The 113,501-nt window shown below is 57.2% G+C and carries 116 protein-coding genes, 1 tRNA gene and 1 riboswitch (2 of these 118 cut by a window edge); of the genes, 47 read left to right on the top strand and 70 right to left on the bottom strand.

What is annotated here, in order from left to right:
• The 4 genes in view from LL947_RS13395 to LL947_RS13410 are tightly spaced (each overlapping or abutting the next) and all read right to left on the bottom strand, a layout consistent with a single transcriptional unit that may run on beyond the window.
• On the bottom strand, positions 1–19 hold the 5' end (the start) of the coding sequence (locus tag LL947_RS13395; protein WP_290822403.1) for a histidine phosphatase family protein. It extends 665 nt beyond the left edge of the window; only the first 19 of its 684 coding nucleotides appear in the window; the start codon lies at positions 17–19; its stop codon lies beyond the left edge, outside the window.
• Positions 16–1,125, bottom strand: coding sequence for an HprK-related kinase B (locus LL947_RS13400; RefSeq protein ID WP_499833469.1), 1,110 nt, complete (start codon positions 1,123–1,125; stop codon positions 16–18). The genes LL947_RS13395 and LL947_RS13400 overlap by 4 nt, the downstream gene beginning before the upstream one ends.
• The gene (locus LL947_RS13405) at positions 1,125–2,033 is read right to left on the bottom strand and encodes a GAK system ATP-grasp enzyme (protein ID WP_499833470.1); all 909 of its coding nucleotides are present in this window, start codon (positions 2,031–2,033) and stop codon (positions 1,125–1,127) included. The genes LL947_RS13400 and LL947_RS13405 overlap by 1 nt, the downstream gene beginning before the upstream one ends.
• On the bottom strand, positions 2,026–3,573 hold the full coding sequence (locus LL947_RS13410; protein WP_290822409.1) for an aminoglycoside phosphotransferase family protein: 1,548 nt from the start codon (positions 3,571–3,573) through the stop codon (positions 2,026–2,028). Before LL947_RS13410 ends, LL947_RS13405 begins: the two co-directional genes overlap by 8 nt.
• A gap of 209 nt (positions 3,574–3,782) precedes the next feature.
• Between LL947_RS13410 and LL947_RS13415 the strand changes: the two genes are divergently transcribed.
• Both LL947_RS13415 and LL947_RS13420 read left to right on the top strand, forming a co-directional pair.
• Complete coding sequence (locus tag LL947_RS13415) at positions 3,783–5,003, top strand: GAK system CofD-like protein (protein ID WP_499833471.1); 1,221 nt, start codon at positions 3,783–3,785, stop codon at positions 5,001–5,003.
• A gap of 70 nt (positions 5,004–5,073) precedes the next feature.
• Positions 5,074–5,574, top strand: coding sequence for a CIA30 family protein (locus tag LL947_RS13420; RefSeq protein ID WP_499833472.1), 501 nt, complete (start codon positions 5,074–5,076; stop codon positions 5,572–5,574).
• Here LL947_RS13420 and LL947_RS13425 read toward each other — a convergent pair.
• The gene (locus LL947_RS13425; RefSeq protein WP_404414585.1) at positions 5,571–6,968 is read right to left on the bottom strand and encodes an MFS transporter; all 1,398 of its coding nucleotides are present in this window, start codon (positions 6,966–6,968) and stop codon (positions 5,571–5,573) included. The genes LL947_RS13420 and LL947_RS13425 overlap by 4 nt on opposite strands.
• A 273-nt stretch (positions 6,969–7,241) precedes the next feature.
• Here LL947_RS13425 and mgtE point away from each other — a divergent pair, with 273 nt between their 5' ends.
• On the top strand, positions 7,242–8,600 hold the full coding sequence (mgtE, locus tag LL947_RS13430) for a magnesium transporter (RefSeq protein ID WP_290822423.1): 1,359 nt from the start codon (positions 7,242–7,244) through the stop codon (positions 8,598–8,600).
• A 30-nt stretch (positions 8,601–8,630) separates the two neighbouring features.
• Complete coding sequence (locus LL947_RS13435; protein ID WP_499833473.1) at positions 8,631–8,972, top strand: hypothetical protein; 342 nt, start codon at positions 8,631–8,633, stop codon at positions 8,970–8,972.
• 53 nt (positions 8,973–9,025) lie between these two features.
• On the opposite strand, the gene LL947_RS13440 is transcribed toward LL947_RS13435, so the two are convergent.
• Positions 9,026–9,217: a hypothetical protein gene (locus LL947_RS13440; protein WP_290822426.1), complete on the bottom strand. Its 192-nt coding sequence runs from the start codon at positions 9,215–9,217 to the stop codon at positions 9,026–9,028.
• 295 nt (positions 9,218–9,512) lie between these two features.
• Between LL947_RS13440 and LL947_RS13445 the strand changes: the two genes are divergently transcribed.
• The 7 genes from LL947_RS13445 to LL947_RS13475 all read left to right on the top strand — a co-directional run bounded on the left by LL947_RS13445 (position 9,513) and on the right by LL947_RS13475 (position 16,652).
• Positions 9,513–10,562, top strand: coding sequence for a homocysteine S-methyltransferase family protein (locus LL947_RS13445; protein ID WP_404414591.1), 1,050 nt, complete (start codon positions 9,513–9,515; stop codon positions 10,560–10,562).
• Between the two features lie 243 nt (positions 10,563–10,805).
• Entirely contained in the window at positions 10,806–11,897 is a 1,092-nt protein-coding gene (locus LL947_RS13450) for an OmpA family protein (protein WP_499833474.1), read from the top strand.
• A 66-nt stretch (positions 11,898–11,963) separates the two neighbouring features.
• Complete coding sequence (locus LL947_RS13455) at positions 11,964–12,233, top strand: hypothetical protein (RefSeq protein WP_499833475.1); 270 nt, start codon at positions 11,964–11,966, stop codon at positions 12,231–12,233.
• 67 nt (positions 12,234–12,300) lie between these two features.
• A complete protein-coding gene (locus tag LL947_RS13460; RefSeq protein WP_499833476.1) occupies positions 12,301–12,885 on the top strand; it encodes a helix-hairpin-helix domain-containing protein in 585 nt (194 codons plus the stop codon).
• Between the two features lie 293 nt (positions 12,886–13,178).
• Entirely contained in the window at positions 13,179–13,670 is a 492-nt protein-coding gene (locus tag LL947_RS13465) for a DUF3015 family protein (protein ID WP_499833477.1), read from the top strand.
• Between the two features lie 76 nt (positions 13,671–13,746).
• Positions 13,747–15,603: an Lnb N-terminal periplasmic domain-containing protein gene (locus tag LL947_RS13470; RefSeq protein WP_499833478.1), complete on the top strand. Its 1,857-nt coding sequence runs from the start codon at positions 13,747–13,749 to the stop codon at positions 15,601–15,603.
• A gap of 120 nt (positions 15,604–15,723) precedes the next feature.
• Positions 15,724–15,824, top strand: a riboswitch (TPP riboswitch).
• Between the two features lie 48 nt (positions 15,825–15,872).
• The gene (locus LL947_RS13475) at positions 15,873–16,652 is read left to right on the top strand and encodes a 3-oxoacyl-ACP reductase (protein WP_290824016.1); all 780 of its coding nucleotides are present in this window, start codon (positions 15,873–15,875) and stop codon (positions 16,650–16,652) included.
• 39 nt (positions 16,653–16,691) lie between these two features.
• Here the strand turns inward: LL947_RS13475 and LL947_RS13480 are convergent, their stop codons facing one another.
• Complete coding sequence (locus LL947_RS13480; protein WP_499833479.1) at positions 16,692–17,924, bottom strand: NAD(P)-binding protein; 1,233 nt, start codon at positions 17,922–17,924, stop codon at positions 16,692–16,694.
• Positions 17,925–18,218: 294 nt separating this feature from the next.
• On the opposite strand from LL947_RS13480, the gene LL947_RS13485 reads away from it, so the two are divergent.
• Positions 18,219–19,328: an acyltransferase family protein gene (locus tag LL947_RS13485; protein WP_499833480.1), complete on the top strand. Its 1,110-nt coding sequence runs from the start codon at positions 18,219–18,221 to the stop codon at positions 19,326–19,328.
• 102 nt (positions 19,329–19,430) lie between these two features.
• Positions 19,431–20,534 carry a serine hydrolase gene (locus LL947_RS13490; RefSeq protein WP_499833481.1) on the top strand — a complete coding sequence of 368 codons (1,104 nt, stop codon included), beginning with the start codon at positions 19,431–19,433 and terminating at the stop codon, positions 20,532–20,534.
• Positions 20,535–20,708: 174 nt separating this feature from the next.
• Here LL947_RS13490 and LL947_RS13495 read toward each other — a convergent pair whose 3' ends face one another.
• Positions 20,709–20,939 (bottom strand): HP1242/YdcH family protein, encoded by a 231-nt coding sequence (locus LL947_RS13495; protein WP_499833482.1) that lies wholly within the window; start codon positions 20,937–20,939, stop codon positions 20,709–20,711.
• A gap of 418 nt (positions 20,940–21,357) precedes the next feature.
• On the opposite strand from LL947_RS13495, the gene LL947_RS13500 reads away from it, so the two are divergent.
• Entirely contained in the window at positions 21,358–22,227 is an 870-nt protein-coding gene (locus LL947_RS13500) for a helix-turn-helix transcriptional regulator (RefSeq protein ID WP_499833483.1), read from the top strand.
• A gap of 114 nt (positions 22,228–22,341) precedes the next feature.
• Here LL947_RS13500 and LL947_RS13505 read toward each other — a convergent pair whose 3' ends face one another.
• The 14 genes from LL947_RS13505 to LL947_RS13570 form a co-directional block, all read right to left on the bottom strand.
• Positions 22,342–23,634, bottom strand: coding sequence for a pilus assembly protein TadG-related protein (locus LL947_RS13505; protein WP_499833484.1), 1,293 nt, complete (start codon positions 23,632–23,634; stop codon positions 22,342–22,344).
• 2 nt (positions 23,635–23,636) lie between these two features.
• The gene (locus tag LL947_RS13510; protein WP_499833485.1) at positions 23,637–24,125 is read right to left on the bottom strand and encodes a TadE family protein; all 489 of its coding nucleotides are present in this window, start codon (positions 24,123–24,125) and stop codon (positions 23,637–23,639) included.
• Positions 24,126–24,178: 53 nt separating this feature from the next.
• Entirely contained in the window at positions 24,179–25,096 is a 918-nt protein-coding gene (locus LL947_RS13515; RefSeq protein WP_499833486.1) for a tetratricopeptide repeat protein, read from the bottom strand.
• Between the two features lie 48 nt (positions 25,097–25,144).
• Entirely contained in the window at positions 25,145–26,119 is a 975-nt protein-coding gene (locus LL947_RS13520; protein ID WP_499833487.1) for a type II secretion system F family protein, read from the bottom strand.
• 11 nt (positions 26,120–26,130) lie between these two features.
• Positions 26,131–27,129: a type II secretion system F family protein gene (locus LL947_RS13525; protein WP_499833488.1), complete on the bottom strand. Its 999-nt coding sequence runs from the start codon at positions 27,127–27,129 to the stop codon at positions 26,131–26,133.
• Positions 27,120–28,487: a TadA family conjugal transfer-associated ATPase gene (locus LL947_RS13530; protein ID WP_499833489.1), complete on the bottom strand. Its 1,368-nt coding sequence runs from the start codon at positions 28,485–28,487 to the stop codon at positions 27,120–27,122. Before LL947_RS13530 ends, LL947_RS13525 begins: the two co-directional genes overlap by 10 nt.
• Positions 28,488–28,542: 55 nt before the next feature.
• Positions 28,543–29,742 carry a CpaE/TadZ family protein gene (locus LL947_RS13535; RefSeq protein ID WP_499833490.1) on the bottom strand — a complete coding sequence of 400 codons (1,200 nt, stop codon included), beginning with the start codon at positions 29,740–29,742 and terminating at the stop codon, positions 28,543–28,545.
• Positions 29,743–29,777: 35 nt separating this feature from the next.
• Positions 29,778–30,083 (bottom strand): hypothetical protein, encoded by a 306-nt coding sequence (locus tag LL947_RS13540; protein ID WP_499833491.1) that lies wholly within the window; start codon positions 30,081–30,083, stop codon positions 29,778–29,780.
• A 55-nt stretch (positions 30,084–30,138) separates the two neighbouring features.
• Entirely contained in the window at positions 30,139–31,776 is a 1,638-nt protein-coding gene (locus LL947_RS13545; protein ID WP_499833492.1) for a type II and III secretion system protein family protein, read from the bottom strand.
• A gap of 65 nt (positions 31,777–31,841) precedes the next feature.
• Entirely contained in the window at positions 31,842–32,669 is an 828-nt protein-coding gene (gene cpaB / locus LL947_RS13550; protein ID WP_499833493.1) for a Flp pilus assembly protein CpaB, read from the bottom strand.
• Positions 32,666–34,030 (bottom strand): DUF8689 domain-containing protein, encoded by a 1,365-nt coding sequence (locus LL947_RS13555; RefSeq protein ID WP_499833494.1) that lies wholly within the window; start codon positions 34,028–34,030, stop codon positions 32,666–32,668. Before LL947_RS13555 ends, cpaB begins: the two co-directional genes overlap by 4 nt.
• 82 nt (positions 34,031–34,112) lie before the next feature.
• Positions 34,113–34,655: an A24 family peptidase gene (locus LL947_RS13560; protein WP_499833495.1), complete on the bottom strand. Its 543-nt coding sequence runs from the start codon at positions 34,653–34,655 to the stop codon at positions 34,113–34,115.
• A 67-nt stretch (positions 34,656–34,722) separates the two neighbouring features.
• Complete coding sequence (locus LL947_RS13565) at positions 34,723–34,911, bottom strand: Flp family type IVb pilin (RefSeq protein WP_499833496.1); 189 nt, start codon at positions 34,909–34,911, stop codon at positions 34,723–34,725.
• Between the two features lie 706 nt (positions 34,912–35,617).
• Positions 35,618–35,694, bottom strand: a tRNA-Arg gene (locus LL947_RS13570).
• A 147-nt stretch (positions 35,695–35,841) separates the two neighbouring features.
• On the opposite strand from LL947_RS13570, the gene LL947_RS13575 reads away from it, so the two are divergent.
• Genes LL947_RS13575 through LL947_RS13585 form a run of 3 tightly spaced genes read left to right on the top strand, consistent with a single transcriptional unit; the run spans position 35,842 to position 38,620 of the window.
• Positions 35,842–36,840: a TRAP transporter substrate-binding protein gene (locus tag LL947_RS13575; RefSeq protein ID WP_499833497.1), complete on the top strand. Its 999-nt coding sequence runs from the start codon at positions 35,842–35,844 to the stop codon at positions 36,838–36,840.
• Positions 36,840–37,361 (top strand): TRAP transporter small permease, encoded by a 522-nt coding sequence (locus LL947_RS13580; RefSeq protein WP_499834434.1) that lies wholly within the window; start codon positions 36,840–36,842, stop codon positions 37,359–37,361. Before LL947_RS13575 ends, LL947_RS13580 begins: the two co-directional genes overlap by 1 nt.
• A complete protein-coding gene (locus tag LL947_RS13585) occupies positions 37,358–38,620 on the top strand; it encodes a TRAP transporter large permease (protein ID WP_499833498.1) in 1,263 nt (420 codons plus the stop codon). Before LL947_RS13580 ends, LL947_RS13585 begins: the two co-directional genes overlap by 4 nt.
• Before the next feature lie 10 nt (positions 38,621–38,630).
• On the opposite strand, the gene LL947_RS13590 is transcribed toward LL947_RS13585, so the two are convergent.
• Positions 38,631–39,593 carry a ribonuclease Z gene (locus LL947_RS13590; RefSeq protein WP_499833499.1) on the bottom strand — a complete coding sequence of 321 codons (963 nt, stop codon included), beginning with the start codon at positions 39,591–39,593 and terminating at the stop codon, positions 38,631–38,633.
• A 259-nt stretch (positions 39,594–39,852) separates the two neighbouring features.
• Here LL947_RS13590 and LL947_RS13595 point away from each other — a divergent pair, with 259 nt between their 5' ends.
• Positions 39,853–41,409, top strand: coding sequence for a BCCT family transporter (locus tag LL947_RS13595; RefSeq protein WP_290823721.1), 1,557 nt, complete (start codon positions 39,853–39,855; stop codon positions 41,407–41,409).
• 54 nt (positions 41,410–41,463) lie between these two features.
• Here LL947_RS13595 and folK read toward each other — a convergent pair whose 3' ends face one another.
• Positions 41,464–41,895 carry a 2-amino-4-hydroxy-6-hydroxymethyldihydropteridine diphosphokinase gene (folK, locus tag LL947_RS13600; protein WP_499833500.1) on the bottom strand — a complete coding sequence of 144 codons (432 nt, stop codon included), beginning with the start codon at positions 41,893–41,895 and terminating at the stop codon, positions 41,464–41,466.
• A 149-nt stretch (positions 41,896–42,044) separates the two neighbouring features.
• On the opposite strand from folK, the gene LL947_RS13605 reads away from it, so the two are divergent.
• Complete coding sequence (locus LL947_RS13605; RefSeq protein WP_404418034.1) at positions 42,045–42,803, top strand: SDR family oxidoreductase; 759 nt, start codon at positions 42,045–42,047, stop codon at positions 42,801–42,803.
• 76 nt (positions 42,804–42,879) lie between these two features.
• Here the strand turns inward: LL947_RS13605 and ybiO are convergent, their stop codons facing one another.
• From ybiO to serA, 6 genes are all read right to left on the bottom strand, one after another.
• Entirely contained in the window at positions 42,880–45,189 is a 2,310-nt protein-coding gene (gene ybiO, locus LL947_RS13610; protein WP_499833501.1) for a mechanosensitive channel protein, read from the bottom strand.
• A gap of 97 nt (positions 45,190–45,286) precedes the next feature.
• On the bottom strand, positions 45,287–45,715 hold the full coding sequence (locus tag LL947_RS13615) for a YqaA family protein (protein ID WP_499833502.1): 429 nt from the start codon (positions 45,713–45,715) through the stop codon (positions 45,287–45,289).
• A 39-nt stretch (positions 45,716–45,754) separates the two neighbouring features.
• Positions 45,755–46,582 (bottom strand): IclR family transcriptional regulator domain-containing protein, encoded by an 828-nt coding sequence (locus tag LL947_RS13620; protein ID WP_404414647.1) that lies wholly within the window; start codon positions 46,580–46,582, stop codon positions 45,755–45,757.
• A 151-nt stretch (positions 46,583–46,733) separates the two neighbouring features.
• On the bottom strand, positions 46,734–47,561 hold the full coding sequence (locus LL947_RS13625) for an enoyl-CoA hydratase (RefSeq protein ID WP_499833503.1): 828 nt from the start codon (positions 47,559–47,561) through the stop codon (positions 46,734–46,736).
• A gap of 121 nt (positions 47,562–47,682) precedes the next feature.
• Positions 47,683–48,657: an oxygen-dependent tRNA uridine(34) hydroxylase TrhO gene (gene trhO / locus LL947_RS13630; RefSeq protein WP_290823883.1), complete on the bottom strand. Its 975-nt coding sequence runs from the start codon at positions 48,655–48,657 to the stop codon at positions 47,683–47,685.
• Between the two features lie 172 nt (positions 48,658–48,829).
• A complete protein-coding gene (serA, locus tag LL947_RS13635; RefSeq protein ID WP_290823885.1) occupies positions 48,830–50,074 on the bottom strand; it encodes a phosphoglycerate dehydrogenase in 1,245 nt (414 codons plus the stop codon).
• A gap of 249 nt (positions 50,075–50,323) precedes the next feature.
• Between serA and LL947_RS13640 the strand changes: the two genes are divergently transcribed.
• The 4 genes from LL947_RS13640 to djlA all read left to right on the top strand — a co-directional run bounded on the left by LL947_RS13640 (position 50,324) and on the right by djlA (position 54,319).
• On the top strand, positions 50,324–50,635 hold the full coding sequence (locus tag LL947_RS13640; protein ID WP_290823887.1) for an exodeoxyribonuclease VII small subunit: 312 nt from the start codon (positions 50,324–50,326) through the stop codon (positions 50,633–50,635).
• Positions 50,629–51,519 carry a farnesyl diphosphate synthase gene (locus tag LL947_RS13645; protein ID WP_499833504.1) on the top strand — a complete coding sequence of 297 codons (891 nt, stop codon included), beginning with the start codon at positions 50,629–50,631 and terminating at the stop codon, positions 51,517–51,519. Before LL947_RS13640 ends, LL947_RS13645 begins: the two co-directional genes overlap by 7 nt.
• An 84-nt stretch (positions 51,520–51,603) precedes the next feature.
• Positions 51,604–53,520, top strand: coding sequence for a 1-deoxy-D-xylulose-5-phosphate synthase (dxs, locus tag LL947_RS13650; protein ID WP_499833505.1), 1,917 nt, complete (start codon positions 51,604–51,606; stop codon positions 53,518–53,520).
• 37 nt (positions 53,521–53,557) lie between these two features.
• The gene (gene djlA, locus LL947_RS13655) at positions 53,558–54,319 is read left to right on the top strand and encodes a co-chaperone DjlA (protein WP_290823893.1); all 762 of its coding nucleotides are present in this window, start codon (positions 53,558–53,560) and stop codon (positions 54,317–54,319) included.
• A gap of 44 nt (positions 54,320–54,363) precedes the next feature.
• Here the strand turns inward: djlA and trhA are convergent, their stop codons facing one another.
• Positions 54,364–55,035 carry a PAQR family membrane homeostasis protein TrhA gene (gene trhA, locus LL947_RS13660; protein WP_499833506.1) on the bottom strand — a complete coding sequence of 224 codons (672 nt, stop codon included), beginning with the start codon at positions 55,033–55,035 and terminating at the stop codon, positions 54,364–54,366.
• Positions 55,036–55,134: 99 nt separating this feature from the next.
• Positions 55,135–55,770, bottom strand: a complete 636-nt coding sequence (ribA, locus tag LL947_RS13665) for a GTP cyclohydrolase II (RefSeq protein ID WP_404414662.1) — start codon at positions 55,768–55,770, stop codon at positions 55,135–55,137.
• Between the two features lie 172 nt (positions 55,771–55,942).
• Here ribA and hemE point away from each other — a divergent pair, with 172 nt between their 5' ends.
• From hemE to LL947_RS13695, 6 genes are all read left to right on the top strand, one after another.
• Positions 55,943–57,025 carry a uroporphyrinogen decarboxylase gene (hemE, locus tag LL947_RS13670; RefSeq protein WP_290823896.1) on the top strand — a complete coding sequence of 361 codons (1,083 nt, stop codon included), beginning with the start codon at positions 55,943–55,945 and terminating at the stop codon, positions 57,023–57,025.
• Positions 57,022–57,897: a polyamine aminopropyltransferase gene (speE, locus tag LL947_RS13675; protein WP_499833507.1), complete on the top strand. Its 876-nt coding sequence runs from the start codon at positions 57,022–57,024 to the stop codon at positions 57,895–57,897. Before hemE ends, speE begins: the two co-directional genes overlap by 4 nt.
• 232 nt (positions 57,898–58,129) lie before the next feature.
• Complete coding sequence (locus LL947_RS13680) at positions 58,130–59,155, top strand: amino acid ABC transporter substrate-binding protein (protein WP_290823900.1); 1,026 nt, start codon at positions 58,130–58,132, stop codon at positions 59,153–59,155.
• A gap of 73 nt (positions 59,156–59,228) precedes the next feature.
• Positions 59,229–60,419, top strand: coding sequence for an amino acid ABC transporter permease (locus LL947_RS13685; RefSeq protein ID WP_290823902.1), 1,191 nt, complete (start codon positions 59,229–59,231; stop codon positions 60,417–60,419).
• A gap of 19 nt (positions 60,420–60,438) precedes the next feature.
• Positions 60,439–61,539, top strand: a complete 1,101-nt coding sequence (locus tag LL947_RS13690; protein WP_290823904.1) for an amino acid ABC transporter permease — start codon at positions 60,439–60,441, stop codon at positions 61,537–61,539.
• Between the two features lie 150 nt (positions 61,540–61,689).
• Positions 61,690–62,418 carry an amino acid ABC transporter ATP-binding protein gene (locus LL947_RS13695; RefSeq protein ID WP_404418037.1) on the top strand — a complete coding sequence of 243 codons (729 nt, stop codon included), beginning with the start codon at positions 61,690–61,692 and terminating at the stop codon, positions 62,416–62,418.
• Here the strand turns inward: LL947_RS13695 and LL947_RS13700 are convergent.
• Positions 62,396–63,940, bottom strand: a complete 1,545-nt coding sequence (locus tag LL947_RS13700; protein WP_499833508.1) for a sensor domain-containing diguanylate cyclase — start codon at positions 63,938–63,940, stop codon at positions 62,396–62,398. The genes LL947_RS13695 and LL947_RS13700 overlap by 23 nt on opposite strands.
• 77 nt (positions 63,941–64,017) lie before the next feature.
• On the bottom strand, positions 64,018–64,626 hold the full coding sequence (locus tag LL947_RS13705) for a histidine phosphatase family protein (protein ID WP_499833509.1): 609 nt from the start codon (positions 64,624–64,626) through the stop codon (positions 64,018–64,020).
• Positions 64,627–64,758: 132 nt separating this feature from the next.
• On the opposite strand from LL947_RS13705, the gene LL947_RS13710 reads away from it, so the two are divergent.
• On the top strand, positions 64,759–65,190 hold the full coding sequence (locus LL947_RS13710; RefSeq protein ID WP_290824131.1) for a host attachment protein: 432 nt from the start codon (positions 64,759–64,761) through the stop codon (positions 65,188–65,190).
• A gap of 20 nt (positions 65,191–65,210) precedes the next feature.
• Here the strand turns inward: LL947_RS13710 and LL947_RS13715 are convergent, their stop codons facing one another.
• Positions 65,211–66,137, bottom strand: coding sequence for a LysR family transcriptional regulator (locus LL947_RS13715; protein ID WP_290824133.1), 927 nt, complete (start codon positions 66,135–66,137; stop codon positions 65,211–65,213).
• A 156-nt stretch (positions 66,138–66,293) separates the two neighbouring features.
• Between LL947_RS13715 and LL947_RS13720 the strand changes: the two genes are divergently transcribed.
• Positions 66,294–67,070 (top strand): ferredoxin--NADP reductase, encoded by a 777-nt coding sequence (locus LL947_RS13720; protein ID WP_290824134.1) that lies wholly within the window; start codon positions 66,294–66,296, stop codon positions 67,068–67,070.
• 249 nt (positions 67,071–67,319) lie between these two features.
• Here LL947_RS13720 and LL947_RS13725 read toward each other — a convergent pair.
• From LL947_RS13725 to LL947_RS13740, 4 genes are all read right to left on the bottom strand, one after another.
• Positions 67,320–68,497 (bottom strand): IS3 family transposase gene (locus LL947_RS13725; RefSeq protein WP_499833324.1). Its coding sequence is split into 2 segments (ribosomal slippage): positions 67,320–68,206 and positions 68,206–68,497, totalling 1,179 coding nucleotides; the frame shifts between segments, so codons are not numbered across the junction.
• A gap of 97 nt (positions 68,498–68,594) precedes the next feature.
• Positions 68,595–68,933: a P-II family nitrogen regulator gene (gene glnK / locus LL947_RS13730; RefSeq protein WP_009098335.1), complete on the bottom strand. Its 339-nt coding sequence runs from the start codon at positions 68,931–68,933 to the stop codon at positions 68,595–68,597.
• 225 nt (positions 68,934–69,158) lie between these two features.
• Complete coding sequence (locus LL947_RS13735; protein ID WP_290823563.1) at positions 69,159–70,409, bottom strand: ammonium transporter; 1,251 nt, start codon at positions 70,407–70,409, stop codon at positions 69,159–69,161.
• 43 nt (positions 70,410–70,452) lie between these two features.
• The gene (locus LL947_RS13740) at positions 70,453–70,791 is read right to left on the bottom strand and encodes a P-II family nitrogen regulator (protein ID WP_171703060.1); all 339 of its coding nucleotides are present in this window, start codon (positions 70,789–70,791) and stop codon (positions 70,453–70,455) included.
• A 343-nt stretch (positions 70,792–71,134) separates the two neighbouring features.
• On the opposite strand from LL947_RS13740, the gene LL947_RS13745 reads away from it, so the two are divergent.
• Both LL947_RS13745 and fhuF read left to right on the top strand, forming a co-directional pair.
• On the top strand, positions 71,135–71,497 hold the full coding sequence (locus LL947_RS13745) for an accessory factor UbiK family protein (protein ID WP_404414680.1): 363 nt from the start codon (positions 71,135–71,137) through the stop codon (positions 71,495–71,497).
• Positions 71,498–71,748: 251 nt separating this feature from the next.
• Positions 71,749–72,390 (top strand): siderophore-iron reductase FhuF, encoded by a 642-nt coding sequence (fhuF, locus tag LL947_RS13750; RefSeq protein ID WP_499833510.1) that lies wholly within the window; start codon positions 71,749–71,751, stop codon positions 72,388–72,390.
• A 25-nt stretch (positions 72,391–72,415) separates the two neighbouring features.
• Here the strand turns inward: fhuF and LL947_RS13755 are convergent, their stop codons facing one another.
• Positions 72,416–74,623 (bottom strand): TonB-dependent siderophore receptor, encoded by a 2,208-nt coding sequence (locus tag LL947_RS13755; protein ID WP_499833511.1) that lies wholly within the window; start codon positions 74,621–74,623, stop codon positions 72,416–72,418.
• Between the two features lie 178 nt (positions 74,624–74,801).
• On the opposite strand from LL947_RS13755, the gene LL947_RS13760 reads away from it, so the two are divergent.
• The 4 genes from LL947_RS13760 (at position 74,802) to LL947_RS13775 (ending at position 79,989) form a co-directional block, all read left to right on the top strand.
• Positions 74,802–75,569 carry an ABC transporter ATP-binding protein gene (locus tag LL947_RS13760; RefSeq protein ID WP_499833512.1) on the top strand — a complete coding sequence of 256 codons (768 nt, stop codon included), beginning with the start codon at positions 74,802–74,804 and terminating at the stop codon, positions 75,567–75,569.
• A complete protein-coding gene (locus tag LL947_RS13765; protein WP_499833513.1) occupies positions 75,566–76,456 on the top strand; it encodes an ABC transporter substrate-binding protein in 891 nt (296 codons plus the stop codon). Before LL947_RS13760 ends, LL947_RS13765 begins: the two co-directional genes overlap by 4 nt.
• Positions 76,446–78,413 carry a Fe(3+)-hydroxamate ABC transporter permease FhuB gene (gene fhuB, locus LL947_RS13770; protein ID WP_499833514.1) on the top strand — a complete coding sequence of 656 codons (1,968 nt, stop codon included), beginning with the start codon at positions 76,446–76,448 and terminating at the stop codon, positions 78,411–78,413. The genes LL947_RS13765 and fhuB overlap by 11 nt, the downstream gene beginning before the upstream one ends.
• Before the next feature lie 64 nt (positions 78,414–78,477).
• A complete protein-coding gene (locus LL947_RS13775; RefSeq protein WP_499833515.1) occupies positions 78,478–79,989 on the top strand; it encodes a YifB family Mg chelatase-like AAA ATPase in 1,512 nt (503 codons plus the stop codon).
• Positions 79,990–79,993: 4 nt separating this feature from the next.
• Here the strand turns inward: LL947_RS13775 and LL947_RS13780 are convergent, their stop codons facing one another.
• Positions 79,994–80,560, bottom strand: coding sequence for an NADPH-dependent FMN reductase (locus tag LL947_RS13780; protein WP_290823551.1), 567 nt, complete (start codon positions 80,558–80,560; stop codon positions 79,994–79,996).
• A 98-nt stretch (positions 80,561–80,658) separates the two neighbouring features.
• Positions 80,659–81,633: an alpha/beta hydrolase gene (locus LL947_RS13785; protein ID WP_404414697.1), complete on the bottom strand. Its 975-nt coding sequence runs from the start codon at positions 81,631–81,633 to the stop codon at positions 80,659–80,661.
• Between the two features lie 215 nt (positions 81,634–81,848).
• Between LL947_RS13785 and LL947_RS13790 the strand changes: the two genes are divergently transcribed.
• The 3 genes from LL947_RS13790 (at position 81,849) to LL947_RS13800 (ending at position 84,844) form a co-directional block, all read left to right on the top strand.
• Positions 81,849–84,023 (top strand): malate synthase G, encoded by a 2,175-nt coding sequence (locus LL947_RS13790; RefSeq protein ID WP_404414699.1) that lies wholly within the window; start codon positions 81,849–81,851, stop codon positions 84,021–84,023.
• 166 nt (positions 84,024–84,189) lie between these two features.
• Positions 84,190–84,624 carry a PaaI family thioesterase gene (locus LL947_RS13795; protein ID WP_404414702.1) on the top strand — a complete coding sequence of 145 codons (435 nt, stop codon included), beginning with the start codon at positions 84,190–84,192 and terminating at the stop codon, positions 84,622–84,624.
• Between the two features lie 31 nt (positions 84,625–84,655).
• The gene (locus tag LL947_RS13800) at positions 84,656–84,844 is read left to right on the top strand and encodes a hypothetical protein (RefSeq protein ID WP_499833516.1); all 189 of its coding nucleotides are present in this window, start codon (positions 84,656–84,658) and stop codon (positions 84,842–84,844) included.
• Here the strand turns inward: LL947_RS13800 and LL947_RS13805 are convergent.
• From LL947_RS13805 to LL947_RS13815, 3 genes are read right to left on the bottom strand one after another with little or no spacing between them, the layout of a single operon-like run.
• On the bottom strand, positions 84,841–85,074 hold the full coding sequence (locus LL947_RS13805; RefSeq protein WP_404414705.1) for a helix-turn-helix domain-containing protein: 234 nt from the start codon (positions 85,072–85,074) through the stop codon (positions 84,841–84,843). The two genes, LL947_RS13800 and LL947_RS13805, sit on opposite strands and share 4 nt — an antisense overlap.
• Entirely contained in the window at positions 85,075–85,287 is a 213-nt protein-coding gene (locus LL947_RS13810) for a type II toxin-antitoxin system HigB family toxin (protein WP_499833517.1), read from the bottom strand.
• Positions 85,288–85,301: 14 nt separating this feature from the next.
• Complete coding sequence (locus tag LL947_RS13815) at positions 85,302–85,682, bottom strand: DUF423 domain-containing protein (RefSeq protein ID WP_499833518.1); 381 nt, start codon at positions 85,680–85,682, stop codon at positions 85,302–85,304.
• Between the two features lie 140 nt (positions 85,683–85,822).
• On the opposite strand from LL947_RS13815, the gene thiS reads away from it, so the two are divergent.
• The 3 genes from thiS to trmB are packed head-to-tail and all read left to right on the top strand — an operon-like array spanning position 85,823 to position 87,641.
• Positions 85,823–86,032 carry a sulfur carrier protein ThiS gene (gene thiS, locus LL947_RS13820; RefSeq protein WP_404414712.1) on the top strand — a complete coding sequence of 70 codons (210 nt, stop codon included), beginning with the start codon at positions 85,823–85,825 and terminating at the stop codon, positions 86,030–86,032.
• Positions 86,033–86,071: 39 nt separating this feature from the next.
• Entirely contained in the window at positions 86,072–86,866 is a 795-nt protein-coding gene (locus tag LL947_RS13825) for a thiazole synthase (RefSeq protein ID WP_404414715.1), read from the top strand.
• A gap of 22 nt (positions 86,867–86,888) precedes the next feature.
• Positions 86,889–87,641 (top strand): tRNA (guanosine(46)-N7)-methyltransferase TrmB, encoded by a 753-nt coding sequence (gene trmB, locus LL947_RS13830; RefSeq protein WP_499833519.1) that lies wholly within the window; start codon positions 86,889–86,891, stop codon positions 87,639–87,641.
• 19 nt (positions 87,642–87,660) lie between these two features.
• Here trmB and LL947_RS13835 read toward each other — a convergent pair whose 3' ends face one another.
• Both LL947_RS13835 and LL947_RS13840 read right to left on the bottom strand, forming a co-directional pair.
• Complete coding sequence (locus LL947_RS13835) at positions 87,661–88,659, bottom strand: 2-hydroxyacid dehydrogenase (protein WP_290823533.1); 999 nt, start codon at positions 88,657–88,659, stop codon at positions 87,661–87,663.
• A 309-nt stretch (positions 88,660–88,968) separates the two neighbouring features.
• Positions 88,969–89,895 carry an AEC family transporter gene (locus LL947_RS13840; RefSeq protein WP_499833520.1) on the bottom strand — a complete coding sequence of 309 codons (927 nt, stop codon included), beginning with the start codon at positions 89,893–89,895 and terminating at the stop codon, positions 88,969–88,971.
• A 200-nt stretch (positions 89,896–90,095) separates the two neighbouring features.
• On the opposite strand from LL947_RS13840, the gene LL947_RS13845 reads away from it, so the two are divergent.
• Positions 90,096–90,557, top strand: coding sequence for a hypothetical protein (locus LL947_RS13845; RefSeq protein ID WP_499833521.1), 462 nt, complete (start codon positions 90,096–90,098; stop codon positions 90,555–90,557).
• 4 nt (positions 90,558–90,561) lie between these two features.
• Entirely contained in the window at positions 90,562–91,182 is a 621-nt protein-coding gene (locus LL947_RS13850) for an SCO family protein (RefSeq protein WP_290822161.1), read from the top strand.
• Between the two features lies 1 nt (position 91,183).
• Here the strand turns inward: LL947_RS13850 and LL947_RS13855 are convergent, their stop codons facing one another.
• The 7 genes from LL947_RS13855 to LL947_RS13885 form a co-directional block, all read right to left on the bottom strand.
• Positions 91,184–92,275 (bottom strand): PHB depolymerase family esterase, encoded by a 1,092-nt coding sequence (locus LL947_RS13855; protein WP_499833522.1) that lies wholly within the window; start codon positions 92,273–92,275, stop codon positions 91,184–91,186.
• A 6-nt stretch (positions 92,276–92,281) separates the two neighbouring features.
• Positions 92,282–92,959: a BamJ family beta-barrel-assembly machinery protein gene (bamJ, locus tag LL947_RS13860; protein WP_290822165.1), complete on the bottom strand. Its 678-nt coding sequence runs from the start codon at positions 92,957–92,959 to the stop codon at positions 92,282–92,284.
• 196 nt (positions 92,960–93,155) lie between these two features.
• Positions 93,156–93,599, bottom strand: coding sequence for a universal stress protein (locus tag LL947_RS13865; RefSeq protein ID WP_290822166.1), 444 nt, complete (start codon positions 93,597–93,599; stop codon positions 93,156–93,158).
• 30 nt (positions 93,600–93,629) lie between these two features.
• Complete coding sequence (locus LL947_RS13870) at positions 93,630–94,913, bottom strand: TRAP transporter large permease (protein ID WP_290822169.1); 1,284 nt, start codon at positions 94,911–94,913, stop codon at positions 93,630–93,632.
• A 50-nt stretch (positions 94,914–94,963) separates the two neighbouring features.
• Positions 94,964–95,545, bottom strand: coding sequence for a TRAP transporter small permease (locus LL947_RS13875; protein ID WP_290822172.1), 582 nt, complete (start codon positions 95,543–95,545; stop codon positions 94,964–94,966).
• 117 nt (positions 95,546–95,662) lie between these two features.
• A complete protein-coding gene (locus tag LL947_RS13880; protein ID WP_499833523.1) occupies positions 95,663–96,694 on the bottom strand; it encodes a TRAP transporter substrate-binding protein in 1,032 nt (343 codons plus the stop codon).
• Between the two features lie 202 nt (positions 96,695–96,896).
• A complete protein-coding gene (locus LL947_RS13885; protein ID WP_499833524.1) occupies positions 96,897–97,478 on the bottom strand; it encodes a TIGR02444 family protein in 582 nt (193 codons plus the stop codon).
• Positions 97,479–97,507: 29 nt separating this feature from the next.
• Between LL947_RS13885 and LL947_RS13890 the strand changes: the two genes are divergently transcribed.
• Positions 97,508–99,466, top strand: coding sequence for an ABC-F family ATP-binding cassette domain-containing protein (locus tag LL947_RS13890; protein ID WP_499833525.1), 1,959 nt, complete (start codon positions 97,508–97,510; stop codon positions 99,464–99,466).
• An 8-nt stretch (positions 99,467–99,474) separates the two neighbouring features.
• Here LL947_RS13890 and dtd read toward each other — a convergent pair whose 3' ends face one another.
• The 9 genes from dtd to LL947_RS13935 form a co-directional block, all read right to left on the bottom strand.
• On the bottom strand, positions 99,475–99,912 hold the full coding sequence (gene dtd, locus LL947_RS13895) for a D-aminoacyl-tRNA deacylase (RefSeq protein WP_290822180.1): 438 nt from the start codon (positions 99,910–99,912) through the stop codon (positions 99,475–99,477).
• 32 nt (positions 99,913–99,944) lie between these two features.
• Positions 99,945–100,517, bottom strand: a complete 573-nt coding sequence (locus tag LL947_RS13900) for a chalcone isomerase family protein (protein WP_290822182.1) — start codon at positions 100,515–100,517, stop codon at positions 99,945–99,947.
• Between the two features lie 216 nt (positions 100,518–100,733).
• The gene (gene thiD / locus LL947_RS13905; RefSeq protein WP_404414741.1) at positions 100,734–101,573 is read right to left on the bottom strand and encodes a bifunctional hydroxymethylpyrimidine kinase/phosphomethylpyrimidine kinase; all 840 of its coding nucleotides are present in this window, start codon (positions 101,571–101,573) and stop codon (positions 100,734–100,736) included.
• Positions 101,574–101,720: 147 nt separating this feature from the next.
• Positions 101,721–102,830 (bottom strand): TRAP transporter substrate-binding protein, encoded by a 1,110-nt coding sequence (locus tag LL947_RS13910; protein WP_499833526.1) that lies wholly within the window; start codon positions 102,828–102,830, stop codon positions 101,721–101,723.
• 241 nt (positions 102,831–103,071) lie between these two features.
• Positions 103,072–104,478, bottom strand: a complete 1,407-nt coding sequence (locus LL947_RS13915) for a TRAP transporter large permease (protein ID WP_404414747.1) — start codon at positions 104,476–104,478, stop codon at positions 103,072–103,074.
• Entirely contained in the window at positions 104,478–105,038 is a 561-nt protein-coding gene (locus LL947_RS13920) for a TRAP transporter small permease subunit (RefSeq protein ID WP_290822189.1), read from the bottom strand. Before LL947_RS13920 ends, LL947_RS13915 begins: the two co-directional genes overlap by 1 nt.
• Positions 105,039–105,159: 121 nt before the next feature.
• A complete protein-coding gene (locus tag LL947_RS13925; protein ID WP_404414750.1) occupies positions 105,160–105,978 on the bottom strand; it encodes an endonuclease/exonuclease/phosphatase family protein in 819 nt (272 codons plus the stop codon).
• 53 nt (positions 105,979–106,031) lie between these two features.
• Positions 106,032–106,664 carry a thiol:disulfide interchange protein DsbA/DsbL gene (locus LL947_RS13930; RefSeq protein WP_404418040.1) on the bottom strand — a complete coding sequence of 211 codons (633 nt, stop codon included), beginning with the start codon at positions 106,662–106,664 and terminating at the stop codon, positions 106,032–106,034.
• A 142-nt stretch (positions 106,665–106,806) separates the two neighbouring features.
• Positions 106,807–107,436, bottom strand: coding sequence for a c-type cytochrome (locus LL947_RS13935; protein ID WP_499833527.1), 630 nt, complete (start codon positions 107,434–107,436; stop codon positions 106,807–106,809).
• A 298-nt stretch (positions 107,437–107,734) separates the two neighbouring features.
• On the opposite strand from LL947_RS13935, the gene yihA reads away from it, so the two are divergent.
• Entirely contained in the window at positions 107,735–108,382 is a 648-nt protein-coding gene (yihA, locus tag LL947_RS13940) for a ribosome biogenesis GTP-binding protein YihA/YsxC (protein WP_499833528.1), read from the top strand.
• A 7-nt stretch (positions 108,383–108,389) separates the two neighbouring features.
• Here yihA and LL947_RS13945 read toward each other — a convergent pair whose 3' ends face one another.
• The 7 genes in view from LL947_RS13945 to argH are tightly spaced (at most 50 nt apart) and all read right to left on the bottom strand, a layout consistent with a single transcriptional unit that may run on beyond the window.
• On the bottom strand, positions 108,390–109,130 hold the full coding sequence (locus LL947_RS13945; protein WP_290822229.1) for an HAD family hydrolase: 741 nt from the start codon (positions 109,128–109,130) through the stop codon (positions 108,390–108,392).
• Positions 109,127–110,035: a tyrosine recombinase XerC gene (locus LL947_RS13950; protein WP_404418044.1), complete on the bottom strand. Its 909-nt coding sequence runs from the start codon at positions 110,033–110,035 to the stop codon at positions 109,127–109,129. The genes LL947_RS13945 and LL947_RS13950 overlap by 4 nt, the downstream gene beginning before the upstream one ends.
• A 29-nt stretch (positions 110,036–110,064) precedes the next feature.
• A complete protein-coding gene (locus LL947_RS13955) occupies positions 110,065–110,778 on the bottom strand; it encodes a DUF484 family protein (protein ID WP_404414755.1) in 714 nt (237 codons plus the stop codon).
• Positions 110,779–110,828: 50 nt separating this feature from the next.
• The gene (gene dapF, locus LL947_RS13960; RefSeq protein WP_499833529.1) at positions 110,829–111,662 is read right to left on the bottom strand and encodes a diaminopimelate epimerase; all 834 of its coding nucleotides are present in this window, start codon (positions 111,660–111,662) and stop codon (positions 110,829–110,831) included.
• Positions 111,662–112,939 carry a diaminopimelate decarboxylase gene (gene lysA / locus LL947_RS13965; RefSeq protein ID WP_290822200.1) on the bottom strand — a complete coding sequence of 426 codons (1,278 nt, stop codon included), beginning with the start codon at positions 112,937–112,939 and terminating at the stop codon, positions 111,662–111,664. The genes dapF and lysA overlap by 1 nt, the downstream gene beginning before the upstream one ends.
• On the bottom strand, positions 112,939–113,091 hold the full coding sequence (gene lptM / locus LL947_RS13970; protein WP_499833530.1) for an LPS translocon maturation chaperone LptM: 153 nt from the start codon (positions 113,089–113,091) through the stop codon (positions 112,939–112,941). Before lptM ends, lysA begins: the two co-directional genes overlap by 1 nt.
• A protein-coding gene (gene argH / locus LL947_RS13975) for an argininosuccinate lyase (protein WP_290822202.1) crosses the window boundary here: on the bottom strand, positions 113,088–113,501 show its 3' portion. The gene runs 990 nt beyond the window's last position; the window shows 414 of its 1,404 coding nt (coding positions 991–1,404); its start codon lies beyond the right edge, outside the window; its stop codon occupies positions 113,088–113,090. Before argH ends, lptM begins: the two co-directional genes overlap by 4 nt.

Genomic DNA, 113,501 nt, shown 5'->3' on the forward strand with positions numbered 1-113,501 from the left:
CCAGCCGCTGCACGCTCATGCCAGCAGGCCTTCTGCCTCAAGCAGCTCGATGGCGCGGTCGAAGTCCACTCCACCGGTCAGACGTAATACCTTTACACCGGCCAGCTGACGGGCGTAAACGTCACAGGAAGGTGCCTGTTCAGGGGGAAAGTGGCCATCGTCAGATTGAAAAAACGGCCCCGAACTTTTACGCAGACCTTCCAGCGCCTCAGGCGTTTGCTCAATCTCCACGCGGCTTAGCCCGGTGGGCATGACGGAAGACAGCGACCAGTCAAGCAATACCAGCGTGCCCAGCTTGCTTGACAGTGCCGCTTTACCCTCCCCATAAAGCGCTGGAATCAGGACATCATGTTTGTGCTCAACGTCCCAGAGTTGCGCGGCAGGCATCTGTCGATAGCGTTCACTCTCAGCCGGGCTCAACAGACTGGCGAGCCGCGGAGAGCTGACCAGGGTGCCCGGGTTCACCCGGGGGTGTTTGGCTACGCCCAGCACCTCGGTGACGGTTGCTTCGGGCTGCGATCTGAACAGGATACGGTCATTGGACAGAAAGCGAACGCCGGTTTTTTCCAGGGCTTTCAGCATCAGGGTCGACTTGCCGCCCCCTGAACTGGCCGCAATGGCCGTTGCCTGACCATCAACTGTAAAAGCGGCGGCGTGCCCCAGCAGATAACCGCGGCGCTGCTGAACATTGAGAAACTGGTTGTTGATAAAATTGACGACCTGAGAGAAATGCCGATTCAGATCACCCATGGCAAGCGGAGCGTCGAGGGTCTGGAGAAATACCATGCCGGTGCGGACTTTATGAATCCAGCGGCCCTCAGGCGCATCCCGGTAAGCCTCTTTCAGACCATTAGGGCCGGGTTTATGGCGCGTGACCGGTGTCCACTCCATGCCTTGGGTGTTAACCGCCTGATCGATCAGAAACACGCTTAGCAACGGCTGGTCGTGACGCACAGTACTGGCGGTCAAGCCTGAATAATACTGGTCAAGTAACGTAAGCGTTTGAGGATTGTCTGCCCATATCTGGATGTTCAGCCCCTGAAACGGCAGTAACCGATGCGCCGTGCAGTTGGCCTTAAGGCTGGCCATGGACAGGTAATCAGGGGCGACAGGATTGAGGGTCATCAGGCGGGCTCCCGGTTATCAGCCTGCAGTTCGGCAAGCACGTAATCACACAGGGTTCCGGCGGCATCCAGGCCGCAGCCCTTGAGCGCGCCGCTGAAACCGCCAAAAGCGGAAACTTCGAACACCACAGGCCCTTCATCGGTCAGGGCGATATCCACAGTGGTGAAGCTCAGCTCAAAACAGGCCTGTGCCTGACGGCCAAGCGCAATCAGTTCCGGGCCGGCATGATAGGCCTGGTACCTGCCCCCACTATGAATGGTGGTGTTCCAGGTATTGGCGCCGCTCACGCGTGCATAGGTACACAGGTACTCGCCGCCGATAAACACCATGCCCAGATCCTGACCGCCCAGATTGACGAATTTCTGCAGGTAAAAAAGCCCGTGACTGTCTTTGAAAGCCTCCAGTTTGCGCCGATTGGTCGATTCATCATTGGCGCCATCCAATACCACCATGCCACGGGCCTTAGTGGAATACAGCGGCTTGAGAATCGCCTTGCCGAATTCCCTGACCGCTTCCAGCGCTTCATCGGTGTTTTCAGTTACCCGAGTGGGCGGCAGGCTGACATTGCCCGACGCCAGCGCGGCGGTGCCCTCAAGGCGGTTGATCAGTCGGCTTATCTGTTCCGGGCGGCTGAAGCAGCGCACGCCATCGGCTTCCAGACTCCCCAGCATGCGGATCCGGTCATCGGCAGCCGGTGAATAGGTCTCACTGACCTTTTTGATGATGACGCCATCCAGTTCATTGAGCAGCATATCGCCATAGCGTAACTTGCCCGTCTCAAGTTCCAGGACGACCTCGGCCATATCCACTACGCAGCGATAGCCGGTACGCGCCTCCAGATGGTCGGCCAGGATATCGGTCGACCATTTCCCCGGCGTTCCGATGACGGCAATCCGCTTATCAATCATGGAAAATATCCTCAAGGGGAAGCTGGTAGGTATCAAGGGCGTGGGGGTTCACCAGGGTGATTGCTTCCAGCAGATAGCTGGCTCTGAGCGCCAACGCACTGGCAAACTGCCTGTCGTAGATAAAGCGAGTGGAGGTGGCAAACGAGCGCCCCAGGGCAATCGCCAGACGCGCATCAAACCCTGTGTCCTTGTTGCTCTTGGCAAATCGCCGGGCAAACTGATACAGCTGGTGGATCAGGCCCATCAGCTCAGCCCTGGGGGCGGCATCCAGAATCGGCAGTCGATAGATCGATACCATCAGAACGGAGAGGTCCTGGACATAATCCGAATACGACGCGCGGTGCAGGTCGATAAAGTAGATGCGGTCCTTGATATCGTCATAAATGATGTTATCAACGTTGAAATCACCGTGAATCAATACGGAAAACGGCGCTTTCAGCTGCTTTTCCAGGCTGCCAACGTGGTCAATCAGCTGGTCAAAGCTTGGGCGCGACAGCCCGCAGATGCGCTGACCTTCATTGAACAGACCAGGATGGGTATGCTGACTTTCCGGCAGGCGTTTACGCAGCTGCTGCATATAACCGGGTTGTGCCGTTTCAGCGGTGCGTGAACTTTTCCAGATCTTTCTCAGGGTTTTCTGCAGCTTATCGGTCAGCTGACGGGCGGCGTCCCATTGATGGTTCAACAGCAGCGATTCAAGCGTATGCCCGGGCAGGTGCTCAATCACCATGGAGCTTAACTTATCGCCTTTTTCAACATGGTGGGAAAGCACCGTTGGCGCCACCTTGGGGTAGACCTCGTTCCACTGGTCCACGCCGGAGAGCTCTTCAATCACCTTCTTGCTCTGGCCCTCCTTGTAGACCGCCATGACCTCACCCGAGTCAGCATGCTCCGCCTTGAGGGTGGCAATGGTACTGCCACTGCGGGTCAGTGCCAGACGCTCGACGCTGAAACCGGCGTCCTGATCGGCCATGGCGTGTGCCGCCTGCCTGAGCTGCTTGTAGTTCTGCAGCCGCACCGCAGGGCCAAAATTGGCCGCCAGCAAGGCATCTGCCAGCGCCGATAGCAGATACACCATGCGCCGAATCTGGAAATCCAGCACCGCACAGGCACCGGTGCTGGACGTTTCCGGCAGGCGGGCGAGCAGCTTGGGAATCCGGCGACCTATCTTGAGTCCTTGACGGGTATTGGCGTTATCCAGCTTGATGGTCACCAGCTTGAGCGATTTACCAATTGATCGGATCACCTTGGCGTAAGCCTTCAGATTGCCCTTCAGGTCATCCTTGAGATCGCCCTTCAGATCCTTATTCGACAGTTTTTCCAACGACCTGATATCGGTCACTTCCAGGCAGGCATGGCCCAACTGGTCAAGCAGACTGGCCAGACGTTCCAGAGATTTGGATTGTTGGAACCCGGTACCAGCCACCTTACGCCTATGCACATCCATCGCTACCGCAAGTTCGACCTTTTCCAGCAGGGTGCTCCGGTAACCTTTTCGATCAATCAGGCGCTGTGCCACGGCCCCTTTGGGCTGAGTCACATAAACTTCAACTAAATCAAAGTGATTTTCAACTTCGAATCGGAGAAAATAAAAATGCTCCAGTATGGTCGTGTTGATAGCCAGCCTCACCGTACAAGTGCCATAGGGACAACGATGATACTATAAGTAATTTTCTCATTCTTGTGTGTTACAACTTTCTTAAATTTCAATGATTTGGATAAGCCTTCAACGACCTGAAAGGACACCGGATGAAAAACAGCCAACAACAGCCCCTGTGCCTTCAGATACCCCGCGACCCTGCTCGGGGCCAGGCGCTGCGTCTGGCCAGATACCGCAAGGCACCCGAGCTTGGGCCAAAACTGCTTTTCTTCAGTGGCGGTACTGCCTTACGGCGCTTCTCCGAAATATTGACGGACTATACCCACAATTCCATTCACCTTGTCACTCCTTTTGACTCCGGAGGCAGCTCTGCCGAGCTGCGCCGGGCCTTTGCCATGCCGGCAGTGGGCGACCTGCGTGCGCGCTTGCTGTCGCTGGCAGATGATTCGGTGACCGGCCACCCGGACGTGGCCGCCCTGTTTTCCCATCGCCTGAACGGGTCGGCGCTTGAGCAGGACCTGCTGGATCTGGTCAATGCTAAACATCCGCTGATCAAGGCGATTGCCGAACCCATGCGATCTCTGATTCAAAGCTACCTTGCCGCCTTCAGCCAGCAGATGCCGACAGATTTTGATCTCGCCGGCGCCAGCGTAGGCAACCTGATCCTGACGGGTGGCTACCTGATCCACAACCGCTCGCTGGATCCGATTGCTTTCCTGTTCGGCCAGCTGATCAAGACACGCGGCACGGTCCGCACCACCACCGACGTTGACCTGCAACTGGAAGTCGAGCTTGAGAATGGCCGCACGATTACCGGTCAGCATAATTTTACCGGTAAGGAAACCGCCTGTATCGATTCCCCGATCCGCGCCATCAAGCTCACCGGGGAAGCCGATGATATTGATACCCTGGATGCTTCCAGGGTCTGCAAGGAAACCCTGACACTGATTGATTCTGCCGAGCTGCTGGTGTTTCCACCGGGCAGTTTTTACAGCAGCATTATCGCCAACCTGCTGCCCAAGGGCGTCACCAAGGCCTTGCATAAAAACCCGTCACCCCGAGTTTATGTACCCAGCCTGGGCACCGACCTGGAGACACTTGGCATGACGCTGGCGGACCAGGTTGAGGTACTGAACCAGCACCTGACAGGCAAACCGGCGGCCAAGACACCCGTCAGGCATCACGCGCGAGGCGCCATCGACTTTGTGCTATTTGATTCCCGCTTGCTCAAGGTCTCACGCGATCAGCGCAACCGCATCAGTGACGAGATGGGTGCCCAACTGCTGGATACGGACCTGGCTAACGAAACCGGTGACGCCCACCTCTATGACGATACCAAGCTCGCTCAGGCGCTGCTCGGGCTGACCTGACCCCTTGTGCAAACAGACTTCAACGACCACTGTAGACGCGCTCCTATTAGTCAATCTCACAGGAATCTGTATGGCACTTATATTTAAAACAGCCGACGAGCAGCATCGCTGGTTCGCGGTCGATGACGGGGTCATGGGCGGTGTTTCGCAGAGCACCTTCAGCGTGAACGAGGGCTGCGGCTGGTTTCACGGAGAGGTATCACTGGAAAACGGCGGGGGGTTTGCTTCTGTGCGCCGCCAACCTGATGAATTTGAAGTTAGCCTTACCCGGGCAGCCGGTATTCGCCTGACCGTCAAGGGCGACGGCCGTGCCTACCAGCTGCGCCTGAAAAGCAGACAGTTAAGTGACGCCTGTGCTTACCGGGTGATCATGACGCCGCCAGCCGATGAATGGCAAACCCTGACTTTTCCCTGGCAGGCGTTTGACGCTATCAGGCGGGGCAGCCTGCTCACCGACGCCCCACCCCTGGAGGCAGACAGCATTACCCAGCTCGGTTTTCTGATTGCTGACCGAACCGCTGGCCCCTTCTGCCTGGGGGTCCAGCGGTTGGAACTGTCAGATCATCTTTAGCGACTGTCCGACTTATCGGACTGAGACTCGGATTCCGATTCAGTTTCCAGCTCAGTTTCTTCTGAGTCTTCCTCCTGAACAGGGTCAGGGTCAGGGTCCAGCGGCTCTCCTTCCTCATCCACCAACTGATGATCATAGGCGGCCTGGAGACCCGTATCCTCCGGCTGCGGCTCTTCCGGTTCTTCCGTATCGGCTACCGCTTCCTCACTCTCGGTGATGCTCTCTGTCCAATCCGCAAAGTAGTCGATATGCCCGGGATATATCGGCGACAGCACCGCCACCAGAATGCCGGCGGTAGCGAAAATCGAAAAGGCTTCGGCATAACCGACACTTTCCACCAGCATACCGATAACCGGAGATCCGGCTGCCTGCCCTAACGCACAGGCCATGAAGGGCAAGACAGGGCCGATTGATAACCGTCCCGGCAGCAGGCGGATACCGGTCATTAGATAAAGGCCGGTCAGGCTCATATAGGCCAGGCCAAACACCAGCGCCGAGAATATTGCCAGCCCCAGATTGCCGGGGCTGGCTGCCAGCAGTACCAGGCTGGATGCCAGCATCATCAACATCAGGGCCTGAGTGATGGGTGGGTTGTTACGGTCAGCCAGGTCACTGACGACAGCGCCCCCCAGGCCGGCAAGGCCAGCGGCAAACCACAGCCAACCGGTATGATTAGAGGCCAGAGCCCCCAGGTTGACCGCCAGATCCGGCGCAAACAGCCAGTAGGGTGCCGAAACAAACCCCATGGCAAAGGCAAACAGGGTCAGCCGGATCAGGCGCGACCACTGAGATCGTGTCAGACTGGGGGGCGGCGCAGCGTTCGCGGGTATGACCCTTGAAACCGAAGGAATGAAGTACCAGGCCGCCACGACCCCAAGAAGGGCCAAAAACGCAAAGCCTTCATAGGTGATCCGCCAGGCATCAGACAGGAAAACAACCGTCGGCACTGCCACCATGATGCCGATGCTGGTCCCGGCATTCATGATCGAGCTGACCCGCCCATGCATGCTCCGGCTGACCACGGACTGCATGGCGGCGGTCAGGGCAGGCATCATCAAACCGGTGCAGATACCGCAGACAAACACGCCAACGCCCAGCATGATGGCATTCACCGATTCACTGATCAGGCCAAGGCCAACCACCCCCAGGAAACCGGACAGCACCGCCAGATAACGTGCCCCCATGAGATTGGCTGCAAACGGCGCGACGGCGGTCGCCAGCACAAAGCTGATAAAAGGCAATGCACCGATGATACCCACCAGGTAGGCTGATAGATCAAGTTCTGCACTGATCGAGGGCACAAAAAGCCCGAAGGCAAAACGTGCCAGACCATAACTGATGGCCACCAATGCCGCACCGAATAAGGCAAATCCCATGCTCGACAACGCTCTCATTGCGGGTACTCCTTACGGTGATCGTAATACCAGACGGTCGTCCTGAGACCAGGTCGCATTCTCTCAGCGACATTCGCAATGAGCAATGCAAGAATCAAGCCCCCAGCCGGAATCAATACGCCAACCAAAGGTCAGTCGTACACGTTAGTTACCGGCAATTTTCAGGCCACCCCAAACATTTTGTCATCTTAACCGTTTACAATCGGTCTCTACTGAACCCGGTTTACTGAAACCGGGTTTTTAGAACACCATCCCTGCTACAAGGATGCTGCCATGCGCGACGATACGCCTTACAACCAGACAGAAGAGCAACTCCTGCAGCTTCAGCGGTTACTTGAGACGTCTGATGGATCAGGTATCGACGATCTTCTGGCGGGCATGGATGTTCAGGACATTGTTCGTACCCTTGAATCCTTTCCGGGCAAGACACGCGACCTGCTCTGGGAGTTTGTGCCAGAGGCCGTGGTCGGCGAAGTGCTGGCCGAAGTGGATGAAGACATCCGCGCTGATTTCATCGAGCCTTTATCCGCTGACGACATCGGCCAGATTGTCAAAGGCCTGGATGCTCAGGACGTTGCTGAAGTCCTTGACGTAGCTGACGACGACATCAGAACCAGCGTCTATGCCAGCCTGGATGAAGGCATTCGCGCCCAGGTTGAGTATCTGCATACCTATGAAGAAGATGTGGTGGGGCGCTACATGGACCCTGAAACAGTTAACGTCAAACAGGGCGTCTCGCTTGAAGCCGTGCAGCGCTATATCCGCATTCATCACCTGCTTGATGATGAATCCCAGCAGATCATGGTGACTGACAAGGACAAGCGCCTACTCGGCACCCTGACGCTGATTGACCTGATCAAACAGCCTCAGGAAGCCGTGATTGATCACTATATGGACGAGCCCTTTACCTTGAGCGACCAGATGAAGGTAAACGAAGCGGCCTCGATATTACGCTCGAAGGAACTGGCGTTTGTGCCTGTCTGCAACAGGGAAGGCATCCTCGTCGGGCAATTGAACGTCGCCGACGTGCTGGAAATTACCCAGGACGATGCGGATATGACCCTTAAACACATGTCCGGCGTCAGTGATGAAGAGGAAGTGTTTACCCCCATCATGCGCAGTGCCAGAAGCCGCGGTATCTGGCTGGGGATCAATCTGCTGACAGCCTTCCTGGCAGCCACAGTGATTGGCCAGTTTACCGAGGTGCTTGATCAGATCGTCGCATTGGCCATTCTGATGCCGGTGGTAGCCAGCATGGGCGGCATTGCCGGCAGCCAGACGTTGACGGTGGTTATCCGCGGCCTGGCGCTAGGCCAGCTGGCCGGCAACAACAAGCGCTGGCTGTACAACAAGGAAATGTGGGTAGGCATGATCAATGGCTTGATCTGGGCACTCGTCGTCGGAGCGATTTCCCAGCTCTGGTTTGATAACCCCATGATTACCCTGGTTATCACCCTGGCCATTTTTATCAATATGAGCCTGTCCAACCTGGCCGGCGTATTGATACCTCTGATCTTGCGGCGCCTGAAAATCGACCCCGCCCTATCCGGCGCGGTCATCCTGACCACGGTGACCGATATTGTCGGCTTCCTGTCCTTTCTGGGCCTGGCGACGCTGATTATCCTTAAATAACTGGTGGTACTAGAACACAAGGAGGGCAAAATGCCGGCGGATAGCGACCTGAACCTTCGCCTACGTCATTATCTCAACGGGCTACCACCTCAGGCGCTGCCTATTACCTACCAGCAGGCCGCCGAGGCACTTGGCCTGTCACCGCCGCGTACGATTCGACGCGTGGCAGTAGCACTTGAGACACTGATGCAGGAAGACGTGGCCGCCGGTAGGCCAATCCTGGCCACCCTGGTGGTCAGTCGCCGTGGCGACCTGCCCGGCGCCGGTTTTTTCGAACTTGCCGTGGCCCTGGGGCGCTTTCCCGCCAACCCGGCAGAGCACAGGGCAGCCTATCAACGTGAATTTGCAGCGGCCATGGCCCAGAGAGAATGACGTGCCTTCTGCTGTCTGAGGGCCTTGACGATCAGGTGCGTCAACCCCCTCCTTCAGCCCGGTTTTCGGGCGCTGAAATCAGGATACACATTCACCACTTCAAACTCGTCCCCATGCTCACACGACAGGGCATCGGCAATGCCCCCCGCATTCGCCCAGGCGCTTTCCGAGTTAAAAGCCTCAATCACCTTCACCACTGCCTGCTTGGTGCTGGACTGCTCGATTATGACGCGATATCGGTTCATTACTTAACCTCACTCACAGGGGAGACATCACGCGATCGTGCCACTGATCGCCGTGAGATCTGTGTTCACAGTTCACACTCTATCTCACCTACCTTGGCCTTCGGTAGTAAAGCGCTCGCCGGTGACGAAAAGCCTCCCTGATTTGACCGCGCCATTATTGATAGTTTTCCATGGCCAAGCCAATAAAATGAATTCTATTCATTATTAAAGGGTGAAACCTTCATTGGTCACGGCGGATATCGGGCTGTCAGAATAATTCCTCGATAACCCCGGAACACCCTAGAGGCATTTCTTCATGGCGAACGACCTTATTACTCAACGACTCGATCAAGGGCCGCTGATCTGCGCGGAAGGCTTTCTGTTTGAGCTGGAACGGCGCGGCTATCTTTCTGCTGGCGAGTTCGTGCCTGAGGTGGCCCTGCTACGCCCGGACGCCCTGGAAGCCCTGCACCGTGATTTCCAGCATGCCGGCTCCGATATCGTCCAGGCCTTCACCTATAACGGCCACCGCGAAAAACTGCGCGTGATCGGCAAGGAAGACAAGCTGGAGCCTCTTAACCGGGCAGCGCTAAAGATTGCCCGCAAGGTGGCCGATGACCAGGAAGGCAACCTGATGGCCGGCAACATTTCCAACAGCAACATCTGGGACCCTGAAGACGCCGTTTCCCAGCAGAACGTTCGCGCCATGTTTGATGAAATGGTGCAGTGGGCCGCCGAGGAAGGCGCTGACTTTATTATCGGTGAAACCTTCTATTACGCCGATGAAGCCCAGGCGGCCCTGGAAGCCATTCGGGCCAAGGGCTTACCGGCGGTGATCACCCTGGCCCCCATGGCCGAAAACCGCATGATGGACGGGCCGGGTATTGTCGAAACCTGCCAGGCACTCGAGCAGAACGGCGCCAGCGTGGTGGGCCTGAACTGTTTCAGAGGCCCCGATACCATGCTGCCCTGGATTCAGCAGATTCGCGACGCCGTCTCCTGCCACGTGGCCGCCCTGCCGGTGACCTTCCGCACCACCGAACAGGAACCGACCTTCTTCAACCTGTCTGATCATCAGGGGTGCAGCTGCCCGTCTCCCCATGGCCGCCCCTTCCCGACGGCACTGGACCCGCTGTTCTGCAACCGCTATGAACTCGGCGCCTTTGCCCGTGATGCCTATGCCAGCGGCGTCAATTATCTTGGGGTCTGCTGCGGTGCGGCGCCCATGCACATTCGTGAAGTGGCCATGGCGGTAGGTCGGGAACCCGAGGCCGCCCTGTTTGCCGAACGCATGCACAACCACTTCATGTACGGCAGCCACGAACGCCTGCCCTCTCATATTGCCGCTCTCGGCGACAAAGCCTGAGCAAAAAGTGAATCAGTGCCGGTCGTCTTTCCAGGCGACCGGCCAGTGGCAACCAAAAAACCACCTTATTGGTTCAAGATACTCGCCAGAGCCGCCGCCATCCATAAGCGTTGAAACGTATAATAATGTTACTTTTCGCTTGATGGGTGATCTCCTGCGTTTTGCTTTGTTACTGCGCGTGCGATGATGCCTTTTATGCGCAAACGGTTATACACCTGCGCGTAGGCACAGGAGAATCTCGGAATGCGCGCACTAGCAGGTATCCTGGTTTTGATGGGGGGCATCGCAGGATTGGCCGTTTGGGGAGCCACCCATCAGGCGAGAGGAATTGAAGAGAGAATAGACACCGAGGCGCAGCGCCTTGTCAGTAAAGCCCCTCACCAGATGGATGTCGCCGTGTCAGGACGAGACATTACAGTGACCGGCGTGGCCATTCAGGAGGAAGAGCGTGCCACGCTGCTAAGCGCACTCGACAAGATCCAGGGGGTACGCAGAATACACGATGCCATTGACCGGATCGACACTGCCAGACCCTATCTTTTCCTTGCCACGCGTAAAGGGGGTGTTACCACCGTTAATGGTCACCTACCCGATGAGCGCCTGCGTGGCCACATCAAGAATACAGGGGTTGATGGAAGCGAAACGCTGGCGATTGCCCGGGGCGCCCCCGAGAACTGGGTAATTGCCGCGACCTCCGGCATCAAGGCACTGAACAGACTGGAAAACGGTCTGCTGCGGATTCAGGACACGCGCATTCACTTGACCGGCACCGCCTCGGCACCCGATCAGCGTCGTAACGCGCTTGATCACCTGGCGACACTGCCAGGCACATTTGCCACCCTCACGCGTGTTGATATGCCTGATGACGCTACCCTGCGCCACAACCCGGCTACCGGTAACGCTGATCAATTCCTCAATGGGTACGGGCTGGCCCAACCTGATGTCACACCGGGCCTGGCGAGCTGCACACGCCAGTCAGATGCCCTGCTGAAAGCCAACAGAATTACTTTTGTATCCGGTTCTGCACAGCTCGAACCGCGTGCAGTCGATACCGTCAATCAGCTTGCTGCTATCGTCAGCCGCTGCGTTGACGGCACCGGGTTCACGGCTGAAATTGGCGGACATACCGACAATACCGGCAGCCAGGCCATCAATCAGGCGATCAGCCTGGATCGGGCGCAATCGGTCAAGCAGGCACTCGAGTCACGCGGAATACCCGGCGAGGCGCTCGATGCCGTGGGTTATGGCCAGCGCCAACCTGTTGCCGACAATGATAGCGAGGCAGGCCGCGCTGCCAACCGGCGTACGTCCATTACCTGGTCTGACCGCAAGTGAACGGACACGCCATGCATCAGGGTCCTCGGCCCTGGGCCGCAGAGTGACAAGAAAAGGGGAAACACAATGCTCCAGGATCAAGTTTTTCTGATCATCGAGATGGTCATATTGATTGTTCTTGCCGCGCTGCTGGGACTGTTGGTTGCCTGGCTGATATGGGGCCGCCATAAGGAACCCCACCGGGAGTCCAGCGCTGGCAATGAAAAACAGGCCATACAACTTGAAAAGGCCCTACAGGATTGCCAGAGGAAGCAGGCCGAAAGAGACACCCGACGGGCAGCGCTGCAAGAGGATCTTGAGGCTCTGGACAAGGTAATGCGCGACACTGCCCGATAGCGTATCGGGTCATCAGGCTCTGTTGGCCGCCTGCAGGCAGCCACCTGGATAATAAAGGGTAAAGGCAATGTTCAAGGATTGGGGATTTCTGGTCACAGAGATGATCGAGCTGTTGATCATCGCAACCCTGCTAGGGCTGATAGCAGGCTGGTTGATATGGGGGCGCCAACATCGGCCAACCAACAGCAACGATGCCCTCAGGCAAGGCGTTACAAGACAGCAGGAAACCTTGAGGGCATGTCAGGCTCATCTGGCGGAGACGGACACTGCCCTTGCGGCCCTACAGGGAGACCTTGATGCCCTGAACACTGCACTGCAGGATGCTCTGTCTTCGTTACAGGCCGTCAATCTCATCGGCGCCGATGACGATGTCATCGAAGAGGTCGATGACCGCTTCAAGCCTGCCGTGCTGGCGAAACCAAGAAACGGCCAACCCGATGACCTCAAGCAGATTCTCGGCATTGGGCCAAGGCTTGAACAGCGGTGTCATGCCCTCGGCGTATTCCATTACGACCAGATCGCCCGCTGGACAGAAGCAGAAGTGGCCTGGATGGATGCCAACCTTAATGGCTTCAAGGGGCGCGTCAGCCGCGATCATTGGGTACAGCAGGCAAAGCAGCTGACCCGGGAACATCCCTCAAAAACCGCCTGACCCTCATCAGATTCCAGAAAACGTGCCCCCTGCTCGTTTACTTGCGCTTGTTGTGTGCGATATAGCTTACACAAGGTGTCGGCTTTTACTGACATAACCAAATAATAATTTGGAGTAGTATAAATTCGTTAAAAGTTATTAACTTTTAACAACATATTAAAACCAAGCAAAGCTTTACGTTCTTGTCTTTACGGCTTGCGCAGCAAGTAGTGACGTAGAGTTTCGGGATTCACTGGCCCATTCCATCAGATAAATAATAAGGTCAGTACACTCAACACCAAGGAACTTAAAACATGAAGTTTGTAACAATTTCTGCGGCTGCTCTAGTTGGCAGCTTTATGATTCTGGGCACGAGCAATGTTTCTGCCAATGAAGATATCAACCCTTGGCAACATTGCGGTATTGGTGCAGCCATCTTTGATGACAACGAGACTGCCGCGGCTCTTTCTAACGTTATATGGGACCTTGGTACCACTGCGGTGACCTCTGCCACCATCTCACCCGACACCTGTAATGGTCAAAACGTCAATGTTGCAAAATTCATCGATGCAACTTATGAACAGTTGGCCATGGAAACTGCCATGGGTGACGGTGAGCATCTCTCTGCAGCCCTTGACCTGATGAACTGTGGCAGTGATTCAAGCGCAAGCGTGATTACCCATCTGCGTAGCGATCTTGAAGATGCCAGTGCAGCAACAGGTTATGCCGACCAGGCACACGCTGACAAAGCCTTTCAGTATTACAACAGCCTGAACCAGGCTGCCGCTGACTGCGCCACCAGCTAAGCCATTTAAGGGGCCGGGAAAACCTCTGGGCCCCTACTCTCCCTCCCTCCAGAATCTCTACAAGGATAAACCGATTATGCGACGCCTTCTGGTGGCGCCACTGATGTTGTTATGTCTGGACATCAGTGTCGGACAGGCTTCCGATGCACCATTATCGGAGCATCCTCAATGGCTATCGCTGCTCCATTTCGATAATAACAGTCTGTTCAGCGAACCACGCAGTGCCGTTCTGGATGGCAACTTTTTCCTGGCAGACAGCGGCCACCAAGATCCTGCCGCTGAACTCGATGCAACATTAGCGGCACTCCGCAGTGCCCCAGAAGAGGGTAAACCCCATGCCCGCTGCCGTTTTCCTGCACGTGCCCTTTGGCTGAGCAGCCAGACCGGCGAGCGGTGGCCAGATGCTGATTGCCCAGAATGGGAAACCTGGCAGCAACAACACGCCGGTGCCGAGGTAGGTTTGATGTTTGCCTCTGGTTACCTGGGCAACCCTGCCTCTTTCTTTGGCCATCTGATGATACATCTGGAACAGCAAGGCGCGCAGCAGGATGCTCCATTGTCGCGGCTTCTGGATACCAGCCTCAACTTCGGTGCCAACGTGCCCGAGAATGAAAACATTGCAGCTTATATGGCCAGGGGACTATTCGGTGGTTACGAGGCAAGATATTCCCGTGCGCCTTTCTACCGTAACACTGCACTTTATTCCGAACGCGAAATGCGCGATCTCTGGCACTATCAGCTATCACTGTCAGACACCAGGCGACAACTTTTGGTGGCTCACTTGTTCGAAGTGATCGGCCAGAACTACGACTACCTTTTTCTGAGCGAGAATTGCGCTTCGCGCATCGCCCGCACGCTGGAACTCGTTATCGAGGAAGACCTGACGCCAGACAATGCTCCATGGGTGGCTCCTGAAACGCTGGTTCGTGCCATCAGCCAGGCAACCATCGAGGGCCAACCATTATTAAAGAAAACACAGCATGTGCCCTCACGAAGGCTGCAAACTGAATGGCGCTTTCAGGCATTGACTGCGCAGGAGCAGGAAGCGGCTCAGGCGTTATGGCCTGCAATTGACACACTCAACCTCTCAGCGCCTGCTTTTCAAGAACTGAATACTGCCAGTCAGACAGCCGTATTGGATACGTTATTAGGGCACGCTGCGTTCCTGCGACAGACTGGCGATGAACCTGAGATAGCCGAGCTTGAGAGGCAGCTGCTACAGGCTCGCCTGAAACGTCCAACTTCAGGCAGGCAAGCAAAACCAGGTGACCGGGTGCCGCTACATGACGTCAATTCACCCGCTCTTATACGCCTTGAAGGTATATATAATGAAGAGCTTGGCGCAGCAGGCCGGTTAACCTTTCGGCCTCTGCAATATGACCTGCTCGACAGCAATGATACCCGCATGCCCAGCGCTGCTTTAGAAATAGGACGTATTGAAATTGATGTCGACCAGGATGAGCCAAGGCTAAGTCGCCTGGTACTGTTTGATGTTACCAACTTGCACGCGCGCAGCGTTCCCTTGCCGGCACTACCCAATGTGGCATGGCACGCCTCGGGTGAGATCCTACCCAGTCATCTGGGCTGCCAGCATTGCCTGGAAGGTCAGGTGACTCTCCTGGCCGGAAAATCCCATCGGCTAGGTCGCCATCTGCCATTCGTCATGGTCGGGGGTCGATTGCGCAGCGAACGCTACCAGGCGGGCCCTTTACCCGTCGTCAGCCAACTGGGTGTACTGTCAGACTGGGGAGCGGGTCACAGAACATTGCTCGAGATCAATCACGCCAATGCATTTAAAGGCGCGGATAGCCGCCGTACCTACCTGAAACTCCAGCACCGTCTGGCACTGGGAGATCAGATGGACATGCGTGCCGGTATTGAAGCAGATGAAGACGCTCACGAGGTGAGCCTGGGTTTTTCATGGTATTTCTAGGATCTGTTGACAACTCATTGTGATCTGGGCCGTGCTGAGCCAGGCAGGACACAGCACACCAGCAACCAATAGACGCCTCCTAGGCTAGTTGCGGTCTGGGCCGGGCGTAGGATACATTTGCTCAACGACACGGGGTGCCCTGATAAGACACCAGGGCTGAGATAACACCCGCTGAACCTGATCCAGTTCATACCGGCGAAGGGATGTCATACACGCGGCCATTCATGTCCTCGGTAGGCATCCTTGCCATTTACAGGGAACCTGCCCAGATGCCTACATCTCTTGCGTTACCGCTTCACCAACACGTTGTGCTGATTACCGGCGCCAGCCGCGGCCTGGGCGCATGCCTGGCGCGTACCTTTATGGCCGAAGGCGCATACGTTGCCGTGAACTACCTGAACAGCCGCGAAGCGGCACAGGCCGTGGTGGCACAGGCGCCGGAGCGCGCTCTGGCCATTCAGGCGGATGTGCGCGACCCGGACGCAGTAAGCGCCATGTTCAGCGCTGTGCAGGCCCATTTCGGAAGGCCGGTAACCACCCTGATCAATAATGCACTTCCGGACTTTTCGTTTAACGGCGATGCACGCCCCACCGCCGACACCCTGAACTGGGAAAACCTTGATCAACAGCTGCAGGGTACGGCACGTAGTGCACTCAACACCATACAGGCAGCGCTGCCAGGCATGCGTCAGCAGGGCACCGGGCGGATTATCAATATTGGCACCAACCTTTTCCAGAACCCGGTGGTCCCCTACCACGACTATACGGCGGCCAAGGCCGCGCTGCTCTCGCTTACGCGTACGTTGTCCAACGATCTGGGGCCTGACGGCATCACGGTCAACATGCTGTCGGGTGGGCTGCTGCGCACCACGGATGCCTCTGCCGCGACGCCTGAGGCTGTTTTTGACCTCATCGCTGCGAATACGCCCTTGCGCCGGGTCACCACCCCGGAAGAGTTTGCCGATGCGGCCCTGTTTTTTGCATCGCCCTGGAGCCGAGCGGTCACTGGCCAGAACCTGGTGGTGGATGGCGGACTGGTCAAGAACTGATATCGCCAGGGTGATGGCCGCGTGAATGATGGCTCAGCGCTACACATCACCCATGGCCTGGGCACGAATAGCATCTGCCGCATGGGTTCCGGATAGCAGCGCGCACTCACAGCTGCCCATTCGCGCACTGGTACTGGTGTAGTCCCCACAGAAAGCCACTCGGGAGGTGGGACAAAGCGATAGTGCCCCTGGCAAAGGCTGCCCCTCGGGAAAGGCATTACCCCAACGGTGCAGCAATGGGCCCAACCCATAGCGCGATTTTTCAATGACTGGCATCCCAGGGATGTCGCCTAGCGCGGTTAACATTTCATCGACAATGGCCTCTTCTCGAGCGCTATCCGATGAGGCATCACCCACCCTTGCCGCACTGGATGAAGCCCCATATACCCCGGCATTGCCCCGGGCGTAATCGATCGTGGAGTGCAAAACCACCGAGCAACTCTCCGGGCCACACGGCTGGATTGAAATCTTGGCCAGAACACTGTGGTGCTCGACCCGGCCATCATTGAAACCCAGACGCTGCCATTGCTCAGCCTCATTACCGGTGCAGTGCATCAAGACTGTGAGCACCGGCGCTGCCGTTTGCCCGGCGATGACCGCAAGGGCTTCGTTTAACTGCGCGTCTGCAAGCTGCGAAGCCACTGCGACAAGCGGCGGCTCACCCCCAAAGGTGTCCGACCAGCGTGGATGGGCGACACCACTACCGGCCACCACCAGCCAGTCGGCACGCCCGACCTCTTCGGCGTTTTTATCCCGAAGTATCCAGGGAGCCTCCTCGCCATCTGATCGCGATAGCCCCCTGATCATGGTTGAATACGCTGAATTGATGCGCGGCAGGCGTGCGTTGTGATCATCAAGCATCAGAGCCCCGGCGATGGCGGCCATCTCGCCGTTGATACCGGTAATCAGCGCTTCACCGGCCAGCCGCTCACGGCGCTGGCAAGCGCCGGTGTTGCCATCGAGCACACAGCGAACCCCCGTATAGGGCGTGATGCCATCACCCAATGATGACAACAGCTCCAGCCCCTCAGAGGTCGTGATATCCGCATAGGGCGCTCCGTGGTTGATGCCCAACGCCGGGATCGCCCGTGTCTTTCGGGTTGAAGCCCGGCCACCGGGGCCACGGCCGATCTCGTAGAGCGTGATGCGGTCAAGTTGCTCAGGCATCGTCAGTGACAGCTGTCTTGCCGCGGCAGCGCCGGCGATGCCATTGCCGATGATGGCAACGCTGAGACCAGGCTTCGAAAAAGAATCAGAAGAGGAAGAGACCATTGATATAGACACCTTGTATATCAGATATTTAAAGAATGCCTTTCGCGCTTAACCGGGCACAAGGATGACACACATTTGACACTACCAAAAAAAGGTCTGCGCATTAACATAAGCCTCTGAAAGGGACACTATACGTATGGGCGCCGCTCAACGCGAAGCCCCCTGGCCATTAACGTTTCCGGGAATGCCGCGCAATGACGCGACAAACGCTTTGATTTGAGGTCATAGGCGATAACCATCAGGGTAATGTTCTGGCAGCGCATGCGGGATACCCCCGGATATAAGGAGATGCGAATGGCGATAACCTGGAATGAAAGGCCCCAGCTTCCCAAGGCCGACGGTCGTATTGCAGCGATTGATCTGGCCCGCGGCATCGCCATCGGCTTGATGATCGTCAGTCACTCCGTCAGTGGCCTGGTCGGCATTCGTAACGTGCCGGAGTGGGGCATGGTGCCGATTCACCTGCTGACCAAATTTTCCTCATCGCTGTTTATTCTCGTGTTCGGGGTGGCCCTGGCGGTGGCCTTTCTTGCCCATGTACAGCGAGACGACTGGCCAAGGCGGCGGCTGAAACTCTGGCTGCGCGCGTTGGAAGTCTGGTTCTGGTACCAGGCACTGCTGATCGTGGAAATGCTGCCCTTCAACACGCCCAGTGAAATCGCCGACACCCTCTTCTATGGCGGCTTCGGTATCTGGGTGGAGATTCTCGGCTTTTACGCCATCGCCCTGCTCTGGGTGCCCTTGATCCTGCCGCTCTGGGCGCGGGCCCCCCTATGGAGCCGGCTCGCTGTCATCGCCCTGCTCACCGCCCTGGCCACCTGGCTGCAGGGGCTATCATTTGGCGGCAACGACACCCTCAAGGCGTTGCTGGTCGACCATCAGGACTACTACGCCTGGGGCCAACTGAGCCGCGCGCCGCTTATCCTGATGGGCCTGTTGCTCGGCGAGGCGGTGCTGCGCTGTTCAGGGGTACCAGCGCTGCAAAAACGCCTTTTCCTGATTCTGCTAGGCCTTGGCGCGCTGATGATCGGCGGCTTTTATGGCCTGGCGCTGAGCGGCGGCGATGTTCACGCTGCCATGTTGGCGGTGGCCAATAATGAGGGCAAACACCCGCCCGGGCTGGCCTTCATGCTGTTCAGCCTGGGGGGAGCGCTGGTGCTGTTCGCGCTTGCCCTGGTCGGCGGCAAACAGGCAGCCAAGGCACTGATGCCCATCACTCTGGTAGGTTCAGATGCCCTGAAGGCCTTTATCTTTCATATCGTGGTGATTTTTCTGATGCTGCGCTTTGTGTGGCAAGGCGAAGGCGCCTACCGCTACCCGGAGGCCCTGGGAATAGGTGGTTTACTGATTTTGGGGGCCGCCGCGTGGATCTGGCTGACCCGTACCATGGCGGCGTACCGTTGATCAGCGCAGCGGATCGCCGGCGTCTAAAACAACCGGTAATGAAAGGAGACAGACATCTTACAACCAGCCAGTCAAGACAGGAGAAAACGCCCGTTACGCTTTTTGAGGTTAGCCGGGCGAGCAGGCCTGGCCGCGTGGGTCGCTTTCTCCACATTCTTTGCCCCGGGCGCCGCGTCCGGCTATGAGGCGCATTGGTATCATGAAATTGATAAACGCAGCGCCTGGCAGCCTGATCTGGATGCCCGCCTCAAGGAGGTAGAGGCGCGCTTTGCCGGTGATATCGGCGTTTATGTGCAAGATCTGGCCAGCGGCGAGGCCTATGCCTGGCGGGCCGACCGGCCCTGGTATCTTGCTTCGCTGATCAAGGTACCCGTGGCCGCCGAGGTACTGGGCGCAGGCGTGCCGCCCCAGGAGCGCCTGACCCTGGCGGAAAGCGACTATGTAGATGGCGCCGGGCCAACCAACTGGCACGACCCCGGCACCCCTCTCTCGGTGAGCTATCTGCTTGAACACATGATCAGCGTCAGCGATAACACTGCCACCGATATACTGATTGATCGCGTCGGGCTTAATAACGTCAATCAACGCGCCCGGGCCATGGTAGCTGCCAGTGGCGGCGACCCCGAGGCGCTAGGGCCCATTACCCGGCTGGTGGAGGTGCGCCAGGGGGTTTATGGCCAGCTGCATCCCGATGCCCGCTCTTTAGGCGGTATGGACTTTATCGCCCTGCGCCAATCACCGGTGAGCCAACGCCACCAGGCGCTGGCAAAGCGGCTGGATGTGTCACCCCAGCGCCTCCACCAGCCCGATTATCATCATGCATTTGACGCCTACCATGCCACTGGCGAAAACACCGGCACATTGAAAGCTTTTGGCGATGTACTGGCAACCCTTTACCACGGCGCAATGCCCGACATTCAGGGCACTCCCCGTGCCAAGCTGCTTGCTCTGATGGCCAGCACCACCTCCGGAGAGAAACGCCTCAAACAGGGGCTGGGTCAGCAGGTACACTTTGCCCACAAGACCGGCACCCAGGACAGGCGCAGCTGTGATGCAGGGCTGGCAGCGCATGACGCCAAGCCTGGTAGCGCCTGGGCCGTGGTGGCCTGCACTCAGGGGCCGGATGCTGTCAGTCAACATGAGCAGGCGCTGGCGGAAGTGGGACAGGCCCTGCGACGCAGCGGCGCTCTGGGTACCCCCTGGTAAGCCAGCGTTTTTCGGGGGAGTTAGCGAAAGCTTTGGTATGTCAGCAAAATATGTGTACTGTGGCAGAGTCTCAGGCGTCGATATGGCTGAGGCAACGTCTCGCTAATGGTGGCCCTCTAACCAATGGGGCCCTGCCACAGCCATCAGGAAATATCGGCAATTACCCTGCGGTCATCACAGGTAGGTAGCAATCTTGTCTTTAAGTGCCAGACGCTGTTTACGGGTGTCTTCTTCGGTATGCGTAGCGACAGGTTCAAGCTCTGTTTCCATGCGATGAATCTGGCGGTTCACTTCATGGTAGTCCTCTACCAGCTTCGCAAAGTGCGCGTCAGACTGTTTCAGGTCATGGATGCGCTCAGCATGTTCAGGAAATTCTTCTGCAAGCTCATGTGGCGTGTGGCTCATTTTAAAACCTCATCTGGGTGTTATTAAAAGCGTCAACCTCCACCGTAACAGTGGCGTTGTTTGCCCGCCAAGCCTTTTCTTATCCAGCAGCTACTCCAGAGACTTTCAGTAATCTTCTTGATAAAGCTTGTTTACAGATAACCTAAAACTAACCGCATCATTTTCAAAATGATATAATACTTAATGCCCGCGCTCGCAGAATAAAACTTACAAGACATCTCAAATTTAGTTGACCACTACACAAGGTTAGGCCGAGGTTTAACCAAGGATCACCACGTTTAAAAAATAACGCTCAATTACTTTTTGTAACATAAATAAATAATCTAGGTTCGGCGTATTTAAAGACGCAATCTGCCCGTTTACTAGGGGGTAAAAAAATGTTAATACTTCATGTTTCGCACCTACGCGAGAGGTTCTTATGGCTGTTCATAATTACATACTTGTCGTATTGCGAACTCTGCATGAGCCTATTGAAAGTGATTATCATGACGTTTTAAGGAAGCATGGTTATCATCTTGAGCTCGTGGCGCCTGAACAGGATCCGCTCCCATTGATCCAGAGCCGCCCCCCCATAGCTGCCTGCTTTCAGTACGACTATCCAGATCTCAAAGGCCTTTCGGGCCTGCGTGATACCAAACAAGCCTTTCCTTCTACGCCTCTGCTAATGGTCACTCAGGCTCACTCCGAGCAGCTTGCTGTATGGGCCTTCCGCGCCAGGGTATGGGATTACTTCGTTCACCCATTAGATATGACGCGATTCTTGGCCGTTTTGGATACGCTGCGAGGCATGCGTCTGCCGGAAAAAGCAGTGTCCGTCGATCGCACTGTTGCCGAGGTCCAGAGCAACATTCCGCCTGAGGCACGGCATCACTGCTCGGGATCCGTTAATGATAATGCGCGCGTGCAGCTTATCATCTCGCACATCGACCTGAACCTTCACAACAAGATTACCCAAGCCGACGTAGCCGAACTTTGCGGGCTGAGCGGCTTTCAATTCAGCCGCTTCTTCAAACGGATGACCGGAATCACCTTTCAGGAATACCTTCTAAAGCGGCGTATCATCGAGTCCATGCGGCTGTTGGACAACCCCAAGGTCTCTATTACCGACGTCTGCTTCACGGTAGGCTTCCGCGATCTTTCCTACTTCACCCGCACCTTTCAACGCTATGTTGGTAAGCCGCCGTCTCGTTATCAACTGGAGGCGGCAGAATCGGCTAATGCAGTATCGAAGGTTAAACCCTCTCCTCCAACGTCGGCCCTGACAGATTTCACGCAGCTACTCAAATAGCACCCCCCGTAGACGCAAATACGTCGCTCATGAAATAAATTAAATAAAAACAGTAACTTTAAAGCGAATGTAACGCCAGCCTTTGTCTCGGCCATGATGAAACGTCAACTGGCCCTAGTTCACCAGTACCGGTATCTGTGCCAGGATGCCGAAGTTTTCGCCTCCGGTTTGCCCCTTGGGTTCCTGGTAGCTGCAGCTAGGCAGAAAGTAGATAGATTTCTGTCGCCACCCGCTTTCCTTGGATTGGGAGTCCCAAGTGGCCAGACTCCCGTCCGCATCTCTTAGATTCATCGTTTCCACAAAATCGTCCCAACGCGCAGCGCCACTTGAATTGTCATTACTCCAGGTGCCCGGGGAGCTGTCATCGACATCTCGTGGAGGCAACTCCATCTGCGTTGGCGCATCGTCGTCAATCTTATTGCTTTGATCGACGATCCAGGCAATATTCAGGTCCACTGCGCCCACCAGTGGATTACTGGGAGCGACGCCATTCTCGCAATCCACAACGGGCAAGGTCATGCTCCATAAACGTTCTTTATCGGTTTCCTTCTCCCAGCAATCGTACAATGCTTTGAAAGCGGCCTGCACCTGACCGTTGTTGGTAGCAATGTCCTCGCCGAAGTTCATCTCTTCAGGATTACCGTCGCCACAAATCAGGTTCTTGAGTTCATTAGAATTTGTAGCACCGCTATCACCATGCTCGAAATTCGTCCAGCCGCCGGTCTGGTCTCCTTCGGGAATGAAGCGTCCCACATCACAGGAATACGCATCACCTTCAAGCAGGGCCTGACGACACATGGCAATCGGTTGATCGACATCTTCGGGCCTAAGAGAACCGGCGAAGCCGATATAAGCAACCGAACTAGCGGTTACCTCGACCTCGCCAATGCCCAGCACCTTGGCAAAAAACGTCTCCACGGGCGTTGCCTGACGCCCTGTCTCCACTTTTACTGCATTAATAAAATCTATATTGAGATCAAGCTGTTCTGTGGTCTGCTCATCAAGGTCGACAGGATCCGGTGAAGGGTTGGGGGTAAATGCCTGGTTGGCAAAACTCCAGTGCCCTCTCTGTGCGCTTAATACCTCCACCTTGTTGTTCTGGCTTTGATTGTCCTCAGCCGCCAGGGTTGCGAGCAGGTCAGCGCTATCGATGACTTCGTCACACATGCCATCATTGACACGGCTGCCATCCTCGCAATAAAGAAACCGAGCGCCCGCCAATGCCCCGGCATCCGCTGAATTTTGCAATTCATTTCTGGCGACGAAGAGATTACCCACATCGATTGCCAGCGCTGCAAAACCTAACAGCCCGAGAAGTGAGACAAGCACCAACACCGTTGACACACCCTGCTGGCGTTTCCCCACCCCTGAGACTTGGCTTCCTGAACTTCCGCTTTGTGTTTTCATTTTTATTCCGCCCGCATGCTGGATACGGCTTGTATTTCAATGAGGTCACCCAAAGTACCCACAAAACCTGGCAATAGAAGAAAATCGTAAGGGTAATCAATGGTAACGACCACCTCACTACCCGGTGACATACCGGAGTCAGATCGGGAAATATCAATTTGCATATCTGCCGGGCCACCCAGAGAAATTAAGTTCTGTTCAGCATAGCGACAAACAGCTTCTCTAATAGATTCATCTTCACCTTGTTGAGCCTCGCCGCATTGAAACGTACTATCTAACGGTTCATTACGAGGTTGAGGACGAAAAAGTATGCCGTTTCGCGCACCCTCTCGGCTGGCGTTGGTTAAAATAGCCTTGTCGTACAACGCCACACTGAACTCAATGATGCCGAACAGAATGATGAACAGCAGTGTGGACGAAATGGCAAACTCAACGGTCTCACTACCTTGCTGTTTGCGTTGAGAGCTACCTTGCAATCGATACCTGTTCATGACGCCTGCCTCCGCACCTATCCAATCCCAGTGATGATTGATCCAACCGACTGCTACCGCCGCATGAGCTTGTCCAGCGTCTGGGCATTCTGACTGGCGGTGACGTAATAGGCTGGCGAGAGTCGCATGGCTTCCTCAAAGAACCCCATGGCGTCGTCGTAGCGGCCTTCAAGCATCGAGATATAGCCGATGTCATTGAACGCCTCGGCGCGCCCACCATTGCGTGCCACCGCCTCAACGGCGGTTTCAAAGTCGCCTTCTCGCGCATAGACCAGGCCAAGGTTTCGCCAGGCCAGTTCATAGCCGGGGTTAACACCTACAGCTCGGCGTAACGAACGCCGCGCCTCTTCCCAATCGCCTGCCAGGTAGCGGGAATAGCCCAGATTGTTTAACACCAGCGGGGTATCAGGGCTCATCTCCAGCGCCTTCTCGTAGTGGCTCTGTGCCAATGCGTAGTCACCACGCATATCGGCAATCACGCCAACCGCGTTATACGCCTGCCAAGGCGCGTTACCCTGGGATACCAAGGGTTGCAACTGTTGCTCGGCAGCATCGAAAGATTGCTGTTCAAGCAAGGTAACCCCCAGGGCGGTACGCGCGCCTAGATGACTGTCATCCACTTCCAGTGCCCATCGATAGGCTTGCTCGGCCAGATCATGATTACCCCGGCTGTGATGAATGATCCCAACCCGGTAAAGCGGGTCGGCCTTGGGGGTCTCTTCCATACGTAAGCCGCGTAAATACTCGAAAAGCGCCCGATCAGGATCCTGAGCACGCAATGCATCTGCCCCGTTCGAGTAGGCTTCCTCTGGCGAGGCAACCGGAAACGCCGTGCTGTACTCCACTGAAGAGCCTTCGCTGTCCAGAGCGGCATATGGATCCGAGCCTGCCGGCTGATTGCTGGTCGCACAGCCACCGAGCCCCAAGGACACCAGCAATACACAACTCGCTTGTTTGACTTTATTCATCATTGACGGACTCCTTAAGTACTCAAACAGTGCGGCAAGGCCGCCTGACCATCACAATCCATTCCGTGAAAATGCAGCGATAACCCCCAGTATCGGTGGCCCAAGCGTAACGAGCATGAAACTTGGTAAAATACAAAATATCAGAGGAAACAACATCTTGGTGCTCACCTTGGCGGCACGTTCTTCGGCCAGCTGGGTGCGTTTATCACGCAGTTCCACAGCAAAGAGGCGCAGGGTTTTGGCGATGCTGGTGCCAAATCGCATGCTTTGCAGAAGGGTGGTAACCAGGCCGCGAATGTCATCGACACCGGTGCGTTCTTCCAGATCGCGCAGTGCCGTTCTATTATCCATCCCGGCTCCCATCTGAAGGGTATATAGGTGTAATTCATCAGCAAGATCTGGGTGGCTAATCTCCAGGTCACGGGCAACACGCTGTATGGATGCTCCCAGACCCAACCCCGCTTCGCTGCAAACCACTAGCAGGTCGAGGGCATCGGGCAAGCCACGGCTAAGCCGCTTCGAGCGCTGTTTAATCGCCCGATCCAGCCAAAAACGCGGCAGCAGATAGCCGGCTATTGCCAGAATTGCAATCAGCAAGCCACCAATATGCAGCGGGATACGCAGGAAGGGCAGCACGAGCAGCATGATCAAGGGAGGCACCACCGTAAGCAGCAAACGTACACCGAAGAAGAGATTCATAGCGCCAGGCGAGCGCTTGCCTGCCCGTCGCAAGTCCAGCGCGATGCGGCTGCGGATTTCTTCCTTGGTGGGTACCAGGCGCTCGCCCATGGGGCCAAGCCACTCAGTCATGCCTGACGGCGCAGAGGTTGATTGCTCGCCGGTATTTGCTTCCAGGCTCCGCAGCCGACGCCGCAAAGGATCGGACACCCCCATCACCACCATGGTCAGTGCAATAAGCAGGCTAAAGATGGCCAGCCCAAACAAAGCAGCAAATCCCACCTGGGCTGCTGCAGGATGATCAAGCCACGTATTCAGTGGCTGCAGCCATGTCAGGAGCGTTTCCATTGCATTTCTCCTCAGACCTCGACGCGGACAATTTTACGCAGCCATAAAATGCCGATGACCACCATGACAAACGCAACAACGACCAGCTGTCGGCCCAGGGGGTCCTCGGTAAGCATGGGTATGAATTCAGGGTTGATCAGCGTGAGCAGCCCCACCATGACGAACGGCAGCAGCGACAGGATCCAACCGGCCATTCGCCCCTCCGCGGAAAGCGTGCGCACTTTGCGCTGGAAACGGAAGCGATCTCGCACCACAGCTGCCAGGTTGTCGAGCAGTTCGGCCAGATTGCCGCCGGTTTCCTTCTGGATCAGCACCGAGGTAATAAAGATCATCACCGTTACGCTCTGCACACGCCGCAGCAGCCCCAACAGGGCACCGCGTACGTCGCCACCGTAATTGATCTCCATGAAAGCGGTGCGGAACTCTCCGGCAATAGGGTCGGCCAGCTCTTCGGCCACCAGATTCATGGCATCACTGAACGGATTACCTGCCCGCAAGGCTCGGGCCATAATCACCAGGGCATCGGGTAGTTGTTCTTCGAAGCGCGCCAGGCGGCGCTTGCGGGCTCGCAGTAGACGCATGAAAGGCAGGGCTGCCACCGCCAGACCAAGCAGCACGCCCATCTGCGGTTGAGGCAACACCAAGTAACCGATCACACCACTAATGCCACCCAGGCAGACAGAGTAGAGCACCACACGATAAGCAGGGGTTTGCTGACCGGCCTGTTCGATGAGCTGATGTAAGCGCTCCATGCCAGGAAGGTGCTCCAGCATCCGCTCCAGAGGGGAAAGCTTCCTGAAATACTTGCTCTGAACGATCGTGCTGCTGCCTTGCTTGGCGTCGGTGGAAATCGCCCGCAGCCGTTTCTTCAAGCGTTTCTGCGCCTGCCGGTTCTCGCCAAAGGCGGGTACCAGAAAACTCTGCATCAATAAAAATACGGCGATAAACACCATGCCAATGACAATCACTTCATCGGAGAGGCTGATATCCAGCAGGCTGCTCAGATCCATGGCCGCTGCCCCCCCGCTGTTGGTTGAAAGATCTCGAGACCCGGATCCAAGCCACGGCGCTTGAGATAGTCATGAAAGCTGGGCACCATACCGGTGGCGATGTAGCGACCTTTCACCTTACCGTCGGCATCAATGCCTTCACGCTCGAAGCGAAATATCTCTGACATGGTAATGATTTCGCCTTCCTGGCCATTGACCTCCTGCACACTGACCAGACGCCGCACGCCATCCTCCTGGCGCTCGATTTGCACCACCACGTCGATGGCCGAAGCAATCTGCGAACGCAGCGCATGCGCCGGCAGCTGGTAACCGCTCATGGCCACCATGTTTTCAATCCGTGTCAATGCATCACGGGGAGTGTTGGCGTGGATAGTGGTAAGGGACCCATCGTGGCCAGTGTTCATGGCCTGCAGCATGTCGAAGGCTTCGCCGCCGCGCACCTCGCCTACCACGATACGGTCGGGCCGCATGCGCAAGCTGTTGCGCACCAGGTCACGCTGGCCGATCTCGCCTTTGCCCTCAATGTTGGGAGGTCGCGTCTCCAGCCGACCCACGTGAGGCTGTTGAAGCTGTAGCTCGGCGGAGTCTTCAATGGTCACGATGCGCTCGTCGGGGGGAATAAACCCGGACAGCACGTTAAGCAGCGTGGTTTTACCCGCGCCGGTTCCTCCGGACACCAGCACGTTCAGGCGCGCCTTAACCACTTTTTCCATCAACCTGGCGATTTCTGCCGAAACGCTGCCGTACTCAATCAGGCTGTCAATATTCAGGCGCTCTACCGCGAAGCGACGAATCGACAGCATGGGGCCATCAATGGCCAGGGGCGCAATCACAGCGTTAACCCGCGAACCGTCCTTGAGGCGCGCATCCACCATCGGCGAGGATTCATCAATGCGCCGCCCCACGCTTGAGACAATACGATCAATAATGCTCATTAGGTGCGCGTCGCTGTCGAAGCGTAAGGCGGTCTGTTCCAGCTTACCGCGCCGCTCCACATAGATGGGCGTGGTGCCGTTAACCAGAATATCCGAGACGGTCGTATCGGCCAGCAGCGTCTCCAACGGGCCCAGGCCCAGAACCTCGTCCTGCAGTTCGGTGACAATGCGCTGGCGCACTCCGGCATTGAAAGGCAGGGTTTCCTGTTGCATGAGCGACTCGCACACCTGCTGCACCTGCAAGCGCGCTTCGCGCTCAGCCAGGCTACTCAGCAGGGTGAGGTCCATCACTTTGACCAGCTTACGAAAGAGCTTCTGCTTGTACGCCTGCTCTTCCTGCGAAAGTCGCCCGGCGCCGCGGCTGGCCCAGCTGGACCGAAGCTCGCCATCAGTTTGCGGTATCGTGCGCTCGTGCAGGTTCATAGCTGTTCTCCTGATGGATAATCCGTGCTCTTGTTATGGCCGCCGCCTGAGTTCATCATCTTCCTGGTAACGCCCAGCGCAGAAAAGAACGTTTCCCTGCGGATTTAGCCCCCGGTGATGAAGCCTCCAAGGGCGCCTCCAGAGCCTGGGCCAGCAACTTGAGCTGGCGTGTCAGCGGTGCTTTCGGCGCCAGATCACGCAAAGGGCTGCCCACATTGATACTTTGGCTGGCACGCTTGAAGTCATTGGGCAGTGTCCGTAGCGTCAGGCCCGGCAGTGCATCACTGATGGCTCCTAGCCCAATGTCGCTTTTCTTGTCAAAACGATTCACCACGATGCTGATCCGCGAGGCGGGAATCATCAGCTCATGAACCATAATGTCGCGCAAGCGCTTGGCATCATGGAGGTGTGCAACGCTTTGCTGCATGACCATCAATACATTGTCAGCACGCTCCAGCACGCATGCCGTCGCACCGTTAAGCCAGCGGGGCAGGTCAACCACAACCTCATCATTGGCGCTGCTCAGCACCTTTAACAGCTGCTCAACCCTGGTTTCGGGCACTTCCCCCAGGCCCAGATGGTCACCCGGTGATGAAGCCAGCAGCGCTAGCCCGCTCTCATGGCGCTGTAAGTAGGCTTCCAACGCGAGTGCATCAAGGCTGTCGACGGACTCCAGGGCGCGCACCAGGCCATGGTCAGGCACCAGATTGAAATACAGCGGCAGGGAACCAAACTGGACATCCATATCCACCAGCACCGTGCCGAGTCCATCGCGGGCATGGCTGTGAGCCAGATTGGCGGCTACCAGGCTGGCGCCCGAGCCGCCTTTGGCATTGATCACGGCGGTGGTGCGAATGGCCCGCGCCGCCTCTACAGGACGATCACGCGTCAGTTCGCGCAGAAACTGGATAATCTCGCCGTCGTCGATTGGCGGCGAAAAGAAATCGCGGGCACCGGCGCGCATCGCCAGACGAATCAAGTCCACGTTGCCCTTGGGCCCTACTACCATCAACGGCGGGCGATCACTGGCCGGTCGTTCGCATAGCGCAGTCAGCTCGGCTTCCCAGTGATGCTCTCCCACTATCAGTATCGATGCATCTGGCGCGGGTGATACCCCTTCCAGGGGATCGATACTATCCTGCCTCATTAATCGGGAAGTCACCTGAATGTCCCCTTGGCTACACAGCAGCGCCTCAAGGGCGCTTAATTCGCCCTGCTCCCTTCCTGCCAATAGTATCTGGAGCCGTTTGCGCATCTTGTTACCTGCCTGTTACTGAAAGAGTGAATCGCCTATGGGGTGGAACTGGGGGCCTCACCGCCCCCTGAGGCCGGAAGGCGATAGACGCGCATGGCATCAACTGCCTTTGCCCCCTGCAAAGGCGGCACCTCGTCGCCGGGCTCGTAAGTCTGGAGCGCTTTGGTGTGGCGCACGCTGTCACCAAAAGGCGGTAGATCTTCCCCTGGACGCGGCGCCATACACCCTGCCAGTGCCAGAATGAGAAAGCCCCACCCTACTGCGCTCACTCCGGGTCGGATAAACCGCTCGGCAGTCCTGCGCAAGGGGTGTCGCGTAAAGGCTCTATCAAGGCTTGTCATGGTGTTCTCCCTGGCTGGGTCGCCGGTACGGTTGAAATAATGATGCTGGTGGCGATTAGAGATCATGGCCAAAACGCCCCTCAGTGCCGCCCTCATCGCGGTTGGACATCAACTCCAGGTCGAGACTTGACGGGCGAGGCCGCGGGTTATCATCCGTATCGACAGGCTGAAAGCTCCCCAGCAGGTAAAATTCCAGATCGCTGGGCGGCACAAAAGAGCCGGTAGGCAGGCGCACCTCTTCAGGCCGGAAGGAGCGGGCCAGGCGCGGGGTGACAAAAATCACAAGCTCGGTCTGCTCCTTGACGAACTCCTGACTGCGAAACAGCGCACCCAGCACTGGCACGTCGCCCAACCCCGGCATCTTGGAAACGTTCTCGCGAAGGCTCTCATTGAGCATGCCGGCAATGGCAATGGTCTGGCCGGTGGCCAGTTCCACCGTCGAGCTGGCACTGCGCTTGGTCAGTGCCGGCACAAAGAATTGGTTATCTACCCCGCTACCAACGCCCACCTGTAGGCTGTTGGCGGGCACCAGGTCGGAAACCGAGACATCCACCTTGAGGTTGATGGTGCCGGAATCCAGCACCACGGGCAGAAAGCCCAGCCCCACACCGAAATCGTTGTACTCGATCGCCACCTGGCCATCACCCTGGGGTACCGGTATCGGATACTCACCACCGGCCAGAAAGTCCGCTGGCTGGCCGGTCAGTGTGGTGAGATTGGGCTCGGCGAGAATCTTGGCGACCCCATCGCGGCTCGCCGCATCCAGCACAAGGTTGAGCAGATAATCAGCGCGCTGATAGCTGGCAAAAATACCGGTATCGGCGATAGTTGCAGTGGCCGGCGCAAACTCGTCGATGGCAGGGCCAATGGGTGTGGCACCGCTGCTGTTGAAAACATTGCCTACGCCGGCATCCGGGAAGCTTGCCCCGCCGCTAACCCCACCGATTCGCAGCGCCGAGGACCCGACATTAAACACATTGAAGTTCGCCTCAAGGCGTTTGACCAGCGAGCGTGAAACCTCCGCAACTTTTACATCCAGCATGACCTGCTGGGCACCGCCGACCTGCATCAGGTTAAGCACCGCGCCTTCTTCACCGCCTGCAAAGCGGTTCGCCAGGCGCATGGCGGTTTCCAGACGCTCAGCGCTGGACACTTCGCCACTGAGGACGATGCCATCCTGAGCGGAGCGAACTTGAATATTTTCGCCCGGCAGCAGTTCATGCAGCTGGCTTTTAAGGGTCTCAAGGTTATGGGTGATAGTGACGTTGATCGCCCCCTCGACGTTTTCGGAACGATCCCACAGCACCACGTTGGTGGTACCGGTAGACTTGCCGAGGACATAAAGCTGGCGTGAACCCATCACCACGATATCGGCAATGTCAGGATTACCCACCGAGACAACCCGCACAGGCCGAGGGAACTTCAACACCTGCCCCTTGTTGATCGCCACGGCCACCGATACCTCACGCCCCTCCATCGGCATGGCAAGGTGCCGAGCATTCGCGTCATCGGCCCGCGGCTGAGCCATGAGCTGCATACTCCCCCCCACCGACAGCATCAACGCAAGCCCCAGGGCCAGCCATTTGAATGCCCCGACCATGGCGCTCCTTGGCACACCCTGTGTCGTCATCGCCTGGAGACTCGACCCGCGCAGCATCGCGTGGCGGTAGTTGAGCATGTTGCTGATCATCATAGTGATATGTCCCCTAATGGATGCTGCGTGTGCTGCAGAGATAAACAGCACCGGCACCTATGTTTTTAATTCCTGACGTTGACTGAACTCGACTGAGTGCCGCGTAGCACGGTGACACGCTGTTGCACCGGGGTAGTAGACCGCTTGGGTGGCGGCGCCGGATCTTCACGCGCCACATCTTCTGTTTCTGGGACGTTCAATATCGAGCGTTCTGCCGCCATCATGTCGTTATCGGCGTCTTCTTTTTCCAGGGGGTTGCGAAGCGTGAGCTGCACCTTGCCTTCCTGGGTGGCCTGAACCAGCTGTTCAGCCTGTTCAGTGGTTACCGCCAGGGTCACCGCGCGGACGATCACCGGGCCGTCACGTTCCTGGCCGGCAATCTGGTCCACAGCCAGCACCTTGAGGTTTCTCAGCACGGTTTTTGTTTCGACGCTGTTGCGGCTGCCATTGCGTTGGGTGGAGAGCACATCAACGAAGTTGCCAGGCAGTAGAAAGCCCGCCACCCCCACGACATCATCAACACGCACGCTCATTGCCCGCATGCCAGGATCAAGCATCGAGGCCAGGGCACTACCGCCCATGTGCTCGGACACCCGTTCCTCAATCACCACCTCGCCACTGTAGATCACCTGATTGCTGACACGCCCCACCACACTGTCGATATCGGTGAAGCTGTTGGACGGCACGACATCTTTCGGCATGTCGACGACTTTAAGGTCAGAGGCTTCTACCGTGGCGCCAAAAGGCACCTGAATTGAGGCGACAACGACCTGAGCGACATCCGCCAGTTCCTCCTCGCCGTCTTCTTCCATGATGTTCAGGGCCACTATAGCCGCCGCCAGCGCCATGATCAGCGAAAGCGCGAACATGACAAAAATACCTTTGCGTTTCATGGTGCATCCCTCATGTTGGCGGTGCTTGCATCCTCGGCAGGTGAGAATTCACCGAAATAGGTTTGCCAGGCCCAGCGCAGAATCTCGCGGTCCGGGGCGGAAAGCCCCTGGTACTCAAGCTGATCCTGGGCGAGGCTTAAAATGTCACGCGGGTGGCAGGCAAGCAGCGGCACATCCTGCCGGGCGTGAAGCTCGTCGATGACGAACTCGGCCAGCGATGGTTCAAACGGCAGCCCCTGCGCCTTGCACTGCTGCTCCCAGAGGGTCAGGTAGGCCACCCGCTCCAGGGGGGCAAAGCGCACCTTGTAACCAATGCGGCGCAGGAAGGCGGCATCGGCCAGCGCGAAAGGATCAAGGTTGGTAGAGAAGACCAGCGCCACATCAAACGGCACGCTGAAGTGATAGCCGTTGGCCAGCGACAGGAAATCTCTTCGCTCTTCCAGCGGCACAATCCAGCGATTGAAGAGTTCGGTAGGCGACATGCGCTGGCGGCCCAGGTCGTCAATCACCAACATGCCATTGTTGGCCAGCAGCTGCACCGGGGCCTGATGAATGTGCGTGGTGGCATCATGCTGGACGTCCAGACGTTCCATGGTGAGCTCTCCACCGGTAACCACACAGGGGCGATAGCAGCGCACATAGCGTGGGTCGTGGCCGCTTTCCAGGTAAAGCTGTGCGGCAGTCGATGGCTCCGCCGGGTCTTCCAGGCTCTGGTGTACCGCGGGGTCGAAGCAGCGCATGGCCTTGCCGCCCACCAGAATGGCGTGGGGCACCAGTACGTCGCCTTCCAGCAGCCGCACCAGGCGGCGGGCAATATAGCTTTTGCCGGTGCCGGGCGGGCCGTGGATAAACATGGCACGACCGGAGTGCAGGCCGGGGCCTAACTGGTCAAGCAGGGCGGTATCAATCACGGTATCGGCAAAGGCTGCCATCACGGTGGCGCGGTTAATCCCGACATTGGTCAGCGATTGCTCCCGCACCCGGGCGTTGTAGGCCTCCAGAGTGACCGGTGCCTTGCCGCTGTAACCGTCGCGGTTGAACGCCTCGAGTGCCGAGGCGCGGCCGCGTTCGGTAAGCGCAAAGCGCAGCGCCCCACCGCCTCCCTGGCCGCGGACTTCAGCACGGCCTTCCTCGCGCAGAAAACGACACACTTCTTCCACAACGCTGCCGGCCAAGGCCGTCTCGCGGCTTAGCTGACGCAGGTCGAGAACGCCCTGCTCAAAAAGCTGCTTGGCCAGCAGATCCCCCAGGAAGAGCAGCGACAGGCCGGTTTCCGCTACCGTGCCGGGGCGCGGCGCGCGGTTGGCCGCTGCCTGGCTATCGGAAATGCCCTCTTGCTGTTGCACCCGTTCCTGAAGCATGGCCAACCTCACACAATGTTACTTTTGATAAAAGAATGGCCTGACGATAGCCGCTGCACGTTGAGACGTCTCTAACCAACCACTAATTCAGCGGCCATTGCCAGATCATCCACCCCGTCGTGCCTATTGCAATTGCGACCGCGAAAGGAAACTTCTGGCCCATTACTTCACCCTTTTCCGGCGCAATATAAAGGGGCCTTCCCGTGGCAATAAACGTCTTTGCCATCAGCCCGTAGCGCGCCATGGGCGACGCCGTTTGGCGAAACAGAACCGCGAACAGGATATAGCCAACAGCAATAGCCGATCCCGCCAGAATACTGGCCAATGCTGCCTGAAAGGTGGCTAAAGGGCCCAGAAAAGTACCCACAGCCGCCATTAACTTGGCATCACCAGCGCCTGTAAAGCCCATCAGATAGCCAGGCATAAAAACTACAAGCCCCACACACAAGCCATAGGTTGCAGTCAATAAGCCATTCAAACCTGTTAGCGACACCTGCAATAACAGTCCAACAGCAGCTCCGCATAGAACAATAGCGTTTGATATCCTGCGCTGAAGAATATCTTGAGTGGCAGCAGTCCAAACCAGAATGATTAAAAAGAAAGCTAAAAAAAGCGAAATGTACACATTAATACTCAAAAACTATAAAGGGGTGAAGAGGCACACCCCTGTGCAAAGAAATTAATAATCTAGCCTAGCTTGTACCTACTTCATCAAACCCTGCAGTAATATTTGTGAATGCTTCAGTAATCCGGTCGCCTAAAGCCGCATATCCAGCTACAAATGCCGCTACGATCAAGGCACAAACCAGCACCCACTCAACCACTTCCGCGCCTTCTTCGTCTTTCCAGAAACGCTCGACCCCTTGCATTAACGTGTTCATGTCTTTTCTCCCAGGTGTTCGACAATCAACTTAAGTTACTTGAGTTACGACGCAACGGCCTTTCCGACCGCTTACATGGCATAGCATCACCGCTACTCTAAAGTTACGCTTGGATAATTTTGCACAACGCTATAAGTATCTTGCAGGCAGGCGGAGGCGTGGCTTTTGGCATCGCCACAGACGGGAACGCGACGATCATTTTTGTATAAGGTAAAAAACTGATAATTACAGTATTTAGGCCCAGCTTCAGCAAGACAACGCACCTTGTACAAACAATGTATAAAAATAAAATAATGTAAAATACTTTCGTATATATTGCCCGGGTAGCAGGCACTCAGAGCAGGGAAGTCATAACGGTGGCCTCATGACCCTTAGCCCGCATCCGTTTCCTGATAACGCTGGCCGCAACGCCACACAAGACGCTACTGCAGCTGTGGTAAGGGGATTCAAGAGAGGGGCAGCCCGCATCTGCGGGCTGTTGAGACAGTGCTTGCTATTAGGTATGTATCTGTGGGTTTACACAGCCAGGCGGCATCCGGCCAATCTCCGGTTGCAACACCATTAAAAACTATCTGAACCAACTAACACCGATGCAAAACGATTTGGAATAGGCGCTTGTGGGTACCAGTGTGGGCAATACATCAAAACCACAAAAAAAAGCCCACGCAGTAGCGTAGGCCCTTGGCAACGGGGGGTTTAAATAGGTTGGCGCGCCCGGCAGGATTCGAACCTGCGACCCTCGGCTTCGGAGGCCGATACTCTATCCAACTGAGCTACGGGCGCACAGTGGTTGCGTATGCTACCTGTGCGGGCGGTTGGTGTCCAGCGGTGTGCTGACGATGTATTGCCAGATTAGTGCGTGCTGGTGCATGCTTCTGACGTGTTGAATGATTCTGGTCTATCCCTTATCAAAAACATGAGATTCCTATAATGAAAAAATTAGCACTGAATACGCTGGCACTGTCTGTTTCCCTGGCCATTGTTGGCAGCGCCAACGCGGCTGACTTTGATGATATGGAGCCGGTCACCCTGCGCCTGGCGCATGTGGTGAACGAGCAGGATGGTTTTCATATTGCCGCACTGAAGTTTGAAGAACTGGTGGAAGAACGCACGGAAGGCAAGGTGGATGTCGAGATCTACCCCAACGCCTCGCTGGGCGATGAGCGCACCCTGCTGGAAGGCATGCAGATCGGCACCGTGGATATGGGCGTGATCACCAATGGCCCGGTAGCCAATTTTGTGGAAGAGATGGCGGTGTTTGAGCTGCCCTTCCTGTTCCCTTCCAATGAAGCCGCGTATGCGGTGCTGGATGGCCCGATTGGCCAGGAGCTGCTCGACAAGCTTTCCGAGGTGAACCTGAAGGGGCTGGCCTATGCCGAGCGCGGCTTCCGCAACCTGACCAACAGCGAGCGCGCCGTTAACTCGCCGGCTGATCTGGATGGCCTGCGTATCCGCGTGATGGAAAACCCGGTATACACCGATACCTTCCGGGAGCTGGGCGCCAACGCCATCCCCATGGCCTGGACAGAAGCGCTGACCGCCATGCAGCAGGGCACCATTGATGGCCAGGAAAACCCGGTCAACGTGATTCATTCCTTTGAGCTGAACGAGACACAGGCGCATATGACGCTGTCTCGCCATACCTATGCGCCGGCGATTTTCGTGATGGGTATGCCGGTATGGAGCCAGCTGCCGGAAGCCGCGCAATCGGTTATTGAAGACGCCGCTCTGGAAGCCGCCGAGCACGAACGCCAGATGAATGCCGAGATGGAAGCGGACCAGCTGGCCGCCCTGCGTGAAGCGGGCATGCAGATCAATGATTCGCCGGATCTGGGCGCCTTCCAGGATGCCGTCGCACCGGTATATGAAAAATACGGCGAACAGTTTGGTGATTACCTGCCCCGCATTCAGGAGGCGCTGGCACAGTGATGGCCAAAGCACAGCCGCTACTGGCGCTGTTGCAACGCATTGAACGCGGGCTGGATGCCATCATCCAGCCCGCTGTTTTTGCCTGCATGGCGGCCTTGATTGGCGTGATTACCCTGCAGATTATCTCCCGGGTGCTGTTTACCGCCGTGGGCTGGACAGAGGAAGTCGCCCGCTTTCTGCTGATATGGATGACCTTTCTGGCGGCCACCCTGGCCTTTCAGCGCGGCCGCCATATCGCCGTGACCTTTGCCGTCGATGCCTTGCCTCTGGCGGCGCGGCGGGTTGCCCGGCTGGTGGCGCTGGCCGTGGTGCTGGCCTTGCTGGTCAGCCTGATCGTCATCGGTTATCGCTATATGCAGGTGCAGAGTTTTCAGAAATCCGCCTCGCTGCGCATTTCGATGACTTATATCTATGCCGTCATGCCGGTGTGTGCCGCCCTGATGGCCTGGTACACCCTGGTGGATATGCTTGAAACCCTGATCCACGGTGAGCCCCGGGTGGTCAAGGAGGGCACCCCATGACGCTGGTGCTGTTCGGGCTGTTTTTCCTTTTTATGCTGCTCGGCGTGCCGATTGCCTTTGCGATTGGCGCCAGCACCCTGTATGCACTGTCTCAATCCGGCGTGCCGCTGATGGTGGTGACCCAGCAGATGTTTCAGGGCATCAACTCCTTTGCGCTGGTGGCCGTGCCGATGTTTATCCTCGCCGGTGACCTGATGGCCCAGGGCAAGGTCAGCGAGAAGCTGGTCAACTTTGCCGATGCCCTGGTGGGCTTTATGCGCGGCGGGCTGTCGATTGTTTCGGTGATGGCGGGGATGTTCTTCGCCGCGATTTCCGGCTCCGGCGCGGCCACTACCGCGGCGGTAGGCTCCAGCCTGGTGCCAGAGCTCAAGCGCAAGGGCTATGACCCGGCCTCCGCGGCCAGCCTGATTGCCGCCAGCGGCACCATTGGCGTGGTGATCCCGCCTTCGGTGCCCATGATCATCTATGCCGTGATTGCCCAGCAGTCGGTGTCCAAGCTGTTCCTGAACGGCTTTATTCCCGGCGTGGCCATGGGGCTTGGGCTGATGGTGATTGCCATCACTCAGGCTTACAAACGCCAGTACCCCCACGGCACGGCGCTGTCGCTGGCAACAATCTGGTGCACCTTCAAGGATGCCAGCTGGGGGCTGATGACGCCGGTAATTATCCTCGGGGGGATTTTCTCGGGGATTTTTACACCCTCAGAGGCGGCGGTAGTGGCAGTCAACTACGCCCTGGTGGTCTCGCTGTTTGTCTACCGCGACCTGACACCCAGGGCGGTCTACCAGGTGCTGATCCGTTCGGCGATCACTACGTCAGTGATCATGCTGGTGATTGCCATGTCGGCAGTGCTGAGCTGGACGCTTTCCAGCTGGCAGGTGCCCGGTGCGATTGCCCAATCGGTGCTGTCGCTGTCAGAAAACCCTTACGTCATCATGCTGTTGATCGTTGCGGTCATTCTGCTGACCGGGGTGTTTATCGAGACCGCCAGCGCCCTGATCATTCTCACCCCGGTACTGCTGCCATTGATCCTGCAGTTGGGCATTGACCCGATTCATTTCGGGCTGATCATCGTTATGGGGCTGGCTATTGGCATGATTACCCCGCCGGTGGCGATCAACCTGTACGTAGCCTCCTCCGTCACCCGGCTACCGCTGGAGCAGATCACCCGGGCAATCATTCCGTACCTTCTCGGGCTGATCGGCGTGCTGCTGCTGGTGGTGTACGTACCCATGCTGATGGGCTGGTCAGGCCATTGACGCTGAACGCCTATTCAGCCGTCATTTCGGCCAGGTGGCCTGTCTTGTCCAGGCGGTATTCCGCCAGATCCCGGGCCAGGTGCAGCCCCCCTGAATAGGCGCCTGCCGCTTCCCGGCGGAGATCCTCGATGGAAGGCGACCCCTGGCTGCCAGGCTGATAGCGTGGGCTGAAATGGGTCAGCACCAGGTGTGGCAGCTGCACGGATTCAGCAAAAGCCGCCACGCGCCGGGCATCGCTATGCCCCACCTCACTGGCTTTATGGGCCAGGGCCTGGCTGTAGGTGGCTTCGTGTACCAGCACCTGGGCCCCCTGGCAGGCGTCACGCAGCAATGCCGGTTGATCATTGTCGCCGGCAATCACAATTTTTCTGGGCGGATGAGTGGGTGTCAGAAACGCATCGCTTGTCAGGCGTTCACCTGCCACCTCGATATCCATCCCCTGCTTCAGCTGGCCCCATAAAGGGCCTCTTGGCACCCCCTTCTGGCGCAGCTTTTCGACATTCAGCACCGCCTCGGGGTGCTTCTCTGTAAAACTGTAGGCGTAGCTGGGCACCCGGTGTGACAACCGGGCGGTGGCTACGGTGATTTGCCCGAATTCGACGTCGGGCAGCGGGTCGCAGCTGATGAATTCCAGGGCAAAAGGCAGCCCCAGCTGGGTCTGTTCGAAGGTGGCTTCCAGCCACGCTCTGATAGCCGCAGGGGCCACGATGGTCAGCGGCGCCTGCCGGCTGTGCATGGCCGCACTGGCCAGCAGGCCGGGCAGCCCATAGCAGTGGTCGCCGTGGATGTGGCTGATAAAAATGGCTTTCAATGAGGTGAGCGACAGTTTGGTGCGCAGAACCTGATGCTGGGTGCCCTCACCGCAATCCACCAGATACCACCCTTTACCCTGGCTTTCCCGCAGGGCGAGCCCGGACACGTTCCTTGCCTTGGTAGGAACCCCCGCCGAGGTACCCAGAAATACCAGATTCATTGCCTGCTCCCCTGACATTGCCCTGACGTTGCGGTTGTAAGGCTCGACTTACGTCTAACCACTTGTTATTATCATGCCCGAAATCCGCGCCATTCAATGAATGGCGCTTTTTTTTACACGTCTTATTGTTGACGTTTTTAACGGCTGAAGCACGCCAGCCTGGCCGTTATCCGCTCTTTGGTCTTTTTCAAGACCCTCCTGAAGCCTTGTCGCTTACTACTCCCCTGCTTTAAACAAACCAACATAAACGGTGGCCTTGATGCCTCACTCCCCGAACGAACCTCCTCAACCTGGTGGCCTCCGCGCCCTGGGTGATCCTGTTGTCCTGATACTCAGCGTTGGCTTTATTATCGCCTTTCTGCTGATGTCGCTGTTTGATATCGACCTGGTGGCTGACAGCATCAGTTCGGGCTTTGCCTGGACAGCGCTGACCCTGGGCACCTACTTCCAGCTATTGCTGATCGCGACCTTCTTTATCGCCATCGGCCTGGCCCTCACGCCCGCTGCCAAAGCCAAGATCGGCAACCTTGATACGCCGGAAATGAGCACCTTCAAATGGCTCTCCATCATTCTGTGTACCCTGCTGGCCGGCGGCGGCGTCTTCTTCGCCGCGGGCGAGCCGGTCTATCACTTTGTGGTTACCCCGCCGGCCTTTGATACTGAAGCCGGTACGGCGGAAGCGGTCAGCGGTGCCCTGGCCCAGTCCTTCATGCACTGGGGCTTTCTGGCCTGGGCGGTGCTGGGCTCGCTGACCGCCGTGGTGCTGGCCCATGCCCACTATGTCAAGGGCCAGCCGCTGCAGCCGCGCACCCTGCTTTTTCCGGTGTTCGGCAAGCAGTTGATGCAGGGCCCACTGGGCGGCATTGTCGATGCCTGCTGTGTGATTGCCCTGGTCGCCGGCACCGTAGGGCCGATTGGCTTTCTGGCCACCCAGGTCAGTTTCGGCCTGCATGAGCTGTTTGGGCTGCCGGAGGGTTATATCGGCCAGCTGATCATCCTGGCGCTGCTGGCCAGCGTCTATGTGGCATCGTCACTGAGTGGGGTTCACAGGGGCATTCAGATGCTCAGCCGCTTTAACGTGTTTCTGGCCCTGGCGATTGGCGCCGTGATTGTCATCTTTGGCCCGACGCTCTTCCTGGTGAACACCTATGCCGCCAGCATGGGCGCCTACGTGAGCGAGTTCTTCAACATGGCCACCATGACGGCAGATACGGCGCCGGCCTGGTGGATGAAGTGGTGGACGGTCTTCTTCTTTGCCTGGTTTATCGGCTATGCGCCCCTGATGGCCATTTTTGTGGCACGCATTTCCCGTGGCCGCTCAGTGCGCGAGATGATTCTGGCCGTCGCGGTTCTGGCCCCGATTGCCACCACCGTGTGGTTTACCCTGCTGGGCGGCTCGGGCATCTATTACCAGCTGACGGGGGTGATTGACCTGACGGAAGCGCTCAACAACTTCCAGTTTGATGTCGCCACGCTGACCGTCGCCCAGGCGCTGCCCGGCGGTACCCTGATGGCCCTGGCCATCCTGCTGTTGACCACCATATTCGTGGCCACCACCGGCGATTCCATGAGCTACGCGATTGCCATGGTCAGTGCAGGCCATGACCGGCCCAACGGAATATTGCGTGCCTTCTGGGGAATTGCCATGGCGCTGATGGCGGCCATCCTGCTGTACATGGGCGCAGGGCAGATTGGCGTCCTCCAGCAGTTCATCGTGATTACCGCCATTCCGGTATCACTGATCATTCTGCCCTCGCTGTGGAAGGGTCCTCAGGCGGCCTACGCCATGGCGCGTGAACAGGGCATTATCGACTGATCAACGCACCTGCCCGCTCACCCCCCAGCCGCTGTGGGGTGAGCCTTCCCGCCTTCATCTATCAAGCAGTTTACGCCCGGCCTGTGCCAGCAGATCATCAACGGGCTCGCGCACATAGTCATGCTGAGGGTAGCCCTCATCCACGACCTTGCCGTCCCAGGCCACGATATCCAGATCCATGGTCCGCGGGCCGGATTTGATCGGCCCACGCACTCTCCCCAATCGATCTTCCACCTCTTTCAGGTACGCCTTGAAGTCGGATCGTTCAAGCGAGGTCGCGACCAGCACGGCACTGTTGAGGAAATCCGGCTGAGCCTGGAAACCCACGGGTGTGGTACGGATCGGCTGGGTACGTGCCAGCAGATCGCATTCTTTCTCCAGTATCTTGATGACCTGGGCAAAGTGATAGTCGGGGTCAATATTGGACCCGATCGAGATGACGCATTCGTGCCGGTCGGGGTTGGCCTGTGCGGGCGCTTGCGACATGATCAACATCCTCGAAGATTGAAAAGAATATTAGCCTAACGGTTCCTGCTTTTTGTGCAAGTGCTGTACAACTTATTGACAAACGCTTGCCTCACGCTGACAGTATGAGCCACTTTCAAATGCATTTTTTTACCAACGAGGACACCACGATGAGCGCTCAGGCAGCACTGATTACCGGCGGCGCCACCCGCCTTGGCCGCCACTTTGCTGAAGCCTTGGCATCGGCTGGCTACGATATTGCCTTGCACGTCAATAGCTCCCGCCAGGAAGCAGAAGAGGCGGCAAAGGTTATCCGCGAATCCGGCCGTGCCTGCGAGATTTTCAGCTGTAACTTTCTAAGCAATGCCGCTGAGGATGATCTGGGCGAGCTTGTGCGCCGCGTCAAGGCCCGCTTCCCTCATCTGGGCGTGCTGGTCAACAGCGCGTCCGCCTATGAGCCTGCCCCCATTGCCCAGACAGACATGGCCATGCTGGAAACCCAGTTTCGCGTCAATATGTTTACCCCGCTGCTGCTGACCCGCCATTTTGCTGATGCGGTCGACGAGGGCCGGGTGGTCAATATCATCGATAACAAGGTGACCTATCACCAGTATCCGTATGCGGCCTATCTGCTGTCAAAGAAGAGCCTGGCCGACATGACCCGCATGGCAGCGCTGGAGTTTTCCCCACGCCTGCGGGTCAACGGGATTGCCCCCGGGGTGGTGCTGCCGGCTTCCCAGCGCACCAGCGATTACATCCAATGGCGTATCGAGGGGATTCCGGCGGATCGTCAGGGGCATCCGGACCATCTGGTGCAGGCCTTGCACTATCTGCTGGATAACGCCTTTGTCGTCGGACAGATCCTGTTTGTCGATGGCGGCGAATGCATCAACCTCGAGGGCCGCCACTCGGAAAACTATCCTGGCTGACCCCGTCTCGGCGTTAACCAACAAGGCCGTCTTGTGGACGGCCTTGTTAATCACCACATCTTTCGCTGGACGCTCATTAACCTTCATCTCCTGAAGGGTTGGCATTCGACGCGTCAACGGATGTCTGGATGCTATGTTTTGGATCATCCTGACGCACGTCAATCTTCTTGTCGGGCATGGCGTCCAGCACGCGGATGTTCGCCGCGGGAGATTTGCCAGCCTTGTCTGCACCGAAATACATGGTGGTGTGCGGGAAGGGAATCTCGATGCCGGCCTGATCAAACCGCAGCTTGACCAGACGATTGTAGGCGCGCCCTACCGCCCATTGATCGCCCGGCGTTGTCTTGATGACCACCCGTATATTGACCGAGCTGTCGGCCAGTGCCACCACGCCAGGTACCTCCAGGGGTGCCAGCAGTTTGAAGCCGTGTTCTTCGCTGGCTTTCAGATCCTCAAAGGCCAGGTGCAGCTGCTCCACCGCTTCATCGATGCTTTCACGATAGGCAATGCTGTACTCACCAAGATGGTTACCGTAATCACGCATGTAGTTGGAGACGGTATCCACACTGGAAAATGGCACGATGTGATAGGTACCGGAAAGGTCACGAATGCCCACTGAACGGATACTGAGTTTTTCTGCCGTGCCGGTAATGCCGCCCACGGTCACCACGTCGCCAGCGTTCATGGCGTTTTCCACCTGAATGAAGATGCCAGTGATCACATCCTGCACCAGCTTCTGGGCACCGAAACCGATGGCGAGACCCAACACACCGGCACCGGCGATCAAGGGGCCGATGTTAATACCGATTTCCGACAGCACGATCATGCCGGTCAAGGTGACCACGGCAATTGCCAGGGCGTTACGGAACAGGCTAAGCAACGTCCTGGCTCGTGCCGTCGGCTCTCCGCTGCCGGTATCCGGGTTCAGCTTATGCTCGATCAGGCTGGCAAGGCCCAGCCAGATGCCAATGGACAGGATAAGTATAAAGGTGACATTAATCAGTTTGCTGATCAGCCGGGTACCACTTTCCGAGGCATACCAGGCAGGCAGGTCAAAGGCCCCCCAGGCGTCCAGCACCACCATGATCACCAGGATGGCGATAATGCTGCGCAGTACCCGGAGTCCGTTAGGCACGTAGCTGTTCAGACGTTTTTCCAGCAGCGGCAGTTTCTGACGCAACTCGCTGGAAAGCGTGATACGCCGCCCGATGGTCTGGGTCAGGAACGACGATATCAGGATACCTGCGACCACGGCTGACAGGGTCTGCAGCGTGGCAAAAAGCACAAAGGGCAAGGCATCAACGGGACGCGTCAGGGTCAACACAAAGACCATCAGGAAGTAGAGCAACGCAAACAGATGCCAGGTTCGGGCAAACAGCTGCAACGTGACACGACTGGCGGTAAAGCTGGAGCTGCGGGCAAGGTCATTGATGTTGTCGCGCAGGCGCACGCGGTTTTTGAGTATCACCGTCACCGCATAGATGAAGGCAAACACCATGATGAGCGTACCCAGTGCCTGACCCAGTGTGGGTGCCAGGTAGTAATTGACCAGGGGTACCGCCACCATCAGCCCATAGCCCACCATACCGACCAGGCGTGCCAGCCAACGGTTCCAGTAGGAGGCTTCATTGGCTGGCACGGGGAGCAGACGCAACCCCTCATAGCGTGAGGAGAACAACATCCGCACAGCGGCCTTGATCAGTTCGATCACTAGGAAGGCATTCAGAAAAAGGGAGGCCCGGGTGGACAGATCGCCCGTTTGACCGATGGCGAAGGTAGCAATCAGATTACCTCCGACATAGGCAAAGGCCACGATCAATACATCAATCAAGGCTGCCACGGCCACGCAGAGAATCAGACGCAGCACGGGTGTCAACCCGTAGCCATCCCGAGACCAGAGACTGAGCTTTGAGAAAAGGGGACGGCATACCTGGCGAAAAACAACGAACAGGATAAATGTCGCCAACACCACCATCCCCAGATTGATACTGGCGTCAATAAAGGCGGACGAGTCGAAGGTTCCTCCGCCTTCTCCGGTAAAGAGACCGGTAACGATATAGAGTGCCTGTTCCAGCTGTTCGCCGACGTCACTGACGATCTTACTGGTCATTTCAGCAATCTGACGAGGAATGGAGGCCTCCTCGTCATCACTGCCTTGCGCAGCCGATGACGACTCATCCCCGACACCGGCTGCCTGGTTGCGCAGTAGATCGATCAGCTCCTGACGTGACTGCCTGTTTTCAAGCAGATCCGCCAGGGTACTGTAGGACGCCTGATCGTTCTCAGCGGCATTATCTGCTGTTTGCGCCAGTGCTGGTGTTGTTAGCGTAACGAAGGTCATCAACAGCCAGATGCCTAGCCAGGGCAAAAGTCGTAGTGGCATCACTTAGCTACCTCATGGGTGATTGTAATGTGTGATTGGATTTTACAGTTTAGATTAACACGCTCTTATGTGACATTTGCATAGCCGATGGCCAAATCCCTCAGCAAAGTGGCGCTAGCCAGTGATGCGCCAAAAGCAGCACCACGGCATAGCGGCCCCCCTTGGCGATCATTATCCACAAAACCGCTCGCCACCAGGGCAGGCGAAAAACGCCCGCCAGTACCGTCAAGGGGTCACCGACGACGGGCAACCAGGAAAGCAGCAAGCTGACCTCACCCAGCCAATGATACCAGCGCTCTGCCCTGTCCAGGCCTTCGGGGGTGGCCGGAAACCAGCGCCGATGCTGAAAGCGCCGTGCGTAGCGGCCCAACCAGACATTCGTGAGGCTGCCCAGCGTGTTCCCCGATGTCGCGACCACCCACAGCCAGACAACCGGCTCCCCCAGACACCACAGCCGCGCCAGCCAGATTTCCGACCCACCGGGCAGCAGGGTGGCACTTGCCAGGGCCACCAGAAACAGGCTCAGCATGCCAGTGCTAACCGCTTGGCGGCAGCATGCACGCTGTCGTTACCAGGTTGCCGGAAGATGACCACCCAGCTGGGCGGTCACTTCGGCCGCCGTTGAGCTTACCAGCTGGCCCAGCTCAGCCAGACGGGTATCCGGAATACGCGCCACCGGCCCGGACACCGAGATGGCCGCCAGCGGGTGCCCGTGCTGATCATGGATACAGGCCGCGACGCAGTGCAGGCCAATGGCATGCTCTTCACGGTCACAGGCAAACCCCTCACGGCGGATGCTGGCCATTTCCTGCGCCAGAGCCCTTGGGGTAGCCAATGTATTGGCCGTGACCGGTGTCAACTCGTAGCGCGCCAACAACTGATTGCGCTCATCATCGGCCATCCAGGCCAGCAGTGCCTTGCCGACCCCGGAAGCGTGCAGTGGCGCCCGCGAGCCCAGCCGGGTAATCATGCGCATCATCTGCGGGGATTCATGTTGGGCGAGAAACACGGCGGCGCTGCCATCACGGATGCCGAGATTCGCGGTTTCCCCGCTTTCTTGGGTCAGGCGGCGCAGATAGGGGCGGCTGGTGGCAACAAAATCCCGGGCTTCCAGAAAGCTGTTGCCGATACGGAACGTCTTGACGTCAATCCGCCATAGACCCTGCTCATTTTCCTGGCTGACAAACCCCTGGCTTTGCAACGCCTGTAGCAGCCGATGGGTGGTAGAGGGCGCCAGCTCGGCCATTTCCGCCAGTTCAGAAAGCGCCAGCCCACGCGGGCTTAACGACAGGTATTCCAGAAGTGTCAGGCCACGCACCAATGACTGACTATGGCCACCGCTGACCTTGTTATTGCTGGCGGGTCGTCCGGCGGTTCTGCGCTTTACCTCATTCACTCCGCTGTCTCCTTTAGGGTGTTCCCTCGGCGCTGCTGTCCAAAGAGGTATCAGCCTCTTTCACGGGCAGCGCAATGGACACAGGATAACGCGGCAGCCGCCTGGCTGTCGCGTTTGCGGAAATGTTTTCCATTCGGGAGCCGCCGGGCGCCTAGCGGTGCTTCCACTCAGGATGGCGCTTGCCAATAAAGGCATCAATGCCTTCTGCCACGTCTTCTGCCAGCATGTTGCAGGCCATGGTCTCACCCGCAAAGGCGTAGGCTTCTTCCAGCGGCATGGCCAACTGGCGGCCAAACATGGCCTTGCCGGTACGCACAGCCACCGCGCTCTTGGCGCAGATCTTGTCAGTGAGCTCGGCCACGGCCGCGTCCAGTTCAGTATCTTCGGCCACCCGATTGATCAACCCCCAGTCCAGTGCAGTGTCGGCAGTGACAAAATCGCCGGTCAGCAGCATTTCCATGGCGCGTTTGCGTGCCACATTGCGAGACAGTGCCACCGCTGGGGTCGAGCAAAACAGGCCCACATTGATGCCCGAGACAGCAAAACGCGCGCGCTTTGCTGCCACAGCCAGATCACAGCTGGCGGCCAGCTGACAGCCCGCAGCCGTGGCAATGCCCTGCACACGGGCGATCACCGGCACTGGCAGGTTGACAATCGCCTGCATCACCTCGCTGCAACGTGCAAACAGCGTCTGGTAATAGGCCTTTTCGGGATTGGCACGCATCTGCTTGAGGTCGTGGCCCGCGCAGAAGGCCTTGCCTTCAGCGGCCAGCACCACGCAGCGCACGCTCTCATCCGCGGCGATATCCGTGAGTGCCGCGTGCAGGGCAGCCAGCATATCCTCGGAAAGCGCATTGAAGCTTTTGGGCGCATTCATGGTCAGCGTGATCACGCCTTGGGTGTCTTCACGCAGCAGTAATGAGGCCGAGGCGTCATTACTGGCCGCGGCGGTTGAAGGACTCGTTGTCGTTGTTGTCATCAGGCGATACTCCCTCAGCGGTATGGATGATGCTGGCAGTCTAGCGCTTTCATACCGCTCTGCGGGCAACCTGCGACGAAAGGCGAATGCCCCTGCCGCATAATGCGCCCGACAACCCTTGTCAGGATGTGCGTCGGAGTGTCTTGCTCAGGTCTCGGCCGATAGGGTGCGGTTCGCCCCGCGCCTTGGCCAGATCAATCTGGCGCTGGCGGGCACGCGCCGCTGCACGGGTCTTTTCGGGCAAGGTATCAATGCAGTGGGGGCAGCTAACGCCCAGCTCAAACGCCGCGCTGGCACGGTCGTCAACCGACAGCGGCTGGCGACAGGCATGGCACAGGGTGTAATCGCCCTCACTAAGGTCGTGGCGCACGCTGACGCGGTTATCAAACACAAAGCAGTCGCCGCGCCACAGCGACTCGTCTTCCGGTACTTTCTCAAGATAGCTGAGCACGCCTCCCTTGAGATGATAGACGTTTTCAAAACCTTCCTTGAGCATGAAGCTGGAGGCTTTTTCACAGCGAATGCCCCCGGTGCAGAACATGGCGACTTTCTTGTGCTTTTCCGGGTCGTAGTGTTCCCGCACATAGTCGGGAAACTCGCGGAAAGAGGCCGTTTGCGGATCAATGGCGCCTTCAAAGCTGCCGATGCCCACTTCGTAATCGTTGCGGGTATCAATCACCAGCACCTCAGGGTCGCTGATTACCGCGTTCCAGTCTTCCGGCTCAACGTAGGTACCGACAGTGTCGTTAGGGTCGATGTCCGCCACCCCCAGGGTGACGATCTCTTTTTTCAGCTTGACCTTGGTACGGTAAAACGGCGGCGTATCGCAGAAGGACTCTTTATAGAAAGCCGGGTTATGAGCAATGTCCGCCAGGCGCGGATCCCTGCTCAGCCAGTCTATCAGGGCGTCGATGTTTTCCCGGCGTCCGGCTACCGTGCCGTTGATGCCTTCCCTGGCCAGCAGCAGGGTGCCTTTGATCTGGTTATCCAGCATTACCTGATGCAAGGGTTCGCGCAGCTCGGCGGGGTCGTCCAGGGTGACGAATTTATACAGGGCCGCCACCACAATCGGCGGGGGTTGCGTCGTAGGGGTCATGATGCGCTCCAGGTGGTCGCCCGCGTAAAGGGCGGACCGGATCAAAAACGCGCATTTTACGCGGAACAGGCCGCTCGTGCATCCCGTAAAAACCGCAAGGCCCTACCTGACGGGTAACCGCAGGCAGGGCCTTGTCAGCGGGCTAGTGCCCGTCGGGTCAGTGCGTTGAGTATCAGCTGTTCTGTGCAGAATACAGCGCACGCAGTTTCAGGGTGTGATCAACCTGCTTGAGGGCTTCCAGCGCCGGTGGGCCATAGGCCTTGTCCACATCAATGACCACATAGCCAACCTTGTCGTTGGTCTGCAGGTACTGGCCGGAAATATTGATATCATTCTCGGACAGCACCCGGTTGATCTGCGACAGCACCCCCGGCACGTTGTCGTGGATGTGCAGCAGGCGATGTTTGTCCGGGTGGGCTGGCAAGGCGACTTCCGGGAAATTGACCGACGTCACGGTGGTGCCATTATCCGAGTAGGTAATCAGCTTCTCGGACACTTCAATACCGATATTTTCCTGGGCTTCCAGCGTGGAACCACCGATATGCGGGGTCAGGATAACGTTTTCCAGACCGCGCAGCGGGCTTTCGAACTCTTCGTCGTTACCCTTGGGTTCGACCGGGAAGACGTCAATAGCCGCACCGTTAAGTTTGCCAGACTTGACCGCTTCCGCCAGCGCATCAATCACGACCACGCTCCCCCGCGAAGCGTTGATAAAGACCGCGCCCGGCTTCATGGCGGCAATTTCTTTTTCGCCCACCATCCAGCGGGTGGAAGGCAGGTCGGGCACGTGCAGGCTGACGATGTCAGAGCGCCCCAGCAGTTCTTCCAGTGACCCCACCTGGTTGGCATTGCCCATTCCCAGCTTGGTGACCACATCGTAATAGATGACATTGAAGCCCAGGGATTCTGCCAGCACAGAGAGCTGGGCACCGATGTTGCCATAGCCGACAATACCCAGGGTCTTGCCACGCGCCTCATGGGAGTTCTTAGCCGATTTCAGCCAGCCACCCTGATGGGCCCGGGCACTTTTCTCGGGAATACCACGCAACAACATGATGGCTTCAGCCAGCACCAGCTCAGCCACCGAACGGGTGTTCGAGTACGGCGCGTTAAATACCGCTATGCCGCGCTTGAGTGCGGCTTCAAGGTCAACCTGATTAGTGCCGATACAGAAACAGCCCACCCCGACCAGCTTTTCCGCTGCCGCAAACACGCGCTCGTTGAGCTGGGTGCGGGAACGGATACCGATAAAGTGCACATCACGGATTTTCTCGATCAATGCCTCTTCATCCAGCGATGTCGGCAGATGTTCGATATTGTGATAACCCGCGTTATGAAAATTGTCCACCGCAGTCTGGTGGACGCCCTCAAGCAGCAGGATCTTGATCTTGCCTTTTTCCAGGGACGTTTTGGCCATGGCTGAATCAACCTCTTGGTCAGCGGCTCGCGCCGTGGTTAGGTTCACAAAGGGGGCATATATTAGCACACCCACAGCGGGCAAGTAGCTGCCAAGGGATGAAAAGTATCCTCTAACGGCATGAAAACCGCACAGATTGATGCCAAGGTGGGCAGACGCGGCATGGGTTCCTCGGTGTATACTAGTGCCAACGCAGGTTGGTGCATATTGAAGCGCCGACAGGATCCAGGCAGATACGGTAGGCTGGCCATGAATGACCCTAACACTTCTTCATCACAAGACTTTGCCGCCACGGTCGAGCAGCTGGAAAGCCTCGTTGAGCGGCTGGAGTCTGGCGCCCTGTCGCTGGAAGACTCCCTGAGCGCCTTTGAACGCGGCATCCGCCTGACCCGCGAAGCCCAGCAGCGCCTGGATGAAGCGGAACTGAAAGTCCGCGCGCTTAGCGAAGACACTCAGGGCCGCCCGGCAATGGAACCCTTTGACCCGCTCGAACGCGCTGACCAGACCAGTACCGACGCGCCTGACAGCGACACCGGCCACAAGGATCACCCCCCATGGTAGCCGCTACTTCCTCTCTCGCTGCGCTGCGCCAGAATGCCCAGACGCGCGTTGACGCCACCCTGAACGGGTTATTTGAGGCGCGCAAGCCTGCTGCCCCGCGCCTGGATGCGGCCATGCGTCACGGCCTGCTGGTAGGCGGCAAGCGCCTGCGACCGCTGCTTGTCTACCTTTCCGGCCATGCGCTCGGCGCTGATGAACGCTTACTCGATGGTCCCGCTGCCGCTATCGAGTTGATCCATGCCTACTCGCTGATTCATGATGATCTGCCCGACATGGATGATGACGATTTACGCCGTGGCCAACCCACGGTACATAAAGCCTATGACAATGCGACGGCCATTTTGGCCGGTGATGCCTTGCAGGCCCTGGCGTTCGAAGTGCTGGCCCGACAGCCACACCCGCGACTCGGCCCCATGCTTCACACCCTGGCGCAGGCAGCCGGACGGGATGGCATGGTAGCTGGCCAGGCGTTGGATCTTGAAGCCGTGGGTGGCCACCCGGATGTGGATGCCCTTGCCTACATGCATGCCCATAAGACCGGGGCGCTGATTGAGGCAGCGGTGCGCCTGGGTGGGCTGGTGGCGGTTGAGGCAGCGGACCCTCGCCTGGAGGCCCTCGACCTTTACGCTCGGCGTATTGGCCTTGCATTCCAGATTCACGATGACATTCTGGATGTTACCGGTGATACAGAAACGCTAGGCAAGGTATCCGGTGCTGATCTCGCCCGTGCAAAACCCACTTACCCGGGGCTGCTCGGACTCGTCGGCGCACAACACAAAGCCCGCCAGCTGACCGAGGAAGCGCTTGCTGCACTGGCACCGCTTGGCGAGACCGCCGCTCCGCTGGCCGAATTGGCCCATTACATGATCGAGCGCGACCATTGAAAATGACCACCGTTAGCAACACGATATCGTTACCAAAGGTCTTTGAAAGCGGTCCCTGAAAACGGTCCTTACAAAAGAGTGCCCATGAAGCTGTTCGATGAGATTCCCCGCGAGCGCCCGGCCACGCCGCTGCTCGACTCCTTTGATCACCCCGCTGCCTTGCGGGCCATGCACCTGCGCCAGCTTGACCAGCTGGCGGATGAGCTACGCGCCTACCTGCTGTATAGCGTGGGTGTCTCCGGCGGCCACTTTGGCGCTGGCCTGGGTGTGGTAGAACTGAGTGTTGCCCTGCATCACGTCTACCACACCCCTGAGGACCGCCTGGTCTGGGACGTTGGCCACCAGGCCTATCCCCACAAGATCCTGACTGGGCGCCGCGAGGCCATGACCAGTATTCGCCAGCATGGCGGGCTGGCGGCCTTTCCACGCCGCGCCGAATCCGAATACGACACCTTTGGTGTCGGCCATTCCAGCACCTCGGTGTCTGCCGCCCTGGGGATGGCGCTGGCCGCCAAGGCCCAGCAACACCCCCGGCGGGTGTGTGCGATTATCGGCGATGGCGCCCTGACCGCTGGCATGGCCTTTGAGGCCCTGGCCCATGCCGGCCATGTGGACGCCAATCTGCTGGTTATTCTCAATGACAACGAGATGTCGATCTCCGAGAATGTGGGTGGTATCGCCACCTATCTCGCCCGGATGCTGGCCAGCAAGCCCTACCTGAAGATGCGTGAAGAGAGCAAGAAGGTTCTCTCGCACCTGCCCGGCGCGCTGGAACTGGCCAAACGCACCGAAGAACATATGAAAGGCATGGTCAGCCCGGCGACCCTGTTTGAAGAAATGGGCTTTAACTATGTTGGCCCGATTGACGGCCACGATCTTGATACCCTGACCCAGGTGATCGAGAACCTGCGGGGTCTGGACGGCCCCCAGTTTCTGCATATCAAGACCTGTAAGGGCAAAGGATTTCTGCCTGCCGAGGCTGACCCCATCGGTTATCACGCGATTACCAAGCTGGAACGCCCGAATGCCAGCAAGCCAACGCCCCAGGCACCCAAACCTTCCTCTCCCCGGCCTGCACCACGTAAGTACTGCAATGTCTTTGGTGACTGGCTGTGCGATATGGCGGCAGAAGACGGCCGCCTGATGGGCATCACCCCGGCCATGCGCGAAGGTTCTGACCTGATACGCTTTTCCCGTGAGTACCCAGAGCGCTACTACGATGTGGCCATTGCTGAACAGCATGCGGTGACTCTGGCCGCCGGCATGGCCTGTGAGGACATGAAGCCGGTAGTAGCCATCTATTCCACCTTTCTGCAGCGCGGCTATGATCAGCTGATCCACGATGTCGCCGTACAGAATCTGGATGTCACCTTTGCCATCGACCGTGCCGGCCTGGTCGGCGAGGACGGCCCCACCCACCACGGCAGCCTGGACCTGGCCTACCTGCGCTGTATTCCCGGCATGGTGGTGCTGACCCCGGCAGATGAAGCCGAATGCCGCGCCATGCTGAGCGCTGCCTATTACCATGCCGGGCCCGCGGCCGTGCGTTATCCGCGTGGGACGGGGCCCGGCAGTGAGGTTCCGACACACCTCGACCCCCTTCCCCTGGGGGAAGCCCAGTTGCGACGTACCAGCCAGGCGGACGGCATGCGCATTGCGCTGCTGGCCTTCGGCAGCCTCAATACCGCCGCTGCCGAAGTGGCCGAGCGTTTGGATGCCACCCACCTGAACATGCGTTCCGTCAAACCGCTGGATCGCAACGCTGTCCTCCACGCCGCCGATGAGCACGACCTGCTGGTGACACTGGAAGAGAACGTGGTCGCCGGAGGGGCAGGAAGTGCCGTCAATGAACTGCTGGCGGCTGAAGGTGTTCAGGTGGAAGTGCTCAACCTGGGGCTGCCAGATGACTTTGTGGAGCACGGTACGCCCGCTGAACTGCTCCGCGATTGCGCCCTGGATGTCAATGGCATTGAACACGCCATCCGTGCGCGACTGGCGTAACTTTGCAATGTTTAACGTTTAGATAGTTGAGAATATCATGATATTTCTGATCATCGTGTTTGGCCTGATCGGCCTGGCCTTTGGGGGGGTTATTGGCCTGCTGATCGGTGCCGGGCTTGGCTGGGGGCTGGGCCGATATATCGGCCGCCGCCTGAACGCTGCCCGACGCCAGATTCAGGAGGGCTTTCTGGAATCGATCTTCTCGGTCATGGGCTGTCTGTGTCAGGCGGATGGCAAGGTGACCGACGATGAGCTGAGCGTTGCGGAAAAGCTGTTCGACCAGATGCACCTGCAGGGAAAGGCTCGCGCCAACGCTCAGGCAGCGTTTGAACGTGGCCGCGCTGACAGCTTCGACCTGGAAGCGGAGCTGGCCAAGGTTAACCGCCTGACCCAGCGTCAGCCGACCTTGCGTCAGGTCTTCCTGCAGGTGCAACTCACCGCCATCGCGGCAGATGGCCAGCTGCACCCCGCCGAGCATGAGATGATCCTGCGGGTCGCGCGAGGAATTGGCTGCAGCGACACCGAAGTTCAGCAGATTGAAGCCATGCTCCACGGCGCGGCTGCCAACTCACAGGGCGCCAGCAAGGAAGCGCTGGAGGATGCCTACCGGGTATTGGGCGTTTCGGACCAGGCCAGCGATGCCGAGATCAAGAAAGCCTACCGCCGCCTGATGAGCCAGAACCACCCGGACAAACTGGCCGGCAAGGGCTTGCCAGAGAGCATGCGCGAAGTGGCCCAGGCACGCACCAGCGAAATCGGTAATGCCTATGAACGGATCCGCGAGGCACGCGGCACCTAGCCGGTATTGATGCACGGTGACCGACAATAGCGTCAACAGGCTTTTTAAAGGACCTTATAAGACAAAACGTCATTGTAGACGGCAAGGTAGTGACACACGCTTCCGCCCATGACGAATAAATGCCAGATTGCGTGGTTGTAGGGAATCGCACGGACCGCGTAAAAAATGACACCCAGGGTATACACAATGCCACCCGCCGCCAACAGCACGATGCCTGTCGACGATAAGCTGGCGGCCATGTCTTCCCAGACCAGCACGATCATCCAGCCCATGACCAGATAGACCGTCACGCGCAGCAGCGCCAGACGGTTTGGCCAGCGCCATACGCAAAAAATACCCATCAATGCCAACGACCATACCAGGGCAAACAGTAGCCAGCCCGTGGAGCCACGCATATTGACCAGCAGGAAAGGCGTATAGGTGCCTGCAATGAGCAGGTAGATCGCACAGTGATCAAGCAGCTGAAAGCGCTGCTTCCACAGCCGATGCGGCAAGCCATGATAAAGGCTTGAGGTAATATAGAGCACCACCAGTGTGGTGCCATACAGGCTCAGGCTGACTATCTTCCACGGGTTGATGTGGGTTGCCAGGCTCGCGGATATCACCAGGGTAAGCAGACCTGCCAGGCTAAGAACGGCCCCGATGGCGTGGGAAATACTGTTCAGGCGCTCTTCAATAACGCTGAATTCGCCTTGTGTTTCTGGCGCGTTGTGCATGGATCTCTCCCGGTGGCCGATTATTCGCCGCCCGCACTCTCCAAGCCCCACGTCTTGAATTGCGCGATCACCCCGCTCCTGAAGTACGCTTCATCACCCTTACCCCTTACGCTCAATATCCACGTCACTGGCGTGTTTGAAGTCTTCCAGCGCCATCATGTGGCCAAGCTTGCCCGCCTTGGTGGTCAGATAGTGTTCGTTGTGGGGGTTCAGGCCGGTGGTGATCGGCAAACGCTCCACCACATTGACGCCGTCGCGGGTCAGCGCATCCACCTTGCGGGGATTATTGGTCATCAGCTTGAGGGCGGTGATGCCCAGATGGTCGAGCATGGGCACGCATAAATCATAGCGGCGCATATCCGCGCCAAAGCCCAGCCGCTCATTGGCTTCGACGGTATCCGCGCCTTCATCCTGCAGATGGTAGGCGCGGATCTTGTTGAGCAAGCCAATCCCTCGGCCTTCCTGACGCAGATAGAAGAGCACGCCGCGGCCTTCCTCGGCGATGCGCTTTAGCGCCTCCTGCAGCTGATAGCCGCAATCGCAGCGCATCGAAAACAGCGCATCGCCGGTCAGGCACTCAGAATGAACACGCCCCAGTACCGGCGAGTCGCCGGTGACATCGCCCAGCGTCAGGGCAATGTGGTCCTTGCCCGTTGCGTCATCCTCGAAGCCATGCATGGTGAATGTGGCCCAGGGAGTGGGCAGCCGGGAAGCAGCAATAAAACGAATCGTCACAGGTTACCTCGGTGTCAGCACACCCGTTCAGGTCTGGCGGTGTCTAAAGTTGTTGGCCATGTTATCAGGAAGTGGGCGTCTTTGCCGCGCATTCCCCGGCGTCTTGCCATATCATCCGGCGCCCCTGCTGACCTATAATTGCGTCACTGTTTACTTTTCCAAGAGCTATGTTATGACCTCAGCGTTAAAGAATGACCGTTTTCTGCGCGCCCTGGCGCGCCAGCCCGTCGACCGCACGCCTGTCTGGATGATGCGCCAGGCCGGGCGCTACCTGCCGGAATATCGCGCCAGCCGGGCCGATGCCGGCAGCTTCATGGATCTGTGCCGCAACCAGGATCTGGCCTGCGAAGTCACCCTGCAGCCGCTGGCGCGCTATCCGCTGGATGCCGCCATTTTATTTTCCGACATTCTGACCATTCCGGATGCCATGGACCTGGGTCTGTATTTCGTCACCGGCGAAGGCCCTAAATTCAGGAAGACGGTACGCACCCCTGCCGAGGTTGACGCCTTGAAAGTACCGGACGCCGAGCGTGACCTTGATTATGTCATGAACGCTGTCTCCACCATACGCCGTGAGCTTAATGGCAGCGTGCCCCTGATCGGCTTTTCCGGCAGCCCCTGGACGCTGGCCACTTATATGGTCGAAGGCAGCTCGAGCAAGGATTTCCGCCACGTCAAAACCATGCTGTACGATACGCCGGATGCCATGCATCAGCTGCTTGACAAGCTGGCCCATGCGGTGACGGACTACCTCAACGCCCAGATTCGCGCGGGTGCCCAGGCGGTACAGATTTTTGATACCTGGGGAGGCACCCTGTCGACCCCGGCCTACCGTGAATTTTCACTGCGCTATATGGAACAGATTGTGTCCGGCCTGATTCGCGACCACGATGGCCGCCGCGTGCCGGTGATTCTGTTTACCAAGAATGGCGGCCAGTGGCTGGAAGATATTGCCTGTGCCGGCGCCGATGCCCTGGGGCTGGACTGGTCAACTGAGCTGTCTGATGCACGCGCCCGGGTAGGCCATAAGGTGGCCTTGCAGGGCAACCTTGATCCCAACGTCCTGTTTGCGCGCCCATCGGCCATCCGTGCCGAAGTTGCGCGGATACTGGAAAGCTATGGCCACGGCCCTGGCCATATATTCAATCTGGGCCACGGCATCAGCCAGTTCACCAACCCGGACAACGTGACCGCCTTCATGGAAGCGCTGCACGAACTCAGCCCTCAGTATCACAGGGAGATCAGCGTTCAATGAACCCGATTGCTGACAACCAGTGGTTTACCGAGGTCTTTGACCGCCACGGCAGTGCCTTTTCATTGAAGGTCAGCGAGAAGCTACTGAATGTACACAGCCCCTATCAGCACCTGGAAGTCTACGCCACCGAGACGTTTGGCAATCTGATGGTGCTGGATGGCTGTGTGATGCTGACTGATCGCGACAATTTCCTGTATCACGAGATGATTGCGCACCCGGCGCTGTTCACCCATCAGCAACCTGAACGGGTAGTGATCATTGGCGGCGGCGACTGCGGCACCCTGAAAGAAGTGTTGCGCCATCCGGGCGTCCGTCACGTTACCCAGATTGACATTGATGAAGAAGTCACCAGAGCGGCGGAGCGCTTCTTTCCGGCACTGGTAGACGCCAATGACGACCCCCGCGCTGAGCTACTGTTTGCTGACGGCGTCAAATGGGTCGATGACGCGGAAGATGAAAGCATTGATGTGCTGATTATCGACTCCACTGACCCGGTTGGCCCCGCAGAAGGGCTGTTCAAGACCGATTTTCTGACCCGCTGTCACCGCATCCTGAAACCGGGTGGTGTCATGGTGCAGCAGAGTGAATCACCGCTTTACCACAGTGGCTCCATTATCCGGGAGCTACGCCGGGATATGCGTGACGCCGGTTTTTCCAGCGTCGCGACCTTGCCGTTTCCCCAGCCGGTTTACCCCTCTGGCTGGTGGAGTGTTACCCTGGCAGGCAAAGACTGCTCGGTCGAAACCTTCCGTGAAACGGCGGCGGGCGAACATGCCATGCCGTTACAGTATTACACGGTCGACGCCCACCGCAGTGCGCTGGTGCTGCCTCCTTTCATGCGCCAGGCGCTGGGTGAAACGCCAGACGGCTGATCCATTCTGGCCAACGCATGCACCTTTTTGGTGAAGACAAAGGTCTAAACGGTACACTTGCGAGCAAAAATGTTTCGCAAGTGTGTCTCTGACAGAGAATAATTTGCGTTGAAAAGCGCTGAATCCAGAACCATACCCTTGATGGCACTTTCCTTGCTAGGTTCTAGACACATGCCTTGGCATGCAGTCAACAAAAGAAATAATGATACTTAACCACGTAAGGTGAATTCCCATGCTAAACAAGAAAAGTCTGGTTCTTGCAGTGTCCACGGGTGCGCTGGCGCTGGCCAGTATGTCCAATGCCCACGCATCCACACTTGAAGACACACTGGAAAACGGTGAAGTTCGCTGCGGTGTCAGTGATGGCCTTCCGGGTTTTTCAGCACCCGACGACGATGGCAACTGGCAAGGCCTGGACGTGGATGTCTGCCGTGCGGTCGCCGCTGCTGTACTGGGTGATGCCGATGCCGTTGAATATGTATCCCTCAACGCCGTAGAACGTTTCACCGCGCTGCAATCCGGTGAAGTCGATGTGCTGTCGCGTAACACCACCTGGACCACCACCCGCGACACCACCTTGGGAATCAACTTTGCTGGGGTCAATTTCTACGATGGTCAAGGGTTTATGGTCAATCGTGACCTGGGCATTACTGACGCCTCGGAACTTGATGGGGCTGCCATCTGTGTTCAGGCAGGCACGACTACCGAACTCAATCTGGCCGATTACTTCCGTGCCAACGATATGGAGTTCGACCCCATCGTGTTTGATACCTCAGAGCAGACTGTTGGCGGTTACCAGGCAGGACGTTGTGATGTCCTGACCTCAGACACGTCACAGCTGGCCGCCCTGCGTATTCAGCTGGACGACCCGGACAGCTCTGTAGTGCTGAGTGACGTGATCTCCAAGGAACCGCTTGGCCCCTCGGTGCGCCAGGGCGATGATCAGTGGTTCAATATCGTCAAATGGTCGCTTTCTGCCATGCTTAACGCAGAAGAATATGGCATCAGCAGTGAAAACGTTGACGACATGATGGCCTCTGAAGATCCCAATATCGCGCGCCTGCTCGGTCAGGATGGCAACTATGGTGAAGGCATGGGACTGGAAGCTGACTGGGCCTATAACATCATCAGCCAGGTAGGCAATTATGCGCAGAGCTACGACCGTAATGTCGGCATGGATTCACCCTTGCAGATTGAGCGCGGTGTCAATGCGCTGTGGATCGATGGCGGCGTGCAGTACGCTCCGCCCATCCGTTAAGCGTCTCGTATGACCCAGGCCCGCCGCAAGGCGGGCTTCTTGATCGTGTTTTTGTGCCTCGGAGACGCTACCCATGTCTGTAAAATCCACGCCTCGCCCGGCAGGCCAAAAGCCCCCTTTCTGGCGGGACCCGGCTAAACGAGCGCTTATCTTTCAGCTACTGCTGATTGCTGCCGTTGCCGCCTTTCTGCTTTATATTATTGGTAATACTCAGGACAACTTATCCGAACGTGGGATCACCACCGGGTTTGGTTTCCTGAGTAATACCGCCGGCTTTGGCATTGTTCAGAGCCTGATCGACTATTCCTCGCAAAGCACCTATGGGCGCACCTTTGTTATCGGCCTGCTGAACACCCTGCTGGTAGGTGGCCTGGGCGTGTTAGCCGCCACCCTCATCGGCTTTACCGTCGGGATTGCGCGCTTATCACCTAACTGGCTGATTGCGCGACTGGCCAATATCTACATCGAGACTTTCCGCAATATCCCTCTGCTGTTACAGATTTTTTTCTGGTATTTCGCTGTCTTGCGTACCCTGCCAAGTGCGCGGGAAAGCATGGCCTTTGGCGAGGCCATTTTCCTTAATGTGCGCGGCCTGTACCTGCCCCAGCCGCTGTTCGAATCCGGATTTGGCCTGATTCCTGCAACTTTTCTGGTGGCCATAGCCATGAGTATTGCGCTGGTGATCTGGAACAAGCGCCGCCATGAAGCGACGGGCAAGCGAATCCCCGCGGGCTGGCTGGCTGTGCTGTTGATTTTTGGCCTGCCGCTGGTGGTGCTGATCGCGACCGGCGTGCCGGTGACCTGGGAAATGCCCGAGCTGCGTGGTTTTAACTTCCGCGGCGGCATTACCGTTATCCCCGAGTTTCTTGCCCTGTGGCTGGCACTGTCGATCTATACGGCCTCGTTTATCGCCGAGATCGTCCGCTCAGGTATCCAGGCCATTTCCCACGGCCAGACCGAAGCGGCTCAGGCCTTGAGCCTGCCACGTAACCTGGTCCTCAAACTGGTCATCATTCCACAGGCCCTGCGGGTCATTATTCCACCCTTGACCAGCCAGTACCTTAATCTGATCAAGAACTCGTCACTGGCCACGGCGATTGGTTACCCCGATCTGGTCTCTGTGTTTGCCGGCACAACCCTCAACCAGACCGGGCAGGCAATTGAAGTGATTGCCATGACCATGGCGGTGTATCTCACCATCAGCCTTTTGGTATCGATGTTCATGAACTGGTTCAACGCCCGCGTGGCGCTGGTTGAACGCTAGGCCTGCTGAGGATAACAGAATGATTCATAATCGTGACATGATCACCGAGCGGCCGGCTCCCAAAAGCGTGATTGGCCCAATTGCCTGGCTTCGCGCCAACCTGTTCAACGGCCCGATCAATTCGCTGTTTACCCTGATTGGCCTGTATATTGTCTATCTTCTGTTCGTACCCAGCGTACAGTGGGCCTTTATCAATGCGGACTGGATAGGGACCAGTCGGGACGATTGCTCCCGCGAGGGCGCCTGCTGGGTGTTTGTAAATGCCCGTATCGGACAGTTTATCTATGGGCTCTACCCGAGTGAGGAAACCTGGCGGGCCAATATTATATTTGCCGGTTTCTTTGCACTGATTGCCTGGCTGGCCATTCCCCGCCTGCCTTTCAAACGCTGGGTGGCTATCTTCGCCCTGGTGGCTTTCCCGGTGATTGCCTATGTGCTGCTGCACGGTGGCTATTTCGGTCTGGAGCGCATTCCAACCAATCGTTGGGGCGGCCTTATGCTGACCCTGTTGCTGGCCACGGTGGGCATGATAGCCGCCTTGCCGATTGGCATCATGCTGGCCCTTGGGCGGCGCTCAGACATGCCGATTGTGCGAAGCTTTTGCGTGGTCTTTATCGAATTCTGGCGCGGCGTGCCTCTGATCACCATTCTGTTCATGGCCTCGGTCATGCTACCGCTCTTCCTGCCCGGCGATATGAACATTGACCGTCTGGTGCGGGCACTGATCGGTATCACCCTTTTCCAGAGTGCTTATATGGCCGAGGTGATTCGCGGTGGCCTGCAGGCCATCCCCAAGGGCCAGGAAGAGGCTGCCGCCGCTCTGGGGATGACCTACTGGAAACGCATGGGCCTGATTGTGCTGCCCCAGGCGCTGAAGATGATGATTCCCGGTATCGTCAATACCTTTATTTCGCTGTTCAAGGACACCACTCTGGTGATGATCATTGGCCTGTTTGATCTGCTGGGTATCGTCCAGGCGGCGCTGTCGGATTCCCGCTGGCTGGGCTTCTCGCTGGAAGGCTATGTGTTTGCCGCCTTCATGTTCTGGGTGTTCTGTTTCAGCATGTCGCGCTATAGCCAATATCTTGAACGCAAACTGCACACTGGCCACCGGAACTAGCGACACTGAGTAACCACAAGGTGACAGCAAACACCGCAGTGACAGGCGGCGTCTGTTAAACAAAGACTTAAAGACTGATTGATCAATATCAGTTTATAAAACAGGGTGAATATCGCTATGGCACAAACAGCGATCGACAACGCAGACCTGATGGTCGAGATGGACAATGTCAACAAATGGTTCGGCGATTTCCATGTGCTGCGGGATATCAACCTGCAGGTCAAGCGTGGGGAGCGCATCGTGATCTGTGGGCCATCCGGCTCCGGTAAATCCACCATGATCCGCTGCATCAATCACCTTGAAGAGCATCAGCAAGGCGATATCACGGTAGGCGGTGTGCCCCTGACCCGGGATATAAAGCGCATCGAGCAGATTCGCCGCAGCGTGGGCATGGTATTCCAGCACTTCAACCTGTTCCCGCATCTGAGTGTGCTGGAAAACTGCTGCATTGCCCCCATGTGGGTGCAAAAGAAACCACGCCAGGAAGCCGAAGCATTGGCCATGAAGTATCTGGAACGGGTGCGTATCGCTGAGCAGGCACTCAAGTATCCTGGCCAGCTCTCAGGTGGCCAGCAGCAGCGCGTGGCTATTGCCCGCTCACTGTGCATGCACCCTGAGGTCATGCTGTTTGACGAGCCAACGTCAGCCCTGGACCCCGAGATGATCAAGGAGGTGCTTGACGTCATGGTCGAACTGGCGGAGGAAGGCATGACCATGCTGTGCGTTACCCACGAGATGGGGTTTGCCAAAACCGTGGCTGACAGGGTGATCTTTATGGATCAGGGCCAGATCATCGAGGAAAACGCCCCACAGCCTTTCTTTAACAACCCCCAATCAGAGCGTACCCAGCTGTTTCTTAGTCAGATTCTGGGGCATTGATGCGTTCCCAGTAGGCGAACACCTGGTTACGGCCCGCTTCTTTTGCGGCATAGAGGGCCTGATCGGCCTGCGCCACTGCCATCGCCTGGCAGTGGCGTATGTCTTCCTGGTGATGCAATGCCTGCTTCATATCCAGGCACTCGGGCGTGCTGAAGCTGGCAATCCCGACGCTTACGGTCATGGACACACTGACCCTGTTGTCCTGAATATTCCCTGACGGTTCTTCCAGAGGCGCCAGCATGAAGCTGTCTTCAGCGATACTCCGGCGCAGACGCTCTCCTAACGCCAACGCCTGACCGTCATTCAACTCTGCAGCGATAACGGCAAATTCCTCGCCGCCCATTCTTATCAGGCAATCGTCAGGGCGCAGCTGCGCCTGCAAGCGCTTTGCAAGATCAACCAAGAGGGCATCCCCCGCCGGGTGACCATAAAGGTCGTTGATCTGCTTGAAGTAATCAATATCCAGCAATAGCAGAAAATGGCGACCGAGACTGCAGCGTTCAGACAGTTCTGTAAGACGGCGTCGCATGCCCCGTCGATTAAATACCCCGGTCAACTCATCCATTTCGGCGGCCACATTGGCCAGCACTTCACCCTGCTTGCGCTGACTGATATCAATCATCAAGCCTGCCAGGCCCAGCAAACGCCCATCTTCAGCCAGGTGCGCTTCAATGACCAACTCGTACCAGCGCACGTCGCCCATCAAGGTCTTGAGCCTGACATCGTGGCGACAGTTTGACTGGCCAGAGGAGAATCCCTGGCGTAAGCGCTCCCATAAGTGGCGGCGATCATCAGGCAATACGTGGGCCAGCAGACGCCGCAGTGGCAAGGTGGCATAGTCTGCGGGGTAGCCCAAGGCGTTCATTAACACCGATGAACACCAGGTTGCCTGGGAATTGGGGTCGACTTCCCAGGCACCACAGCCCGCGACGCGCTCGAGCAGGGCCACCTGACGTTTGCGGCTACTCAGCTGGTGGCGATAGATGGTCGAAGCGATCAGTTCCGCGGCCACGACCAGCGCCTGCAGGCCGGGGCCCGGCCAGTCAATTTCCCGCTCACAATCATCAAAGCCCAGAGTGCCCCACCACTGGCCGTTGACCATGATGGGCACCGTCACCATGGAGCGTATCTGCTGACTTTCCAGGTTGCTGCGTACGGAACCGGCCGGCAACTGCGAGACAATACAGCTATGCGCACTCCCTTGCTGGCGGCGAGCCACCATATCCGCATATTCGCTATCGTCAATAATGGTGGTGAAAAAGCGAAAGCGACGCTGGGTCAACTGCCGATAACGAGGCGCGGCGGCCCATTCAAAGACGTAATCCTGCAGAATGCCATCAGGAGAACGCTCAAGCAGCTGAAACACCCACACCCGACTGACACCGGATGCCTCCCCCAGTCTGGCCAAAAGCTGGTTAACACCATTACTCCAGAAACGTCGTTGCAGTAGCGCAGTACTTCCGGATGCCAACGCATCCAGCAGTTTTGCCACATCGGGCGACAAGGGTTCAGGTGCAGGCATGGGTAGGCTTACCTTGAAAATTAATGCTATTTAATAAAGCCTAGCATAATCTATTCTGCCGTGATGTTAACCCCTGATTACCCGACTAAGGTGATGCTGGCAGGTGCCAGCGAAAGCTGGTCGCGATGTCGGGTGAGCGGCTGTCGAGCGAGTGCTGTCAGCAGGATTTGCAGCGGGTCGCCGTGGCTGACCAGCAGGATGGTTTCATCCTCCGTGCGTGCTTCCCAGCCGTCTATCACCGCGTGCATCCGCGCGGCGACCTGACTGACCGCTTCAACGCCTTGCCAGCAGTGATCAGCAGACGCTATATCCTGCGCCCAGACCTCTGGGTAGCCCGTATCTGGCTGGGCATCAAATGCACCAAAAAACCGCTCACGCAGGCCCTGCTCGGCGATCATAGGCAAGCCAAAGTGCGCGGCCACGCGGGCGGCTGTCTGGGTAGTACGTAAAAAGTCCGAATGCACAATACGTGTGGGTATCGGCCACACCCACTTGCTCACCACCCCGGCCAGCTGCTCCTCGCCGTAGGGAGATAAACCATAGCCTGCCAGCCCTTTCTCAGGTGAGCTGATGATGATGCCGGCCTGATTGGCCTGGCTATGGCCATGGCGCATCAGCAGATAACGGTTGCGCCAATGACCGGCCGAAATGAAAGTGCTTGGACTGGGTTCAGGAAAGCTCATCATTCATCCATCAATTCGTATTGCACGCAGTGCACGCGCCTCTGCAACCGTAGTTTACCCCTAATTCGAGTTTGACCAAACGGCGAACGCTTGCCATGGTAAAAGAGCAACCAATGACAAGGAGGACACACAACGATGACCACCTATATCGTGGTAGCTGATGCCGCCCGCGCACGTATTTTTACCCGTGATGCGCTGGATCTCACTGAGCACGACAGCCTGGTGCATGCAGAGGGCAGGCTACATGAAGGGGATCTGGTCACCGACCGCCGCGGTGCCGATGTCCACGAGTCAGTCTCAACGTCGGTACGCTCATCTGATGAAGACGGGGCAGCCTCGCAGCATGAAAATGAACTGTTCGCCAAGAAAGTCGCCCAGCGCCTGTACAGTGCCCGCGTTGATAACAGCATGGCAAAACTGATTATGGTCGCGCCACCCAAGTTCCTTGGTTTGCTACGGGAAAAGTTAGATAACACCACGCATAAACTGGTCATTCATACGCTTGCAAAAGACCTCAGCAAGGCGTCGCTGGCCGATATCCAAAACGCCGTCAGCGATTTACGTTAACACTGTCATCAATGCTGTTTTTACAGAACCGGCGGTAACTCAATCTCATCGCTGCGCTGAGCATCAGCCGTCATCTCCCGGCAAACGCGTAGAAATTCGCGTACGCCGGGGGTCAGGTACTTGTGCCGGTGCCAGATAAATGTGAACTGACGCTTAAGATCCAGCTCCGGCGTCGGCAAGGGCACCAGGCTGCCGCGACGAAACGCATCGCGCAGCGCCAGCCGGGAGACACAACCAATGCCCAACCCCGATTCCACTGCCCGCTTGATACCTTCCGTATGCTCCAGCTCCAGCAGGGTGTTGAAACGGCTCCGACGATGGCGAGCGGCCTGCTCAAGCGTCAGCCGCGTGCCTGAACCTTCTTCACGCATGATCCAGTCCTCGCGCAGCAGTTCATCCAGTTCCAGCCGCTCACGCCCCGCCAGAGGATGGCGTGGTGAGCAGAACACGCACAGCTCATCGTTCACCCAGGGCTGGCTGATAATGCTTTCATCATCGCAATGTCCCTCTATCAGGCCGATATCGAGGGTATGCTGGCGCACCCCTTCGATGATGTGCCGGGTATTGCGCACCGCCAAGCGTGCCCGGCTGCCGGGGAAGCGTTGCATGAAATCACTGATCAACAGCGTTGCCAGATAATTGCCGATCGTCAGTGTCGCCCCTACATGCAGGGTGCCGACGCCTTGCTGGCCGCGCAGTAAGCCTTCAATTTCTTCACCGCGATCAAGCAGCGCCACCGCTTTGGGCAACAGCTGAAACCCCAGCGCATTGAGTTTCAGACGCTTACCCTGTCGATCCAGCAACTGGCAATCAAACTGGCGCTCCAGCTCGGCCAGCGCGGTGCTGGTCGCCGATTGCGACATGGCCAGCACACGGGCAGCATGCGAGACACTTTCGTGCTGGGCCACGGCGACAAAGACCTCTAACTGACGCAATGTGAAATGCATAAACATTGACCTATATCTAGATGCTGGATAAGCGTTATCAATATTATTGGCTTAACAGATATAAGGCATTTTTTTAGAATAGGATGCAACAGTAAACAAATCTTTTATTCATTTTTTGAATAAAAAAGCTTTTTTTAACGCCTTACCGGAGACACCATGAGCAAGTTTGCCCACGAAGAAGTTCTCAGCGTTCACCATTGGAACGACACCTTGTTCAGCTTTCGTACCACAAGGGAGCGCAGTCTGCGCTTCAAGAATGGCCAGTTTGTGATGATTGGTCTCGAAGTGGACGGCAAACCCCTGATGCGCGCCTACTCGATTGCCAGCCCCAACTATGAAGACCACCTGGAATTTTTCAGCATCAAGGTACCGGATGGCCCGCTGACCTCGCGCCTGCAGCATCTGGAAGTGGGCGACAAGATCATGGTCAGCCGAAAGCCGACTGGCACCCTGGTCACCGATGACCTTCTGCCAGGCCGTAACCTTTACTTGCTCTCAACCGGTACTGGCCTGGCGCCGTTCATGAGTCTGATTCTTGACCCGGAAGTCTATGAGCGCTTTGAAAAGGTCGTACTGGTACACGGCGTGCGGGAAACCTCTGAGCTTGCCTATGCGGACTTTATCACCCAGGACATGCCTGCCCACGAATATCTGGGCGAAGACATTGCTGAAAAACTGGTGTATTACCCAACGGTCACCCGTGAAGCGTTCCACACCATGGGGCGCCTGACCGACCATATCCGCACCGGTAAACTGTTTGACGACACTGGCCTGCCGGCCATCGACCCACGCCAGGATCGCGCCATGATCTGTGGCAGCCCCGCCATGCTGGATGATACCAGTGCCCTGCTGGACGAGCTTGGCCTGAATATCTCACCACGTATGGGTGAACCCGGTGACTACGTCATTGAACGGGCGTTTGTTGAGAAGTGAGTGGTGAGTGGTGAGTGGTGAGTGGTGAGTGGTGAGTGGTGAGTGGTGAGTGGTGAGTGGTGAGTGGTGAGTGGTGAGTGGTGAGTAGAAAATTCTGGTCGCTATAATCACTGCATCACTAATACAAAGCCCCTGCTGGAGATGATCCACAGGGGCTTTGTGCTGGTTTACAGGCTCTGGTCACTGGTTACAGTTCAACAACTGCTTTTCATTCACCTGATATGACCCCATTTTTGTAGACACTTGAGTTTAGCTGTTTGCTGCATAGGCGTTAGGAGTGAGACCTCCTAGCGTCATGTGTCTTCTCATTTTTGGATAGAATTCATCAATATAGTACTGAATCTCACCAGCAATATCGCTTCGTTCCAGAATGCCTAGCCGCTTTGTCCATTCCTTCTTGAGCGAGGCAAAAAAGCTTTCTGCACAGGCATTATCCCAACAATTTCCACGGCGAGACATGCTGATCGTGACCTCACGGTCGTTAAGCCACGTCATTACCTCTTCGCTGTGATATTGAGTGCCTTGATCGGAATGAAAAAGCAATTCCTTGCCAACTGGTTGAGAACGCTTCCAGGCTGACTCCAAGGCTTTTAAAACAAGGCTTGAACTGTTCACTGCCCCCTGTGCATAGCCAACGATTTGGCGATTGCCAAGGTCCATGACAGCCGCCAGATAGAGCCAGCCTTCCTTGCAGCGAATCTGAGTGATATCCGAGACCCAGACTCTGTTGGGTTTACCTACGGCAAACTCCCGGTTCAATAGGTTAGGCAAAACAGGTAATTTTGACACACTGCGTCGATATCCAGGCTTCAATGCGGTACAGGAACGGTAGCCTGCGTCTTGAAGCAGACGCTGAACCTGGTTCTTTCCGCAGCGAAACCCTTCGTCCTGAGCTTCCAACCATAGCTTGCGATAACCGGGCACGTTCTTCATTTTCTTAGCACGCTCTAGCAAAAAAGACGTGATGCTTTGATGGCGCTTTTGCATTCTTCCAGGGCACCGTTGGTGGCCCTTCCAACGATAATACCCTGATCGAGAGACACCGAGTACTCCACAAGTTATTGAGAGCGGCCACCGCAAGTGACGGTGGGCCTCAATAAAAGCAAATTTTACTTGCCGTGCTTGGTGAAGTACTCGTCCGCCTTTTTTAAGATTTCAGCCTCCAGCTGGGAGCGTTTTAGCTGCTTTTTCAGCTTCTTAATTTCACTTTCGAGCTCCTGAACGCTTTTCTCAGGGCCGACATTGGCAATTTTTTTATCAGACGGTGTGTTATCCATAGTCAACTCCTTGCGCCAACGACTTAATGTATTCGGATGTATACATAGTTTGGCAGCAAGCATCGTCTGTGTCTGTGGTGAAGTCAGAGACGTTTGCACCGCGTCACGCTTGAACTCGTCAGAATACCTGGGGCTACGCTTGTATTTCATAACACCTTCTCTCTAGAAAAAAGGTGTCTACTTTTTCAGGGGCACTCCAACCATTCACTATTCACCAATCACCATTCACCAATCACAGCTAACAAATCTAAACCGCGTCTTTGCCGGTTTCACCGGTGCGAATGCGGATCACCTGCTCAAGCGGCATGACAAAAATCTTGCCATCGCCAATCTTGCCGGTATTGGCCACCTGGGTGATGGCATCAATCACCTGCTCGGCCATATCGTCATCCACGGCCACCTCAAGCTTCACCTTGGGCAGAAAATCCACCACATACTCAGCACCCCGGTACAGCTCGGTATGCCCCTTCTGACGGCCAAAGCCTTTCACTTCTGTCACGGTAATGCCTTGCACACCGATATCGGAGAGCGATTCGCGCACGTCATCAAGCTTGAACGGCTTGATAATGGCAGAAATCAGTTTCATGGCGTCGTCCTCTGAATACAATGGGATTGAAATTGGTTAGCGCCGTCTGCTCATGGTGTAAGCATACGCCATGGTCAACAGAAACGATCGCAATCGATACCCGTTAGCATACACCGCCACCCGCCGATAATGAAAAACTGATTGGAAGCAGATGCTTCTATGGATACAAAAAAGCCCCCCGAAATGGGGGGCCAGCAAGTGGACGTCATTTTTACATGGCAATGCTTATTTACTGGAAGCACTGAACTCCGGATAGGCTTCCATACCGCATTCAGCGATGTCGACGCCTTCGTATTCTTCCTCTTCAGTGACACGAACACCCATCACCGCCTTGAGAATCAACCAGACAATCAGGCTGGCAGTGAAGACCCAGGCAAAGATGCCGGCCATACCGATGATCTGGGCACCAAAGGTAGCATCAGCATTGGTCAGCGGCACTGCCAGGCAGCCCCAGATACCGACCACACCGTGTACAGAGATCGCACCAACAGGGTCATCCAGCTTCAACTTGTCAAGCATCACAATGGAGGCCACTACCAGCAGACCACCAACAATACCAATCAGCATGGCGGCAAATGCAGAGGGCGCAGAAGGCCCTGCAGTGATTGCTACCAGACCGGCCAGACCACCGTTCAGTGCCATGGTCAGATCCGCCTTGCGGAACCACAGCTTGGCCAGGATCAGGGCTGCAATCACACCGCCAGCGGCTGCGGCATTGGTATTCACCATGACCTGCGCGACCGCATTGGCAGAGCCGACATCTGACATCTTCAGCTCGGAACCGCCGTTGAAGCCGAACCAGCCCATCCACAGGATAAAGGTACCCAGCGTTGCAAGCGGCAGATTAGCCCCTGGAATGGCGCGGATAGAGCCATCCTTGCCGTATTTGCCCTTACGTGGACCAAGCACCAGAACGCCCGCCAGCGCTGCTGCTGCACCGGCCATGTGAACAATGCCAGAACCCGCGTAATCAGAAAAACCGATAGCGCTGATCCAACCACCGCCCCATGTCCAGTAACCGGATACCGGGTAGATCACAGCCGTCATCACGACAGCAAAAGCCAGGAAAGCCCACAGTTTCATACGCTCAGCTACAGCGCCCGAGACAATCGACATGGCCGTTGCCACAAAGACAACCTGGAAGAAAAAGTCGGAGCGCATGGAATAGTAGGGCGCATCATCGCCACCGGCGGTGACAGCATCGACGCTGTTTTCGGCGCCAATCAGGAAACCCAGATTGGGGATAAAGCCGCCTGCGGCGCTTGAATACATCAGGTAGTAGCCCACCAGCAGATACATGGTGCAGGCAATCGAAAACAGGGCAATATTCTTGGTCAGGATTTCAGCCGTGTTCTTGGAGCGGACAAGACCGGCTTCAAGCATTGAGAACCCGGCGGCCATCCACATGACCAGAACACCGCATATCAGAAAGTAGAAAGTATCGAGCGCGTAACTCAGCTCAGCGAACTCGTTCATCGGACAGTCTCCATCAAGCTAGAATCAAAGGGTGAAAGCGGGGTTATACTGCGTCGCCACCACGCTCACCGGTACGGATACGGATTACATCGTCCAGCGGTGTCACAAACACCTTGCCGTCACCGATCTTGCCGCTGTTGGCGGCACTGCAAATAGCGTCCAGTACGCTTTCCAGACGAGAATCATCGACAGCGACTTCCACTTTCACCTTGGGAAGAAAATCGACGACGTATTCAGCGCCACGGTAAAGCTCTGTATGTCCCTTCTGACGGCCAAAGCCTTTGACTTCCGTCACGGTAATGCCTTGAACACCGTTGTCAGCCAACGCTTCGCGCACGTCGTCGAGCTTGAACGGTTTGATGATGGCGGTGATGAGTTTCATCCCGGATCTCCCTTGCGTCGTTAACAGAGGTTGGCGCAAGCAGCCGTCGCTGCCCGAACCAGGTGCTTGCCCCTCTACAATGCGCATAACGTGCCAACTCTGTATTTTTATGTTTAAATACAAACACTTATTGATAAAACTCTTCTTCCTGTGTGCAATCAGGGCGCACTCTGCCATCAGTCGGCACTGATCATGCACCAAAAAAGGGCAACCCGATTGCCGCACTGCATCATTTCAACTCATACGCCAGGCAGGGATTTTTTTAATCAAAAAGGCTCTGATACATGCGCATTGGCGCTGTGTTGCGTATCCTTGGAATAGCCCACTCAAAAGGAGAAGAACCATGATGCCCCATGACCGTATCGGCCAATTGGCTCAACAGATCGGCGAGCGCCTGCAGAATGCGTCACAAGCTCCGGAAGATATCCAGAAAGGTGTCCACCAGGTAGTACGCGGCGCCTTTGACCGCCTGGAACTGGTGTCACGGGAAGATTTCGATATCCTGATGGATGTACTACAACGCACCCGTACCCGCGTTGAAGCGCTGGAAAGCCAGGTGGCCGCGCTTGAAGCCGCACTGGATAATGATGAACACGCCACGCCCTCTGCGCAGACGCCCGCTGAAAGCAATGAAACACATCATAGTGAGAGCAACACCGGCGCACAGGACGATAATACCGGTGGCGACGACAAGCCAATAACATAGCCAGTTCGACCATTTTTGCAAATGATAATCATAATCGTTGACATCTTTTGCCCTCCTGCTAGCCTGATTGTCGGCAAGGCCCAAAGGCCTCGCCGACAATCACTCGGGCGATACCAGGAGAGGCAATGTCGACACCAAAGGGGCTGCATGAGGTATACCGCCATACATTGAAAGGCCTAAAGCCCCCTACTTATGGGCCCCCTCCCTGTACCAGGCTGTTAGCGGGTTACGCACTGCAGGATGTCTGCCGGTTGCGTCAACAGATCACTTTTTTTGGCCAGACACAGTTACAAAGCCATGACCTGAAGGCAACAGCATCGCTGTGGTCTAAATGGCATTTCAGCGTTCTGATTGCCGCCACACTGGCTTCCCATTGCCTGCTTGGCCGCCAGTTACCAGCAGCATTGGATCATGTAGCTGTCTATCCCTCCGTTGAGGGGTACACGCAGCGCCTGCATTTTGCACATTCTGGCGTCCCTGTTGCGGCGTCATCCCCCTTTGAGCAATTTTCCCCGCTGCTTGATGCTCACCTGACACCCATTATTAACGCACTCGTGACACTGTCCGGCGTATCACCTCGGGTTTACTGGAACAATGCCGGCACCTACTTCGAATACTTTACGCAACGCTTTGCCACGCATCCTGACGTTGACTCAAAGCGCTTGAGCGATGCCAGCGCACTCCTTCATCAACCGCAACGCCCCGACGGCCAGCGCAACCCGCTTTACCAACCTCTATCCCCGGGTAGAAAGGGCTGTCGCCAGCGGCGTCTCTGCTGCTTGTGCTATCGGATTCCCGCCCTTGGCTACTGCGACAACTGCCCAATTGCGTGCACCCGACGGCAAGTCAAGCCCCTTAAACAATCAACGCCCATGCAAGGCATGGGCGTTTGACAGCACACCGATGAAACGCGAGCCCTCAGTAGCGCCAGGTCACATTGGCCATGAAGTGACGTGATGCACCGTAAAAACTCTGATCCCACTTCAGGCTGGTCAGATACTTTTCATCCGTCACGTTGTTGATGTTCAAAGACCCTGTCAGTCGCTCACTGAAATCGTAGCTGGCCATCAGGTCTACCAGTGTATAGGCCTCCTGGCGGGTTTTGCCATCTGCCAGATCACGCTCACGTTCGATCTCATCCTGCCAACGCACGCGCGCGCCTATTTTCAGCTGGTCCAGTGACGCCGGGCGGTAACTGGTAGACGCACGCACCATATGGCGGGGAATATAGGTATTTGCTGCCTGGCCGTCCGCGTCTTCTATGTCAATATAGGTGTATCCCAGATTAGCCTGCCAACCTGGTGCCAGTTCGCCCGCCAGAGTGGCTTCAAACCCTTTGCTGGTAATCCCGTCACCTTCAGCGTAGATGGCGGTGCCATCTGGCAGAGTGCCATTTGGCTGTGCCACGTTATCCTGGGTGATGCGAAATGCCGACAGCGTCGCATCAGCTCCCATATCAAAGACGTCTGCCTTGATGCCGACTTCCTGCGCCTCGCCATCAATAGGGTCAAGATACTCGCCACTGATGTCTGTTTCGGTCTGCGGTGAAAAAATACTGGTATAGCTGGCATACAGTGACGCATCCGGTGTGATGTCATAAATCACCCCAACATAGGGCGTCACCACGGCGTCAGCATCCGTTGCCTGTGATACCCCGTACTGTTCACCATAGGCATCAAACCAACTCACACGCGTCCCGGCGACACCTGTCCAGCGGTCAGCCAGATCCAGTTTGGCTGCCGTATAGAAACTGCGCTCCTTGATGGTCGCATCCCCGACAGTCGTGGGATAAGCAATCCACTCCGTCGGCTCAGGATAGGCACCGTTCCACTCATCCAGTGGAGGAAGGGGCGTTGTAGGTGAGGTCACCGGATAGCGGGATTCCTGCTGATTGCGGCTTTGACTCCAGTCAGAACCGACCACCAGCTGGTGTGAACGTCCGAAGGCATCAATAGTGCCTTTGGCATGCACATCGGCCACCCACTGCTCCAGGTGCCTTTCGTATTGACTCAGGGTGAGCTGACTGCTGTCAATCTGGCCACTGGCGGCATCAGGTGAGCCATAGATATAGAAAAGCTGGGTATCAGACAGCATATCCAGGTGTGTCAGGGTCGTTTTCAATGACCAGTCATTATTCAGTTCCTGGCTCAGCTCAATGAAGCTGCGATGGGTTTCACCATCCCAGTAAGACCAGTCCGGTGCTGACGAGGTGCTGCGCGAATAGTTCGTCGGGTTACCTGCCGTATCATAGCTTGGCAATGAGCCCCACATGTTGGAGTCGGTGTTGTTGTCCTGCCAGGTGTGGCCAACACTGAGCCGGGTCGTATCAGTGATATCGGCTTCCAGCACCCCGTATAGCAGGCCGCGTTCACGGCTAAGACGATCCAGATAGGAATCCGTCTGCAGGCCAGCGGCCACCAGGCGGCCGCGCACACGTCCGGCATCGTCCAACGGACCAGAGACATCGGCATCCACGCGCTGACGGTTCCAGCTCCCGGCGCTGACACCTACCGATGCCTGTGGAGAGGATGTCGGCCGCTTGCGGACAAAGTTAACGGTCGCCGCCGGATTACCTGACCCCGACATCAAGCCAGTGGCGCCACGCACCACTTCAATCCGGTCGTAGACAGCGGTATCCATATCGCCGTGAATATTATTGTAGGGCATGGGAACGCGCAGCCCGTCCACCTGAAAATTGTTAATGTCGAAACCGCGAGCGGTGTAATAGGTGCGGTCTGTCTCCAGGCGTTCAATGGTCACACCCGGTACGCTTTCCAGCGCCTCATTGACAGTGTTCAGCTGAAAGTCATCGAGCTGGGCACGCGTCAAGGTCGATGTTGACTGTGGTGTCTCGCGAGGCGTCAAGTCCAGTCGCGTAGGGGTGCTTGTTTGCGCAACACGGTAATCATCGCTCCCCTCTGTGACCAAGGACAACGCTTCGGCCTGCACAGTAACCGCTCCCAGATCCACCGTGTCGTCTTGTGCCAGAACAGAGCTGGGACCCAATAAAAGAAACCCCGAAGCGGCTCCGGCGCAGGCACGACGGATGCTGAGTAACAGGGGGTTCATCGATTCTGGATTGGAAATACGCGTAAGCACAGACGAGTACTGGTGAACGGGTTGCATGGATAAAGTGCCTCTATGAGATATCAATCGGTGAAAAATGCGAGCGGATCATAGCAATAATCACTAATATAATAAATAGCAAAAATTATCATTTGCTAATAATTTTGATAAGTATTCATGTTCATTTATACTCAGCGGCTCTTCTGCTTACTGCCGAAATCCAAACAGAGTAAATGCCATGTTTGACATCCATGCCGCTGGCTATCGCATCGCTGACCGAACACTTTTACAGGCCACCACGACCCGGTTTGTCCCAGGCCAGGTATGTGGCTTGATCGGTCATAATGGGTCAGGGAAGTCCACGCTATTGAAACTGCTGGCGCGGCAGCAAGCACCCAGCGACGGCGAGATCTACTTTGCAGGTCACAACATCACACAGTGGAGATCACGTGCATTTGCCCGTCAGGTTGCCTACCTGCCACAAAGCTTGCCACCTACCGAACACCTTACCGGACGAGAGCTGATCGCCATGGGCCGTTATCCGTGGCATGGGATTTGGGGGCGGCCTGGCAAACAGGATCTGAACGCCATTGAACAGGCACTCGAGCTCACCCAGACACAAAGGTTTGCCGATCGTCTCGTGGATACGCTGTCGGGGGGCGAGCGTCAACGCGTCTGGCTGGCCATGTTGCTGGCCCAAGGAAGTCAGTTTCTGTTGTTGGATGAGCCCCTTGCGGCCTTGGACATTGCTCACCAGGTTGACGTACTGGCACTCATTCAGCGCCTGACCCATGAACTGGGGTTAGGGGTCATCATCGTACTTCACGATATCAACATGGCTGCCCGTTACTGCGACCGGCTGCTGGCACTGCACAGCGGCAGGCTGCTGGCCGACGCCAGCCCTGAGCAGTTAATGGACAATCAGATGCTGCACGCCATCTACGGCATTGATATGCATATTGTGCCTCACCCGACAGCACATCACAGAGTTGCCGTGGTGGCATGATGATCCACTATTTCCGTGACATTGTGTTGCGCATCCTGGCTGGGTTATCTGCGTTCGCGCTGGCGTACACGGTATTGATGAGCAGCGCCTTCGCATCTTCCGGATGGGCAACCCTGGATTGGACCCTGGCGGAAACGCTGATGGCTATGGACGCTCCATTAGAGGGTGTTGCTCAGATAGATGCTTACCATGCCTGGGTCGGTGAACCGCAGATCCCTGAGTCTGTGGTTGATCTTGGCTTGCGCACCCAACCTAATCTGGAATTACTGGCAGACCTGTCGCCTGACGCCATTTTCATTTCCCCGATGTTTCACCGTTTGACCTCCAGGCTGGAGCGCATTGCTCCCGTCGAAACCTTCTCGCTGTATCAGGCTGACAGCGACACCTGGCAGGCAATGCAACACCTGACCCGTACGCTCGGTGAACGTGTTGGGCGTCAGCAAGAGGCGGAAAACCTGATTACCGATACCGCGACCCTGCTCCGCTCACTGCAAAGCAGACTGTCTGCCCCTGGGCCACTGCTGATTGTTCAATTCATGGATGACCGTCATGTGCGCGTCTTCGGTAAAAACGGCCTGTATGACGCGGTGCTTGAGCAGCTTGGCATTGCCAATGCCTGGCAGGAAGCCACCAATGCCTGGGGGTTTTCTCTGGTCGGGATTGAAACCTTGATTGATTACCCGGAGGCCCAGTTAGTGGTGATTGAGCCGCTTCCGGTGGGGGTGCAAGCAGCGCTGGAAGACAGTGGCCTGTGGCAGCATCTGCCCAGCGTGCAAAACGGGCATGCCATCACACTGCCGCCCGTCTGGAGTTTTGGTGGATTGCCGTCAGCACAGCGTTTTGCACGCTCTCTGGTCACTGCGCTAGAGGCCTCCCATGATCGTTAAGCACTATCGCCCGGCGACCCTGACACTAGCGTTTCTCGCGCTGGCCAGTATTTTGTTGGTTGCAGCGCTGCCTGCTCCTTTGCATGAGGCACTCACTTATATCTGGCGACCTGAAACCGCACTGACGCCGGTGCAGGCAGTGTTGCATTTCAGCTTCTGGCCGCGCCTTACCGTTGCCTTACTGGCGGGTGGTGCGCTGGGGTTGGCGGGTGCCTTGATGCAACAGGTTCTCCGCAACCCTCTGGCATCACCGACAACGTTAGGGGTAGCCAGTGGTGCCAACCTGGGCCTGATGGTGGCCACGCTGTTTGCGCCGGGATGGCTGCTATGGGGGCGTGAATGGGCTGCCATGGCGGGCGGCGGCGTCGTCATGGGGTGCGTGTTTCTGCTTGCCTGGCGCAGTCATCTTGCACCGGCTGTCGTTGTGCTGTCCGGCCTGGTGATGAACCTCTACGTTGGCGCTCTGGGCATGGTGATTCTGCTCTTTCACCAGGAAGCGCTTAAAGGGTTGATGATATGGGGCGCCGGTTCGCTCGCTCAGAATGGCTGGCAGGATGTGGCCTTCCTAACCCCCCGCCTGCTGGTTGGCATCGGTTTCGCCGCCTTGCTGGTTCGCCCATTACAGCTGCTTTCACTGGATGACACGTCGGCACGCAGCCTCGGGGCCTCACTCAAGACATTACGCCTGAGTGGCCTGGGGGTGGCCGTTTTTATCACTGCCTGTGTTGTCAGCGTGGTGGGTGTCATCGGGTTTATTGGCCTTGCCGCCCCTAACCTGGCGCGACTGGCCGGGGCGCGTCGTTTGCGCGAACGTCTTGTATACTCTGCACTGCTGGGGGCGCTACTGCTGCTCACCGCAGATCTTGCCCTGCAACAGATACCCAACCTCCTGCCCACCCTGATACCCACCGGTGCCGCGACAGCAGCGCTTGGCGCGCCCTTGCTACTGTGGCTTATCCCACGCCTGAAAATGGCGGCCACCCCTGACACACGCGGCGTTGCCGCTCGCGCGAGGCCACCACTGGGGCGAAGAACTGGCGTGATGCTGGCCATCATTTTGATAACCTTGGCCATGACATTACTACTTGGGCAAGGTGTCAACGGCTGGTCAGTGGCCTCCGTGGCTAATGATGCCTTGCTCCAGTGGCGTTGGCCACGAATCCTGGCGGCTGCCGGCAGCGGTATTCTGCTTGCGCTGGCGGGCACGCTTCTCCAGCGCATCACCTTTAACCCGATGGCAAGCCCGGAAGTGCTGGGTATCAGCGGGGGCAGTGCGATTGCGCTGATGACAGCGATCTATGTGCTGGCCGCGCCCGACACGGTGACACTGCTGATAGCAGGCACCTTCGGCGCAATGCTGTCACTGGGGCTGCTGGTGGCCCTGAACTACCGCAGCGGCTTTCAGCCAATCCGTCTGCTGTTGACAGGCGTTGCCATCACTGCGCTGTTTGAAGCCGTTCGCGCTTTTTTCCTCGCGGGAAGTGACCCGCGCAGCCAGCAGATACTCGCCTGGCTGGCAGGCTCAACATATTACGTCACCCCATCAGGAGCGATCAGTATCTGCCTGATGGCAGGTGTCGGCATTGGCCTTACCCTGGCGTTTAGCCGCTGGCTGGATATTCTTCCTCTTGGTGGAGCAACGGCCTGTGCTGTCGGCCTGCCGCTAAAGCCCGCGCGATTTATATTACTTACCCTGGTGGCCCTGCTGACAGCGGGTGCCACACTTGTCGTCGGCCCGCTTTCCTTTGTCGGTTTACTCGCCCCTCACCTGGCCAGAATGTTGGGATTTCAGCATGCCAGACACCACCTGGTTGGTGCGGCGCTGATCGGCGCCTTGCTTATGACCAGTGCCGACTGGGCAGGGCGACAGTGGCTGTTCCCACAGGAAATCCCCGCGGGGCTGGTGGCGTCTTTACTGGGGGGCGCTTACTTCATGTGGCGGCTGGCACGTTTTTGACCCTCTATTCAGGCAAGGCTAAATAAGCTAGTTTGATTATTCATACAGGATGCGAGGGAACGCCATGACGCTAGCGATTGTCGCCACCCGGGCCGGGCTGGGGCTGGAAGCCCCGCCGGTGCACGTTGAGGTGCATCTTGCCAATGGCTTGCCGGGGCTGACATTGGTGGGTTTGCCGGAAGCCGCCGTCAAGGAAAGCCGCGAACGGGTACGCAGCGCTCTGGTCAATGCCGGCTTCGATTTTCCCAACACTCGGCGAATCACCCTTAACCTGGCACCCGCCGACCTGCCCAAAGAAGGCGGCCGCTTTGATCTGCCCATTGCTCTCGGCATTCTGGCGGCCTCCGGGCAGATTCCGGTTGATGCGCTGGAAGGCATGGAGTGTACGGGGGAGCTGGCGCTGGATGGCAAACTGCGCGCCGTAACCGGCGTACTGCCTTTTGCCCTGGCCACCAAGGCCGCAGGCAATATTCTGATCGTGCCCCATTCCTGCGCGGATGAAGCTGCCCTGGCCGGCGAGTCGCTCAAGGTACTGCCCGCCAATTCACTCTGGGAAGTGGTCGCTCACTTACTCGGGCAAACCCCCATTCAGGCACACCGCCTGGCGACCCCGCCCACAGCCAAGGCACCCATTGCCGACCTGGCTGATGTGCGTGGCCAGCAGCAGGCCCGCCGCGCGCTGGAAGTCGCTGCTGCTGGGGGCCACAACCTGCTGTTTGCTGGCCCACCCGGCACTGGCAAGACGATGCTCGCCAGCCGCCTGCCCGGTATTCTGCCCCCGCTTTCCGAACAGGATGCCCTAGCCGTGGCGGCGGTACGCTCAGTGTGTGGCCTGGCGTTGGATGAACATTGGGGGCAACGTCCGTTCCGCCAGCCGCACCACAGTGCCAGCGCAGCGGCCCTGGTCGGCGGCGGTTCGAGGCCCAAACCCGGCGAAATTTCCCTCGCCCACAAAGGCGTACTTTTCCTCGATGAGCTGCCCGAATTTTCCAGACATGTTCTGGAGGTGCTGCGCCAGCCGCTGGAAACCGGTGAAATCCACCTCTCCCGCGCCAGCCATGAGCGCCGCTATCCTGCTGAATTTCAACTGGTTGCCGCCATGAACCCCTGCCCATGCGGGCATTTAGGTGACCCGCGCCAGCGCTGCCAGTGCACCGCCTCACAGATCCAGCGCTATCAGGCGCGGCTTTCCGGCCCGCTGTTGGACCGTATCGACCTGCAGGTAGAAGTCCCCGCCCTTCCGCCGGAGCAGCTTACCGCCCAGACCGAAGGGGAGTCCTCTGCTGCCGTGCGCCAACGGGTAATGGCCGCTCGCCAGCGTCAAATGGCAAGAGGCGCGCTCAACAGCCAGCTCAGCGGTAAGGCCCTGGAAGCCGCCTGCGATCTCAACGATGAAGAACGCGCCTGGCTGGCCGGTGTGCTTGAAAAGCTCAAACTCTCCGCCCGCGCCTATCACCGGGTACTGCGGGTCGCACTCACCCTGGCGGACCTGCAGGGCGAACCCAAACCCACCCAACCACATTTGATAGAAGCCATTGGCTACCGCCAGCTGGATAGGTTATTGAAGGGGGGTTAAAGGTTTAGCGCAGCGCGTTGACCGCCTCGATCACCCGCTTACAAAGGGCATCAAGCTGCTCGGCCTGTGCAGACTCCTTAAGCGCGCCGTTATCGTCGAAGGCATTGCCTGCACCGGGCAGCGTCATGGCTGGCGGAATCACCACCAGGTTAAGGTTATGCATCAGTTGCTGAACACCGGCCATGGCGCGAATGCCGCCCAGGCCTCCCGGTGAGGCGCCCAGCAGCCCGGCGGGTTTGCCTGCAAACAGCGCAAGCCCCGGCGTGTTGTCATCAGGGCGCGACAGCCAATCCAGGGTATTTTTCAGCAGCGGCGTAATAAAACCGTTGTATTCGGGGGACGCAATCACCAGGCCGTCATGCTCGGCCAGTATCTCACGCAGCTTGGCCGCGTTTTCCGGCATGCCTTGCGCTTCAATATCTTCATCAAACAAGGGGCAAGGATAGTCCTTAAGATCAATAAAGGTTGCTTCACCGCCCAGTGCCTCGATGCGCTTGGCCGCCAGTTGAGCAAAGCACTTGTTAAGCGAACCCGTGCGTGCGCTGCCTGCGAAGACCATTACTTTCGGCATGTGCATCTCCTATCTATGTGCAGTATTCAAATGGAATTAAAAAGTTATACATTGAAACGACACTCAAGGTAGCAAATATAACTTCTGTTAACATCCTTTCAGCTTAACTGATCCACAAAACGATCCAGTCGCACGAACAGTTCCTGGCGAATCGGCTCTGCCTCATTGACCAGGTGGTGACGTGCTTCCGGGTGGCGATGTATCTCTGCCTGCGGGAACTTTTCCGCCAGTACCGCCAGATTCCACTCCCAATCGACCGTAAGATCCTGTTCGCCCTGCAGAATCAGAGTAGGCACCGTAACCGGCGGGTAGGCCAGCAATTGAGGCATCCAGCGGCGCATGGCGCTGACCCAGCCCACGTTGAGCTTATCCGGTTGCAGTGGGTCTTGTTCACGCAGGAAAAGGGCGAATGCCTCGTCCGTTGAATTGGCACGGTATTTACGCGGAATTTCCTTGATAAAGGGGCTCATGACTCGATGCACCCAGCTTGATTGCGTCCATCCCCAGGGCCGAACCAAAGGCGCCAGCAAAACCAGACCCGCCCAGGATGACGGGTTGCCCTGAATCAGTGCATCAGTGGCCAGAATCGCAGCGCCGGTACTTTGGCCAATACCTAGCCAGGGTGTGGGCGCCAGGGATTCTGCCTGCAGCTGAGTCTGTAAGGCACTCAGGCAGTGCTGATAATCCTTGAAGTCATCAATCGCGGCCCGCGGGCCGCTGGAGAGCCCGTGACCCGGCAAATCCCACAGCACCACTCGCCAATTGCTGGCTAACAGGCGTTCAAGCAGGTGGCGGTAGAGCCCCAGATGATCAAAATATCCGTGGACAACAAAGGCCGTGCCTACAGGCTCAGGTGGGCTCCATACCTGGCACCAGAGGGAAAAATGCCCGGTGTCGATAAAGCCGGCATGGACCCGGCTGGTATCGGCCAGCAAGGTTTTCAGGCCATAGTGGGCGAAGTAGTCTTCAAGCGCCTGGGCGAGGGCACTATCCGGATACAAGGGCTTGAGTGAGGCTTCATCCGGTGAGCCGGAGAAAATCCCTGCAAGATGTTGAAAATCCTCTAAGTGCATGCTCACTCTCCTTGCCGAGCCGCGGCGGGTCTAACGTGAAAATATAATCTTTTGGTCGAGCATGACAGGGCTTTAACGGCTATGCTGTTTACACGACAGTGCATTTATGGAATTATTTTCCAAAATTGTAGTTTGTTACTCAAAATCCTATTGACCTGCGTGGCCAGCGTTTGCTTTCTGCTTGCCGCGCTTACCTGACAGACAGGAGAAATTTCATGAGCGAGCGTATCACGCATCACCGTTTACAGGTGGCCGCTGACCTGAACCGTTTTATCAATGAGCAGGCCCTGCCAGGCACAGGTGTCGATGCTGATGCCTTCTGGGCAGGCGTAGATGCCCTCTTCCATGATCTGACACCCAAAAACCGTGCATTGCTCGAAAAGCGCGATGTGCTCCAGGAAAAACTCGACGCCTGGCACCGTGAGAACCCTGGCCCGGTGAGCGATATGCCCGCCTACCGCAGTTTCCTGAAGGAAATCGGTTATCTGGCTCAGGCGCCTGCCAATGTCGAAACCACAACGGCAAATGTTGACCGGGAAATTGCCATTCAGGCAGGTCCACAGCTGGTTGTACCGGTCAGCAACGCCCGCTATGCCCTGAACGCCGCCAACGCCCGCTGGGGCAGCCTGTATGATGCTCTTTACGGCACTGATGTCATTTCTGAAGACGATGGTGCTGAAAAAGGCACCCGCTTCAACCCCAAGCGTGGCGCCAAGGTCATTGCTTACGCACGCGGCGTGCTTGACCGTGCCGCTCCGTTGGCCACCGGCTCACACCGGGATGCCGTCAAGTATGCCATCCGTGATGAGCATCTGGTGGTTACCCTGGAAGGTGGGCGTGAAACCGGTCTTCAGGATGCGGGCAAGCTGATCGGCTTCACGGGTGATGCTGCCAAGCCTGACGCCATCCTGCTGGCCAACAATGGCCTGCATGTGGAAATCCAGATCGATGCAGAGCATCCCATCGGCAAGACCGACCCCGCTAATGTCAAGGATGTTGTGGTTGAAGCTGCCCTGACCACCATCATGGACTGCGAAGACTCCGTCGCCGCTGTGGATTCAGAAGACAAGGTCGGGGTCTATACCAACTGGCTTGGCTTGATGAAGGGCGACCTGCAGGAAAAGATCGAGAAAGGTGGCAAGACCTTTACCCGCGACCTGCATGCCGACCGCAGCTGGCAGACCACCGATGGCAACACCGTCACGCTACCCGGCCGTTCGCTGATGTTTGTGCGTAACGTGGGCCATTTGATGACCACACCGGCGATTCTGGATGCCGACGGCAATGAGCTGCCAGAAGGTATTCTGGACGCCGTGATGACCTCGCTGCTGGCCCTGCATGACCTGAAGAAAGGCGCTGACCAGCCGCGAAACTCGCGCACTGGCTCGGTCTACATCGTCAAGCCCAAGATGCACGGCCCGGAAGAAGTGGCCTTTGCCAATGAACTGTTTGGCCGCGTAGAAGACCTCCTGGGCATGAGCCGTGACACCCTCAAGATGGGTATCATGGATGAAGAGCGGCGTACCACGGTTAACCTGAAAGCCTGTATTGCTCAGGCGGCGTCTCGGGTGGTATTCATCAACACCGGCTTCCTCGACCGCACCGGTGATGAAATGCACACCGCCATGCAGGCGGGCCCCATGGTGCGCAAGGGTGATATGAAAGGCGCGGCCTGGATTCAGGCCTACGAGAAGAACAACGTTCAGGTCGGCCTGGCCTGCGGCCTGCGTGGCCGCGCCCAGATCGGCAAGGGCATGTGGGCCATGCCGGATCTGATGCACAACATGCTGGAGCAGAAGATCGGCCACCCCAAGGCCGGTGCCAACACCGCCTGGGTCCCCTCTCCCACGGCGGCCACCCTGCATGCCCTGCATTATCATCAGGTTAACGTCACTGATATCCAGCGCGAGCTGGAAGCCCAGGGCGAGCCGGATTACCTGGACGACCTGCTGACCGTGCCGGTGGCCGAAAACCCCAACTGGTCAGACGAGGACATCCAGCAGGAGCTGGACAACAACTGCCAGGGAATCCTGGGCTATGTGGTGCGCTGGGTAGAACATGGCGTTGGCTGCTCGAAAGTGCCGGATATCCACAACGTCGGCCTGATGGAAGACCGCGCGACCCTGCGTATTTCCAGCCAGCATATTGCCAACTGGCTACACCATGGCATTGTTGATGCGCCGCGGGTTGAAGAAACCCTGAAGCGCATGGCCAAGGTGGTGGATGAGCAGAATGCTGATGACCCGACCTACACTGCCATGAGCGCTGACTTTGCGGAATCCACCGCATTCAAGGCGGCTTCCGACCTGATCTTCAAGGGCCTGGTCCAGCCGTCTGGTTACACCGAGCCGTTGCTGCATGAATGGCGCCAGGTGCACAAGGCCAAATAAGCCCTGACACAAGCAAGCCCTGACAGGCTGGCCAAAACGATTCTGACCTCAACGCCCCAGGCTCGCACCCTGGGGCGTTTTTATTTATGCTTAGATGACGTTGACGTTAACTGGTGAAACGCTAAAACGTCTTCTCATCATGATTGATCACTCGAGGAAAACAATAATGACCGTGATGACCGTTGAGCAGATAGAACGTTTTCTGGATGAGGTGTTTCCACAACGCACGGGGCGCACTGAAAGCGTTGGTGACATGTGCGCGACCCTGCGCCTGGCCATTGATGAACGGCATCTGCGCCCTGGCCCGCGGGTGTCCGGCCCGACCATGATGGGTTTTGCCGATGTGGCCCTTTATGTGGCCATCCTCGCCCAGATCGGCCCTGAACCCATGGCAGTGACCAGCGACCTGAACTGCCACTTCCTGCGCGCGGCCTCTGGCGAGCATGACATTATGGCCCACGCCCGTCTGATCAAGCTTGGCCGCCGCCTGGCCGTCGGTGAAGTCCAGATTTTCTCGGTCAGCGATGACACCCGGCCCGTCGCCCACATTACAGCGAGCTATGCGCTACCCGACAAACCTTCACGGGAACAGGGTGTCTGACTGACCCCAGCATCCAACCGGGAGTAACACCATGGCCAGGCTGACGCTACTCGCGCTATTGATCGGTACCATCATCAATAAAGGTGTCTGTGGAAGCAGGACCATGGAACTGCTTCATGTGTTAAACGGTTTCTTCTTCCAGCAAGGTTTCATAAGGAATGTTAAGCCCCTTATGCAGGTTTCGGATCATGCGCAAGCTCAGCCGACGGCGCCGGTTTAATACCTCAGATACCCGACCACTAGGGCCTGTTGCTCCATGTGAAACCGGATGGCCTCGATAGGGTCAGACGGCCCGATGGGGTAATGCTCATCTTCATAGCGCTCAATCAGCACGGAAAGCACTTCCAATTCATCGGTCTCTTCGCTGCCCGCTTCGGCATCCCAAAGGGCCTCCACCCGCGCAAAAGCACGGTTGAGATCGTCTTTATTGCGAATCGGTTGAATGTTCATTTATACGGTCTCCGCATCGACTTGATCATACTGTTCGTGAGTGCCCACAAAGCGTACCCAAGCAATTTGGGGTGCGGCGTAACGGATACTCACCATCACCCGATATTTATTGCCACCAATGTTGAACACCACACGGCTCCCCTTGAGAATACTGGCGGTAGCGATTTCCGCCTTCAACGCCTGAGGCGTTGGCCAACTGGAGTTCATCATCATCTGATACCGCTCCGTCAATGGCTACCCTTGCATGCCACCCCGCCCAGCGTCAGCCAGCCGCTGATCAGGAACACACCGCCCATCGGCGTGACGATACCAAGGCTCAACCCCGCCAGTGCCATCAGGTACAGCGAGCCGGAGAAACACAGCATGCCCAGCGCCCACAGCGCCATCACCCAGCGCTGGCCGGCCATCGGCTGCACATGGCGCCATACCAGCACAGCCATGATGGCCAGGGTGTGCCAGGCCTGGTAGCGCACCCCGGTTTCCACGGCGCTGACCAGTTCCACGCTGACCCTGGCACTCAGGCCGTGGGCGGCGTAGGCGCCGAGTGCGACCATCAGCGCGCCTGAAAGCGCCACACCGCACCAGGCCCAGCGATTGATCGGCTGCATACTGCGTTCTCCTGTTGTCTGATGTAAGGGGTTTGGCGGTTTTATACCCGCTTTTAAGGCTGCCTGATAGCGGCTAAACCGTTACAATAAGGCCTTTCAGGCTTTCCCTTGATACTCACTAGCTGGCAAGCAGGCTCTCCATGACAATGATCCATATCCGCCTGAATGGCGACCCTCATCCTCTGGAAGCAGGCACGCACCTCGACCAATTGATTGAACAGCTTGGCCTGACGGGGCGACGCATTGCCGTTGAAATCAACGAAGAAATCGTCCCTAAAAGCCAGCACGCCCAGACGCCATTGGCCGAGGGCGACCAGGTGGAGGTTGTTCACGCCATCGGCGGCGGCTAGCACATCCGCCTTACGTTTTTGCTTTCACAAGGAACCGCTATGACGCCATTGACTGACACTCCCTTGACCGTTGCCGGGCGCGAATTCAGCTCCCGCCTGCTGGTGGGCACCGGCAAATACAAGGATTTTGACGAAACCGGTGCTGCCATTGCCGAAAGCGGCGCGGATGTGGTGACCTTTGCCGTACGCCGCACTAATCTGGGTCAGGACGCAGAGGCGCCCAATCTGCTGGATGCCGTGTCCCCCCAGCGCTACACCCTGTTGCCCAACACCGCCGGCTGCTATACCGCCAAGGATGCCGTGCGCACCTGCCGCCTGGCGCGCGAACTGCTGGATGGCCATAACCTGGTCAAACTTGAGGTGCTGGGTGACGATCATACGCTCTACCCCAATGTGGTTGAGACACTGAAAGCCGCAGAGACACTATTGGCCGATGGTTTTGATGTCATGGTCTATACCAGCGATGACCCTATTGTGGCACGCGCGCTGGAAGCCATGGGCTGCTGCGCCATCATGCCGCTGGGCTCGCTGATTGGCTCGGGCCATGGCATCCAGAACCCGTATAACGTGCGCCTGATTGTCGAGCAGAGCAGCGTCCCCGTCCTGGTGGATGCCGGTATCGGCACGGCGTCGGATGCGGCCATGGCCATGGAACTTGGCTGCGATGGCGTGCTGCTGAATACCGCCATTGCCCATGCCCGCGACCCTTTACGCATGGCCCGCGCCATGAAGCAGGCTGTTGAAGCAGGCCGCGATGCCTTTTTGGCAGGGCGTATGCCACGCCGCCAGAGCGCCGACCCTTCTTCCCCCTTTGCCGGGCGTATCAATAGCTGAACGCTTGACTCAAGAGACACTGATGACAGACTCCCAACACCCCGCTGATACCACCACAGGCCCGCAAGACGCTGAGGCGCCGCTGCACCGTCGCGGCATCAAAAGCTATGTGATTCGCGCCGGCCGCATGACCCCGGCTCAAACTCGAGGACTCGAGGTTGTCTGGCCGCGCCTGGGGCTGACGCTTGCTGATGGGCGCCTGGATCTGGATGCCCTGTTCGAACGCCAGGCCCCCAGGGTAGTCGAAATCGGCTTTGGCATGGGCAATTCGCTGATCGAGCAGGCCGAACGCCATCCTGAGACCGACTTTATTGGCATAGAAGTCCACGCGCCTGGGGTGGGCAAACTGCTGGATGAGACCGATAAACGCGGGCTGACCAACCTGCGCGTTTACCGTGAAGATGCTCTGGCGGTGCTGGAGCAGTGTATTCCCGAGGCCAGCCTGACCACAGTACAACTGTTCTTCCCCGACCCCTGGCCGAAGAAAAAGCACCACAAACGGCGGATTGTGCAGCCTGCCTTTGTTGAGCTGATTCGCACCCGCCTAAAGCCCGGCGGCACCTTGCATATGGCCACCGACTGGGAAGCCTACGCCGAATGGATGGCTGAGGTGATGGACGCCGCGCCCGGCTATGCCAATACCGCCAGCCAGGAGACCGCGCCTTATGTGCCACGCCCGGCGTTTCGCCCGCTCACCAAATTTGAAGCCCGCGGTGAAAAACTCGGCCACGGCGTCTGGGACCTGATTTATCGCCGGAAAGATGAAACCTGCTGAATCAGTTTAAACGCCAGCATCAGGACTGATCCATCACTACCCTGTGCAGTTCGCCGCTGCCATTTTCAAAGGCGTCAATATTGTTCAGGGTGGTTTGCGCAATATTGGTCAGCGCCTCATTGGTGAAAAAGGCCTGATGCCCGGTGATCAGCACGTTATGAAAGGTGGTCAAACGCATGAACTGGTCATCGTCGATCACTTTGTAGGACAGGTCTTCGAAAAACAGCTGGTCTTCCTCTTCATACACGTCAAGGCCCAGGTAACCGATGTGGCCGCTTTTCAGGCCATGCATTACGGCCTGGGTGTCCACCACTCGACCGCGCCCGGTATTGATCAGCATTACTCCGGGTTTCATCCGGGTAATTGCTTCGCTATCAATCAGATGATCGGTTTCAGGGGTCAGCGGGCAATGTAGCGAGATGATATCCGCTTCGGCGTAGAGGGTTTCCAGCGGTACGTATTCCACAAAGGTTTTTGCATCCGGGTTTATAAACGGGTCACTCGCCAGAATACGGCAACCGAAACCGTGCATGATATCGGCGAAAATCAGACCGATTTGCCCGGTGCCAACAACCCCGACCGTTTTACCGTAGAGATCAAAGCCCAACAGGCCATCGAGTGAAAAGTTACCATCGCGCACCCGGCTGTGGGCTCTGAAGGTCATCCGGTTGAGGCTCAGAATCAGCGCCACCGCATGCTCTGCCACTGCGTGGGGCGAATAGGCAGGCACTCGCGCGACAGTGATGCCGAGACGCTCTGCTGCCGCCAGGTCAACGTGGTTGAAGCCCGCCGAACGTAACGCCACCAGACGCGTTCCCCCTTCATGCAGGAGAGTGAGCACGTCAGCGTCCAGGTGGTCGTTAACAAAGGCACATACGCCGTCAAAGCCCTGCGCCAGCGCCGCAGTGTCGACATTCAGTCGGGCGTCAAAGAAACTCAGCTCATGGTGTCTGGTGGCATTGGCACGCTTGAGGAATGTTTCGTCGTAAGGTTTGGCGCTGAATACTGCAATACGCATAGCGTTCTCTCTACCTTCGTCGTTGATGTCAACAACCAGAGTGCCCTGCCATGAGTACACGAAGCAAGGCCGCATAACTTAAGAGATGGACGCTATGAAAAAGAAAGCCGCCCCGATAGAGGCGGCAAAAAGACCGTGAATAGCAATGAGAGGGAGAAACCACGACAGGTAATAAGTGAAGATTCGTTACCTAGTGAGTGTCATGGTGCCAGCGCCTCATCAAACGCTGACAAATATAATATAATCATTCTCATTTACCGCGTCAACATTAATACGAATCTTTTTTATTTACTTTATTGCAGAGGCCTCTTAGCCCATTAACAGCTGGAGCCAGAGCGGCAACGTCAGCATTGCCAGAAGCGTCTGCCCGGTAATAATGGCTGCCATCAGTTCTCCATCTCCTCCTAGCTGGCGCGCCAGAATATACGCAGACGTTGCCGTGGGCAGAGCCGCAAACAGCAGGGCAACATCACGGGTGACAGCATCCAGCCCAAGCAGCCAGGCCACGGCAAGCACCAGTGCGGGGAGTAGCAACAGCTTGACGCTGTTACTGACCACCACTCCTTTGTCCAGGCGCAACAAAGCCGTCGGGCGCAGCGCTACGCCAACCGCCACCAGCCCCAGGGGCAGGGCCGCACGCCCCAGCAGTGTCACTGTGTCCTGGCTCCAGCCAGGCAAGCCGATACCGCTGAGATTCAAACCGATTCCCAACAGACACGCCAGGATCAAGGGGTTTTGTGCCAGGGCGGCAATACTCTTGCGCATACTGGCCTTGCCCAGCGTGCCTGCCGCCACAAAGCTGGCCACGCACATAACGTTGATCACCGGCACCATCAAGGCGACTGCCACTGCTGCCGTGGTCGCTCCCGCACTGCCGTGCAGGGCCGCAGCCCCCGCCACCCCCACATAAGTGTTGAAACGCAAGGCCCCCTGAAAGACCGAGGTAAAGGCTGCCGCCTCCAGATGCAACCAACCGCGCATGGCCCACAGCAGTAGCGCCAACGCACTCAAGGTGCCTAGCAGGGTGAGTGCCAAGCGGCCAATCGGTACTGAGGCCACATCGGCAGTGGCAAGAGTGCTGACCAGCATGGCGGGAAACAGCACGAAGTAGATGATCTTTTCCAGCTGTGGCCAGAACCTGACGTCTGGCCAGCGCCAGTAGCCAAACAGGGCGCCCAACAAGATAAGAAGAAACAAGGGGCCCAGTGCCCCGATAATACTGCCACCCTCCGCCATGACCCTCTCCTGACCTGCGACATCCCAGCACAGTGATATCGTGCCAATTGCTGTTATTATCTTTATTTAAGAAAACTTTCTTCGTGATGGCTGTGCATTGTGTGTCATTTAAGCCAGCCATACACGAGTTTCTCGGCTAACGTCACCATGGTTCTGTCATGAACACTTCCACCCAAACAGCTCGTGCTGGAGGTTTTCCAGTGCTTCAGGTACTTATCCTGGTCACTGGTATCGCCTTGGCCGCACTCAGCTGGTACGGTTTTTCGTACTGGTTACGCAGCGACGGGGATGTTACCTGGCATCCGCCCTCCAGCTCCTGCGACCTGCACACAGAAACCTGTTCAGCCCGGCTGGGAGACAAGGGGTCGCTCACACTGACTGTCGGTGTTGACGGGCGCATCGAATCACTGGAAACACTTCCCCTGACCGTTACCACCCAGGGAATGGACGTCAGCGCTGCTGAAGTTGATTTTATTGGTCGTAACATGGATATGGGCATTAACCGCTTTCCACTGTCCGCTACACAGAATGACGACTTTCAAGGCCAAGGGCAATTGGGTGTGTGTACGTTATCCGTCATGCCCTGGCGCGCCCGGGTCATCGTCGATACCCCGGATGGCCGATTGGGCACCTGGTTCGATTTTGACGTTATCCGGAGCTGATCCTATGTCATCCCCTGTTTCTCGCCGCTTCACCCTTCTGGTCAGCCTTGGCTTGCTTGCACTTTTTATAGCCGCTGCCGGCGCCTTTGCCCTCAATCACTACTTTTCCGGCCAGAACCCGCAGCCGACCAGCGGGCTACCCGGCGGTCCCATTGAACTGGCGTCTACTCGTGGCGATTTTTCCCTGGCCCAGCTGGACGACAATCAGGTTGCCATTGTTACCTTTGGCTACACCTATTGCCCGGATGTGTGCCCAATGAACCAGGCCGTCAAAAAACAGGCGCTGGCTGAGCTGTCCCCGCAGCAGCGTGAGCGTGTTGTCCCACTGATGATTTCGGTCGACCCGGAGCGCGATAGCCTGGAGCGGCTGGCGGAGTACACCGGCTTTTTCGGGGAAGGTTTTATCGGCGCCACGGGCACACAGCAACAGCTTGAAGAATTGGCCAGCCGCTATGGGGTGATCTGGCGGCGGGTGGAAGCAGAAAACTCGGCGATGGGCTATACCATCGACCACAGCTCATCGCTTTATGTGGTCGACCGTGAAGGCAGGATTCTTGAGCGTGTACTGTATTCGTCCAGCCCCGAAGGGCTGGTAACCGCATTAAGAACCGCGCTCAATAGTTAAATTACTCATTATTGTCGGCATTGCTGGATGACTGCAGGCGATCCAGCATTGCCATCAAGGCGCTGACCTGGGTTCCCTGACGGGTATCGTGCAGAGGATTAAGCTGCCAACTGCTTTCCGCAAAGCCCCACCAGTCCCAGCAGCCCTGCGGATTCGCCAGAGTGCTTTCAGCCTGTGGATAGAGAACAATCCGGCCGTGCTGGTCTGCCCATTCGTTCAGGCCAGTTCCCCGCACAAAGGTTTCACCAATCTGTTCGGCATTCATCTGACAACCATGCAGGGCAATGGTGACTTCGCAGCTACCTTCGTCACAGCCTGCCGGCAGGTAGACATAGCCGTTATCTGCCAGTCCCTTGGCATCGAAATCACTCTGGTCAAAGCGAATCAGCTCGCCCTGGTCGGCAGGCGTTTCAGCGGGTGCCGCGTCGGGGTGAAGCCAGTCGAGCATATCGGCGGCAATGTCTTCATCACAGGCCAGCAGATGACTGCCACCGCCAGACTGGCAATTCCCCAACGGCTGAGAGAGCGACTGCTTGTTGCCCGCCAAAGAAACCGGCCAGCCGTGCCCCGTCTGGGCGCTACGCGCCACCTTCAGTTGATCATCGCTGGACAGCCACTGTTCCAGCTGTTCGGCCAGCAGATCTCCCAGTTCCGGTTCAACCACCGTATCCTCTTCGCCATGCCAGACATAGGCCCGCAGGTCACCGCGAGAAGGCTCACTACCCACCTGATCCTGCTCGCGGTAATTGGCCCAACGGGTGTTCAGCGTCTCAAGCGATGGCGCCCCCCGGCGCGTCATCATGCACTGGTTAAGCGCCAGGCTGAGCGAACCCTGGGAACAGCTCCAGGGTCCTGCTGCCAATACGCCCATTCCCGCAAACCGCTCGGGCCAGGCCACCGCCAGCTGCAGTGCCATATAACCACCCGACGACACGCCGACCACGCTGGCGCCCGCGTCTGCAGCCCCCAGCGACGGTAAGGTGCCCGGTGGAGCATCGTCTTCCTGAGCAATGGCAGGCAAGGCGTACACGAGTACGGCTCCCAGCATCAGTCGTGCTGCTGCGGAGTGACGATGGCCGGTGGTCTTCAACATGCAGGGTTACTCGACATCAAGAAGTTCGACACGGAAGGTCAGAACGGCATTTGGGCCAATCGGGCCCTGGCCGCGCTCGCCATAGGCCAGGTCTGAAGGAATATAGAGCATCCAGGTATCGCCCACGCTCATCAGCTGCAGCGCTTCCTGCCAACCTTCAATCACCTGATTGGCCGCAAAGCTGACCGGCTCGCCACGCTCAAAAGAGCTGTCAAACACAGTGCCATCCAGCAGCATGCCTTCGTAGTGCACCTCCACCGTGTCCTCTGCACCCGGTGAAGCGCCATCACCTGATTCAAGTACTTCATACTGCAGGCCGGAATCAGTCTCCGTTACTTCCTCGCGTTCGGCATTCTCGGCCAGAAAGGCTTTACCTTCCTCCAGATTTTCGGCGGCCATGGCGCCGGCCTGCGCTTCGCGTTCGGCCATTGCCTGTTCCTGGAAGCTTGCCAGCGCCTCGGCCATTTCATCTTCGCTCAACGCCAGATCATTGTCTTCGAACACATCGCGAATGCCGTCCGTCAGGCTGTCCACATCCAGTTCGGCAATATCGGCCTGCATGCTTTCAGCCAGGGTGACACCCAGGCTATAGGCCAGGCGTTCTTCATCGGTTTCCGGTGCAGCAGCGGCAAACGGGGCCACCAGCAAGGTGCTCAGCAGGGCAGTCGAAAAAAACGTTTTCATGGTCTTCCTTATGTCATTGGTAAAAATTCTTGGCGGAAAGTCTTTGCAGACAGACTTTGACGACAGTCTTGGAAGGCAGCCCTTCAAGACGGTCCTGGAGAACAGATATCAAAGCGTAACACCCGCCGTCTCAGGGTGCATCTTCCTGAAACGACGGGTGACCCTTGTGACAGCAAACCACGCTGAAAGTTGAGGTTCAGACCACCAGGGTCGGGCAATGTGCCGCACCGGCAACCCGCTGGGAAACGCTTCCCAGCAGCAAGTTTTTCTCACCGTTGGTGCCTTGGGCGCCAATCACGATCAGATCACACTCCCGCTTGCGGGCAAAGCGCACGATCGTTCGCGAGGGGCGCCCGCCCTTGACAAAGGCACGCACCAGGCTGCCCTCCACGCCCAGCTCAATAGCATGGGATTTGGCATGCACGGCAATTTCGGTGGCATATTCCTTCAAGGCATCGTCCGGAATATCCACCTTGTTGGGACGTACCATGGAAAGAGACGCTTCCATCAAGCTGTGATGCTTGAAAACACACAGAAAATACAGTTCGGCACCGGTCAGCCTGTGTAGACCCACCGCTTTTTCCAGAGCCTTCAGGGCGCCCTTGGAGCCGTCTACCGGGATAAGTATACGGTTGAACATCAAGCTGTCTCCTTGTGGCGGTTTAACCACCTAGCGGAAGGCAATATCACGCAGGAACAACGCAATCTGCGGGAACATGATCAGCAGGGTGGCCGCCAGGATCAGAATGAAAATAAACGGGGGGGTGCCTTTGATCACCTCCAGATAAGGCCGCTTGAAGATCGCAATCGCAGTGAAGATATCGCACCCAAAGGGCGGCGTTGCCGACCCTATTGCCACCTGCAGAGTGATCAGTATACCTACTAGAACAGGATCCAGGCCGGTGGCAGCCACCGCAGGGGCAAAGATCGGCGTTAACACCAAAATGACCACGATGGGATCAACAAACATGCAGGCCACAAAGAAGGAGATACAGATGGCAATCAATACACCGGTGGGTCCTGCCTCATTCACCCCGACTGCTTCAAGAATGGTCTGCGGGATCTGGGCAAATGAAATGATCCAGGAGAAGCCGTTGCCGACCGCGACCAGAATAAACACCACCGCCGTGATCAAGCCGGTTGATTTGGCAATGGCATAGATATCATTCATCTTGAGTGAACGGAATACCACGAACTCCAGCAGTACCGCATAGAGTACACAGGCCGCGGCGGCTTCTGTCGGGCTGAAGATGCCGCCGTAGATACCACCGACAATGATGACCGGGAAGCCCAGTGGCCACAGCGCCATCTGCACCGCCTTGCCACGTTCACGCCAGCTAGACCTGGGCTCGGTGGGCACCTTCTTGACGATGGCATAGGTCACGCAATAGGCAGAGAACATCAGCAGAATCAAGAGGCCCGGCCCGATACCCGCGATAAACAGCTCACCAATAGAGGTCCCGGAAATGACCCCATAGATGATCATGCCGATACTCGGCGGAATCAGGAAAGCAATATCACTGGAGTTGATGATCAGGGCGAGGGTAAAGGGGTCGGAATAGCCAGCTTTCAGCAACTTCGGACGCAGCGGTGAACCCACCGCCACTACCGTGGCCTGAGTGGAGCCGGACACGGCCCCGAACAAGGTACATGAGGCCGCCGTACTGACCGCCAGACCGCCTTTGACGTGGCCAATGAACGACATCACCATCGCAATCAGGCGATTGGCAGACTGACCTCGGGTCATGATATCAGCCGCCAGAATAAACATCGGCACCGCGATCAGCGATGCCGGACGAATCCCCGCCATCATCTGCTGTATCAGGGTATCCATCTGGCCCAAGCCATTGAACATCATGTAAAAACCGATTACCGCCGCGGTAACCAGTGGAATCATCATGGGAAAGCCGAGCAGTAGCAGGGCTATCATGGTGCCGACCATTATCGTTGTCATAGCAGTTCCCCTTAGGCGCTAATACATGTGCGCGGACACATGGCCCAGCATCAAACCTCAGTTTCCGTGTCTTTGTATCCATCCACCACGCCGGTCGAGAGGTACACATCCCGACTGGTAAGGTTCTTGACGGCCGTCAGCAGGTATTGAATACCGGTCACCAGAAAACCCAGCGGCACCCAGATATAAATGATCCAGATTGGCAGCCGCAAGGAAGGCAGAACACGCCCTTTGCTGTACATATCGGCGATATACACCAGCGAGTAATAGAACAGAAAAAACATGACGGCAGAGGTAAACAGGGCGATAAAGATCATCAACACCTTGCGCCCGCCGACAGGCAGTGCATCGTAAATCGCCGACATACGAATATGTCGCCCGTGGCGGGCGGCGTAACCGATACCGGCAAAGGTGATCATGATAATCAGGATACGGTTCAGCTCGCCTGAAAACATGATGCTATTACCAAACACAAAACGGGCAACAACGTTGGTCACCGTATTAAGCGCCATCAATAGCACGCCCAGCGCCAGAATAGCGGCTTCTACCTTACTGATAAAAGTATCAATTACCCCAAGAATCCCCGGCAGGCCGGAGCGATAATTTTTTTCGGCTTCTTCTTCAGTCGTCATCGCCTGACTCCTTTTCACCACGCTATTCTTCAAGTCGTTTGCGTGAACTAAAAAGGGGCAGCCTTTGCTGCCCCTTTTCGTTACTGTATTAGCGAACTTACTCCAAGCGAACAGAAATCAATCGTTGGTGACAGCCTCAAGGTCATCCTTGAACTGCTGCAGCAGTTCCTCACCGCTTTCACCAGCCATTTCAATAAAGGCTTCCTCGACCTGAGGAGCGCGCTCACGGAAGGCCTGGATCTGCTCTTCAGAAAGGCGTGTTACCGTGACTTCATCAGAGGCTTCCTGGATCTTGGCAAGTGATTCTTCAGCCAGACCGGAGATATGCTCAATGGTATGATCGTAGGCTGCTTCAGAGGCTTCCTGCACCAGCTGCTGATCTTCATCAGACAGGCCTTCGTAGAAATCCTGATTGGCCATCATGGCAGTTGTGAACCAGCCATGACCCGTGAAGGTCAGGTGCGGGGACACTTCATAAAGGCCGCCGGATTCAATCCAGAAGATCGGGTTCTCCTGACCATCGATAATACCCGTCTGCAGGCCACCATAGACTTCACCCCAGGGCAGCGGTGTCGGCGTGGCGCCGAAGGCATCGTAGGTTTCCGACAGCAGCGGGTTGGTCATGGTACGGATTTTCTTGTTGTCCATATCTTCCGGCGAACTGATCGGTTCGTCGGTAGTGACAACCATCTCACCTTCCGGGTACATCTTGAGCAGTTCCAGACCCTCTTCAGCATAGAGTTCCGGGAACATGTCATGAATCGCTTCGCTTTCATTGAAGAACTGGATGACGGTTTCTTCATCGGTCGGCAGCAGATACGGTACAAAGAAGATCTGTGCTTCCGGGATCAGGGAGCCGGTGAAGCCGGGTGACTGGTTGACGAACTGAAGGATACCGTTCTGGGTCTGCTCCATGATGTCGTCAGATTCGCCCAGCTCGCCGAAACGATAGACTTCTACGGTGTGGTCAGAGTTTTCTTCGATATAATCCTTGAAAGCATGTGCAAAGACGTCCTGGACATCATCTTCATATTCTTCATGGGCGTAACGCCAGTTCTCCGCAGATGCAGCACCGGAAAGGCCTAACAATAAGGCACTTACGCTTGCCGTAGTAAGTAGCTTGGTAGTAACAGACTTGGTCGACTTCATGCGTTATTCCCCGTTTCAATGGTGCGCAGTAGGTGTCAGCGCAAACTGACCACCTGGTATCTGCGCATTGATCTGTTTTGACCCTGAAGCAAACGGCAACACTGTAGAATGTCTAATGATGCGTTGACTGACATTCAACACTACCAGGAAAAACCTGAACCGATTTACTGTCAGTATTGAACAAAAACAGCGTAAATTCAGGCTAGCGCGCCCTTATCAAGGGGTCAAGCCGCGACGCTATGGTTACCCAAGGATTTTGAATAGCAGGCAACGTAATATTTTCAGAACTGCAGGGGATATCAAAATGCGAACAAGTAGCGCTTAACTTCAGCCATTCAGCTAGCATTTGTGTCGAACGCGCTTTATCAGGCAGGAGTCTTGTTGCCTGTTGATGCCATTGCCCCCATGCCTGCCAGCGTTGAAGGTTTTCACGCTCAGCCAACAATTCTGCCTTTTTGATGGTGTTGCGCAGTTCGGTCACGCCGGAATCTGCCCCCGCCGTTAAGGCTTCATGCTTTAATGCCTGGCGCAACTGGCGCAGCACGGCGGTAATATCCCTTTGCCAGCGGGCTCTTTCGCGCCGCTCAATGGCTAGCGCTTGGGGATTGGCTTCGAGGCCGTGAATAAATAGCCAGCTATGAAATAATACTTCACACACATCCACACCCTCTTCATCCTGCAGACGCAGAAAGGCTGCCTCGACATCCGGCAAGGCATAAAAACGCAGCGCAAAGGACCACAGCGAAGCCTGCTGAAGCGCTGCCAATCGGGTAGAATTATTCATCAATTGCCAACCTCTTTTCGGGAGAACGCATGATCGCACTGCGCCAGGTCGCACTACAACGCGGCACACAACGGCTACTCGATAACGCTGATCTTACTCTTAATGATGGCGTTAAAGCTGGCATTATCGGCGCCAATGGCGCAGGAAAATCCAGCCTGTTCAAGTTATTGCTGGGTGAGCTGGGCGTGGATCAGGGCGAGGTTGAAATGAGTGGCAACCAGCGCATCGCGCACATGGCTCAGGAAGTGGATGCCCTTGACCGCGCCATTATCGACTATGTGATGGACGGTGACATTGCCTTGCGCCAGGCACAAGCCGACCTTGAGACGGCCCAGGCGTCCGGCGCTGCCCACCGCGAGGCAGAGCTACATGGCCTGATCGAAACCCTTGACGGCTACCGGGCAGAATCCCGGGCCGCACAGTTACTGGTTGGCCTGGGGTTTGTGCAGACGGATCTTAAACGCCCGCTGTCCGATTTTTCCGGCGGTTGGCGCATGCGCGTCAATCTGGCCCGCACCCTCTTCATGCCATCTGACCTTCTATTACTCGATGAGCCGACCAACCACCTGGATCTTGATGCCCTGCTGTGGCTTGAACAGTGGTTGACCCGCTACCCGGGCACCCTCTTGCTGATTTCCCATGACCGGGATTTTCTTGATTCTGTCTGTGACCATATAGTGCATATGCACCAGCAAAGCGTAGAACTCTACCGAGGCAACTACTCACGCTTTGAACGCACCCGGGCTGAAAAGCTTGCCTTGCAGCGTGCAGAAGCCGCCAAACAGCAGGCCCGGCGCGAAGAGATTGAACGGTTCATCAACCGCTTCAAGGCACAGGCCAACAAGGCCCGCCAGGCCCAGAGCCGGGTCAAGATGCTCGAACGCATGGGCGATATTGCCATTGCGCATGTGGATTCACCTTTCCACTTCCGCCTGCCTGCCGCCGATAAAACGTCACACCCCTTGCTGGTGCTTGATCAGGCGCAGCTGGGTTACCAAAGTAAAGAGGGTGATATTATCCAGCTCGATAAGGTCAATATGACCTTATTACCCGGCAGCCGGATCGGCCTGCTGGGCCCAAACGGGGCAGGTAAATCCACCCTGATCAAAAGTCTGATCGGCCAACTGCCCCTGCTGGCCGGCAAGCGTGTGCCCGGCGAGCACCTGAAGGTTGGGTACTTTGCCCAGCATCAGCTGGAGAGTCTGGATATCAAGGCAACCCCTTTCATGCACGTTCAGCGGCTGTCGCCCACCGCCAGCGACCAGGATATCCGTAACTTCCTTGGCGGTTTTGGCTTCGCCGGAGACGATGCCTTTGGCGAGGTGGCCACCTTTTCCGGCGGCGAAAAGGCCCGCCTGGCCCTGGCGCTGGTGGCCTGGCAGAAACCTAACCTGCTGCTGCTTGATGAGCCGACTAACCACCTTGACCTGGAAATGCGCGAAGCGCTGACCGAGGCGCTGGCCAGCTTCGAGGGCACCGTTATTCTGGTCTCCCACGACCGCCACCTGCTGCGTGCCAGTGTGGATGAATTCTGGCGCGTCGCCGACCACAGGGTTGAGCCCTTTGAGGGTGACCTGGATGACTACCGCCAATGGCTGAAAGAACGCCTTGAATCACAGCGCCGCGACGCTCGCAGTGATAAGGCGGATCATCAGCATCAGCAGGCCAGCGGAGACAGCCGCGAAGCACGCAAGGCTGCACGCAAGGCCGCAGCCGAGATGCGTGAAAAGCTCAGACCGATCAAAAAGGTCCGCGATCAGGCTGAAAAAGCCATGGAAAAGGAACAGAACGCCCTGACGGCACTGGAAGACCGGCTGGCTGACCCGGCACTCTACACCGATGCCAGCCGCAAAGCAGAGCTGACGGACGTACTCGCCAAACAGGCTGACATCAAAGCTCGCCTGGATGACGCCGAGCAGCGTTGGCTGGCGGCCGAGGAAGAACTGGAAACCGCTGAGGCGGAATTACTGGAAGCCGAGAGAGGATAAGACACGCTTCAGCTTTCGAGCATAAAGGTCACGGGACCATCGTTGATCAGCGCGACCTGCATATTGGCGCCGAATTCGCCGGTAGCCACCGGCGTATCCCCTGATTGCGCCTGAGCCACCAGATAATTGAACAGCCGCTCACCTTCTTCGGGCACAGCGGCGCTGGAAAAACTCGGCCGCAGGCCCTTACGGGTGCTGGCGGCCAGAGTGAACTGGGAAACCAGCAGCAGGGCACCGCCTGCCTGCTGGACATTGAGATTCATCTTACCTTGCGTATCGCTGAACACGCGGTAGTTCTGAAGTTTATGCAGTAAGATGTCGGCACGGTCTTGGTCATCGCCTTTTTCCACCCCTACCAACACCAGTAGCCCTTGGCCAATCTGGCCGACTGTCCTGCCCTCCACCTCGACGCTGGCTCGCGACACCCGCTGTATCAATGCTTTCATAGTGCCTCAAGGGGTTCATCTGAAACGTCGGGCTATTGGCGTGCCAGCAGTGCATCCCGGAAATCTTCGCCAAGCGGCGTTTCACCCAGCCAGATACCAAACATGGCGCTTGCCGCATCCGCGTCGCCGCCTTCAAACAGCACGTCACCGTTCAAGGCTAGCCTCAGCTGCTCGCCGTCCCAGCTCAATACATAGCGGTCACCTTCTTCCACACTGCGGTAACGAGCGTTCAAGGCCTCGATGTCTTCTTTGATCTGATCGAATTCATACTTTGTCAGATTTTTCTGAATCGTCTCCAGCGTGGCATCGGCGAAATCCTCAGCGTCAATATCATGGAAATACGCCAGCTCCAGACGTCTTGGCACATCACTCAGCGGCTGAGGATCCGTGACGCCTTCACCCTGGTAATAGGCCCCCGCATAGGCCGTCCAGATCATGTACTTGAACACACCCGTACCTAACAGCTCATAGCGCTGGCCATTTTCCTCTACCGTACGGCTGAAAGATTCGCCCTTTTCGGTGACGCTTTCCGCCTGTGCCATTGCGGTTGCCGCCAGAAGCAATCCGGCTACCAGCCAAGCGGCTAGACGTTTATGAATCCACATACAACCTCCACCAACGGGAATGAGAGACTCCTATACTTACCATTATTCAGCGTATAAGTTCCGCATAAAATAGACCCATTCAATACAACGCGGCGCCGTTCATACTTCGTCCAATCACCGAGAAAAAGGTGAATTGCGTCGTTCATCCGCCCTGTATTTCATCGTTTAAAGCGAGCCGAGTGAATGGCGGATGACGCCGGGCATCCACCCTACGACTCACCACCATTCATGGAAATGATGCACGGGGCCTCGGCCCTGGCCGACATCAAGCCGTGTACTGGCCTGCAGCGCAGCATGCAACCACTGCTTGGCGGCACGAACGGCTTCTTCCACCGGCGCCTCACTGGGCTGGTTGGCCAGGCAGGCGGTAATGGCCGATGACAGCGAACACCCCGTACCGTGAAGATTATCAATTGCCAGGCGCGGCGCCGGTAGCCAGGTAGTACTATTCGGCGTCGCCAGCAGGTCCGAACAGTCACCGCCTTGTAAATGGCCACCTTTAAGCATCACATAAGGCGCCCCCAGACAACACAGCGCGGGCATGGCAGCTTCCATCTCAGCGGTTGATTCAGGCGTACTGCCGCCCAGCAATACCGCAGCTTCTGGCAGGTTAGGGGTGATTACATCAGCCAGCGGTATCAGGATGTCGCGCACCGCCTGAATCCCTGCATCATCCACCAGCACATCACCGCTTTTCGCTACCATGACCGGATCCAGCACCACCCAGCGCGGGCGTCGATGCCCTATGCAGTCGGCAATCACTTCAGCCACGTCACGGCTGGCGACCATGCCGATTTTCACCGCATCCAGCGTCACGTCATCCAGCAGGGTGGCCATCTGTTCAGCAATAAATGATGCCGGCACGGGAAAGACACCGCGCACTCCCTGGGTATTTTGCGCCGTCAGGGCGGTGATCACACTGGTACCGTAGGTGCCCAGGGCCGAAAAGGTCTTCAGGTCTGCTTGAATGCCTGCCCCACCGGAAGGGTCAGAGCCCGCAATGGTCAAGACATTGTTGATTGATGACGCACCCGAAGATACCCGTTGAGTTGCCATAAGAGATCCTTGTTCACCACCCGATTGAAGGCCAGCCTGGAAGCCGGCGGCACATGATATCCAGATATAGTAAATAGATAGAGATAAAAGTAGCCAGATAAAAAAACGGCCGCCCGCAGGCAGCCGTGTTTATTACCGCCGAAAGACTTATTCGGTGGTATCGCCTTCCGGGTTACGGGCGTTGTAGTACGCCTGCTCGGAAATGGCATGGTAGTTGACCACCTTGTCCTGGAAGGTGCTGTAGGACTCATGGATACGGGCGGCCAGATCGCTGGATTCTGCCAGCTCAGCAACCACTTCCTGGGAGTGTTCGCGGGCCTGAGCCAGAACATCATCAGGGATGCGGCGCAGTTCAACGTCATGCTCGTTGACCAGGGTTTCCAGTGCATCGTTGTTACGGGCGGTATATTCATCCAGCACGTTGGCGTTGATGTCACGCACCGCCGTGGTCAGGATCGCCTGCAGGTCGTCCGGCAGTTCGTCCAGTGCCTCTTCGTTGACAATGGTTTCAAACATGACCGTCGGCTCATGCCAGCCCGGATAGTAATAATAGTCGGCCGCCTGATGAAGGCCAAACGCCAGATCATTGTAGGGGCCAATCCACTCGGTGGCATCAATGGCACCGGATTGCAGCGAGGTGAAAATTTCACCGCCCGGCATGTTGACGATCGCTACGCCCATACGGCTCATGACTTCGCCACCCAGGCCTGGCATACGCATTTTCAGGCCATCAAGGTCGTCAAGGGAGTTGATTTCCTTGTTGTACCAGCCGCCCATCTGCACACCCGAAGCGCCTGCCACCATGACATCCACCCCAAAGGGCTCATAGACTTCGTCCCATAGCTCCATACCGCCGCCGAAGTGCAGCCAGGCATTCATTTCCTGAGCATTCATGCCAAACGGTACAGCGGCGAAAAACTGGGCTTCGGGCGCTTTGCCTTTCCAGTAGTAAGAGGCCGAATGACCCAGCTCTGCCGTGCCATCGGAGACAGCATCAAACACCTCAAAGCCCGGCACCAGCTGGCCAGCTCCAAAGACTTCAATAGTCAGACGACCATCTGACATTTCGTCAACCAGCTCTGCCAGGCGCTCTGGCCCCTGGCCGACACCCGGAAAGTTTTTCGGCCACGAGGTGACCATTTTCCAGCTGAAAGTTTCCTGCGCCTGGGCCTGATTGTCCAGGCTGGATACGACCAGCATGCCTGTAGACATGGCGGTGGTCATGGCAACGGCTGCTGTCAGTGTTTTAACTTGCATATAAACCCCTTGTTATCAGTGTTTTTCGGGTGATGTGTACGTTACCCGATAGTCACGTACACCTGGCGCCAGATAATCATCACCTGCTGCATGAGAGTGCAGCAGGTGGTTAACTAAAATTAAAATGCACCATCTTGATCCCCGTCAAGCTTGCCATGGGGCAGCGTTGATAGCAGCCTCTGCTTTCAACTCAGTCCAATGAGCTCTCTGCTTGGCACTTCAATATTCAATCCAAGACGGTCTAGCCAAACTGGCTGGGTAGCCAGGTCGCCAGTTCCGGGTAGAAGGACAGCATCAGCAGCATCCCCAGCTGAATCAGGATGAACGGAATGACACCGCGATAGATCGCCGAGGTGGGCACTGATGGCGGCGCAACACCGCGCAGGTAAAATAGCGCAAAGCCAAAAGGCGGTGTCAAAAATGAGGTTTGCAGGTTGATCGCAATCATGATGCCCAGCCAGATCGGATCCAGCCCCATGGCCAGCAGAATAGGCCCGACAATCGGCACCACGACAAACGTTATCTCAATGAAATCAAGAATAAAGCCCAACAGGAAGATCACCAGCATCACGATGATGGTTGCCCCGATCACACCGCCCGGCATGCCTTCAAACAGCTCGGTGACCATGTGCTCGCCGCCATAGGCACGGAAGACCAGCGAAAACAGTGCCGCCCCAATCAGGATCATGAACACCATGGTGGTGACGTGGGTTGTGGAGCGCAGGACATCTTTCAGCGTGGCAATGTCAAGCTGGCGATAGGCCAAGGCCAGCACCAGAGCGCCAAAGGCACCCACAGCGGAGGCTTCGGTCGGCGTGGCAAAACCGCTCAGGATGGAGCCCAGCACGGCTACAATCAGCACCACAGGCGGCACCAGACCCTTGAGCAGCAACCAGCCGATGCCGGAGGTGTGGCCCAGTTCATCCATCAGTTCCTGACGATCCGCAGGCGGTGCTGTATGCGGGCGCAGCCAGGCAGTCGCCGCGATATACAGCATATACAGCACGACCAGGATCAGGCCAGGCACCAGGGCACCCATGAACAGATCGCCTACTGAAACAGTCTTGGGACTGAAGATCCCCATATCCAGCTGGGCTTGTTGATAAGCGGACGACAGGACATCCCCCAGCAGGACCAGAGCAATGGACGGCGGAATAATCTGGCCCAGGGTACCTGTGGCACAGATGGTGCCCGTGGCCAGCGACATGGAGTAATTGCGCTTGAGCATGGTCGGCAACGACATCAGCCCCATGGTCACCACAGTCGCGCCGACAATGCCGGTTGATGCCGCCATCAGCATGCCGACCAGGGTGACCGAAATACCCAGGCCGCCGCGCAGGGAACCAAACAGCAGTGCCATGGCATCCAGGAGCGTTTCAGCGACCTTGGATTTTTCCAGCAGCACTCCCATCAGCACGAACAGCGGCACTGCCAGGAGGGTAGTGTTGGTCATGATGCCGTATAGCCGGTTGGGCAGCGCGGCAAGATAACCGCCGTCAAAGTTGGCATCCACGCCCATGGCTTCAAGCCCGAGACCGAGGCCTGCAAATACCAGAGCAGTGCCCGATAGCGAAAACGCAACCGGGAAGCCAAACATCAGGACAATACAGATGACGGCAAACAGAATGAGCGGCATGAATTCCAGCATCAGATGCGCTCCTCCAGATGCTCGTCACCTGTCGATGGCGGTACAATCCGGCCCGTCAGGATGTAGGCATTGCGCACCAGCTCAACGGCACCCTGTATGAGCATGAAAAGGGCAAATAATGGAATCAGGGTCTTAAGCAAAAACACCGCAGGAATGCCCCCGTAATCAGGTGAGGTTTCCAGAATTCGCCATGAGTTACCGACGTAACCCAGACTGGAAACAATGATGAATACCATGACCGGCATCAGCAGGAAGACAATACCGCACAGGTTGATCAGCGCCTGTCGGCGAGGCGCCATCTTGCGGTAGAAGATATCAACCCGCACATGTCCGTCATGGCGAAGCGTGTAGGCAGCGGCGAGCATAAAGACAGCCGAATGCATATACATCACCAGCTCCTGCATGAAGACACTGTTGACCGAAAAAACGTAGCGTAGCAGTACAATGGCAAACTGAATCAGCATCATCAGGATGATCAGCCAGGCCAGGCTGCGGCCGAACCACTCTGAGGCACTATCCAGCGCGCGCACCAAAGGGGGGAGTTGTGAAGTCTGGGACATGGGCAGCGTCTCGTATCCAGCGTCAGAAAAAATCAGCGCCTGAGACCATACCTCATCCAGGTATAGAATGCAGTGTTAACAATCCACGCAGCATTCGCGTGGTCAACGCAGCGTCGTCTGCCTATGCCCTGGCAGGGCAGCTTGTTTTCAGAGTTTCCAGGCACTCGGCTGGCAGAGGAAGGTCCACTGCCAGCGGCAGATGGTCAGAAAACAGATGATCCAGCACCTGCACTTCCGCCGCTTCCAGGCTGCGCGAAAGCAGGATGTGATCGAGTGCGCGGCGAGGCTGCCAGGAAGGATAGCTGAGCAACGGCTTGACGGGATGCAGCGGCAGGGACTCGCTGAAACGTGCATGGGCATGAATCTGTTCCGGCGTGCAGTTCAGATCGCCCATGACCACCACATGGCGCAGCGGGGTAATCAGATCGCTCAGATAATTGAGCTGGCGGGTACGCCCCCGATGACTAAGGGCAAGGTGGGCAACAAACACATGCAACGCATCAGGCCCTTCTCCGAAGCGGGCGTGAATGGCACCACGCCCAGGCAGGGTACCGGGTAAACGGTGTTCTTCCAGCCGCGTCGGTTTAAGGCGAGACAGCAGGCCGTTGCTGTGCTGGGCGATCTTGCCGAGATTACGGTTGAGCTGCTGGAAATGATTCGGGAAGCCCGCACGTTCTGCCAGGTAGCGCACCTGATTGACACGCCCGGAGCGGAAGCTGCCGCCATCCACTTCCTGCAGGCCTACGATATCAAAACGTCCCAGCACTTCGCTGATCAATTCAAGGCGTTGATTGCGCTCGCGCTGGGGAAGAAAATGCTGCCAGCTTCGGGTCAGGTAATGATGATAGGCAGACGTCTGGATCCCCACCTGCAGGTTGAATGTCAGCAGACGCAGGTGGCCATCAGCAAACGATGGTAACCGGGCATCCAGTTGGCTCATGGGGGCAGGCACTCCGTTCAGAACGTCTTCCTGGCTTGATCATTCAGACTCAATCACTCGGCGCGCTCTTCACGAATACGGGCGATCAGCGTCTCGGCAATCTGAGGCATATTATCCAGGCTACCTGCACTGCTGGGCGATACCAGGTACTGGCCATCAATAATCAGTGCCGGCACCCCCATCAACTGCATATCGCGCATACGACCATTGGCACTGTTAACGTCACTGCGAACACCAAAGGACGTCAAGGCATCACGGGCTTCGTCTTCTGTCACCCCGTAGTTGGCAAAAAAGGCCGCAATATCGTCAGTGTCATTCAATGCCTGACCGTCTTCATGAATGGCAGTAAAGAAATCGGCATGCAGGTCCTCTTCAATGCCGAGCTGCTCAGCTGCATAGAAAGCGGTAGCATGGGTGTTCCAGTCACCACCCATGGTGGCCGGCAGCTTGACCACACGGACATCATCCTCAAGGGTTTCATACCAGTCAGTGACGGATGACTGTAGGCGATAGCAATGCGGGCAGCCGAACCAGAACGCTTCGGTTACCTCGATCTGACCCTCATCCACCACGGTTTCCACGGGGCTTTCCAGACGCTCATAGTGCTGGCCTTCGACCAGTTCCTGAGCACCTGCCACCGTTGAAAAGACCAGCCCCGTCGCCGCTACCATCAGCGCTTTTAGCATCATCAATTTTCTCCACTCAGCAAATGACCGATAAACCTGCACACAAAACAAACCATAAGACCGCTCCGGCAGCCTTATGGTTCACTTCTGATCGCTCGTCTTCGTGAAGCGCGCGCTTGTTGAAAACTGCAGCGTTGGATCGTCAGTGCAGACCCAGTACATAGTTAGCCACGGCTTCCATGTCGCGGTCACTCAATTTGGAGGCGATATCGCGCATGATGGCATTGGGGTCATTGTGACGTTCGCCTGCGGCAAAATCCTGCAGGGTCGATACCGTATATTCAGCGTGCTGGCCCGAAAGCGCTGGATAAACGGCCGTACCAAGGCCTTGTCCCGTTGGCGAGTGGCAGGATGAGCACGCCGGAATGCCTAGACCAATATCGCCTGCACGATACAGTTCCTGGCCACGTGCCAGAAGCTCGGCGTCATCTTCTGCCTGACCAACGTTGGGCTCCATTTCGGCGAAGTAAGCAGCGACATCCCAGGCATCCTGATCGGAAAAGTCGTCCACCTGCCCGGCCATCTGGGCGACTTCGCGGTGGCCATCGCGAATATCCATGATCTGCTTGGCCAGATAGGACATCTGCTGACCTGCCTGGTTAGGGAAAGAACCTACGGAACTGATACCTTCCTGGCCGTGACACGCTGCACAGCTTGCCGCCATTTCTTCGCCGGCACTCGGGTCAGCATTAGATCGTAGATCTTCTGATTGGGCTTGAACGGTGCCAACGGCACCCATGGTAATTGCTAGGACTGCCAGTAACTTTCTCATTGCTGTTCCACTATGCCGTTAGTTGGTGACTGGTACGCACCCCGGGCGCTGCCCGGGTTCAGCACACTACCAGGGTCAGCTCTGTCTGCCGCGACAGCCAGGTGATAAGACACGGACTGAATTGTCGCTGGCGGTTAGAGCGCGATGGTACACTAGCGCCCTAGGTCGCAGATATAATCAAACCACATTATAACGAATCACCCCAGCGGCGGGAATGCAAGTCATAACCTGCTTTAGGGGTATTTTTCGTCCTCATATTACGCTTCACGGCGCTTTTTAGCGCTTTATTTTCGCCAGGATGTCCACGATGACTGAATCTCCCGCTTCTTTTCCGGCTCTTAACTATACCACGGCGCGCTTTTTGACCAGCGCTCCGACCCTGGCTCAATGCCCTGAAGACAGTGGCACTGAGGTGGCTTTTGCAGGACGTTCGAATGCCGGAAAGTCCAGTGCGATCAACGCTCTTACCCATCAAAAAGCGCTTGCCAGAACCTCTCGCACGCCCGGACGTACTCAACTGATCAACTACTTCGGCCTGATGAACGGGACTTCCCAGCGGCTGGTTGACCTACCCGGCTATGGTTACGCCAAGGTACCTGAGGCCGTCAAGCTGGAGTGGCAGCACCACCTGGCTGATTATTTACGCGGTCGCCATACCCTGCGTGGCCTGGTTCTCCTGATGGACGTCCGACATCCATTAACCGAATTTGACCAGATGATGCTGGGATTTGCCGATGAACGTGAAATGCCAGTGCATATTCTACTCACAAAAGCCGATAAGCTGAAGAAAGGCCCCGCCAATGCATCCCTGCAAAAAGTTCGTTCGCAACTGCGCGAATGGGAAGACCTGGTGTCTGTGCAGCTTTTTTCAGCGCTGAAAAAAGACGGCATCACAACCCTTTCTCAACGCCTGGACCAGTGGTTGGCACTGCCCAAAGACATCTAACCTCTTTTTACAAACCGCGTTTTTCAAGCCAGGTCAGCAACTCGGCCAATTCCCTTACATGAGCAATCCGCTCGACTCGCTCTGGCAGTGCCTGATCAGCCGTTTCACTGACCCAGACGGCCTGCATCCCCAAGCGCTGGGCGGGCAGTACATCCTCTTCCCAGGAATCGCCAACATGCAGCGCCTGCGCCGGTGCTACCCCAAGCCGGTCAAGCGCGGCCAGGAAAGGCCTCGGGTCAGGCTTGGGAGCCAGTAACTCTCCTGCCGCAATGGCGATGGGGAAATACTCGGCCAGCGGCTGACGTTGTAAGTGGATATTGCCGTTAGTGATAGCAGCCAACCGGTAACGCTGACGCAGGTTACTCAACAAAGGAGCGACTTCGGGGTGCGGGGTCACCTGTACACGCAGACGGTGAAATTCGTTCATGGCCGCCGCGGCCCACATCAGGGCCGTACTGCGCGCAAGCCCGCTAGCCTCCAGCTGGGCTTCCAGGGCACGCAGGCGTAACCAGGTAAAATCGCCGCGTCGCTCTGGCACCTCAGCCACCAATTGCTGGCGCCGCGCCAGATAATCCGCCAGGCCCTCTGCATAGTTCACCCCCAGTGGCGCTAGCTGACGCGCCGCCAGCCAGGTTTCCAGGGTCTCCAGCAGCCAGCGATAGTGTCCCTCTTCGGTACGCGCCATGACACCGTGGTTGTCCCACAGGGTGTCATCCAGATCGAAGGTGATTGCTTGCAACATGCTTATGCCTCAGGGGGAGTATCAAGGTACTTGGAATGGCGACGGGCACGCGGGTGCGCGGCGTCATAGCTGGCGGCCAGGTGCTGCCAATCCAGCCGGGTGTACACCTGGGTCGTGGACAGATTGGCGTGACCCAGCAGCTCCTGCACCGCGCGCAAATCCTGGCTGGACTCGAGCAGATGGCTGGCAAATGAATGGCGCAAGCGGTGCGGATGTAAATGCTCAGGCAAACCACGCGCGACGGCCAGCTGTGACAGGCGTTTCTGAATCGCCCTGTGCCCCAGCCGCTGCCCGCGCTGGCTGATAAAAAGAGCCGTTTCATCCGCCTTGGCCAGCATATGCCGATGTGGCATCCAGGCCGCCAGAGCCGCCTGTGCACGTCGCCCTACCGGCACCTGGCGTGGTTTGGCGCCTTTGCCCATCACCCTGACGCGCTGCTGATCCAGATCCCCAGGTTCAAGAGCCGCTAGCTCTGCCAGGCGAAGGCCGCTGGAATAGAGCAATTCCAGCATTGCCTGATCACGACAGGCCAAGGGTGACTGATCATGAGGCGTATCCAGGCAACGGGCCAGCACATCAACATCCAGCGGGCGCGGCAAATGGCTGGGCGCTTTGGGTGTACGCAGCAGAGTTACCGGATTATCGGCCAGAATACCCTGTGTCACACAGTCTTCAGCAAAGCGTGACAGCGCCGAGCGCCGCCGGGCCAGGCTTCGCGCGGCCATGCCCCGACTTCGCTCGCTGGACAGAAAAGCGCGCAGGTTGGCCATGTTCAATTGCGCTGCATCATCAATCCCATGCGCCTGGGCAAATGCCTGAAGCGCTGCGAGATCGCGGCGATAGGCGTCCAGCGTGGCCGAGCTTGCATGCCGGGCCAGTGAGGCCAGGAAGGCGTCGACTTGTGCGCTCAATGCCGTCACATCGTCTCCTGATAGGCTTGTCAGTTGCCTGGCCCCAGGCGCACCAGGAGCCGCGCAGTGATATCACCCAGGTATTCGGTGAACAAGGTGTCCATGCTGGCACGATACTGTTCCGGATCCGGGCTTGCCAGCAGCAGGTAGCCTAGCGGCTCGCCCGCACTCAGCCGGGTAACGGCGCAGGAGCCAGCCTTTTTAGGCGCAGCCACATGCGGTAACAGGCACTTCCAGTCGCTGACGCCCAGCTTGGCGCAGCGGCTGGTACGACCATCCAGCAAGGCTGCCAGACGCGTACTGGTATGTTGGTCCAGAACATGGCGGGGTGGCTGTGGCGGGGTGGGCTCTGTATCGCTGAGCGTTGCAGGGCACCACAGCGCCAGCGCCGGGGTGGAAAAGCGTTCGCTCATCTGGGTTGCCAGCGCCTGGGCGAGCATGTCGCGATCCTCTGCGTCTACCAGCGCCAGCAGGGTTTCGCGCAGGCGACGGTACTGGGTTTCTGTATGTCGGGCGGTGTCCAGCAACTGCTCCAGGCGCCCCTCTGCGGATTCGGCGCGATGGCGCAGATCCACTACCAGCCGTTCCAGTAGCGAAACCGCTGCCCCATTAATATTGGGGTGAGGCACCTTGAGCTGCTGCAAAAGGCCTTCCCGGCCGACAAAAAAATCGGGATGGCGGGCCAGCCAGAACGCTACCTGTTCAGGGTCGAGCGTCTTACGCGGTTCAGGGGCTTGAGACATCACCGTTCTCCCTTTCAATCCATTTTCATTATTGTGCGACAACGCCGGGCTCAATTAAGGACAACACGCCCATCAAATACTCGAGTGGCTGGCCCCACCATGATCAAGGCAGCTTCGGGGTCCGGCCATTCAATCGACAGCTCGCCACCGGGCAGCTCGACTGTTACCGGGCTTTTTAACAACCCCTGACGAATGCCACTGGCCACCGCGGCGCAGGCCCCCGTGCCACAGGCCAGCGTCTCACCGCTGCCGCGCTCAAAGACCCGCAGGCGGATCCGGTTAGCTGAAACAACCTGCATGAAGCCGGCATTCACCTTGCGAGGAAAACGTGGGTGCGCTTCAATCGCCGGGCCAAGCCGCTCAACCGGCGCCGACACCACATCATCGACCTCCAGCACTGCATGGGGGTTGCCCATGGATACCACGCTGATCGAGAGCATTTCCTCACCGACTTGCAAGGTATGCAAGGGCTGGTCTCCGGCTGCCTCAAAGGGTACCACTGCAGGCGAGAAGCGTGGCCGCCCCATATCAACGCGCACCATGCCGTCATGCTGCACCTTGAGGAGCAAGGGACCTCCCGCTGTTTCGACGTGAATATCGCGCTTATGGGTCAGGCGCTGATCGCGCACAAAACGCGCAAAACAGCGGGCGCCGTTGCCACAGTTTTCCACTTCGCTGCCGTCAGCGTTGAAAATACGATAGCGGAAATCCATTGTGGGATCACGAGGAGGCTCAACCATCAGTAACTGGTCAAAACCGATACCAAAACGCCGATCAGCCAGCTGGCGGATGTGAGCAGGCGAAATACGCGCCCGCTGGGTCACCAGATCCACCACGACAAAATCATTGCCCAGGCCGTGCATTTTTGTGAAGTGTAACAGCATCAGGCTTCTCCAATACCGCCAGGCAGCAGCGATTCGCCCTCCCACAGGCTTTCCAACCGCTCACGGGCGCGCACCACATGGCAGGCATCGCCATCCACCATCAGTTCGGCAGGCCGCGGGCGGCTGTTATAGTTGGAGGCCATCACAAAGCCGTAGGCACCGGCGGAACGCACCGCCAGCAGATCGCCCTCGGCAATCGCCAGTTCCCGCTCCTTGCCCAGAAAGTCACTGGTTTCACACACCGGCCCCACCACATCATAAAGTGCGCTATCCCGCGCTTCACGAGTATCCACCGGGATAATCGCCTGCCAGGCCTGATAAAGTGCTGGACGAATCAGGTCATTCATTGCCGCATCAACAATGGCAAAGTTCTTGGTCTCCCCCGGCTTGAGAAATTCAACCCGGGTCAGCATTACGCCGGCATTGGCCGAGATCGAACGGCCAGGCTCGAACAGCAGCGTCAGCTTTTCCCCGCCTGCCCAGCGGGCAAGACGTGCCAGAAGCTGACTGGCATAGTCAAAGGGCTGAGGCGGCTTTTCGTCGCGATACGGAACGCCCAGGCCACCGCCCAGATCCAGATGATCAAGCTCGATACCACGCTCACGCAATCTGTCCATCAACACCAGCAGACGCTCAAGGGCATCCATGAAAGGGGCCGTTTCGGTCAACTGTGAGCCGATATGGCAGTCCATACCCACCACATCAAGGTGTGGCAGGCTGGCTGCCAGTTCATAGACCTCCAGCGCTTCATCAACCGGAATGCCGAACTTGTTATCTTTCAGGCCGGTAGAAATATACGGGTGCGTGCCCGCATCCACATCCGGGTTGACCCGCAGGGAGACCGGTGCCCGCTTGCCCAGCTCACCGGCCACCGCATTGAGGCGTTGAAGCTCAGGGCGGGATTCGACATTGAAGCATTTGATGCCCACTTCCAGGGCACGAACCATCTCGCCGGCCTGCTTGGCAACGCCGGAAAATACCACCTTGGCAGGATCGCCGCCGGCTTTCATCACGCGCTCCAGCTCGCCGACCGAGACAATATCAAACCCCGCCCCCAAGCGCGCCAGCAGGCCCAGCACGGCCAGGTTGGAATTGGCCTTGACGGCGTAACAGATCAGGTGAGGATGACTGCCAAGCGCTTCTGTATAGGCACGGAAGTGACGCGCCAACGTCGCCTTGGAATAGATATAACACGGCGTACCATGCTCTGCGGCAATCCGCGATAGCGGTACGTCTTCGGCGTAGAGTACGCCATCGCGATAGTTAAAGTGATCCATTATTCCTCCTGCTCGGCGGCGGGCGCTTCGGATGAGTCCGCTTCAGGCAAATGCAGTGGCCCTTTCTGGCCACATCCGGCAATTAACAGGCTGGCCAGAAGCCCAGCCAGCGCAACGCCGATGAAGCGCGGCGCGATGCGACGTTTGTTCACGGCTGATCCTTAAGCGTTTGCAGCACTTCGCGCGCCCGCTGCGCGGCGGCGCGAACCTGATCCGGTGCGGTACCGCCAATATGGTTACGCGCCGCCACCGAGCCTTCCAGGGTCAGCACCTCAAAAACATCGGCGTCGATGCTGTCAGAAAACTGCTGCAGCTCTTCCAGGGTCATTTCTGACAAGTCTTTTTCTTCCTTGAGGCCATAAGCGACGGACTGCCCGACAATTTCATGGGCATCGCGAAAAGCTACGCCATTACGCACCAGATAATCGGCCAGATCCGTTGCCGTTGAGAAGCCCTTGCGTGCCGCCTCAAACATGTTGGCCTTTTTGGGCTCAATGGCCGGAATCATGTCAGCAAAGGCTTTCAGGCAGTCGCGCAGCGTATCTACCGCATCAAACAGTGG

This window comes from Halomonas sp. BLK-85, assembly GCF_044792155.1.
Lineage (GTDB): Bacteria > Pseudomonadota > Gammaproteobacteria > Pseudomonadales > Halomonadaceae > Vreelandella.

Excerpts from the sequence above, each read along its gene's own strand:
- LL947_RS13400 (WP_499833469.1), bottom strand. The coding sequence starts at position 1,125 with ATGACCCTCAATCCTGTCGCCCCTGATTACCTGTCCATGGCCAGCCTT.
- LL947_RS13405 (WP_499833470.1), bottom strand. The coding sequence starts at position 2,033 with ATGATTGATAAGCGGATTGCCGTCATCGGAACGCCGGGGAAATGGTCG.
- LL947_RS13415 (WP_499833471.1), top strand. The coding sequence starts at position 3,783 with ATGAAAAACAGCCAACAACAGCCCCTGTGCCTTCAGATACCCCGCGAC.
- LL947_RS13420 (WP_499833472.1), top strand. The coding sequence starts at position 5,074 with ATGGCACTTATATTTAAAACAGCCGACGAGCAGCATCGCTGGTTCGCG.
- LL947_RS13425 (WP_404414585.1), bottom strand. The coding sequence starts at position 6,968 with ATGAGAGCGTTGTCGAGCATGGGATTTGCCTTATTCGGTGCGGCATTG.
- mgtE (WP_290822423.1), top strand. The coding sequence starts at position 7,242 with ATGCGCGACGATACGCCTTACAACCAGACAGAAGAGCAACTCCTGCAG.
- LL947_RS13435 (WP_499833473.1), top strand. The coding sequence starts at position 8,631 with ATGCCGGCGGATAGCGACCTGAACCTTCGCCTACGTCATTATCTCAAC.
- LL947_RS13440 (WP_290822426.1), bottom strand. The coding sequence starts at position 9,217 with ATGAACCGATATCGCGTCATAATCGAGCAGTCCAGCACCAAGCAGGCA.
- LL947_RS13445 (WP_404414591.1), top strand. The coding sequence starts at position 9,513 with ATGGCGAACGACCTTATTACTCAACGACTCGATCAAGGGCCGCTGATC.
- LL947_RS13450 (WP_499833474.1), top strand. The coding sequence starts at position 10,806 with ATGCGCGCACTAGCAGGTATCCTGGTTTTGATGGGGGGCATCGCAGGA.
- LL947_RS13455 (WP_499833475.1), top strand. The coding sequence starts at position 11,964 with ATGCTCCAGGATCAAGTTTTTCTGATCATCGAGATGGTCATATTGATT.
- LL947_RS13460 (WP_499833476.1), top strand. The coding sequence starts at position 12,301 with ATGTTCAAGGATTGGGGATTTCTGGTCACAGAGATGATCGAGCTGTTG.
- LL947_RS13465 (WP_499833477.1), top strand. The coding sequence starts at position 13,179 with ATGAAGTTTGTAACAATTTCTGCGGCTGCTCTAGTTGGCAGCTTTATG.
- LL947_RS13470 (WP_499833478.1), top strand. The coding sequence starts at position 13,747 with ATGCGACGCCTTCTGGTGGCGCCACTGATGTTGTTATGTCTGGACATC.
- LL947_RS13475 (WP_290824016.1), top strand. The coding sequence starts at position 15,873 with ATGCCTACATCTCTTGCGTTACCGCTTCACCAACACGTTGTGCTGATT.
- LL947_RS13480 (WP_499833479.1), bottom strand. The coding sequence starts at position 17,924 with ATGGTCTCTTCCTCTTCTGATTCTTTTTCGAAGCCTGGTCTCAGCGTT.
- LL947_RS13485 (WP_499833480.1), top strand. The coding sequence starts at position 18,219 with ATGGCGATAACCTGGAATGAAAGGCCCCAGCTTCCCAAGGCCGACGGT.
- LL947_RS13495 (WP_499833482.1), bottom strand. The coding sequence starts at position 20,939 with ATGAGCCACACGCCACATGAGCTTGCAGAAGAATTTCCTGAACATGCT.
- LL947_RS13500 (WP_499833483.1), top strand. The coding sequence starts at position 21,358 with ATGGCTGTTCATAATTACATACTTGTCGTATTGCGAACTCTGCATGAG.
- LL947_RS13505 (WP_499833484.1), bottom strand. The coding sequence starts at position 23,634 with ATGAAAACACAAAGCGGAAGTTCAGGAAGCCAAGTCTCAGGGGTGGGG.
- LL947_RS13510 (WP_499833485.1), bottom strand. The coding sequence starts at position 24,125 with ATGAACAGGTATCGATTGCAAGGTAGCTCTCAACGCAAACAGCAAGGT.
- LL947_RS13515 (WP_499833486.1), bottom strand. The coding sequence starts at position 25,096 with ATGATGAATAAAGTCAAACAAGCGAGTTGTGTATTGCTGGTGTCCTTG.
- LL947_RS13520 (WP_499833487.1), bottom strand. The coding sequence starts at position 26,119 with ATGGAAACGCTCCTGACATGGCTGCAGCCACTGAATACGTGGCTTGAT.
- LL947_RS13525 (WP_499833488.1), bottom strand. The coding sequence starts at position 27,129 with ATGGATCTGAGCAGCCTGCTGGATATCAGCCTCTCCGATGAAGTGATT.
- LL947_RS13530 (WP_499833489.1), bottom strand. The coding sequence starts at position 28,487 with ATGAACCTGCACGAGCGCACGATACCGCAAACTGATGGCGAGCTTCGG.
- LL947_RS13535 (WP_499833490.1), bottom strand. The coding sequence starts at position 29,742 with ATGCGCAAACGGCTCCAGATACTATTGGCAGGAAGGGAGCAGGGCGAA.
- LL947_RS13540 (WP_499833491.1), bottom strand. The coding sequence starts at position 30,083 with ATGACAAGCCTTGATAGAGCCTTTACGCGACACCCCTTGCGCAGGACT.
- LL947_RS13545 (WP_499833492.1), bottom strand. The coding sequence starts at position 31,776 with ATGATGATCAGCAACATGCTCAACTACCGCCACGCGATGCTGCGCGGG.
- cpaB (WP_499833493.1), bottom strand. The coding sequence starts at position 32,669 with ATGAAACGCAAAGGTATTTTTGTCATGTTCGCGCTTTCGCTGATCATG.
- LL947_RS13555 (WP_499833494.1), bottom strand. The coding sequence starts at position 34,030 with ATGCTTCAGGAACGGGTGCAACAGCAAGAGGGCATTTCCGATAGCCAG.
- LL947_RS13565 (WP_499833496.1), bottom strand. The coding sequence starts at position 34,911 with ATGAACACGTTAATGCAAGGGGTCGAGCGTTTCTGGAAAGACGAAGAA.
- LL947_RS13575 (WP_499833497.1), top strand. The coding sequence starts at position 35,842 with ATGAAAAAATTAGCACTGAATACGCTGGCACTGTCTGTTTCCCTGGCC.
- LL947_RS13580 (WP_499834434.1), top strand. The coding sequence starts at position 36,840 with ATGGCCAAAGCACAGCCGCTACTGGCGCTGTTGCAACGCATTGAACGC.
- LL947_RS13585 (WP_499833498.1), top strand. The coding sequence starts at position 37,358 with ATGACGCTGGTGCTGTTCGGGCTGTTTTTCCTTTTTATGCTGCTCGGC.
- LL947_RS13590 (WP_499833499.1), bottom strand. The coding sequence starts at position 39,593 with ATGAATCTGGTATTTCTGGGTACCTCGGCGGGGGTTCCTACCAAGGCA.
- LL947_RS13595 (WP_290823721.1), top strand. The coding sequence starts at position 39,853 with ATGCCTCACTCCCCGAACGAACCTCCTCAACCTGGTGGCCTCCGCGCC.
- folK (WP_499833500.1), bottom strand. The coding sequence starts at position 41,895 with ATGTCGCAAGCGCCCGCACAGGCCAACCCCGACCGGCACGAATGCGTC.
- LL947_RS13605 (WP_404418034.1), top strand. The coding sequence starts at position 42,045 with ATGAGCGCTCAGGCAGCACTGATTACCGGCGGCGCCACCCGCCTTGGC.
- LL947_RS13615 (WP_499833502.1), bottom strand. The coding sequence starts at position 45,715 with ATGCTGAGCCTGTTTCTGGTGGCCCTGGCAAGTGCCACCCTGCTGCCC.
- LL947_RS13625 (WP_499833503.1), bottom strand. The coding sequence starts at position 47,561 with ATGACAACAACGACAACGAGTCCTTCAACCGCCGCGGCCAGTAATGAC.
- trhO (WP_290823883.1), bottom strand. The coding sequence starts at position 48,657 with ATGACCCCTACGACGCAACCCCCGCCGATTGTGGTGGCGGCCCTGTAT.
- serA (WP_290823885.1), bottom strand. The coding sequence starts at position 50,074 with ATGGCCAAAACGTCCCTGGAAAAAGGCAAGATCAAGATCCTGCTGCTT.
- LL947_RS13640 (WP_290823887.1), top strand. The coding sequence starts at position 50,324 with ATGAATGACCCTAACACTTCTTCATCACAAGACTTTGCCGCCACGGTC.
- LL947_RS13645 (WP_499833504.1), top strand. The coding sequence starts at position 50,629 with ATGGTAGCCGCTACTTCCTCTCTCGCTGCGCTGCGCCAGAATGCCCAG.
- dxs (WP_499833505.1), top strand. The coding sequence starts at position 51,604 with ATGAAGCTGTTCGATGAGATTCCCCGCGAGCGCCCGGCCACGCCGCTG.
- djlA (WP_290823893.1), top strand. The coding sequence starts at position 53,558 with ATGATATTTCTGATCATCGTGTTTGGCCTGATCGGCCTGGCCTTTGGG.
- trhA (WP_499833506.1), bottom strand. The coding sequence starts at position 55,035 with ATGCACAACGCGCCAGAAACACAAGGCGAATTCAGCGTTATTGAAGAG.
- hemE (WP_290823896.1), top strand. The coding sequence starts at position 55,943 with ATGACCTCAGCGTTAAAGAATGACCGTTTTCTGCGCGCCCTGGCGCGC.
- speE (WP_499833507.1), top strand. The coding sequence starts at position 57,022 with ATGAACCCGATTGCTGACAACCAGTGGTTTACCGAGGTCTTTGACCGC.
- LL947_RS13680 (WP_290823900.1), top strand. The coding sequence starts at position 58,130 with ATGCTAAACAAGAAAAGTCTGGTTCTTGCAGTGTCCACGGGTGCGCTG.
- LL947_RS13685 (WP_290823902.1), top strand. The coding sequence starts at position 59,229 with ATGTCTGTAAAATCCACGCCTCGCCCGGCAGGCCAAAAGCCCCCTTTC.
- LL947_RS13690 (WP_290823904.1), top strand. The coding sequence starts at position 60,439 with ATGATTCATAATCGTGACATGATCACCGAGCGGCCGGCTCCCAAAAGC.
- LL947_RS13695 (WP_404418037.1), top strand. The coding sequence starts at position 61,690 with ATGGTCGAGATGGACAATGTCAACAAATGGTTCGGCGATTTCCATGTG.
- LL947_RS13700 (WP_499833508.1), bottom strand. The coding sequence starts at position 63,940 with ATGCCTGCACCTGAACCCTTGTCGCCCGATGTGGCAAAACTGCTGGAT.
- LL947_RS13705 (WP_499833509.1), bottom strand. The coding sequence starts at position 64,626 with ATGATGAGCTTTCCTGAACCCAGTCCAAGCACTTTCATTTCGGCCGGT.
- LL947_RS13710 (WP_290824131.1), top strand. The coding sequence starts at position 64,759 with ATGACCACCTATATCGTGGTAGCTGATGCCGCCCGCGCACGTATTTTT.
- LL947_RS13715 (WP_290824133.1), bottom strand. The coding sequence starts at position 66,137 with ATGCATTTCACATTGCGTCAGTTAGAGGTCTTTGTCGCCGTGGCCCAG.
- LL947_RS13720 (WP_290824134.1), top strand. The coding sequence starts at position 66,294 with ATGAGCAAGTTTGCCCACGAAGAAGTTCTCAGCGTTCACCATTGGAAC.
- glnK (WP_009098335.1), bottom strand. The coding sequence starts at position 68,933 with ATGAAACTGATTTCTGCCATTATCAAGCCGTTCAAGCTTGATGACGTG.
- LL947_RS13735 (WP_290823563.1), bottom strand. The coding sequence starts at position 70,409 with ATGAACGAGTTCGCTGAGCTGAGTTACGCGCTCGATACTTTCTACTTT.
- LL947_RS13740 (WP_171703060.1), bottom strand. The coding sequence starts at position 70,791 with ATGAAACTCATCACCGCCATCATCAAACCGTTCAAGCTCGACGACGTG.
- LL947_RS13745 (WP_404414680.1), top strand. The coding sequence starts at position 71,135 with ATGATGCCCCATGACCGTATCGGCCAATTGGCTCAACAGATCGGCGAG.
- LL947_RS13755 (WP_499833511.1), bottom strand. The coding sequence starts at position 74,623 with ATGCAACCCGTTCACCAGTACTCGTCTGTGCTTACGCGTATTTCCAAT.
- LL947_RS13760 (WP_499833512.1), top strand. The coding sequence starts at position 74,802 with ATGTTTGACATCCATGCCGCTGGCTATCGCATCGCTGACCGAACACTT.
- LL947_RS13765 (WP_499833513.1), top strand. The coding sequence starts at position 75,566 with ATGATGATCCACTATTTCCGTGACATTGTGTTGCGCATCCTGGCTGGG.
- fhuB (WP_499833514.1), top strand. The coding sequence starts at position 76,446 with ATGATCGTTAAGCACTATCGCCCGGCGACCCTGACACTAGCGTTTCTC.
- LL947_RS13775 (WP_499833515.1), top strand. The coding sequence starts at position 78,478 with ATGACGCTAGCGATTGTCGCCACCCGGGCCGGGCTGGGGCTGGAAGCC.
- LL947_RS13780 (WP_290823551.1), bottom strand. The coding sequence starts at position 80,560 with ATGCCGAAAGTAATGGTCTTCGCAGGCAGCGCACGCACGGGTTCGCTT.
- LL947_RS13785 (WP_404414697.1), bottom strand. The coding sequence starts at position 81,633 with ATGCACTTAGAGGATTTTCAACATCTTGCAGGGATTTTCTCCGGCTCA.
- LL947_RS13790 (WP_404414699.1), top strand. The coding sequence starts at position 81,849 with ATGAGCGAGCGTATCACGCATCACCGTTTACAGGTGGCCGCTGACCTG.
- LL947_RS13795 (WP_404414702.1), top strand. The coding sequence starts at position 84,190 with ATGACCGTGATGACCGTTGAGCAGATAGAACGTTTTCTGGATGAGGTG.
- LL947_RS13800 (WP_499833516.1), top strand. The coding sequence starts at position 84,656 with ATGGCCAGGCTGACGCTACTCGCGCTATTGATCGGTACCATCATCAAT.
- LL947_RS13805 (WP_404414705.1), bottom strand. The coding sequence starts at position 85,074 with ATGAACATTCAACCGATTCGCAATAAAGACGATCTCAACCGTGCTTTT.
- LL947_RS13810 (WP_499833517.1), bottom strand. The coding sequence starts at position 85,287 with ATGATGATGAACTCCAGTTGGCCAACGCCTCAGGCGTTGAAGGCGGAA.
- LL947_RS13815 (WP_499833518.1), bottom strand. The coding sequence starts at position 85,682 with ATGCAGCCGATCAATCGCTGGGCCTGGTGCGGTGTGGCGCTTTCAGGC.
- thiS (WP_404414712.1), top strand. The coding sequence starts at position 85,823 with ATGACAATGATCCATATCCGCCTGAATGGCGACCCTCATCCTCTGGAA.
- LL947_RS13825 (WP_404414715.1), top strand. The coding sequence starts at position 86,072 with ATGACGCCATTGACTGACACTCCCTTGACCGTTGCCGGGCGCGAATTC.
- trmB (WP_499833519.1), top strand. The coding sequence starts at position 86,889 with ATGACAGACTCCCAACACCCCGCTGATACCACCACAGGCCCGCAAGAC.
- LL947_RS13835 (WP_290823533.1), bottom strand. The coding sequence starts at position 88,659 with ATGCGTATTGCAGTATTCAGCGCCAAACCTTACGACGAAACATTCCTC.
- LL947_RS13840 (WP_499833520.1), bottom strand. The coding sequence starts at position 89,895 with ATGGCGGAGGGTGGCAGTATTATCGGGGCACTGGGCCCCTTGTTTCTT.
- LL947_RS13850 (WP_290822161.1), top strand. The coding sequence starts at position 90,562 with ATGTCATCCCCTGTTTCTCGCCGCTTCACCCTTCTGGTCAGCCTTGGC.
- LL947_RS13855 (WP_499833522.1), bottom strand. The coding sequence starts at position 92,275 with ATGTTGAAGACCACCGGCCATCGTCACTCCGCAGCAGCACGACTGATG.
- bamJ (WP_290822165.1), bottom strand. The coding sequence starts at position 92,959 with ATGAAAACGTTTTTTTCGACTGCCCTGCTGAGCACCTTGCTGGTGGCC.
- LL947_RS13865 (WP_290822166.1), bottom strand. The coding sequence starts at position 93,599 with ATGTTCAACCGTATACTTATCCCGGTAGACGGCTCCAAGGGCGCCCTG.
- LL947_RS13870 (WP_290822169.1), bottom strand. The coding sequence starts at position 94,913 with ATGACAACGATAATGGTCGGCACCATGATAGCCCTGCTACTGCTCGGC.
- LL947_RS13875 (WP_290822172.1), bottom strand. The coding sequence starts at position 95,545 with ATGACGACTGAAGAAGAAGCCGAAAAAAATTATCGCTCCGGCCTGCCG.
- LL947_RS13880 (WP_499833523.1), bottom strand. The coding sequence starts at position 96,694 with ATGAAGTCGACCAAGTCTGTTACTACCAAGCTACTTACTACGGCAAGC.
- LL947_RS13885 (WP_499833524.1), bottom strand. The coding sequence starts at position 97,478 with ATGAATAATTCTACCCGATTGGCAGCGCTTCAGCAGGCTTCGCTGTGG.
- LL947_RS13890 (WP_499833525.1), top strand. The coding sequence starts at position 97,508 with ATGATCGCACTGCGCCAGGTCGCACTACAACGCGGCACACAACGGCTA.
- dtd (WP_290822180.1), bottom strand. The coding sequence starts at position 99,912 with ATGAAAGCATTGATACAGCGGGTGTCGCGAGCCAGCGTCGAGGTGGAG.
- LL947_RS13900 (WP_290822182.1), bottom strand. The coding sequence starts at position 100,517 with ATGTGGATTCATAAACGTCTAGCCGCTTGGCTGGTAGCCGGATTGCTT.
- thiD (WP_404414741.1), bottom strand. The coding sequence starts at position 101,573 with ATGGCAACTCAACGGGTATCTTCGGGTGCGTCATCAATCAACAATGTC.
- LL947_RS13910 (WP_499833526.1), bottom strand. The coding sequence starts at position 102,830 with ATGCAAGTTAAAACACTGACAGCAGCCGTTGCCATGACCACCGCCATG.
- LL947_RS13915 (WP_404414747.1), bottom strand. The coding sequence starts at position 104,478 with ATGCTGGAATTCATGCCGCTCATTCTGTTTGCCGTCATCTGTATTGTC.
- LL947_RS13920 (WP_290822189.1), bottom strand. The coding sequence starts at position 105,038 with ATGTCCCAGACTTCACAACTCCCCCCTTTGGTGCGCGCGCTGGATAGT.
- LL947_RS13925 (WP_404414750.1), bottom strand. The coding sequence starts at position 105,978 with ATGAGCCAACTGGATGCCCGGTTACCATCGTTTGCTGATGGCCACCTG.
- LL947_RS13930 (WP_404418040.1), bottom strand. The coding sequence starts at position 106,664 with ATGCTAAAAGCGCTGATGGTAGCGGCGACGGGGCTGGTCTTTTCAACG.
- LL947_RS13935 (WP_499833527.1), bottom strand. The coding sequence starts at position 107,436 with ATGAGAAAGTTACTGGCAGTCCTAGCAATTACCATGGGTGCCGTTGGC.
- yihA (WP_499833528.1), top strand. The coding sequence starts at position 107,735 with ATGTCCACGATGACTGAATCTCCCGCTTCTTTTCCGGCTCTTAACTAT.
- LL947_RS13955 (WP_404414755.1), bottom strand. The coding sequence starts at position 110,778 with ATGTCTCAAGCCCCTGAACCGCGTAAGACGCTCGACCCTGAACAGGTA.
- dapF (WP_499833529.1), bottom strand. The coding sequence starts at position 111,662 with ATGCTGTTACACTTCACAAAAATGCACGGCCTGGGCAATGATTTTGTC.
- lysA (WP_290822200.1), bottom strand. The coding sequence starts at position 112,939 with ATGGATCACTTTAACTATCGCGATGGCGTACTCTACGCCGAAGACGTA.